We start from the raw sequence: 115,343 nt of genomic DNA on the forward strand, positions 1-115,343 counted from the left end.
ATTCAATTCTAAAGTCTTACAAAATATTTCTTCTTTTTCAACACAAGCTGCTATTTTAAACCCAGCTTTTTCAAACCCAATATCAAGTCCGCCGGCTCCAGAAAAAAGAGATAGTATTATTGGCTGATACATTTTATTGAGCAAAATATTTGTTCACAACAAACTGTTATTAATCAAGATATACCAAATTTAGATAGATTAAGCCAGATGGTTTTTTCAAAATTCCACGAATAATTATTAATTATTAATCATGAATAGTTAATGTTTCATAATATAATTCATCTGTGGCATAGCGTTTGAGTAATTCATCTTGGTTCATAAGAGCAATAATTTGGTTAAGCTTCGCTAACGCTAAATTTATTTCATAATACTAATATACTATTATGTCAGGAAGATGAGGAGCGATCGCCTTATTACTGAGTTACCCGGGATATATGCGAATTACACCTGGTGGATCATTTACTGCTGTGTCTTTAAAACTATCAGAATTGTAGTAAATAGCGTCAGTTAAATTTGCTTCACAGTTATTTATTTCATTGGTATCGGGAACATATAAAACAGTACGCTTAAGATAAACTTTTTTCAAGTAATGCTTAAATGCGACTACAAACCAACTATCAATATTTGCTTTTTCCCAGTGCAGAAGCTCGTGAAGCCTATGATAAAGGGGAAGTACGTAGTGGAACTGTTGCTGGTTTAATGGCGGAGTTAGATGATTGATGCAACTGCTATGGAGTGCAAGATTTATTCGAGATATTAAGCGTTTAGCCTTTCCTCATCCCGATTCTGGGGAATTAGTAATTTCTTTCTTGACTTTAGGTTCTCATGATGATGTTTACTCAAGTAGGCACTGAACTTGGAAAATTTGGATATTGGAATTATTGATGTTATTACAGAATAAAAGGGGCTGTAATTATGAATACCCAAACAACAACCCAACGACCAATTCCCCCGCACTTTAACCCCAATAAGGTAGGAGAAGTCTGGCGCGTACCTTACCAGCAAAGTGCCGCCGAAGCTGAATCTTGGGCAAAACAACATGATATCAAAGCTGCTTCTTTAGATACAAACCGGATTTGCTTATTATTAATTGATGTCCAAAATACCTTCTGTATTCCAGGATTTGAATTATTTGTAGGTGGAAAATCTGGGAATGCGGCGGTGGATGATAACGTCAGATTGTGTGAGTTTATATATCAGAATTTGGGAGTAATTACAAAAATTGTACCCACCCTGGATACGCATACAGCAACACAAATCTTCCACCCGATCTTTTGGGTGAACGCCGCCGGAGAACATCCTACTCCAGCAGCGACTAACATTACCCCGACAGACATCGAACAAGGTATCTGGAAAGTTAACCCAGCAGTTGCTGACACTGTTACTAATGGGGATTATGAATTATTAGAAAAACATACTTACCATTACGTTAAGCAACTAAGTCAAGACGGTAAATATCCCCTGACAGTTTGGCCTTATCATTCTATGTTGGGTGGTATTGGTCATGCTTTAGTTTCATCAGTAGAAGAAGCGATATTTTTCCACGGGATTGCTCGTCAGTGTCAGACACAATTTGAAATTAAAGGTGAAAATCCCTTAACAGAAAACTATTCGATTTTGCGTCCAGAGGTGTTAGAAGATTTTGAGCAACATCCACTTGGTCAAAAAAACACGCGCCTGATTAAGCAACTTTTAGAATATGATGCTGTTATTATTGGTGGTCAAGCTAAAAGTCACTGCGTCGCCTGGACAATTGACGATTTATTAACAGAAATTAAACAGGTAGATGCCACCCTTGCTCAAAAAATCTATCTCTTAGAAGATTGCACTTCCCCCGTTGTCGTTCCAGATATTGTGGACTATACAGAACAGGCAGATGCAGCATTTGCAAGATTTGCAGAGGCAGGGATGCACATTGTAAAATCTAGCGAAAATATAGCATCCTTTATTTAACGCAAAGGTTTCGCAGAGGAACACAGAGATTTCCTTTGCGTTCCTTTGCGCTTCCCTTTGCGTCCCTCTGCGTTTCAAAACAAACCTCATTTCTTCAAATAACCCTTAGGATCTTCCGCTACCCAACCCAGAGATGAGCTAGCTCGCACTTCAAAATGGAGGTGCGGTTGACTCGAACTTGGTTTTCCACTAGTGCCTACTGTTCCTAGTAAGTCTCCTTTTTTTACTTGTTGACCAACAGAAACCTTGATACTGTCAAGCTGGGCATAACGGCTTTGGAGTCCGCCACTGTGGTTAATAATGACCAACTTGCCATAAGAACCTTGATCATTAGCAAAGGCTACGGTTCCAGGCGCGATCGCTAGCACATCTGTACCAACTGGTGCCAATAAATCAACACCACTATGGAAGAAAACTTCACCTGTACCAGGATTAATTTGCCAGCCGTAAGCTAACCCCACATTTGCCACTTCCCCCAAAGGATATCCAGACAAGGATGCACGGTTTGGCGTACCTGCATCAGTAGGTAAAGGAGACTTAGTTACAACACCATTGGGTGACCAATTTACCCCCGGAACAAACACAATTCTGGGGTTTTGTTGGCAGCCATTCACCTCAAAAAGGCTATCAGCACGGACTTTGTATTGTACCGCCACTTGTCGCCAAGTTTCACCACGAGGCACTTCGACGACAATCCCATTGTAGGGAGGAATTTGAAGGACACTACCAACGGGTGCGATTGCACCGCTGTGCAAAGCTGGATTCATGCCAATAATAGTTGTAGGTAGGAGATTGTAACGTTGCGCTATGCTCTCTAAAGTTTCGCCACGAACAACTTTATGGCGTTGGAAGCGAGATAGGGCTGGAGTTGGGCAACCACCCACAGCAGCCTTGGCGCTGTTGATGTTTGGCAGTATGGATACTAAGCTCAAGGCGCTAACTAAGCTACAGAGAATCAGTTGACGAAAGGGTAAAGTCATGTATACAGGTCAAGATCGCATTATTAAATTTTAAATGGGAACAGTGGGGAGTGGGGGCATGAGGGGGATGAGGGGGATGACTAATGCCCAATTCCTCGTAAATTGATCTGTCCACTTGCCGTTAGCTTGACTACACTTAGAAGTTAGCAACTGCATTTCTGTCCTTAAGCAGAATGATTATGAAGTTATCCTTAAAGCAACTGGCGGTTTATATATTTTTACTGGCGTTTGGCTGTGGTGCAGGTTTATTTGGCAGTCGCTATCTCCTGCTCAAAAATTCTTCGTTCCAACAGTTAAGAAATGTAACAATGGCTTCGCCTCCAGAATCTGTAGCGCCAAATTCCTCTAACGGAGCAATTGGAGCTACTGGGGGCGATAATGTGAATTTTATTGCGATGGCAGTGCAAAAAGTTGGCCCGGCTGTGGTGCGAATTAATGCCACTCGCAAAGTCGCTAATCCTATTTCTGACGCTTTGAAAAATCCCCTCTTGCGGCGATTCTTTGGGGAGGATGAGCAACCAATTCCTGAAGAACGCATTGAGCGCGGTACAGGATCGGGATTTATTTTGAGCGAAGATGGAGAATTACTCACCAACGCTCATGTGGTAGCTGATACAGATACAGTACAAGTCACCCTCAAAGATGGTCGGAGTCTAGAGGGGAAGGTGGTAGGAGTTGATTCGGTGACAGATGTCGCAGTAGTGAAAATAGAAGCACATCATTTACCGACTGCAAAGCTAGGCAATTCGCAAAACTTGATACCAGGAGAATGGGCGATCGCTATTGGCAATCCTCTGGGTTTAGATAATACTGTCACTATCGGCATCGTCAGCGCTACAGATCGCACCAGCGCTCAAGTTGGTGTGCCAGATAAGCGAGTCAGCTTTATTCAAACTGATGCCGCAATTAACCCTGGTAATTCTGGTGGACCATTGTTAAACGCCCAAGGTGAAGTGATTGGTGTTAACACTGCCATCCGCGCTGATGCTCAAGGACTTGGTTTCGCCATACCCATTGAAACCGCCGCCCGCATCGCTAATGAACTTTTTACTAAAGGGCGTGCGGAACATCCCTTCTTGGGTATTGAAATGGCAGACCTTTCTCCTATCAAAAAACAGCAGATTAATCAAGAAAAACAGATCAACATTCAGCAGGAAGCTGGGATTGTGATTAAAGAAGTTACAGAGGATTCCCCAGCCAAGCGTGGAGGACTGCTTTCTGGAGACGTGATTCAAAAAGTTAACGGTAAACCAGTCAAAACCTCAGCCCAAGTTCAGAAGCTCGTAGAGTCCAGCACAGTTGGGGACATAATAGCTATCGAAGTCAACCGTAACGGTAAAATTCAAACCTTCAAAGTACAATCAGGAGCTTATCCAGAAAGAAAGTAGTCAAAATAATTCGTAATTGATCATGACGCGAGCGGACTCGCTAACGTAATTCGTAATTACAAGACGCTCTCTAAGAGAGGCTAAAAGCGTAGCAAGATCCCCAAAAGGTTACGCGGACTCGTTTTGTGCGTCGCTATCAGTGGAAGCTTGAACTCTCCCCAAATGTCTTGTTAACCACTGAAGTAAAAATTCAGTGGGGGCTGCTGTAACCTTTTTAATTACGAATTACGAATTACGAATTACGAATTATTTGGTCAATAGTTCCAGAATATTTGACTATTGACTATTGACCATTAGACAAATGCTCTAACTGCATTCTTTGTTCCATCTGGCGCAGAAAATACCCTGTCATCATGGCCGACGCTAGAAGCCCAGCTAAGTTCTCCCGATCTGTTGTGATTTGCACGTTGAAATTTTCTGGCGGGAGCATTCCCACAAGCCCTTGAACATTTTGCGAGATGATTTGTTTAATTTCGGGGCTAGCGGACTGAGCAATCCTCGCTAAAACATCAGGAGACTGATGCTGTAGATATTTGAGTAACTGATTGGGGTATTGCTCAGAGTGGTCTGAAAGAAGTTGATTAGGGTGTTCCTCAGAGTTGTCATTTAAAAAGTCAGGATTAAACACCATTGGCAGTTTTATTTAGCTTAATTGCTAACTCTACTTTAAACCATAGTACAAGGGTAGCGCATTCACCACAGGTATAAGTCAAGAGGAAGGGAGTGGGCAATGGGCAATGGGCAATGGTTATTAATTCTTGTCCCTCACTCCCTTACTCCCTCATCCCCCTCATCCCCCCACTCCCTACTCCCCACTCCCGACTCCCTCCAGTTCTAGTTCTAGTTCTAGTTGTTCTTCCTTCTGGCTAGTGGAAAGTATTTGAGGGAGTTGTTCGATTTGGAAATATTGATGAAATTTCGGGGTTACTTGGAGTGAATAGGAGCGAGAATCGCTGTCTCGGCGCTTTCGGATGAAACCAAGTTCGACGAGTTCTGGAACGTGTTGATATACTCCTGAACCGCGCAGGTTAATCAAGTCGCTTTGGAGTATGGGGCTATTGAGGGCGATCGCAGCTAAAGTTCGCAATGCACCTACACCCAATTCTACTGGTATCATCGTTTGCACTAAGTCATGAAAATCTGACCGGAGTTGCAAACTGTAACCATCTGGAGTTTCTACTACCTCTAGGGCGCTATCTCGGTGGGCATAGTTGTCCATTAGTTCAATTATGCCTTCTTTGACACTGGCGCGATCGCAGGCGGCATACTCGGCAATTTCGCCGAGCGACAAGGGTTTACCCTTTAAATACAGAATTGCTTCTATCTTCGTCGCTGTGGCTGTAATCATTTAGTTATTAGTCATTGGTCATTAGTCATTGGTCATTAGCAGATGACAACTAACAATCAACAAGTGTGTGGCATTATATCGTAAATTGTCAAAATATTGTTTGTTTTTCTCAAATTGGGGATTGGGCATTGATTATTAATTCATCCCCCTCATCCCCCCACTCCCTCAAAAGCCTCTAGTTGTGAGAATAAATTCTGCGATCGCTAAATCTTGTGGAGTGGTCACTTTTAAATTTGTCTCTTCTCCCTCGACAATTCGCACTTCAATACCACATTTTTCAAATAAGGCGGCGTCGTCAGTTACTTCCCAACCTTGACGGACACCTTCAGCGTGGCACTGTTTCAACAACTTGACATCAAAACCTTGGGGAGTTTGTGCTGCCCATAATTGCCGTCTATCGGGTGTTTTTTGAATTATGCCTTGTTCATCGACAACTTTGATGGTGTCTTTGACGGGTACAGCAGCAATTAAACCGGGACAGTGGCGAATCGCCTGGGTACAAGAGTTAAATAAATCTGGTGTGACCAGGCATCTAGCCCCATCATGAATTAACACTTGTTCTGCGGCTACTGGTAGCGCCTGCAAGCCATTGTAAACAGATTCTTGGCGGGTGGAACCACCTGTAATCAATTCCACTGGTTTGGTCAGCTTCAGATCGGCGAGAATTGCGTTGAAGTCTGGCCAATCCGTAGGCTGAGAAATAATCCCGATCCAACTGATTGTAGTGGCGGCTTCTGCGGCTAATAGAGTCCAGGCAATAATTGGTTGCGATCGCACCCGTAGCAGGAGTTTATTGCGGTTACTCCCCATTCTTTTTCCGGTTCCCGCAGCTGGAATTAGTAAATACACAGAATTCCTCAATCTTTAAGCTATATATTTTCCCCTAAAATAGGGAGCGAGTAAGCGTCAATAAATATTATGCGAGTAGTAGCCCTTGTACCTGGCGGAATTGGCGACCAAATTCTCTTTTTTCCGACTCTAGATGACCTCAAGCGCAATTACCCTAACGCTCAGATAGATGTCGTTGTTGAACCCCGGTCAAAGGCTGCCTACCAAGTGAGCAAGTCAGTTCACGAGGTACTGTCCTTTGATTTTCAAGACCGTAACAGTCTGGCAGATTGGGGTAACTTAGTGGGGACAATTCGCGATCGCGAATACGATGTTGCCATTGCTGTTAAGCAAAATTGGTTGATGGGTCTTTTAGTCTGGTTGACAGGAATTACCACACGCATTGGTTACCAAGGCAAAGGAGCGGTTTTTCTTACCAACGCTGTGCCATTCAAACCATCCCAGTATGCGGCGGCAGTATATCATGATTTGCTGCAACCATTAAGCATAAAAACCCCTGTCCCAGAATTAGCTGTAAATGTGCCAAAACCAGATATTGACTGGGCAGAAAAGGAACAAAAACGCTTAGGGATACATGAAACAGGCTATATCTTGATTCATGGCGGTTCTGGCCAATTATCCCAGGCTAAAGAACTGGATAAAATTTACCCTGTCGAGAAGTGGCACCAAATTATTCAAAACTTTCAAGATAAGCAACCTGATCTACCTGTGGTAGTCATTAAGGGAGTTGACGATGAGCAGTTTGTGCGATCGCTTCTGGGGTCTTCTCCAGATATCAAGGTGACTGCCCCAGATGATATTGGTAAGTTAACTGCCATAATTGCCGGGGCAAATCTGATGTTATCTACTGACACTGCGGCACTTCAACTGAGTGTTGCAGTCAAAACCTATACCATCGCCCTATTTGGCCCCACCGATCCAGCTAAGTTGTTGCCTAAAAACGATAAATTCCTGGCGATTGAATCCCCCACAGGAAAAACGGCGGATGTTTCACCAAACGCAGTTTTGGAGAAAATTTGGGGTGGCTAAATCAGCAGTTTGCCTCAATTTCTGCAATCAGTCTATTGGATATCCAATATAGTTATGCGTTTGTTGAATAACCGCAAAATCTGGAGGTGACAGCTAGATTTTGCGGTTATAACGGTTCGCATTTGGTCAATTTAAGGCGCAACGGGCGGTTAGAAACCGCGTCTACACAAACAAAACCCACCTCCGTGGGTTTCAAACCCTTAATTTGACCTAGCTTTAAGAACATCGGGTTTGATGTTCTTAGTGATACATTAAAAGTATTGTAAGATTCCCTTTATAAATGGTATTTTTGCGATCGCTCATGTATTTTTATAAATAGCGATCGCATTAATCTTGTTCACAAAAACCAAACTCTTAAATTCGATTTACCTTTCTGCTAAACTCACCTGTCCTCCAATTAGCCCTAGAAATCCAGTTCCAGAGTGCTGAATCTCCAAAAAACTTGCTTGCTCTGGTGAGGTTTTGTAAATTTGAAATGTTTTCATAATTCCCAAAGTTGCAGCACTTTCTAGAGGCCCAACAAAGCTAATATCCCGGTCAAGGAAATAAGTTTGATTAGCCCAATGAATCATCTGATTTGCATTCAAAAAGTAGCAGCCTGCATGGGGATTTAAGGCGCGACAAAAGGTAATTGGTGCATTCATAATTGTACCTTTGAGTTCTGGTTGCTCCTGCACATTTTGAAAGGGAGCAGTTACTCGCAAAGCCAAATCTCCATCAATATAAGCTTTATTAACCAAACCGGAAGCAGAGATTTCATAACGATTTGGCTGGAGCAAATTTAAATTACCCGCTTGTTGGGTAAACCAATTTAATTTTATAAAAAACCAAGGATCATGGATAATTAGATCATCTTCCAAGAAACAGTAATAATCATACTGACCAAGACAACTTTGCAGAACAGCTTGGCACTCAAACCCCAAAAGTAGAGGTTCTACATTAGTAGAATGATGCTTATATAAATGGGATGGCAAGGAAAGCTGATTCAGAAGATGATTATCTTTGGTTGTACAAATAACAATATCTAGTTCGTGCGACTGCGGCTGGTTAGCGGGAAAAGCTATTCGTTGAGCAATGTTAATGATACTTTGAGATTTACCAAATAATTGGTGTAAGCCAGTAAGGCTATTAGTTAACGCCTGTAAGCGGGGTTGTGGGTCTTTGCGTTGGGAAGCATGACGACCCTCACTGCTAGGTTTGAAAAAATGGGCAATGGTAAAAATAATTCGCATTTTAAATATCACTTTTATATTTTTTTGTCATTTGTCATTAGACCATAACTAATAATTAATATACTTTTGAAAAAATTGTTATTTTCAAGCTTTTATTTACACCTTTTCTTGATGCAAAAAATATTTATGCAAAAGGCTAATGACGAATGACCAATAACCAATGACCAATGACTAATGACCAATGACAAATGACTAATAACTTTTACCAAATCCTTTAGTAGAAACTGAGCGCTTTTTCAAACTATCAGAACTTTTACCAGCGAACATCCATTGCAAATGCTGTGGTAAGAGTTTCGCCAAATCATAACGTTTTAGAATTGTCTCTCGCGCATTCGCACGAATTGCTTGCATCTCTTGAGGATGATTCAGCGCCTCTTCAACCCTATTAGCAATATTTTGCGGAGAAAAGAAATCTACCAGCAGTCCATTTACCCCATCCTGTACGACTTCTAATACTGGTGGAGTGTTAGAGGCTACTAGTAAACATCCTGCTGACATTACTTCTAACATTGACCAAGATAAAACAAAAGGACGAGTTAAATAAATATGAGCAGAAGAAGCTTGCAAAACCTGAAGATACTCATTGTAAGGAAGCCTATCTGTAAAATGCAGCCTTGAGAAATCCAAAGATAATTTTTCTAACATTAATTGTTTATAAGTCTGCCCATCGGGTAGATTTTTACCATAAGCCACCCTATCTTCTCCCACAACTACCACATGACAATTAGGCCGTCGCTGCTGAATTAGCGCCACCGTTTCCATAAACTGCGGAAATCCTCTATAAGGTTCCATCCCGCGTCCCACATAAGTTACCAACTCTTCCACATGAGAAAGGTCAAGATTTATTCTTGGTAAAATTAACTTTGCGCCTGGTTTAGGGACAAAATATTTGGTATCAACGCCATCATGAATTACATTTATTTTGCTATGATATTCTTTGGGAAATTGCTGACGCTGCCAATTGGTTGGAGAAAGACCGCGATCGCAGCTATATAAATCAGTTAAAATCGGCGCATTTTTTACGCGGATACGGCATTCATCATCAGCATTGAGTGGTTCACTCGGATCAAAATCTGCATCCGAACCGTGAGCATGGTAAAACCACTCGAAATAACATAATAATTCTGCTTTGGGGAAAATATCTTTTATAAATAAAGTCGGCCCCCAACCAGAATGACCATAAACTATATCTGGAAAGAAACCCTCAGCTTTTAATTTTTCTGACACGCGATAGACAGCCTGCGCGGTGAGAACAGCATTTTCTAGGTTGCGAACGTAATGATGGGTTTGGGGAGCAGCTTCACGAGAAGGAGTATAAATAGCTTTGTAAACGCCAGCTATTTCGCCTTCACGACGATTTGTCCCAAAGACGACTTTGTGGTTATGATCTCTACCTAAAACTGTCGCTAGGTTGCGAAATTGCGAGGGAAAATTAGGATGTAAAAATAAGATTTTCATCGGAATAATCTTGATTAATTTATTGCCAGATAAAATAAATTAAGACAAGCTATTTAAGATTATAAGATTATTTATCACAATTTTTAGCAAGTAAATTTAGGTGAATCGTTGCCGCCAAATGCGAAAATAATCGCAAATTCGTGATATAAGCATGAAATTTATTGGCATTGATTTAGGCTGGAAATCTCAACCAAGCGGACTATGCTGTTTAGAATGGATAGATGGACAACTGCAACTACTCGATCTAGACCGCAAAGAAGCCATTGCAGACATCCTCGCCTGGATCGATAAAAGCGTACAACCAGACGAACCAGCCATCATCGCCGTAGATGCGCCTACCCTCATACCCAACGCCACTGGAAGCCGCCTCGCCGACAAACTCAGTCACAAATACTTTGGCAAATATCATGCAGGATGCTACCCAGCAAACAAAAACCTACCCTTTGCCGATCGCACCATCAACTTTGGCTTAGAATTAGAATCACGCGGCTTTGCACACGCCCCCACCATTGAACCGCAAAAACTCAGCAGATATCAAATAGAAGTCTTTCCCCACCCAGCGATCGTTAACCTATTCAACTTAGAACGGATACTGAAATATAAAAAAGGACGCCTGAGCGATCGCCGCCTAGAATTAATCAAACTCCAAAATTATCTTCTCAATATCCTCCCCTCCCTCTCTCCTTCTCTGCTTTCTCTGCGCCTCTGCGGTTCGTTACCTCTTGAAATCCCCACCACAGGCGCAGCCCTCAAAGCAACCGAAGATAAACTAGATAGCCTGATTTGCGCTTACGTTGGTGCATATTGGTGGTATTGGGGAGAACAACGTAACTTAGTATTAGGCGATGGCATCACTGGCTATATTGTCATCCCCCAAAGAATTTTATCTTAAAATTGTAATATCCTAAGATTTAACTCAAAGAGGTTTTATGCAAGGAGTTAGTTCTAACTTGAGTTTAAAAGAGCTTTATGAAATTGACGATCATCTCTGGTTAGAAGAAACAATCAAACTATTAAAAGCTAATCATTTAGAAGAATTAGATTTAGAAAATTTAATTGAGGAGTTAGAAAATTTGGGTCGGAGAGACAAAGCCAAGGTTGCTAGTTTATTAGAGCAAATTATTAGACATCTTTTATTGCTGCAATATTGGACAGAAGAATCTCAATATAATTCTGGACATTGGAAAGCAGAAATTAGAAGTTTTAGGAATCAATTAAAACGTCATCTGACAACCAATTTATATCAATATTTAGAAAAGGAATTAGCATCAATTTATGATGATGCTTTGGGATATGTAATTGAGAAAACGGAAGGTAAACTAGATAACTTACCTCAATATTGTACTTATACCTTAGAACAGCTACTAGATATTAGTTATCTACCTGAAAAAGTTTAACATAAAAGGCATTGCTAAACTTAAATTAGCAACGCCTAGTATTAGAGGTTGTTTGAAAAGTAGTTGACTGTATCGAAAGCACTTATTGATCCCCCCTAACCCCCCTTAAAAAGCAGGGCTATTTCATTCTGATCTAGTCCGCCTCAGAATGAATTCTGAGTCTAATAGCGAAAGTAGTCTTTAGACGACGAAGACTCATGTTATAGTCCGTTTTAACGGACTTTAGCTATTAGCCCTGAACTTTAGTTCTGGGCTGTTCTTGTTAGGTCTGTATTGCACTCAACCGAGAAGCGCTATATTTTTGAGGCGAGACTGCATCGCCCAATAAAAAACGTTGCTAAACTTAAATTAGCAACGCCTAGTATTGAGTATTTAATAAGTACTCAGCACTCTTACTCTGCCCAAGCAATTAACCTTGGTTCATAAGGATTAGCCAGATTTTTATTTTTCGGCAATACACGCAAAGACAAGCCTTGTAAACCAGAAGCAGTATAAGTGATATTACCCGTGTAAATACTCAATTGCTCTCCATCTTCGCCTTGATAATCCATCACCACTGGTATAGCGTTGACAATATCACCATTGGCATCGATCGCACCTTGATATAACTCCACCTGTACATCATTATTCGTCAAAGTTGCTAAGTCAACCTTGGCAATGACTGCAACGGTTTGGTTAACCTCAATGTCTGAAGCTGCTGATACATCAATATCTTTGATGATCATATTGAACCAGTGTTCGCTTAGTTTTTCTTTCCAAGCAGCTAGTTCTTTCGCTGGGGCATAGTTATCAACAGTCAGGGTATGATAGCGATCGCTAGCTGGGAAATAAGCTCGCTGTGCATATTCTCCTACCATCCGCGCTGTGTTAAAGAAAGGACAATTCAACCGAATTGCATCCTTCATTTTGGCAACCCACGGACGGGGCAAACCATCACTATCCCGATGTTCGTAAAATAGTGGTACAACTTCCTTTTCTAACAACTCATAGAGAGCATTTGCTTCTACTTCATCTTGGTAGTTGGGATCGTCGTAATTCTCTCCATGTCCAATCGCCCAGCCCGTGCGGACATAATCAGCTTCATCCCACCAGCCATCTAGTACACTTAAATTTGGCAAGCCATTCATTGCTGCCTTCATCCCACTGGTACCAGAAGCTTCTCGGGGACGACGTGGTGTGTTTAACCAGATATCACAACCCGCTACCATCAACCGGGCAATATGAATGTCGTAATTAGGAACAAACACTACCTGTTTTTCTAAATGCTGTTCACGGATAAAGTGATTGATATCGCGGATGAGTTCTTTACCGGGAATATCTTTAGGATGTGCCTTACCAGCAATCACAAATTGCACTTTCCGGTCTTTGTTAGCCAGCAGAAGTCGCTTAATCCGCTCCAAATCGCGCATCCAGAGGGTAGCACGTTTGTAGGTGGCAAAGCGACGAGCAAAGCCAATGGTGAAAGCGTAAGGATCTAAAACTTCTTGGGCTTGGACAATTTCGGAAACAGAAGCGCCGCGATCGCGTAAATGCTTGACTAAATGTTCTCGCACATACAAAATCATATCCAAGCGGCAGCGTTCGTGATTCCGCCACAACTCCTCATCGGGTATAGCTTCCATCCGCTCCCACAATGGGCTATCTGCTGGTGCTGATGACCAGTTTGGGCCTAAGTAGCGATCGTATAACTCTTGAGTCGATTTCGCAACACAACTCCGAGCATGAACACCGTTAGTAATTGCGCCGATTGGCACTTCCTCTACTGGTACTTTCTGCCATAAGCCTTGGAACATTTGCCGCGACACCACACCATGCAGTTGGGCGACACCATTAGAAAATGTTGCCATCTTCAGCGCCAGCACCGCCATACTGAAAGGCCCAGATAAATCGCCTGTATTCTCGCGTCCCAGTCCTAAAAATTGCTCTTTGGGCAACCCAAATATTTCTGCATAATACCCCAGGTAGTACAGCATTTTTTCGGGAGCGAACAAGTCAATCCCGGCTGGTACTGGCGTGTGGGTGGTAAAAATATTGCTAGAAGCCACCACCTGTTTAGCTTGGGGATAATTCAGTCCCTCTTCCTGAATTAGCAAGCGGATACGTTCTAAAGCAGAGAAGGCGGCGTGGCCTTCATTCATGTGGTAAGCGGTGACTTTCAGCCCCAAAGCTTTCAGCATTTGCACACCACCGATCCCCAGCATAATTTCCTGGTGGATACGCATATCAATGTCGCCACCATACAGCTGGTCTGTAATATCGTGGTCGTAAGTGTTGTTAGGTTCAATGTTGGTGTCCATCAGATACAGGGGAACCGTTCCTACCTGTACGCGCCAAACTCTGGCATACACCTTGCGTCCTGGATAATCAACCGCAATCCGCAGTTCTGAACCATCGGCGTTACGTTCTAGATGCAAGGGCATATTGTAGAAATCATTCAGCAGGTAGCGTTCTTGCTGCCAGCCATCGGCATTAAGATACTGGGCAAAGTAGCCTTGCTGATACAGCAAACCTACACCCACAAGTGGTAGCCCCAAGTCACTGGCAGATTTGAGGTGATCCCCCGCCAAAACCCCCAAGCCGCCAGAATAGACGGGTAAACAATCGACAAGTCCAAATTCCGCCGAAAAATAGGCGTAGCATTCCTTTGGTTTCTGCTCCCGTTGTTTCTGATACCAGGTACGCTCTTGCAAATAATCTTCTAACTGACGGTTAGCTCGATCCATTTGCGCTAGAAAGCCCTCATCTTCGACAACTTCCAGAAGCCGCGATTGAGAGATAGTACCGAGCATTAACACTGGGTTATGATGGCTAGACTCCCACAGGTCAGAGTCTAAGCGACGAAATAAATCTTTACTTTCAACGTTCCAATCCCAGTGCAAGTTGTATGCTAGCCGCCGTAGTGGTTCCAGTCGCGGCGGTAATGAAGGGGATACATTAAATGTGCGAATTGGCTGCATAAGTTGGCAAAACTCCAAGTTTAGCTATGGTTATTGTTTACTCTCTTTACCAATGTTGCCAATTCTTTATACAGTAGTTTGTGAAAAAGCGATGACTTTGTTAAGCATTGAGAATTTTTTTTAACCTCGTTGCTAAAGTTTACACCAAGGTGTTTCTAATTCTATGCTTTAGTCTCAGCCATGTACTTGGTATATTAAAATTTAATCATTTACTGCCATGTATCACTTAAAAAATATTTAGTTTTAAATAAATAATTTATATTTATTTTAGAATTGATTCCGGGGATCAATCTAAGGTCTTGGATGGTATGGATTTTAGTCCACTTAAGTGGATTTTCGCTATCAGCCAGAGAATTTATTCTCTGGCGGAAGATTGGGGAGGTGCAATACCTGAGTTAAGCTGAGGCAATGCCCAATAGCCCATCGTAGACATCGCCTAAAATTCGAGCGTGTAAAAATAATACCAAGCAGTTAACTAGGAAAAGCAATGCCTGCGATGGTCACTGAGCGCAGCCGAAGTCCGGGCTATTCGGCGTCAATAACTACTTAGTATAAATTTTTAATACTACAGAAAAATAACTTAATAAGGTGTTATTTTACGCGCCTAGTGAAGGCTGATCTTTGGTATTTTTGGTCATTGACAAAGCTACAGCTGCTGCATAAGCAATCTCCGCTGCCATTTGATAAGCAAGTTTGATATTAGATGAAGCGTCTTTGGCTTTAGGAGTGAGAGAAGCTTTTTTTCGGCGCGACTCTTGTTTTACATCACCCCCGGCAATCGCTCGCTGTAAAATGATCCAGGCGTCTAGGTCTTCTGAGTCATAATTACTTTGAAGTTGCGATCGCAGTTGATCTTCGGCTACAACACTCAGATAGCCGGTAGTTAGAGCTTCTTGGACAATTTCTTTAATTAAAGCCATAATTTGAACCAAGTGTGTGAGTTAAAACCGATACCTCAATCTGGGCATTTGATGTTTTTTCTAGACTTCTCCTAGAAACTAAGCTATCTTTTAGCTTTCTTTCAATAAAATTTATAATGAATAGTGCCAAGCACGCATCACCCTCTTGGCTCACCCGAATGGGTGATTTACAAATTTTTAGATACAAGTAATAGGGAAGAGGAAAATTTTTAGCTTTTTAACTAAGAGAGTATCATAAGTATAGTAGATATCATTCTGAGTTAAACACAAAAATATAAAATTATTTGGACAAGCAACGGTAGAAATATAGATATAAATGGGAATTAATCGGTAATTAATCGCTTCGAGTATTTTTAAAGTTACCGCTTTTAAAAAATTTTCTCTAAGTGTATAAAATTATTTTCGAGTAGCGTAGGCAATGCCTGCCGTAGGCATCACTTTAGTAAAAAACTTAACTAATCTCACCATTACAATCAACTTGGAAATCAACTTATTTAATTAGAGTGTTCCACTAAAAATAAAATGTGTTATCGTTAAAAACAATTGTTGTTAAAACCCATTTATGTAATTAAAAACATGAATTGGTTAGTCTGTAAATCATCTGTGTGCAACATGATTGGAGCAGCATACCCTAGAAATTCGTTGCAAGAAAGCCGTCATAACAGTCGGGGAAGCGCTTACTTGTTTGCACCGATGGTTAATTTCAATGTGATGGCTGATGTGGGAGATAATCCACCCTAGTTGGGTTTTATTTGGGCAAAAATACCCATAAAAACCAACAATAATTACATTGTCATGCTAGGCAGAAATTTTATCTAATTTTTGAATATCGTCTAGTTAAATGTGTTTTTTGTTGCAAAATAGCTTGTGGAATTGAGTTGTTTCAAGAGACTAAAACCGCCTGACAAAAACTAGTCTCAAGGCAAACAATATCCCTATTTGCGTAACAAACTTTGCAAATTTGCCAGATAACTGCAACAGTAACCTATCTAAAACAGCAAATTTTCCTATCAGACAATTTAATAGTCTGGGGTTTGACCCTGCAATGCACTGAGATTGTTTTGTTCATTGCTCTGGTGAAAAAGAAGCAAAATTATTACGTGCCGAGACTGGTACAAAAGCTTCTAGTAAACCAAGGCAATTGTGCATATCAATTGAGTAATTCTCTCGCAACTAATTTAAAGAATTGCTCACATAGTCAAAGCCATCTCTGGTTTTTTAACATTTGGAAAACCATCTAAAAGCATGGGGAAATTTAGGTAATACTGCTAAAGCAGGTTATGTATTAATAAATACAAAGATTGTTAGCTTTGGCGGAACATTAGGATATAAGCACAGCAAAGGAATCTTGTCAACAACAATTAATTGAAGAGATATGTAGCCATGCATAACGAGAAATTTTTTTCAAAATTGCAGCGCGTGCAAGAACTTTTAGTAACTACTGTGTTAGGGGATATTCCTACACTTATTCTGGGCCCGAAGTTGCGTAATTTGGGATACCGTAGTATTTTTGCCCAAATAGGCAGCCCAGTTTATATCCAAAATGGTGTTGAATTTAACGGTACTTCCTGTATTGAGATAGGCAGTGGAGTATATATTTTTAAGGGTGTGCGGATAGATGCTAGAGGACACAAAAATAATAGAATTCATCTAGGAAATAGAGTCGCTATTGAGCGTAACGTTGATATAGGGTCTTTAGAAAATACGTGTATACATATTGATGAAGACACCTTCATTGGCCCCAACGTGGCTATTGAGGGGCCAGGAGACATTAAAATTGGCAAGCACTGTTTAATAGCTGCCTACTCAGGGATATATGCCAATAATCATAATTTTGCCGATCCGATGGAGCCGATTAAATACCAAGGTGTTACCCGCAAAGGAATTGTGATTGAGGATGACTGTTGGTTAGGGCATGGAGTAACAGTATTAGATGGCGTTACTATCGGCAAAGGCAGTGTTATTGGTGCAGGAGCGGTTGTCAATAGAGATATTCCTCCTTTCTCCGTTGCTGTAGGCATACCTGCACGAGTAATCAAAAACCGAATTGGCAAAGATTTAAGCATTAGTTCAAGCTGAGAAATAGGGGGTGGGGCATTGGGGATTGGGGATTGGGGACAAGGAAAATTATTTCTTGTAACCTGTAACGTGTAAGCTCTACCCTTTTTTAAGAAACTTTTGCCGTCAGTTAACGTCACAAGAGTAAACAATCTCTAAGTTATTTTTTAGGGTCATCTACAAGTCAAGCATCTGAGATGTTGCACCATTCTCAATAACCTTAAGCTAGATACTCTAGTCCCCAGTCCCCAGAGTCCTCTCAAAAAGGGACAAGATTTGGGTAATATAAAGGAGCTATCTTTTCTGCATGGCAGATCCTGAAAGAAAAGCTTTCTTTGTCTTACCCGTTGGAGATATTTCTATGCTGACTTTAAAAATCGCTGTTTATATTGTTGTTGCCTTGTTCGTAACTATCTTCGTCTTCGGATTTTTATCAAACGATCCAGCTCGTAACCCCGGCCGTCGGGACTTAGAGTAAAAGGGCGATAAATCATCCGCGACTTTAAAAGGCGGAAGATACTAAACGCCACGGAAACTTACTAAACTTTCGCCTAGTAAGTTTCCTGCTGCAAAGTGGCTTGTTACCGGTAGCAGAAAGCGACAGTCGGAAGGCAAAATGTATATTTAATCCTTCTTTCCGTCATTTGGCTGTTTGTTAGCCCGATTATGCTCAAATATGCTTCATCCAGTTCTGCCGCCCGATCCGCCTTTTATCCTCGAATCTTTACAAGCTGTAAATCCCGCCTCATCTGCTAGTCATACAAAGTTTCTTTCAGGTGTAGATACTGGAATACACAAAAAGACAGCCAAATCCAAGCAGCCCAAGGATTTAGCCCAGTTGGCAATTGCGAGTTACACCAAGAGCGATCTGCCATTGCCAACTCCGATAAACTCAACTGAGGATGACTTGGTAGTTGCCGAAACTCCCTCTGTAGCTCATTCACCAGAAACCTCCCCACCAGAAATTTCGCCCATCAACAGTTCTGGAAGTGCTGCAATGGGGCGATCGCTAGTTGTTGGTTATCCCACACAGAAGGTTAAAACCTCTAATTACCAAGAGAAAGAAGACACAAACACAAGTCCCAGCATCGGCGTTCGGCGTTCGGAACTTCTGCTTATAGCGGCGTTACGTAAACGAAAGATGCAAACAGAAGCCACTGCGTTGCCAATAAAAGTTGGAGCGGAGGCTTCCTCTGTAAACGTAAAACTTGAACCTTCTCAAAAACTCGGTGAGCGATGTCTGACGACAAGCCGCTTTGCGTCTACGCTAAATTCCAACTCTAGTGGCGAAAAACCAACTTTTTTGGATGGTAGCTTTAGCTATAGAGTTTCCCCAAATCTCCAACTCGCCCAATCTTTGCCTCCTCTTCAAACTGTCCCAAGTGCTACAAACAGCAACAAGTTAGTCGAATCCAATGCGGGAATTTTACCTGAGAAGTTAACCCAGCAAAAACAGCAAAGTCATATTACCGCACCACAGTCTTTAGGTAGAGAGAATATCTCTGTATCTGCTGCCGATCTTGCACCGAGTTCTCAATCAGTACAAAATTTTATAGAATTCAAGTCTCGTAACCCGAAAAACCAACTCTCATCGCCCATCACTGTAGGATTCAAGTCCCAAGCCCAACAACAAACTCAAGCACCAACACCTACAGGCGCTAGCACTAATCAGCTAGAAAGTCAACTATCTGGTACAACTGCGCCAGTTAGCACGCCACCAAATCAACCGAGAATTGTAGAAGTCACTTCAGATCGGCAAGAGTATGACGAGCAACGGCGAATCATTACAGCTGTTGGGAATGTAGTTGTGCGATTTGATGGGGCGGTGGTGGATGCCGATCGCTTGCAAGTAAATTTAGACAACTTGATAGCTGCGGGCTACGGGAACGTAACTTTAACACGAGGCGATCAGATACTGCGTGGACAACGCTTTACCTATAACTTTGTTCAAGATAGCGGGGAACTGCTAAATGGTAGAGGAGAAATTTACGTACCCTCAGCACAAACAGATTTTGCTTTTTCACCCACCGATGTAAGCACGGGTGTAATTGCTGGTGGAGTTCCAAAACGTCCGCCGAGCGATCGCATTAGAGCCAATCAGCCCGTTTCAGGTGTGAGCAGCCCTGGAGGAATTGATGTAACAATTGGTGGTCGCGGTGCTAGCAACATCCCGCCCCCGAGAACAGGGGGTGTAGTCAATCGGCTCAGATTTGAAGCTGAACACATTGACTTTTATCCCCAAGGCTGGCAAGCAAGGGATGTCCGCATCACCAACGATCCTTTTTCGCCTCCTGAATTAGAGTTGCGTGCAGATACAGTAACTCTGACGCGAGAATCACCCTTGGTAGACCGGATCAGGACACAGAACCAGCGTTTGGTATTGGATCAAACCGTCTCCTTACCAATTCCGGTGAATGAGCGGACTATTGACCGCCGGGAGCGGGACGTTACACCTGCAATAGTCTCTCCTGGCTATGATGGAGAAGATCGGGGTGGTTTGTATATTGAGCGTGGGTTTCCAGTAATTGATACAGAGCAGACACACTGGACGATCACGCCGCAGTTGTTAATACAGAGAGCTGTGCAACAAGGCACGGGTGATTTAGGCTCACTATTTGGTGTGAAGACAAAGATAAATTCTGTTTTGAGTCCCCGATCCGTAATTGACGGGACTGGGGAATTAACTAGTTTTGACTTGAACAAAGTAGAAGATAATTTCCGGGCGAGGTTAGGATTGCGCGAGATATTAGGGACTTCCCTTCCCCATCTGTTGAATCTGGACTATAGCTACCGCGATCGTTTTTATAACGGTACCCTGGGCTTTCAAACCGTCCAGAGCAGTATCGGCGGCATTATTACCTCTCCTGTAATTCCTTTAGGCAAGAGTGGCATCAACCTCACGTATCAGGCAAGCGCTCGATATATCGATGCCAACACCGATCGCCCAGATTTACTAAAACCAGGGCGAGAAAACGATCGCATCTCACTAGGTCGTTTACAGGGCAGTGCTTCCCTCAGTAAAGGGCTGTTGCTATGGCAAGGAAAACCATTACCACCCACTGCCACTGAGGGATTACGATACACGGCTAACCCTGTAGTTCCTTACTTGCGAGCGATCGCTGGACTTACAGGCACTACGAGTTATTACAGCAATGGTGATAACCAAAGCACCCTAACTGGTACAATTGGCTTACAAGGGCAAATTGGTCATTTTTCTCGACCTTTTTTCGACTATACCGCCTTTAATATTAGTTACTCTCAAGGCTTAAACAACGGATTATCACCCTTTTTGTTTGATCGCTCCGTTGATAACCAAGTATTGAGCGCTGGCATATCACAGCAAATCTATGGCCCTTTTCGCTTAGGCTTTCAAACATCTGTTAACTTGGATACTGGTAAAGAAACCAGCACCGACTACATTGTGGAATATAGCCGTCGCACCTATGGCATCACCTTGCGTTACAATCCGGTGCTAGAGTTAGGCGGCTTCACCATCCGAATTAGTGATTTTAACTGGGGTGGCGGCACTGATCCATTTTCAGAAATTAAGCCAGTGGTAGGCGGTGTGCAACAAGATTATTAGTCAAACAGTTAGCAGTTATCTTACCTGACACTTGATTATTTAAGATTTTCTATCTTTTGCCCAGTCTAAGCATTTGGCACGACTCGACAGCTTATCGGATAATTGCTTGATGCCGCACCAGGTATTCTCAGTTTGGCATAGTCGCCGCTTAGTTGAACATTTGACGGTGGTTGGTGTAAGGTTGCACAGTATCTTTGCACTGCGGCTTGGTACTCTCGCCATTGCTTACGAATTGCAAGACTGGCGGCATCGTTACCTAAGTCTGAAAATCTTAGCCCAGCGCGAATCAGCCAAGTTTCTACATCAGTTGTTTCACCCAGTATTTCTGGAATCGGATTAATCTTTTCCATGAGTAATATCTTTTACACATATTCAAAATTGGTAATTTTACTTTAAGAAAAACTATTGATAATAGCCAATCTGATTTTTTATCAAAATCATCAAAAAAAATGATTAAACATATAATAAACCTCACCCTCAATCCCTCTCCGATACTTTGGAGAGGGAAGCCGGAGGCAGGGTGAGGTTTTATATTTAATTTGACCCACTTACTTAAGGGACTTCCAAGAAATAAATTACTCAAATGAAACGAACCACTCCAGACACAGAGAAGCCAGCGCGTCGCGGGGGTTCCCCCCGTTGTAGCGACTGGCGCAACACAGAGGAATGAGGAAGAGAGAGTTTTTTGGGTATTTTTTTATTTGGAAGTCCCTAAACGTGGTGAGAGCAACTAATCTAACGCTCAAAAATGCCCATTTTGTGAGATTAGCCCGTAAGCATAAAACGTGACATTTTAGAATGAAATAGCCCTGACTAAACGCCTACGTTTTAGGTGTAATTTGTGAGATGCTAGGCGTAGCTGATAAAAACAGCACAGGCTAAACCTACCTAACGGAAAATGCCTCATTGAACCGCCGCGTCACAGGCTCAGTGATGAATGTCAAAATTGACTTTTTACGAGTGACAATTTCACCTGTAGCAGACATACCTGGTGTAAATTCTACTTCTTGACCGCGCACGTTCACTGAGTGTTTATTTAGCTTAATTCTGGTAGGAAAAACTAAGCCTAATTCTTTATCAACAATTGCATTCGGACTGACTTGCATAACTTCGCCACTCACAGTGCCAAATTCCTGGAAGGGGAAAGTTGCCATTTTCACTTTTGCCTTCATTCCTTGACGAATAAATCCAATATCACGGTTGAGAACTTTCACCTCTAGGAGCATTTCTTCCCCTTCCGGCAAAATTGACAGCAATTCTTCACCTGATTGCACTGGACCCTTAGTGGCTTTAACTCTGTAAATTGTACCAGCAACGGGAGCCTCAATCGTTTCTAAAGCTTGCTGCTTCTTCGCCTGCTCTAATTGACCTTGAACAGTTGTCAGTTCTTCTTTACGCTTGCTGAACTGGGTCAAAATTTCACTTTGGCGTTCTGATGCTACACGCTGCGACTGACTACGTGCAGCATTATAAGCTTGTTCTGCTTGGCGAATTTCTTGGACTTGGGCAGCAATATCTTTTTCTAATGATGTGACTTTATCTTCAGCCTCAGTTATTTTATTCTGGGCGTTAGTCACTTCATCTTGCGATCTAGTGATTTCTGTCTTTGCACGAGTTAATTTTTCTTGGGCATCCAAGTAATCGACACGAGGTACAGCACCAGGAGTCATTAGGCTACGTAGGCTTTTTTCCCTTTGTTCTGCAAGTCCCAAATTACTTTCAATTTTAATTCGGATGCTATCTGCGTTGGCAAGGTTGGTTTTAGCATTGGCAACGCTACTTTTGGCATTAACTAAGTTATCTTGTAACCGAGTCAAGCGGACTTTGGCTTGATTGATCAGTGCTTGTTGGCGATTTGCTTCTGCTTCGGCCCCTGCTTGCCGCGCTTGGAAGTCTTGCAGACGGGAACTTAAAAGTTCATCTTGGAGTTTCGTCCCAGTAGTTTTGCCTCCAGTGCGTTCTGCATCTAAACGTTGCAAATCGTCCTGAATCAATCTAGAAGATTTCGCTAGGCGGGAAACATCGGTTACTTGCAAGTCTGGATCTTTTTGAATCAAAACTTCACCTTTAGTAACGCGATCGCCTTCTCGCACTTTAACACCAACAATTGACCCCCCACCCAAGGATGTCACCGGTCTTACCTGCGTGGAAGCAATTAATTCTCCTGGTGCTGTTGCTACTTCATCTATTTGCGAGAAGTACGCCCAGGCGATCGCTCCAAATACAACGAAGCTAATCGTTCCCGCTAATAATCTAGTGTACAGGGGTGGCAATTCCTGTACTGCCTTCCCTAACTCATAAGTGAGTTGTTCGTCTGGTTGGGCAAATCGCTCTTTTGTCTGACGTGCTTGGGCAGCATTTACCATATATTTTTGTCCTTTGTTTTTTGTCATTTGTCATTAATCATTTGTAATTAGTGAATAACTAAGGACAAATGACAAATGACTAATGACTCTTTAAACTGCTAGATAACGCCGCAAAAAAGTTTCTAATGTTTCCAACTGGAAGTTATAAATTGCCTCTAAATTGGCAATTTCATCTTTTGTACAGAAAAATTCATTTACTAGCAATGTCCGATAAGTTCCCAAAGCTTTTTGAATTTGGGGATTAATTAAACCCAATGCACTCTGTAACCCATCAATGGCAAATAGTGGTGAGTTAATAATTACTGGCTGTTTGTTGAAGATCCGACCAAAAATCCGCGGGATATCTTCTCTTAATAAAATCTCTGGCCCTCCTACTGATAAAATTTGGTTGCGAGCGCCTTCAACTGTCACAGAATCCACCACTATCCTTGCCAAATCATCGGTACTGACAATTGAGGTACGGTTTTTGCGATCGCCAATTAGCAAATACAATCCCGTTTCTCGAAATTGTTCTACTAGTGGCAGCAAGTTAGATGCTAATCCAGATGGGCGTAAAATAGTGTAATTCAAGCCACTAGCTGACAAATATCGTTCTACTGCTCGTTTTGCTTTGAATACAGGAGCGTCTTCATATCCGCGATCGGCTCCCAGTACGGAAATAAAGACAAAATGCTCTACGCCATTGGCTTTGGCTTGGTCTATTAGTTCAATATTGGCGCGGTAATCTAAAGATAGGGCATCGCTATCAGAACCGTGAGCGCTGATAATATACCGCACACCCCGACTAGCTTTCTGGATATCTCTTTCTTCTAGCAAGTCACCGATGAAGATTTCTGCACCCCGGTGTTCTAACTCGCTATAGCGCGAGGTAAGGCGGACAAATGCCCGCACAGACTGTTCTCGTTGCCTTAGGAGTCGCACAACTCTGCGACCGATTCCTCCCGATGCTCCAGTTATTAGAAACATATAAATACCTAAATTGAATAGTTACAGGGTTTATAGTTCTCGAAATGCTCAACTCATGCTAACTAAGCCAATAGGTCACACCTTATTTATCTTAATCCTCTAAAAATTATCCCCCATATCTTTAGTAGATGCAGGGGATGGGATAATGGAATTAGTTTTACTGGCTCAACAAGTCATTGACATCTGAACCAATTCGCACTCTTGCCTCCGGCACGCTTTGCCAATTGCGAATTGTTTTAATTTTCTTGCCCCATGCGCCATACCCTATGCCCCATTCTCAACTACTGATATCCCTGCCAAGGAGTAACTTCCAGCGTACCGTTAGGCTTAAATAGCACTTGAAAGTGGGCGAGAGGTTCTTTATTGTTAGGAGCTGCTACATTGGAACCGTAGACAGCGTTGAACATTTTGGGAAGCGGTGTTTCGCGGAAATAGTCAAAGGCGACTTGGTTTAGTGGTTCATAGTCAGCAATTACACCATCTTTGTTCACTGCTACCCGATATTTCAAATCTCGCGTAAAGGTGGGGGTACCACTCCAGTTTTGCCGAACTGTACTATAAAGCTTTTGGTTTAAACCTTTGACTATATTAGAGTCAGTAATTTTTGCACCTACTACTTCTGGCGTCTTAGCATATCCCCGCCAAGGACTAACTTCTAGTACACCTTTTGTAGTAAATACGACTCGGAATTGAGCGATCGGTTCATTAGAAATAGCAGGACGGGTAGCTGGATTATAAAGTACGTTAGGCAGAGGAGTTTGACCTACTCCTGTATTTGCCTCTTTATTCAGCGCTTTATAACCAATGATCGCTCCATCCGCAGCTACACCCAGACGATAGATCAAATCCTCTTGCAATCCTGAGCGATTAGTCCAAGCTGGATGAATTTGATTGTACACTTGACGATTCAATGCACGTAACTGGGATGGATCGGTAATTTCTGGAACTGTATTTAAAAGTGCTTCTAAATCTTTAACTGGCGGCTTTCTATTAGCTTCTGATGTTGGTGTGGGGGTTGCAGCAGCGATGGGAGTTGCAGCAGCTGATGCTGGAGCAGCGATATTGTTTCTTGTAGAGCTAGTTTGCTTATCTGGTTGAGGCTGCGGTGGACGAATTTGGGGAGGTGGAATCAAGTTAAAGGCGATCGCAGCTACTGCTAAACTTGACACACCCACAGCAGCAGGTACAGCCTGCCTGATCAAAGCCTGACTAGCACCGCCATAGCGTCTGGTAACTGGTTGTAGTTCTAAGGAAAGTTCAGGTAAAGTTTGAGTATCAGCAAAAAACTGATCCACTGCTTCGACTAAATCAAACAACTGTACTGTATTTAAATCTATTTCAATAGGCGGACGTTTGGAATTGTTAGAGCGATCAAACCCTTCTGGAGCGCCTTCTGAATATATAATTAACCTATGTCGGTTGCTGTCAATTTTGCGAAACTCTACTAGCTCCGATTCCTGGTTGTGTGCTTGCGGATTAGGTACACTACTTAAAAATTCTTGGGCATAGCCACTAACTGCCCTCACCAAACTTTCAAAAAATTCTCGCCCTCCCGTTAGGGGTTGGTTGTAACCTGATAAATAACATTCTGCATTTACCAATATTGATAATTCCGGGCGCATTTCCTGGAAATGTGCAGCCCTACCGAGATCGCTTAACCCTTCTAAAAGCAGTGTACAATTAGGCAAACTGTACTTACGTTGAATGTTCATTCCACTTCACCGTCAAAAAGACTAATCCAGAATCGCTGCATTCCAGCTGTACCAGTACAAAATAGTAATTGTCCTAACAAATTTATCGCTAGCTCATCTAATTTTGCATCAGAAGTTAATGCTAAGACACCAGAACGTCGAGCATTCATCCGGCTCTTAAAATGCGCTCTAAACCGCTCTAGGTAATTAGATAAGCGCAAATTCTGTTCTAACGGAATCTGCTTTTCTTCCATTTGTTGACAAATCATTAGTAACTGGCGAATCACAACAGTTAAACGCCGTGCTATGTAGCAAGCAATCACCACCAGAGCTTTTGCTTCCATGATACTTAAGGGACGGCGGATATGCGCTCTCCGTAGCGGATTAGAGCTACGCATCCGCCATAAATTCACCCTGTCTTTAACAATTCCTTTTAGATCCAACTCTTGAGCAAAAGTCAGGATTGCTTCTGAACCACCAAGCTCTAAAGCTTCAATTGCCAGTAAAATCAGGTCAATTTGCAGCCTGGTTCTCCGAGGACACGTTTTGGAAGCGATCGCCGGATCTGGTAAAGTGTCCAAAACCATCGGCAGTGAGTCTTGAGTTGGACTGTTGAACGGCGTTAAACTTGCTGAGACATTCATTCTATAAATACCTTGTGCGGTTCCAACAGACTAGATAAAACAAATTTAAGATCGGTAGCCAAGACTTGAGCATTAGACTTGTAGCAATAGCATGGCTACCTGATATATACATTACTTAACTCTTTCTACTCAAAGTTTTCCCTATATTGAAATCAAAATTTTAAAACATAACTTAATTCACCTCATTTATTTAGTGCAATATCCCTTATAGCTTGATTTAGATTCTAATTATCGTCAATAAAGGGCGAAGCTTCAGACTCGACCCCCAGCGTATGACATTATAGTGTACGATTTTTCAGGTATCTGAAATTGGCATTGGGCATTGAAAAGAGGCAGACGGAAAAACTCTTCTCCCTTGCTCCCTGCTCCCCTGCTCCCCTGCTTCTTCCCCACTCCCCACTCCCCATTTTATGGATTTGAAGTCTCTCGTTCGTGACATCCCAGATTTCCCTAAACCCGGAATTTTATTTCGGGATATTACTACCCTGCTGCGCGATCCAGAGGGACTGCGCTACACTATTGACTTTTTAGCACAAAAATGCAATGAAGCTGGGATAACGGCGGATTATGTCATTGGTATAGAGTCGAGAGGATTTATTTTTGGTTCACCTCTGGCTTATAAATTAGGAACTGGTTTTATTCCCGTCCGTAAAAAAGGTAAGTTACCAGCAGCCGTTTATTCAATTGAATATGAACTAGAGTATGGTATGGACTGCCTAGAAGTGCATCAAGACGGTTTACACCAAGGTAGCCGAATTTTAATTGTGGACGATTTGATTGCCACGGGTGGAACTGCGAGTGCAACAGCAAAGTTAGTGCAGAAGATTGGCTGCGAACTAGTAGGATTTGGGTTTATTATCGAGCTACGGGATTTAGAAGGGCGTAAATATCTGCCAGATGTGCCGATTATCTCTCTAATTGAATATTAGTTATTTGTCATTGGTGATTAGCAAATGACAAATGACCAATGACAAAGGACAAAGGACAAAGGACAAATGACATCTACGAGAATTTCTTTGGAGACAGGTCGGGATTGGCTAATAACGCTAGTCACGAGTGAAACTTTTGTTTATGTGGGAAAGCGGGTATTGCAGGCACTACTGACTTTGTTTTTGGCATCAGCGTTATCGTTTTTCATTATTGAACTTGCTCCAGGAGATTATGTAGATACGCTGCGGCAAAACCCGAAGATATCGCCAGAAAGAATTGAACAACTCAAGCAGCAGTTTGGTTTGGATAAGTCTTGGCCAGAGCAATTTTGGCTATGGTTATGGCGAATTTTGACAAAAGGGGATTTTGGCACGAGTTTTATTTATCAACGTTCAGTAGCATCGCTGTTGTGGGAACGAGTACCAGCGACTTTGCTATTAGCGATCGCATCTTTAATTGTCACATGGGCGATCGCTATCCCTCTAGGGATCTTTGCTGCTGTTAACCAAAACAAGCTATCAGACCGGGTTTTACAGGTGATTAGCTACGCCGGACAAGGCTTTCCCAGTTTCATCACTGCCTTAGCGCTGCTGGTTTTAGCCCAATTCACCTCGCCCTTATTCCCAGTGGGTAGCATGACTAGCATCATTCACTCGGAACTGTCGTGGTTTGGCAAAATCTTAGATATCGGCTGGCACATGATTTTACCCACGATCGCACTTTCAATTACAAGTTTTGCTGGTTTGCAACGCATCACTCGCGGCGAATTATTGGATGTTTTGCGTCAAGATTATATCCAAACGGCTCGTGCTAAAGGTTTGCCAGAAAACCGTGTGATCTACGTTCATGCCCTCCGTAATGCGATAAATCCCTTGATTACCTTATTGGGTTTTGAATTAGCTGGTTTATTAAACGGTGCCTTCATTGCCGAATTTTTCTTCAACTGGCCTGGTTTAGGGAGGTTGACTCTACAGGCTTTACAAGCTCAAGATTTATACTTGTTAATGGCAAGCTTGGTAATGGGCGCAGTGTTGCTGATTGCTGGTAATTTAATCGCCGATTTGATGTTAAAAGCTGCCGATCCACGCATTCGCCTAGAAAGTCTTAATTAGTCATTTGTCATTTGTCATTAGTTACTGTTCCCCATCCCCCCATCTCCATCTCCATGCTGTCCGAAGTCTATTACTTAGTGCGTTCAAAAACCGACGGTAATTATCTCATAGCTCGTCCTGACACCGAAACATCAGGTTATTTATTGCTGTTTCAGGAAAATTTTGATGCCCTTAGCTATCTCAATACCCATGCAGCAGAAGTAGCAAATCGTTTTACTGTAGAATCTATTCCGCGTACACAGTTAGGAAATTTGCTCAAACGTTGGGGTTTTAGCGGTGTGGGTATTGTGAGTGACCCGTTATTGCCCAAGGTTGAGTTTTTGCAGCATAGTTAAGCTCTCTCGCCTTTTAGAAGTGGGCAGGCGATAGCAACCAAATAGCAATTCATGCCAACTAACTGAAGCAATAGCAATATTCCCCTTGATACTGTTGCAACCTTTGGATAACTGCTGGATTCGGTTGTGGCCTTAACGGCTCAGATATGACGTTAATATCCAGTAAAAAGCGACTTACAAGAGGATCTCTCGTCCAGGAGACTTGTCGCGTACATCTTTCCAAACCTCATTGGGATTAATCTCGGTTCCTTCTTCGATGATTTCTTGACGAAATCGCTCCACAGATTCCCAAAAACCCGACTTTCCATGCAACAAACGCTGATATTCAGCCGCAGGTAGAATCACAGCAACTTGCTGCCCCTGTTGCGTAATTTGTACCGATTCGCCTTGTTCAATTTCCGGAAAAATTTTATCTATATTCTTAGGAACTTGCTCAATTGAATACTGCTGAGACATGGCGCTTTCACCTGTTTGCATTACTTTTTATTAAATATAGGACTTACGCAAAATGACCAAAAAACGAACCGCAGAGGCCGCAGAGAACACAGAGGAATAAGAGTTTGAGAGAGTTTTTGCGTAAGTCCTGAAATAATTGCCAATAGTAAAAAGTTACGGCAATTCTGCAAACTTGTGTTAAGTAAAGAAGGATGCGATCGCACAAGTAAAATCAGGCAATATGGGTGAGTTCAACTCATCACCATTGAACAACGTAGCAACTAACTTTAAACTCGCTTGTTCACGTCGATAAACTTCCACCTGTTGGTTGCGCCAATCCACAATCCAATATTCCCTAACACCTCTTGCTGAGTAAAGCTTTAGTTTAAATTCCTTATCCCGTTTTTCGTTCTCAATACCAGCAGATAGCACCTCTACAACCAGTTCTGGCGCACCAGTCAAATGCCCAGCCTCGTCTAAAAGTAGGGGCAATCTCTCATTGCTAGCCCAGACAACATCAGGAATCACATTATCATTATCGCCAAAAATTATGCCTGGAGCAGGTACGACTTGTCCCAAAGAAGTAGCTTGTGACCAAGTATCCAATGGAGAAATAATTCTGACACAAGTTTTTTGATGATTCCAGTGAGGCGCTCTGGTCACAAACAAATCTCCGTCAATAATTTCATAGCGGTTCCCGTTATCTGGAAACAACTCTAAATCGGCGGTAGTCCAGCGCACTTTCTCAGATATCGGCTGGTTCATAAACCATCTTTATTAGGGGATTTACCTATTTTAGACGGATTGGGGATTAGTTAGGAGTTAGGAGTTGGGAGTTAGGAGTTAGGAGTTAGGAGTTGGGAGTTGGGAGTTAGGAGTTAAGTAGGTAGGCAAAATAAAACCAAACTATGTAACGAAAAATAAAATCTCTGTATTTGGCTCGTAGTTGCGCTGTCTTCGCTAAAGCGCAACTACGAGCCAGTGATGATTATTTGCGCCCATTTACTTAGGAGTTAGGAGTTAGGAGTTAGGAGTTATTACTCACTCCTTGCTCCTCCTACTCCCTCATCTCCCTAATGCTCTTAGCCCCTATACCACTACTTTTTCTAAACTCAATTTAGAACGCTTCACTGGCTCAGGAATCGCTACGGGATAATCTCCAGTAAAGCAGGCAGAGCAGAAATTATTGGTGTCTTCTCGTGTCGCTTCTAGCATTCCTTCCCAACTGAGATAGGCGAGGCTGTCTACTTCGAGTTGCTTGGCAATTTCCGCTACTGACTTGGTAGCAGCAATTAGCTGATCTTGAGAATCGGTATCGATGCCATAGAAGCAGGGATGAGTTACAGGCGGGGAAGAAATTCGCATGTGTACTTCGATTGCACCCGCTTCACGCAAGGTTTTGACTAGTTTACGGCTGGTAGTACCCCGTACAATCGAGTCATCAACAATAATTACTCGTTTACCCGCCAAGACATCTTTGAGGGGGTTGAGTTTCATCCGAATACCTGACTCGCGCATGGTTTGGGTTGGCTGAATAAAGGTTCGTCCAACATAGCGATTTTTAATCAGTCCTTCAGCGTAAGCTACACCAGAAGCTTGGGAAAATCCGATCGCAGCTGGGATACCTGAATCTGGAACACCAAAAACAATATCGGCATCTACAAAAGATTCTTTAGCTAGTTGATGTCCTAACCGCAGGCGGTAGCTGTACAAACTCTCGTTGTGCATGATGCTATCAGGGCGGGCAAAATAAATCATCTCAAAGATACACAATTTCTTCTGAGGCTGTTGGCTCCAATGATAGGAAGCCAAACCTTCTTCAGTAATCCAAACTAATTCGCCTGGTTCTACGTCTCGCAGGTATTCGGCTCCAATAATGTCTAAACCACAAGTCTCCGAAGCCAAAACGTAACGGACTGGATTACCAGCTAAAGTACCTATTACTAGGGGGCGAATGCCATTGGTATCACGGACACCCATAACGCCGTTAGGAGTGCCAATAACCAAACTAAAGGCTCCTTGGCAACGATGAAATGCCTGAATTGCACCTTCTAGCCAATCTGCACCAGCGTTGATGGCTTGTGCGATCGCAAAAGCCATCATTTCTGAGTCTGTTGTCGTGATTAAGTTGCATTTTTTCTCAAGCAACTCTTGACGCAATTGTACTGTATTGACTAAATTACCATTGTGTGCTAAAGCTAATAAACCTAAGCGAGTTTCTAGTACTGCGGGTTGGGCATTAACTTTGCGGCTAGAACCTGTGGTTGAATAACGAGTGTGACCAACAGCAAGGCTACCAGGCAACTGATCCAAGATGGATTCATTAAAAACTTGAGACACCAAGCCCATATCTTTGTGGAGGTGGACTTGTGTACCCTCAAAGGTGGCAATACCGGCTGATTCTTGACCCCGATGCTGGAGGGCATACAATCCAAAGTAGGTCAGTTTAGCAACGTTTTCTCCTGGTGCATAGATGCCAAAAACACCACAAGCTTCTTCTGGCTTGTCAGGCTGATTTTCATGACTATTCATTGGGTTGTTAGTCTGGTCGGGGTATTCATCCGAAGTGACAGAATGAATCGAAATCATGCTAGCTTTGCTCCTGGTGGGGGGGTCAATCAATTTTGGATTTGAGATTGACGATTTTGGATTGATCGCACCGTGGAAGAGATGCGGCTTGGGATTTGAGAATGCCTATTTCAGATTTATTTTGCCCATTAGTAGCAAGACATGAAGCAGAAGCAACCCTCCCAATCCAAAATCTAAAATTCAAAATCTAAAATCGGTAGTCAAGTCACTGGGATTATGTCTATAGATAGTTTCAGCTTTCTTAATAAATCTTTAACCATCTATTAAAACAGTACCGTAATTCTGCTCACAGAGGCTAAAAGAGTTAGGAATGAGGAGTTAGAAGTTATGCTTTTTATTCCTAGCCCCTCACTTTCAACTCCTAAGTTGTTTAACTGGGGGTAGTGGTGTGGATGGCAAGGCGTCTAGCGATCGCGTGGGAATAGCGATCGCTCATATCTTCGATCCTAACTTTGATTAAAGCTTGGTTATTAGTAGTGAAAACCCCCAAACCTTTCTCATAATTACCAACCGTACCCAGTTTTTGCCACTCTTGACCCAGATGTTCCTGTAAATATGATTCCCAAATTTCTTGTTGTTCTGATGCTACAGAAACTAAAATCCTCGCACCACCTTCGGCAAACAACACCTCATCCAACCGGTTTAACTGCGTTGGTGCTATTTCTAAATTGATTTCGGCACCAAGATTGCCAGAAATGCAACATTCTGCTATTGCGATCGCCAATCCCCCTTCAGCAGAATCATGGGCGGAACGTACCCAACCATTACGAATTCCTTCACGACAAACTTTCTGGACGCGGCGTTCTAAGTCAAAATCTACCCGTGGCGGTTTTCCGGCAACAGTACCGTGGATAGTAGCTAAATATTCCGATGCTCCTAAACTGATTTTGGATGCCAGAGGCAATCCGAGAAGATAAATTATATCACCGACTGCTTGCCAACCTTGACCACAAATTTTGGTGATATCAGAAATCAAGCCCACCATACCTACTACTGGGGTGGGATAAATTGGTTGGGGGATGCCTTGAGAATCGAGGGTTTCGTTATATAAAGAGACATTACCGCCTGTAACGGGTGTTGCCAATTCTCGACAACCTTCTGCTAAACCGCGACAAGCTTCTGCTAATTGCCAGTAACCAATCGGTTTTTCTGGAGAGCCAAAATTTAGGTTATCCGTCACCGCCAGAGGTTCTGCACCCACACAACTAAGATTGCGTGCAGCTTCTGCCACCACTGCCTTAGCTCCCTCGTAAGGGTCAAGATAAACATAACGAGGATTACAATCTACCGTCGCCGCCACTCCTGATTTTAGATTTTGGATTTGGGATTTTAGATTGGGGATTTGTTCTAGGGGGCGCAAACGGATAACAGCCGCATCTGCACCACCTGGTAATATTACTGTATTATTTTGTACTTGATGGTCATACTGACGATATACCCAGTTTTTAGATGCGATCGTGGGTGTATCGAGCAAAGTTAACACAATATCATTCCAACTTCGCACGCCTTCTGGGAGTTCTATTCCAGCAGTTGTACAAGGAGGTAATGAATCAGGTGTCCATTCCCAAGCTTGTCTAGCATATTCTGGAGGTTCTGTCAACAATTCCCGTTTATATAGTGGGGTATTTTCCGCCAAAGCCTCAGCCGGAATTTCTGCTGCGACTTCACCCTGAAAGAGAATCCGCACGATGGGTTCAGCGATGACAGTACCAGCGACAACGGCTTGAAGCCCCCAACGGTGGAAAATGTCGATTAACTCTTGCTCACGCCCCTTGTGGGCAACGAACAGCATTCGTTCTTGAGATTCCGAAAGTAGATATTCATAGGGAACCATCCCCGTTTCTCTGACAGGAATCTTATCTAAATCGAGTTCAATTCCCACACCGCCTTTTGCCGCCATCTCTGAAGTAGAACAGGTGATACCAGCTGCACCCATATCTTGGGCGGCGACAACTGCACCTGTCTTAAACGCTTCCAGACAAGCTTCAATTAACGACTTTTCTAAAAATGGATCGCCCACTTGTACAGCAGGGCGGTTATCAATTGACTGATCGCTCAATTCTGCACTAGCAAAACTTGCGCCTCCCATACCATCGCGCCCAGTGGTGGAACCAACATAAAGCACAGGGTTGCCTAAGCCAGAGGCTCCAGATTTGACGATTTCGGATGTTTCCATCAACCCCAGCGCCATAACATTCACCAGAGGATTACCAGAATAAGCAGGGTCAAAGTAAACTTCGCCGCCAACGGTGGGTACCCCAACGCAATTACCATAATGTGAAATTCCCGCCACTACGCCTTGAAACAGCCTTTGAGTTTTGGCATCTTCTAAGGAACCGAAGCGGAGTGAGTTTAATAGAGCAATGGGACGCGCACCCATTGTAAAAATATCTCTGAGAATACCGCCAACTCCCGTTGCTGCACCTTGAAATGGTTCTACAGCTGATGGGTGGTTGTGGGATTCAATCTTAAAAGCTAGTTGCAGTCCGTCGCCCAAATCTACAACACCAGCATTTTCACCAGGCCCCACGAGAATGCGGAGTCCCTCAGTGGGAAATTGTTTGAGTAGAGGTCGAGAATTTTTGTAACAACAATGCTCTGACCACATTACCCCAAACATTCCCAGTTCAGCTTTGTTGGGATGACGCCCTAACCGACGGACAATTTCTTCATATTCTTCTGGCTTTAAACCTTCTGCGGCGATTTCTTCGGCGGAAAAGGCTGGTTTTGAGGTTGCAGTCATGAAAATGCACTCTGGGGGACAGAGCATTATTCTATCGATTTACTTGCCTTGCAGATGCAGTTCTAGGAATGCAGCTAAACCTTATCTAAGTTGAGAACCGTAGTTTTCACCCTCTCCCTAAATCCCTCTCCCAAATTTGGGAGAGGGAGTTTGAAATTCTGGCTCCCCGAATCCCAGATTTAGGATTCGGGGTTGGGGATGAGGGCAAATCCTTTTCATCATGAAGAACTATAGGTTTCAAGATAGACGTGGTTTAAATAAATATCTTAAACGTCTAAAAATAGATTATATAAAATCCTGCAAGGCTGGTATTATGCTGTTATTTCTGTACTGTTATTTGCGAAGTAAGAAAATTTTCTTTTCTTGTAACGTGCATAAAACCAACCGTAATAATCTAATTGAGAGGATTTTGATTATGTCTAGACTTACCGTTCCACCTAATTTCATCGGCACCCCCAATGCCGATACTTTAATCGGAAAAGAATTAAATGCATCATCGGCAATTGGTATTGATATTTTAACTGGAGGTTCCATTCGTACACTCTCAGGAAAAGACGCGATCGCCGGCACCGCTACTGGCAGCAGTGACAGCGGCGGCAATGGTGTTACTGGGACAGGCATCGCTAACAGTGGCAGTATTAATGCAGGAGATGGAGACGACGCGATCGCCGGCACAGGAGAGGGCGGTACAGGTGGTGCTGTGAGTGAGCAGGCCGGCAATGGTGGTACTGGAATCGGTATCGCTAACAGTAGCAGTATTAATGCAGGAGATGGAGACGACGCGATCGCCGGCACAGGGAAGGGCGGCGCAGGTGGTTATAGTTACGAGGGCGGCTACGGTGGTTCTGGGACAGGTATCACTAACAATAAGGAACTGGATACCGGAGTCGGAGATGACACGATGACTGGCACAGGTACTGGCGGCGACGGCGGCGACGCCGGTAGTGACGACGGCGGCGGCAGTGGCAGTACTGGAATCGGCATCGCTAACAGTGGCAGTATTAATACAGGAGATGGAAAAGACACGATCGCTGGCACAGGGAAGGGCGGCAACGGCGGTGGCTCTTATGGGGGTGCCGCTGGCGGGACAGGTATCACTAACAGTAAGCAACTGGATACCGGAGCCGGAGAAGACACGATCACTGGCATCGGTATCGGCGGTATCGCCGTCTTCGGCGCTACTGGAATCGGCATCGCTAACAGTGGCAGTATTAATACAGGGGACGGAAACGACGCGATCGCTGGTACAGGTACTGGCGGCATCGGCGTCGGCGGTCCCTACGGCGGCGGCGGTGGCAGTACTGGAATCGGCATCGCTAACAGTGGCAGTATTAATACAGGAGATGGAAATGACACTATCACTGGCACAGGTACTGCTGGCAAAGCTCCTGACAATATCGACGTAGGCGACGGCTCCAACCTTACTGGAACTGGTATTACTAACAGTAAGCAACTGGATACCGGAGACGGAGAAGACACGATCATCGGCATCGGTAATAATGCCAACGACACCATGATTTATCGCGGTACTGCAATCGGCATCCAAAACACTAAAGCCGCCACCATTAATACAGGGTTAGGCAATGACACAATTACGGGTTATGGCAAAAGTTTAGGAAAAAATGCCACCACCTATGGCATTTTCAACGATGGAGTCATTGATCAGGGCAATGGTTCTGATAAGCTTACTGGACAGGCTACAGCAACAAGTGGTGGTACTGCCTATGGCATCTATGGAAAAGGAATTATCAACACTGGCGATGGGAATGACTCTCTTATCGCCACCAGTATTCTAGATGGTGTTCAACAAAAAGTTACCATCGGTGGCGGGATCAAGATTGATCTGGGTACTGGGGATGACTACTTCAAAGGATTTGGGCAAGCGAGTGTTGATGGTGGTAAAGGTTTTGACACCCTGGATTTGGGCGCTTTCAAACGCTCCCAAGTGATTGTATCTGGTGTGATTTCTGGTAATACCCTTGAAAGTGCCAACCTCACTTTCAACAACAATGGAAACTCCATTAGCCTGTCTACCACTGGCTTTGAGAAATTTATCTTTGCAGATAGCTCTTTCTGCTACAGCACTTTGCCAAACGGGGCATGAGGAGTGTTAATTCCTCTATCTCGTGTTTTAACCTTTGAGGCTCCAGCTTTGACGATTTTTGGGAAGCTGGTTTTGAGCTTGCAGTCATGAAAATGCACTCTGGGGGAGAGAGCATTATTCTATCGATTTACTTGCCTTGCAGATGCAGTTCTAGGAATGCAGGTAATTCTTCTTTGGATATTTCTTTCTGGACAACTTGAATAACCAAGTTGTAAGCTTGCTCTTGCGATAAGTTCAAACTGTAACCGTTTAAGGTTAGGACTTACGCTTTCAAGGCAGTGAAAGCCTTGATTTTCCGTAGGGGCAATTCATGAATTGCCCTACATTTCGTACTAAATGCGTAAGTCCTAAAGGTTATGAAGGTATCCATAACCGCAAATGCGGTGCGCTTGTTGCCATCAATAAACGGATGGTTCATTTGAGTGTCTAATTGGTGTTGTTTGCTTTGAAGCTGAAAAAGCATTTAGCAGCGTATATATTATTAATCAAAATTTACGGATATTTACTGATGCTCAGAAATTATTCGGGTATATGCAGTTTAGATGTAACAATCAAGTGACGAGAATCACACATATCTATGATTAGGATCGTCACTTTGCGATCGCTAATTAGGCATAATTAATGACAACTGAACTCTAGCCGAGTCATTAATAGGGAACACACTTAATTGCCGACAGCCTTAATCAAGGACTGTCGGTTTTTTATGTCTGTATGTCCTTCTTTGAGAAATGCCCATAGTTATACTTAAATAAATTTCCCCACAACTGGCTAGTAACTTGACAGAGAGTTTGCCACAGCCACTACCAAGTGTGGGGAAGGTTACGATCAAATTGGGTATCTTATGCCTATCGAGCGCTAATATATCGCACTCACTCTAGTAGACCAGAAGTTTACTCCTAAAACCAGCACACACTTTGTATTAAGACATCGCTTGAATGATGTAATCAAAGTAGGGTGCTGCTTCAGCAGCATCTTCTGCACTCAGTAAGCTAAGGGAGGCTGTTTTGAGGGAATTGATCGCTTCTACCATTCCAGGTACAGGAACGCCCAATGAGTTGTACATTTCCCGCACACCAATCAAACCAATTTTTTCAATTGGCTCTTTGTCGCCGGCAAGCACACCATAAGTAATTAGACGCAAATACCAACCAAAATCGCGGATACATAGAGAGCGTTGGCGTTCTCCGTAAGCATTACCTCCGGGGGAAATAAAGTCAGGACGCTTCTGCCAAAGTTGTTTGGTTGCTTCTTGAACTATCTTTTTTTCGTTTTCGGCTAAGGTAGCCGCAATCCGCGTCCGTTGTACGCCGGTTTCCAAAAAGTCTTTGATGTTTTTGAGTTCGCCACTGCTGGGATAACGCAGTTCGTCGTCGGCTTTGAGAATAACTTGGCTAATTACAGTCATGATTATTGAAATCATCTGAATATTATCTGTTAGTTTAGCGAGTTGGAGGTACACAAGTGAAGGGATCGGAGCTAGTTATGTATTGAATTTATCTGTTTGGGGAGTGAGGGAGTGAGGGAGAAGATTAATAACCAATGAATAATGACTAATGACCAATGACTAAAATAATTTGGCAACAGGGTGAATTAATTGAAGTAACGATCGCTAATCTGAGTGATACAGGCGATGGTGTGGGACGCGCTGATGAGCGTGTAGTGTTTGTCCCAGATACAGTACCAGGCGATCGCGCTATTGTCCGCTTGGTACATGTTAAATCAAAATACGCCCACGGGAAGCTCCAGGAGCTATTGGAACCATCTCCTGAGCGCATCCGACCTAGTTGTATTGTGGCGGATAAGTGCGGTGGTTGCCAGTGGCAGCATATTAATTATGATTACCAGCTAGTAGCCAAGCAAAATCAAGTTATCCAAGCAATGGAGCGCATTGGCGGTTTTGTCCAACCACCGATAGATGCGGTACTCCCCGCAGCTTCTGCTTTTGGCTACCGTAATAAATCTACATATCCTCTGGGTATATCGGCAACAGGACAGGTACAAGCTGGTTACTACCAAAAAGGTAGTCATCAATTAATTAATTTAAATCAATGTCCAGTCCAAGACGCGCGATTAAATCCCTTACTTGCCGAAGTTAAGCAGGATATTCAACAACAAGGTTGGCGAATCTATGACGAACAGCGCCACCTTGGACAAATTCGCCATCTCGGTTTACGCATTGGCCGACACACTGGAGAAATGTTGCTAACTTTGGTGGTGAAGGACTGGAATTTATCAAGAATTGAAACCCAAGCCCAAGAATGGTTAAAGCGTTATCCCCAGTTAGTCGGAGTGTCCCTCAACCGCAATAGCGATCGCACAAATGCTATCTTTGGATCAGAAACCCGTTGCATCGCTGGAGTCCCCCACCTGCGTGAAAAATTTGCTGGACTGGAATTTCAAGTGCGCCCAGATACATTTTTCCAAGTGTATACAGAAACCGCAGAAGCACTATTGCAGGTAATTCAATCAGAACTCAATCTTCAAGGGCATGAGTTGCTAGTTGATGCCTATTGTGGTATAGGGACTTTAACTTTACCTCTGGCGAAAAAAGTACGGATTGCTACAGGATTAGAAGTGCAACCAGCAGCAGTGGAACAAGCTATTTTGAATGCCCACCGCAACGGAATTGATAATGTGACATTCCTTGTCGGGGCAGTAGAGAAATTGCTCCCCAAAATGGGAACAATACCAGAAGTAGTAATACTCGATCCGCCACGTAAGGGGTGCGATCGCGCAGTCATCGAGACTTTACGGCAATTGAAACCATCTCGGATAGTTTACGTCAGCTGTAAAGTAGCCACCCTCGCCCGCGACCTGAAATTGCTTTGTCAAGATGGGCAATATACTATCACACGAGTACAACCTGCTGATTTTTTTCCTCAAACTGCTCATGTTGAAGCTGCCGCCTTTCTTGTGCGATCAGATTTGCACAAGGATAGTAATTCCTTTACAAAAACTGAAGTTTGAAAATTTTAGTCTAGTGCATACTAAAGATGCTAAAATTGAATTAAGGCAAAAATAAAAATTCATTTTGTTTCAATAAATTCAAGCTGCATAGGTTCTTAAAAATATGAATTGGATTGTGTAAATGAAAAATCGGCAATTAACTAGAGTATGCCAATACTCTCTGAAATTAGTAGCATCTTTTTAAGTTGCTGAATCCATTATCAAAATTATTCCAGCCGTTGTCTATCCAAACAATTCCAACTCATACTATAAAGCCAATGCTCCCTAGCATTTTCAAAATTTAGTTTTAAAGACGCAAGTTTGAAGGCAGCATGACCACCTCAATTTTATCAGGGTGCCTGTAATAGCAAACTGATGTCTAGCTAACTGAAAGCTATGGGGTTTTTCTTGTGATTACAATTTCACTCCGTCCAGTTGCACGTTATTGGGGCACTATTAGTTTTGCCTCAACCCTCTACCTTTGTCCAATATTAGATTTACTCTTGGCAGAAATTCCAGCAAAATTACAAGCGGAATTGCGGCTAGGACTTCAAGAAGCCCTAGTAAACGCAGCTAAACATGGCAATAATCTCGATCCAAGTAAAACAGTTCTAGTGCGTTTTTCTTTAATAGATAATCAATATTGGTGGATAATATCAGACCAGGGTAGCGGCTTTACTCCTTCATCTAGTAATGAAGAAGAACCAACAGACTATCTGCCACCAGATGAGTCAGAAAGTGGTAGGGGTTTATGTCTTCTGCATCAAATTTTTGATCAGGTAGAGTGGAACCGCAAAGGCACAGAATTGAGACTTTGTAAACAAATGGAAAATCGTCCTCGTTTATCTCTGCGACGGTAGTGGAGTTAGGAGTTAGGAGTTTGGAGTTAGGAGTTAGGAGTTTGGAGTTTGGAGTTAGAAGTTTGGAGTTTGGAGTTTGGAGTTAGGAGTTAGGAGTTTGGAGTTAGGAGTTTGGAGTTAGGAGTTAGGAGTTTGGAGTTAAATAACATACAATTTATGTCCCTGGCTTACCTCACCCTCAATCCCTCTCCTTATAAAGGAGAGGGAAGCTGGATACAGGATGAAGTTTTGCATTTTATTTAATCGACGGTCCTTAGGAGTTAAGAATTTAAAACTTTTAACTCCTCACTCCTAACTTTTAACTAGTTCCGTGGGTTTAAGTCCCCCGCTTCAATAAAAAAGCAAGTTTTGTAATGGGGATTTAACCCCATTACAAAACTTAATTACGAATTACGAATTACGAATTACGAATTACGAATTACGAATTATTTTAACTTTTTCCGTGAGTTGGACAGGGAGGAGCAGAAATGGAGCGATCTAACCAACCAATTGCCTGTTCTAATCTAGCTTGAGCTTCTTGTGGCTGATTCTTTAAAAGATACACAATAGCTGCTGCCACTTGTTCATTAGCGCGAGAATTGCGGTTAGACTTGAGGCGATGCCAATCGTTAGGGGAAATGCTCAGTCTTTCCATGAGAGCTTGAGCTAGTTCCAGAGTACTAAGTTCATTCAGTTGACTGGTTTTCGGCAGCTGGGTAGATTGGGACATAACTATTGGCACATTTGCATTTACTTCTACTTTACTACTTGTAAATGAAGCCGCCAAAACAATCACAGCAGCCAGCAGAAAATCCCGAACCAGATTTTGAACAAGAACTAGAGGAAGTAGAGCGATCGCTGCTATCCTTAAAAGAACGTTACGATCAAGTGCAACGCGATCGCCAACAACAGGCACAATGGCAACAGCGCCGCGATCAACTAAAGCACAATAAATCTCAGACACCACAAATAAAAGCAGAGTTACGGCAAATTCAACAGCAGTTAGAAATGCTAGAACTAAACTTAGAAAGCCAGTTATTTTCTTGGCGTAGCCTCAAAAAACCTTTCTGGCAAGTCGTCCGCTTTGGTGGAATGGGCGTTATCATAGGCTGGATATTAAAGTCTTATGCTGGATAATTACAATTTTGGATTTTAGACTTTCCTGCGGAACGCTACGCGAACGGCTACGCTCAGTCGAACGATTTTGGATTTTGGATTGGGTTAACTGGTTAATATTCTTTAATATTTGTACTTTTTACGTTGACGAAATACAAGTTGTAAAATATGGTAAATCGACGGATTGCAGAAATATTGCGAAGTGGTCAACCTGATGAGTCCCTCCAAGTTCAAGGCTGGGTGCGGACAAAACGCGAGTCCAAAGGGTTTGCTTTTATTGAAGTCAATGACGGCTCATCACTAGCTAATTTGCAAGTCGTCATTAATCAGGATTTGCCAGATTATGAAGCTATATTGAAAAAATTGAATACGGGTGCTGCTGTCGAAGCTACAGGGGTACTAGTGGCTTCTCTGGGTAAAGGACAGCGAATTGAGTTGAAAGCCGAGACAGTGAAAGTTTACGGCGAAGCTGATCCCGATACATATCCCCTGCAAAAGAAACGCCATTCCTTTGAGTTTCTGCGAACCATTGGACATTTGCGATCGCGTACCAATTCTTTTGGTGCAGTTTTCCGCGTCAGAAATGCTTGTTCGACAGCAATTCACCAATTCTTCCACGAAAGAGGCTTTTTGTGGGTACACACACCGATCATCACTGCTAGCGATTGCGAAGGCGCGGGTGAACTGTTTAGCGTTACCAGTTTGGATTTAAAAAATATTCCCCGCACAGAAAATCAAGCAGTAGATTACACTCAAGACTTTTTTGCTAAACCCACATATTTAACAGTTAGCGGCCAGTTGGAAGCAGAAGTGATGGCGATGGCGTTTAGTAACGTCTACACCTTTGGCCCTACCTTCCGTGCAGAAAATTCTAACACCTCGCGCCACCTAGCAGAATTTTGGATGGTTGAGCCAGAAATGGCTTTTTGTGATTTAGAAGGTGATATGGATTTAGCTGAGGCGTTTCTCAAACACATTTTTAAATATGTGTTGGAAACTTGCGCAGAAGATATGGAATTTTTCAATGAACGCATTGATAAATCTGTATTGGCGACAGCCGAGAATATTATTAATAATCAGTTTGAACGGTTAACTTATACAGAAGCGATCGCACTTTTAGAAAAAGCTGATGTTAAATTTGAATATCCAGTGAGTTGGGGTTTAGATTTACAATCAGAACACGAACGGTATCTAGCTGAACAATTATTTAAAAAGCCTGCGATCGTTACAGATTATCCAGCGCAAATCAAAGCATTTTATATGCGTTTAAACGACGATGAGAAAACCGTCCGCGCAATGGATATTCTTGCACCGAAAATTGGTGAAATTGTCGGCGGTTCCCAGCGCGAAGAACGTTTGGAAGTATTAGAACGCCGTATATTAGCGCAAGGATTAAACCCAGAAGATTTGTGGTGGTATCTTGATTTGCGTCGTTACGGTACTGTTCCACACGCTGGTTTTGGGTTAGGTTTTGAACGACTCGTACAATTCATGACGGGTATGGGAAATATCCGCGATGTGATTCCGTTCCCGCGTACACCACAAAGTGCTGAGTTTTAGTTTAAATTTTAGACCTGTTATCGTGTCTACACAAACCAATTCCGTCTGCGCGGATTAATAAAAACTTTGAAACCCGCAAATGCGGGTTTTATTCGTAATTAAAATTAAGATTTTTGAATCTCCTCTTGTAAAACTTGAATTTGCTCAATAGGTAATTCAGTAACTTGAGCAATTTGTTCTAAACTCATTCCAATTCGCAACAAATTTAAAGCCAATTTTCTTGTTGTTTCTGCTTTGCCTTTGGCTTCACCTTCTGCTTTACCTTTGGCTTCGCCTTCTTCTAGGATTTCTTGATAAATGACTGATTCGCGCATAATCTCACTCCTGAAAATCTTCTTAATTACATCCTTATCTAATACCAGACCTGCTAAAATGCCACTGGCAGCAGCTATATTTCTTTGTAGCTGGCGATCACTAATTGCTTCAACTGCTTTGGCTACTTGGGTTAATACCATTGTAGGATCGTTTGTCTGACTTAGCACGGCAAAGGGTAATAGACCTGGGATACTCATAAATCTGTCTGTAGGTTGTTCCCACAGCCGTATTACTTCAAACTGATGGTAAGTGTTGTTTAATCTAAAAGTGTTTTCACTGACTAATTGTGAACTTGTCTTTCTCAAATAGATTACTATTTGGCGCATTTCTTTGTTAGGAAAGCGGCGATAAACCCTAACCCGATAATCTAACATCCGAAAGGGGATATCTTCATCAGCATCAGTTTGAAATTCGGTATGTAGAACTAAATCATCAGATTGCAATAAAATTAATGAATCGGCGCGAATTGGTTCGGTTGATAATTCAGTAGGGCTAAGTTCTGTTAATTTAATCGGTGAACCTAGTAACCAAGTTGCTAAATCATCTTTGAAGTTTTCGGCAATGAATTTACAAATATTGTCATACATAAAAGCTGTTAAAATCTGTTCTTGTGACCCTGATATCCTGAAAATATATTAGTTAATCCTCCATAAGATTTTTATTGGATCAACTACCATTTATTTATAAATAATGTGTTCTCACTTCGGACATTATTTACAGGTCGCTACAGGTATTTAAGGGACTCTGGCACTCCCCAAATTTTAATTGTTTTATCAATGCTATAACTAGCAATGAAGTTACGATCGCTACTCATGGCAACATAAGCAATTGGCGCTGTGTGTCCTTGCAATGTACATAATTTTCTGTTCATCGCTAAATCCCAAACAACTATTTCGTAATTGTCTGTACAGGAGATTAAGACTCTACTATCTGAACTTATAAGGCAGGGAGCAACACCCGAAGATGTATAGAGAATGCGATCGCCGATCAATTCCCAGACACACACCTTCTTTTCCCGGATTCCGCAAGCCAAAATTTGCCCATCAAAGCGCTTTGCAAGTCCATTTACTGTCATAGCAGGTAGATTATCCAATGTTTGAATAAGTTCTCCTGTTTCGGTATTCCAGAGTTGTAGCCTATTGTGCAATCTCTGCTTGAAATATGCAACCAATAATTTTTCATCAGGAGTGAAGAGAAGGGGTGATATATAGTTACCCAAAGGCAAATTACCAAGAGGTACTAAAGCCCAATCCTGAAATCGATGATGGAAGCGACGAGTATAGGTTTCATAATCCCAAATCTCTAGCTCTCCTGTTTTGCCCACAGTGTAGCCAGTGGCAAGCAATGGCTGCCTAGTTGAGCAGACAGCCAAGCAATGGGGAGCGGTTTGAACAGCATTCATAAGGTAATCGGGATAAGTGCCAATTGGCTCTTGTGTTTCTGTATCTAATGGCCAGAGAAAGTGCTGAAAGCTAATGATACACACTTTGCCGCTTTTGCCTAAACCAAATTCGTGAGCCATCGCCAGATCAAAGTTTTTCTTGCTTTGACCTGTTTCCAAATTCCAAATATTAACGAAAGATTGCTTATAAGACAGATCCCAATAGCAAATAAGGGTGTTATTGTAGTCTGCGATCGCAAAATAATATGGATGATGTTGGTCAGGTTTGTAGCAATCGAGATTAAATTCCGTCAAGGTATGCAGGCATTGCATTTTTGCAAAGGGCAGATAATTGAATATGGCTTGTTCAGCAGTAGCTTCGCTGCTGTATGACAATAACAGCAAAGCTGATTCCCGCACTTCTCTGACGCCATCGCTCAATGCCTGGATTACTAAATCAATTCCTTTGTGCCCATATTGAAATGCTTCTAAAAGAGCATCCACTTTTTCTTTTGTAGAAGCACCGCGCAAACGATATCTAATGCCCTCTAATCCCTCTAGTGCTGCACTAGAAGAAGAAACTAGGTCGTGTTCTCTCATCACGTTACTGTTATCTGTGGGCTTTTCAGAAATCATCTCGCAAACACTACAAGCTAAATAATCTCTAGATTTTTCATAGCAAATAGAAAAAAATCAATCTATCACAATAATATTTTATTAATTTATAACCTAGTGGCTTTGGGGTTATTCTCAGTCAGCACTTTTAAAACTTTAATTTTCCCACACTCGTCAATTTCAAAAGTCTTACCAAAGCCACCTTGTCCTAGTTGTTTGAGTACCCGATAGCGTCCTTGCAAGTTCCCTAAAATTTTGATAAAGTAACATATATAGCAGTTATCATTTCAGTATTAAACCTCATACACAATAAATTAGGGTTACAACAATTGTTGTAACCCTACAGATTGGCTATATTCGATTTGATCGAAAACCGCTATAAAACGACAATTAAGCTCATAATTACCGAATTATGAGCAATTATTCACATTTACTACATCTATATTAATGGTTTGCTAAGGCAAATACTTTCTTGCTTGCCTGCGTGGGATAAGTGAGGCTAGTGTTAAAAGAATTGTGCAAACTAAAACCCTCATCCCAGAAGTCGAGTAGGAAGCTAGAATGGCAATTCCAAATAAACAAGTAAAATCTAATACTGATATTTTAGATAATAGACGCACCCAAACTCGTATCCAAGTTCGCATTCCTAAAGAATTGCATGAGGAACCAGTCATTTAACGACTGGTTTCTCACTATGGGGTCATAGTCATTATTGCTGATGCTCAGGTAGGCGCAAACGTGCCACAATATAGCTGCTTCGATCTGGAACTGCGAGGTACTGTTTCTCAGATTGAAAGCGCCCTCACCTACCTGGATGAACTGGATTTAGAAGTTTTGCACCAATCTAGCCCTGAAGAAGATGGGTGGTAAATCTTAGTTAGGAGTTAGGAGTTAGGAGTTAGGAGTTGAAAAATCATAATTTATAACTCCTAACTTTTAACTCTTAACTGGGTTTAGGCCATTTGATTTTCAATCGCCCACCGCGCTAGTTCAGTGCGGTTGTGGAGATTGGTTTTGCCCAACATATTGGACACATGGCTTTCAACCGTGCGCTGACTAACATTTAGTTCTTCAGCAATTTCTCGGTTAGCTAAACCCCTAGCGACGAACTGGACTACTTTCAGTTCGGTTGGGGTTAATTGCACATCGAAGGGAACCTGGATACGGGAACCGTTTTCGCCTCCTTTTGCTTGGTGTTCTTTCCAACGGATAGTTTGTTTCAGCGAGGATTCAACTTGCGCTACGAGTTCTTCTGGTTCAAAGGGTTTGACCATATAAACATCAGCACCTTTATTCAGACCCTTAACTCGGTCTGCACTTTGTCCCTTAGCTGAAAGAAAAAGAACCGGAATCCAACTGGTGCGTTCGTTTTGCCGGACTTGTTCTACAAAAGTATATCCGTCCATTTCCGGCATCATCACGTCGCAGATAATCATGTCTGGAACATCTTGCTCTAAAATTTCCAGAGCTTCACGTCCATTTTCGGCGGTGATGACTTCGTATCCCCGGAATTCTAAGTAATCCTTCACCAGCAAGATGAGGTTAGGGTCATCATCAATCAATAGAAGTCGTTTGTGATCTTTCATGCTGGGCTCTTTCATAGCAGTGGCACTTGTCGCGCTTCGGTCCATCAAAGTCTTGAATATTTATCCTCTATCGTGGGTTAGTTCGAGATGTTGTCCTTCCTTTTTCCTACTTAACTTGCCTTTGCTGTCTCGAAGCCTCAAAAATGCCGAGCATTTTCGAGAGACTAGTAGCTCGATAGCAAAAGTCCAGCAAGGATACGTATAGCAGTAGTATCTATAATGCGCTATTATATATCGCATTGAAAGTGGCGGGCGAAAAAACACTGATTAAATAATAATCCTTCTGACTCACAAGTAAGTATTGGCTTAAAGATGACCCTACCTCAAAACCCAACCCGCACTTTCTTAAAGCTTACTGCTGTACCATATCCTTTGATTGTTAAGCCTCTATGAGGTGTTCACAAGAAACTAGGGAAGTTTCTGGCAAAGGATGGGTTAAAAGTGCATATTCTTCTACCACCTTATTGCCTATTTAAGTGTTCTTGGATGATCCGCTCAATAACTTCCGGGCTTGCTTGGCGATATCAGACACCATCAGTGTAAACCACCATTATGAGTTCAGAACAACAAACGCGCAAGCAGTTGGCTTTAGTTCTATAGACACAAATGGGATGACTCTGTTACGGCTCATCAAATTTTAACTCTTTAAGTCGCTTTTTTAAGTATTCCCCGGATTCGAGACTAGCTTGTTTTGAGCAGCAGCTAGCAATTGTCAAGTCAGCGCAAGTAAAAATATGTCACTGAATTTTTGCAAGTCCTAAAGTTTCTACACAATTACTCAGGGCTTTGTGTTCTAGAGACTTAGCGGCTTTGAGATTTAATCGCTAGACTGGATGGCTGTATTGTTACTTATCGGGCGCCTCCCTGATTACAGTTCTATAACAATTTCCAAGCTTTGGAAATAGAAGGGAGTGGGGAGTGGGAATAAGAATTTTCCTAACTCCTAACTCCTAACTCCTAACTCCCTACTCCCCACTCTCTTCGTAACTTACGGAACAAAACCCGAAAAGTAGAAATAATTAGGCATTTATACTTAAGTACACCGACGATCTGCTAGTTCGGGAACCCGTACTCAAAGAATTCTTGCCATTGGACGCTACTTTTCGGTAGATTAGCACTCAGGAGTCGAGAGTGCTAAACTCTAAGGGAAAGAAATAATATGGCAGCTTTATCTTTAAGCGTTTCTACAGTTAAACCTTTAGGCGATCGCGTTTTCGTAAAAGTGAACGCCTCTGAGGAAAAGACCGCAGGTGGTCTGTATTTGCCGGATACCGCCAAGGAAAAGCCCCAGGTAGGGGAAGTAGTGGCTCTTGGTCCTGGCAAGCGTAATGACGACGGAAACCGTCAGGAATTGGAAATCAAAGTCGGCGATAAGGTGCTGTACTCGAAGTACGCTGGCACTGACATCAAACTCGGCACCGAAGAATATGTACTGCTTTCTGAAAAAGATATTTTAGCAGTCGTTATTTAGTGGTCATTGGTCATTAGTCATTAGCTAATGACGTAGGACAAATGACAAATGACGAAGAACAAAAGACAAATGACAAAGGACGTAGGACAATTATGGCAAAGCGCATTATCTACAACGAAAACGCCCGTCGCGCCTTAGAACGAGGCATTGACATCTTGGCTGAGGCTGTAGCTGTTACCCTTGGCCCCAAAGGTCGTAACGTAGTGCTAGAAAAGAAATTTGGCGCACCGCAAATTGTTAATGACGGTGTAACGATCGCCAAAGAAATCGAATTAGAAGACCATATTGAAAACACTGGTGTAGCTCTGATTCGTCAAGCTGCTTCTAAGACCAACGATGCTGCGGGCGATGGTACCACCACTGCTACCGTTTTAGCTCATGCGATCGTCAAAGAAGGCTTGCGGAACGTTGCAGCGGGGGCTAACGCGATTTCGCTGAAGCGCGGTATTGACAAAGCTACTGCCTTCCTGGTAGAAAAAATCAAAGAACACGCCCGTCCAGTAGAAGATTCCAAAGCCATTGCCCAAGTTGGTGCGATCTCGGCTGGTAATGACGAAGAAGTTGGTCAGATGATTGCCCAAGCAATGGACAAGGTGGGTAAGGAAGGCGTAATTTCCCTAGAAGAAGGGAAATCTATGTTCACCGAATTGGAAATTACTGAAGGGATGCGCTTTGACAAAGGCTACATCTCTCCATATTTTGCCACCGACCCTGAGCGGATGGAAGCGGTTTTTGATGAGCCTTTCCTGCTGCTAACTGATAAGAAAATCGCTTTGGTACAAGACCTCGTACCAGTGTTAGAGCAAGTAGCTCGTGCTGGTCGTCCTTTGGTGATTATCGCCGAAGATATTGAAAAAGAAGCTTTAGCAACCTTAGTAGTAAACCGTTTGCGCGGTGTACTCAACGTGGCTGCTGTTAAGGCTCCTGGCTTTGGCGATCGCCGCAAAGCACTACTAGAAGATATCGCCGTTTTAACTGGTGGTCAACTAGTTACCGAAGATGCTGGTTTGAAGCTAGATAACACCAAGCTGGATAGCCTGGGTAAAGCTCGCCGGATCACCATTACCAAGGACAGCACCACAATTGTTGCCGAAGGTAACGAAGCTGCTGTTAAGGCTCGTGTCGAACAGATTCGTCGTCAAATCGATGAAACCGAATCTTCTTACGACAAAGAGAAACTACAAGAGCGTCTTGCTAAACTCTCTGGTGGTGTTGCTGTAGTGAAAGTGGGTGCAGCGACCGAAACCGAAATGAAAGACAAGAAGTTGCGCCTAGAAGACGCTATCAACGCCACTAAAGCTGCTGTGGAAGAAGGTATCGTTCCCGGTGGTGGTACAACTCTGGCTCACCTTGCTCCTGAATTGGAAGAGTGGGCAAAGAGCAACCTTAAGGACGAAGAGTTGATTGGTGCTTTGATTGTTGTTCGCGCCTTACCTGCACCTCTGAAGCGGATTGCTGAAAACGCTGGTCAGAATGGTGCTGTTATTGCTGAACGCGTCAAAGAGAAGGATTTCAACATTGGCTACAACGCTGCAACCAACGAATTCGTCGATTTGTTAGCTGCTGGTATTGTTGACCCTGCTAAAGTGACTCGTTCTGCTTTGCAAAACGCTGCTTCTATCGCTGGTATGGTGTTGACAACCGAATGTATCATAGTTGACAAGCCTGAGCCTAAGGATGGCGCTCCTGCTGGCGCTGGTGCTGGCGGCGGCGACTTCGATTACTAATACTTGGTAGTTAGATAATTTGTAAAACAGCTGCTTCCCTTGTGGAGGCGGCTGTTTTTTTGTGTCAGGAGAAGAGAGTGAGTACCCTGACAATTCAGGTCATCTGGAAAACCTCACTTCTATTTCTCTCTTTCTTTAAGGAGAGAGACTTTGAATTTTCCCCCTTAGAGCGACGAGTTGGGGTTAGGGGGTTAGGTTTTTCGTGTGCTTTTCCACATAACATGAAAAACAATAGAAAATTAGAGTTTGCTCTAAACCTTTCTACCAGTTACAAAAAAAGTCATATTTTCGTACCAAGCTCCTTGCTCTGTTGCTTCTGCTTCAATTTTTTGACGATATTCTGCTTTTAATTGTACCATTTGCTCTGATGAAACCTGTAATAAAGGATTTTCTCTGGGATGAAACCATCCTCCATTCCATTCTTTAGCTTGCTCTAGATTGCGATAGAAACCTAGTTGTTGGGTCTTCACTTTAATATCTTTAAAACCAGCTACTGCAAGCAAATGATGACACTTTTCAGGAGTGCCTGTTGGCTCATTGATATTTTTCAAGAAAATACTATGTTTGTCACAAATTTCGATTATGAGTGGCGCTTCACATGATTGCTCAGAGCAACAAGAAAAACCGATGACTCCCCCTGGTTTGAGAAAACGATACCATTTACGTAGAGCAGCAGGAATATCTTTAAAATAGACGATTGCTGTAGAGCAAAGAATTACATCGAAACTCTCATCATTGAAGTCGATATACTCAGCATCAGCTTCAATTATTTCGATATTTTGCAAGCCTAATTCTTCAATTTTTTGTTGTGCTTGAGCTAGCATCCCTGAAGAAATATCTACTCCAGTGACTTTTCCTTCGGAACCGATAATTTGTGAAACAGCAATGGCAATGATACCTGTGCCAGTTGCCATATCCAATACTTTTTGTCCCTTTTGCAGTTGAACTAAATCTAGTAGAGGCAGAGCGCGATGAATTGTATAATCGTTGTCATAGCTATAGCGGTTATCGAAGAAATCAATTACTCTTTTCTTATACTGTTGTTCGTATTGGCTATTTTGCATGATATTCTCGATTTAACTGGTCAATTATGAGAATAAATTGTGAGTGAAACTTCTGTCTTCTGAAAACTTGCTTTCAAAATGTTTAAATCTTGCAAAATCCCAAAATTTATATCATTTCTCTATGCTTTGGGTGTGATTCTTATATGCTTACGAAAAAGGGTAGTAAAGTTGCTTTGGCTAGAACAGCCTACTTGAAGTGCTATTTCGATAATAGGTAATTGAGTATAAGTGAGTAAAAATTTAGCTCGCTCAATCCGACATTGAATAACGTATTGATGTGGAGAAAGACCCATTAAACGTTTAAACCAACGACAGAATGAATAAGAACTCATATTCACTAGACTAGCCAGTTCTACCAGCGTTAATTCTAGTGCTAAGTTGTCATAAATATAATTAATTACCTCCCGTAATTGACGCTTGGAAAGATTAACCTCAAACTCTGCAATTGGTTGCCGTGTTCCAGAATAAGTTTTGAGGAGATGGGCTGCTAGAGCGATCGCAACTGATTCACCATATAATTTACCAGATGGACATCCGGCTTCAAGCTCTGCTTTGAGTGCCATTCCCAGATGAAGAATTTGGCGATCGCAGACTCCGCGCTGTGGGATAATTTCGATAGTGCCATCGCTCCCAACGTTCAGCTCATCTGCTACTCTCTTAAATAGACTGGAATCAAAAGAGACTAAGAGAAATTTTATTTACTGGTGCCAACGCGCTTGAGTCGGAATCCCCTTTGGAGTGACATTAACCAAACCTCTCCTCATGTGCGTACTGTGCAACCTTCCACCTGCTAGCCGCCAGTCGATTTGACATGAATTACCAAGCCAAATATTAATGCAGTGCTGCTGTAAGCAAATCTCTGGACATTCAAAGGAGGGTAAATAATGCTGTTCAACCACAATCCCGTTCCAGTGATTAGTGCTAGATAAAATAGGAGGTTTGCTGCTCATCGGCACAAGATTTCCGCTTGCCACATGAATGGCTGAGAGTTGTTCAGATTTCATGTTGCTACTCACTTATGAGCTACTACAAAAAAGATGGTAAGCTAATGCCTGACAAAATTACACTATTAATTTATTTTCGCTAGCGCTGGCAGATGCCTCTATCCCACCTTCCGCACCCCCAAGTGTCACAAACGGAAATTACTGAGAGAAAAAAGGCAAGCAAGAATAAAAACAGACAGCTTTAGAAAAAAAGAGATTTGAGCAGCCATGAATCACCACAAAAGGCATCAAAATCTATTGTCAATAAGAAGCAATAAGAACTGATGGCAGATAGATTTGGATGAGATAAATAAATGAAGAAGTTCAACGCTGAAATCATAAATTAGAATAATGAATTGAAGTAAGAAAACTATATTTTTGGCATAGGAAATTAGAGCTATTAATCAAAGCAGTTAGCTCGTTGTCCGATTTATATTAAATTAATAGAGATAAGACTTACGTAACTAATTGATAGTAACGGAGGCAATCCTCTGGTAAAAAATTCAAGATAAAATCCCTATCGGGAGTCCAATTAGAGACGTGTTTTCCATTGTTAATTTCAACTAAATGAATACACTGAAACCGTTGAAATATCCAACGTAAAGTAGGGGAGTCAGTTGCTTTACCCAATTGATTTTTAATAGTTAATTTGGACTCTCTGAGTGCGGCTCTGATTTGACGTTGAGCCAATGTATAGACCAGCAAACATAAACCCATAATCATTCCTAAAGACTCTATTCTCTCAGGGCTTTTGAGGAAAATACTATCAGCAAAAAATAATGGGTCTTTAAGAAAACCAAATCCCCTCTCACAGCACTGCTGGGCTTTATATTCACTCAACATTAAATCGTCACCTAGCTGCTTTGACTCTAAAACATTTGTGGCAACAATGAAACGTCCTGCACTCAGAATTTCTGTATTAATTTTACTTTCATTCTTCGATAATTTGGCAGCAATTTGGTAAGATGCTTCTGTTTGATTATCTTTTTTATTAGAGATGATTTCCGTAACTTTACTCTCCTGAATTTGGTGGTATTTAAATTGTTTTGATAGTTTTAATAATGCTTTGATTGCATCGGCTTCACAAGCAAATTTATCTCGTGATAATTTTTTCAATTCAAGAAGTGCTTTTGATTCTGCCTTAGTTATTTTCTGTGAGAGCTTCCTCAGGTCTGCCAACCTTCTATCTTGGCTTTGCACTACCAACCATCTTTGGTCTATTCCTGCATAAGTGACTGTTTTTGAAGCAAATTTGTATCCTGACAATTTACTATCAATAAATTCTGATTCTGGTAATGTTGATATCAATGATTGGGCTGATTTTAGACTTAAAGGTACTCGACACAACCAGCGCAATTCTGACATCAATTTCAGATTTGATTCTGTATATAAAGCGCAGTCTGCAACTATAAGACTATTAACTTCTATTTGTTTTTGATACTCCACTGCTATTTGACCAAAGCATGATGAATCTGCTTGATTTCCTGATGCTAGTTTCAAAAATATTGGGATGTCTCCATCCCCTGAACATATTAGTTCTAGGATAAATTGTTTTAAGTCTGACCTGTGGTCACGAGAATAACCGTAGGTGATGGTAATTTCTTTTGGTGATTTTACTGCTAATTCTTCTAGCTATTGGTTGTTTCCTAGTTTTTGATTCTCAAATATTACTTCTGGTAAGTTGGTATTGTATTCACCATGTACGTGCATTGATGATGAATCCAAGTGTGATGACAACAGGGATACTTTAAATTTTTTGACTGCATTTAAGGCAATTTTCAAAAATGTTGTATCTAGTCCTTTTATAAATAGTTTATCCATCACTCTCCCCAGTTTATCATCATTCAGATACTCTGGCTTTACTCCTGACCCTATTAAATGCTCACAAGCTATTGTTTCAAAATATTGGGGAAACATATATAGTGGCTTTGATACAAATCCTAAGCCGTTCAATATCATGGCTTTAACTACATGACCAGGACTGACTTTTTCTGCCTTTTCCTCTCCTATTAATTCATTTATTGTTTCTACTAATCCTATCGCGTCTATGATTCCTGCTACTATCCCTAAATGGTCTATGTTCTGAATTTCAATGTCTTTGGTATTCAAAATCACAACAGTATTCTCCACGACTTCTGTTGCAATTCTCTCATTCATCTTTTTGTTATCAATTAATTCTTTTCACTATGAAGTTTTTCCTTTTTTCTGCCTTCGTCACAAAATTTCCTCTTCTCGCCAAATCAAGAGACTTAATACTACTTATTCTCATTAAGTCTCTGGAATCTTGAATCTAACTTAGTTCTTATGTACTACTCCGTCAGCTTTTTGTTGATGTGTGACAGTTAGGGTGCGGAAGGTGGGCTCTATTTCTTCCTCAGCGTCCCTCAGCGTCCCTCTGCGTTAAAAAACATAAAAAAGGTGGGCATTGCCCACCCTACAAACTTATCCCTTAACACAAAGAACTTGCTTAAGCGTTGCTACAACCTCAACCAAATCCGCTTGATTTTTCATAACTTGCTCTATCGGCTTATAAGCACCAGGAATCTCATCTAACACACCCTCATCTTTGCGGCATTCAACACCATTTGTTTGCTCAATTAAATCATCAAGCGTATAGACATTTTTAGCCTTCTTTCTAGACATCAAACGCCCTGCACCATGAGAACAAGAACAGAAGCTGTGGGCATTACCTTTACCCTTAACGATGAAAGACTTTGCCCCCATCGAACCAGGAATAATCCCATAATCTTCAATCTGGGCGCGGACTGCACCCTTACGAGTAACGTATACATCCTCATCAAAATGCAATTCTTTTTCGGCGTAATTGTGATGACAATTAACCTGCAATAAAGGTTTAGTTGCCTTCCCACCTACCAAATGCTTCTCAACTATATGCTTAAAACGCGCCATCATCACATCGCGGTTGACACGCGCATAGTTTTGTGACCATTGCAAATCGTGCCAGTATGCTTGGAATTCTGGCGTACCAGCGACAAAGTGAGCTAAATCAGGGTCAGGCAATTTATTACCTGCCATTTTTGCTAATTCTCTGGCTGTGTGAATATGACACTGGGCGAGTTTATTGCCGATGTTACGCGAACCAGAATGCAGCATCAGCCAAACTTGATTCTCTGTATCAAGGCACACTTCAATAAAGTGGTTTCCTCCACCGAGAGAACCCATCTGTTTCATTGCTTTACTTTGTAGGTCTTGCACGCCGCGATGCAAGTCTTTAAAATCTTCCCAGTGTTGCCAATTACTAACAGATTTTTCAATATCTTTGTTTTCGTTGAATCCAGTAGGAATTGCTGCTTCAATATCCAGGCGAATTTTCTTTAGTTTACCTTCTAGTTGTTTGGCGGTAAATGATGTTTTGATAGCGCTCATCCCGCAGTTATGAACAAATACCCCAGCTTTCAGCGCGAAATTATGGTACTCCGGTACTATTAGACAGTAAACATCCTCTGTGTAATTTAGGGGATTTACTGCTACAACTTTGTGATTGCATTGATGTTCTTTTCTGCGGTGATTGTGGAGTCCAATTGGAGTTTTGACATCTACCCCACAAATCTTACAGGTATAGTATCGGTTAGCAATCTCTTGAGACTTTTCTCTCCCTTTTTCACTCTTGTTATATTCAACTAGATATTGTTTACCCCGATTCCCATTACCTGCAACTGCATTTTTAAAATGCTCTGGTTGCTGTTCCATGTACTTAAGGATATTCCTAGTTCCGCGTTCAGCATAGTATTGGTATCCTTCTGGAGTTTTTGCTTTTTGAGCAAGGGAAGCAACTCTTTTGTTTTCAAATTCGGCAGACTGCCAGTATTGGTTACGCTCCACTAGAGAGGGGTGGTAAGTAGAATGATCGCGATTACCCATGAGTTCAAGATTCTCTGGTCGATTATCAGATTCATCGAAATTCTGATGATGAATAACTGTTTTTTGTCCCTCAAATCTGGGAATCTTGCCGAGTAATCCAGACCTGGCAATAATCCAGTGTGCTTTTTGCCATCTGCTGGAGTATGGCTGAGTAATCAGGGTGTAGCCATCTTTGTCAGTCTTGGAGTAAAAGGGCATTAAGGAAGTCTCTGCTTGAAGCAACTGAGCTTCTTTATAGGTTCCGTCCCGAAGCATGAATTGATGATCGGGAGTACAAATAATTTCTTCGCCGTTATCCAGAATCACTTTCACGAGTGCAGCATTCCGTCTAGTCAACTTAGCAGTTGCTTGAGCCGCAATGATTTTTCCTGTTAGTGTACAAGCATAAACAATAAACTCTTTACCCCAATCAATTAGGTCTTTAATACGATAAGATTTACCATCCACTAGAGGAATTAAAGTATCTCCTATGAAGCAACCAATATCTACACCGACAGCAGCCGGGATAATCGCCTCTTTGGTGGCAATGACAGAACCCACTAAGGCACCTTTTCCTAAGTGAACATCTGGCATTAATGCGACGTGCTTAAATACAAATGGTAATGATGCCACATTCTTGGCCATTTTAGTTTCTTCTGGCCCCAAAGAGTGATTCGCCCAAGATAAAACGGGTGCTGGTGTGGTAATTTCTAACTTTTCGTAGGGCATAATTTTTTGTATTTTGGATTTTAAGTTTTAGATTTTGTATTGGGTAGATTTTACTGATAATTATCTGTATGACTTTTAACCCATTATCTAGTAATTTTCGAGGGTTTGTAGTAAGCATTTTAGTCATTATTACGAACTTGCTTACCCATGAATTTAAACTTGACATACTACTAGTTAGTTCTAGCAATTTAAATATTTATTGTCTTTGATTTGGCTTGCTCAATTTTCGTGAAGCTGAAAAACTATTATTTATATTACAAGTGTAATAGAGAAAGTTACAAAAGTCAAGCTAATACCATAGAGTGACAGCAGATGTTTAACAAATGTATTAAAATTTGTAAAGAAAATTACTCTGTTTAAATATCCGCTTAGATTTCTGACAGAATATGGCAGTGCGTCAAGATACAATCTGGGAACGTTTCTTATCCCCTGTAGTGCGTCTTTTGATTGATGAAGACGGGTTACGGCGTTACGCTGATAGTATTGACTGGGAGAAAGAGTGCGATCGCTATCGACGAGATGATGTGATAATTCCTCAGTACTACAGCAGTCAAAACTTTCACGGGATTACACGTGGATATCTGAATTACGGTGCAGCAGTTACTTACGATCCGATTACCCAATATGTTCTGCCACCGAATGAAAATATTGTCCGTCAGGCTTTAGTTGATGCCGTGAAGGTAAAACCACGACGCATACTCGATTTAGGCTGCGGTACAGGTTCCACTACTTTAATGTTAAAGCAGACTTTCCCCGAAGCGGAAGTTTTTGGTTTGGATTTATCACCATATATGCTGGTAAGGGCAGAAGATAAAGCGAGAAACGCTGGTTTAGATATAGTCTGGCGACACGGGAATGCTGAAAAAACTGGTTTTAGAGATGCAACATTTGACTTAGTGACAGCTTCTTTGCTATTCCATGAAACACCAGATGCGGTATCTTTAGCAATTCTGCGCGAAAGCTTCCGGTTGCTGGTAGCTGGAGGGCAAGTATTAATTTTAGATGGGAATCAGAAGACTCTGCGTCAGTTAGAATGGCTTAATGATGTTTTTGAGGAGCCATATATTCGTGAGTATGCTGCTGGTAGCGTAGAGGCGAATATGGGTGCAGCCGGATTTGAAGCTGTGCGATCGCACGATGTATGGTGGATAAATCAGGTAACTAGCGGCATTAAACCAATAGCAACCGAAAATATCCGTCGGTATACTCCCACATCAATAGATAATAATGATTTGGAGGGACTTGGATCTCCAGCATTTGGCATAAGGGCATGAGTTTAAAGGCAGTTCTCTTTGATTTTAATGGTGTGATCATTAACGATGAGCCAATCCACCTGCAACTGATAGATGAGATTCTCATTCAAGAAAATCTCCAACCCCAACGCGTAAGTGAGCGTCAAGCTTGTCTTGGACGCAGCGATCGCGCTTGTTTTGGGCAACTACTCGCTAATCGTGGTAGAGTCGGTAACGAAAGCTATTTAACTCAGTTGCTCTACCGCAAAGCCCAAGCCTATGTGGTGGAACTAGAGAAAATCAAGAAACTGCCTTTATATCCAGGCGTAGAAGATTTAATATTTCAAGTGCGATCGCGGAATCTAAAACTAGGTTTAGTTAGTGGCGCTATTCGTCAAGAAATAGAATTGGTACTCAATCGAGCTAAACTAGCTGAACATTTTAAAATTATCGTCGCTGGTGATGACATTACCACCAGTAAACCAGAACCCGATGGTTATCTACTCGCAGTCAAACGCCTAAATAAAGAATATCCAGAATTAAATCTTCAACCATACGAGTGTCTGGGAATTGAAGATACTCCAGCAGGTATCGAAGCGGCGAAGCGATCGCAAATGCAAGTTGTAGGTGTAGCGAATACTTACCCATTCCACATGCTCCAGCGCTGCTGTAACTGGACTGTTGATTATCTCAGTGATTTGGAACTCGAACGCGTGCAGAAGGTTTATTCTCAAAAACAGCCTCAACCATTGATAACTGAATGTTAGAATACTATATGGTGATAGTGTATTGAGTTAATGAGTAATATTACTCTTGACTTTGCACCGATTTTGGGGAATTAGCTCAGTTGGTAGAGTGCTGCGATCGCACCGCAGAGGCCATCGGTTCAAATCCGTTATTCTCCATTTGTCCATTTTTTCCAAGTTTAGGGGCATAATTTACCTATTTTCGCGGCTTTCAGCAATCAAATCAGTTTTAAAGAATTATTGTCCAAAATCAGCCTGTAAAACTCGGCTAAATATCATAGAACTTACGCAAGAGTTACGGAATAACGAACCTTATTAGGCGCAGAGAAGCCAGTGCGCCCTTGCGGTTCCCCTAACGCTCTGATGTAACTAATTCACGATACACCGCCAGTGTTTCCTGATGGACGCGGGCAACACTCAGCCATTGTAGGTTTTGATTTGCCCGGTGTTTCCATTCGTGCAACATATCGGCATTACTCAGTAATTGCACTAGAACTCCAGCCAAAGCATTACTATCTTTTGCTGGCACTAAAAGTCCTGCTTCGCCATTGTCCAAAGCTTCAGGAATCCCGTCTACTTGAGTGCCAACGATCGCATTTCCAGCTTCCCTAGCTTCGGAAAGTACCAAAGGACAAGGATCGCGGTGCGAAGCCAGCACAAATATGTCACAAGAGATCAGATAGCGTTGAGGTTCTGCCTGGAAGCCCTCAAAATGGATGCGTTCTTTTACAGAAGTTGCTTCTGCCTGTGCCTCAAATAACTGTTTATCAGGGCCATTTCCTACCAAATAAAGATGCGCTTGGGGAAAATCTAAGGCAATTTGTTCAAAAGCAGCGATTAACTCAGCAATTCCCTTGCGTTGATACATCCCGGCTACAGTTGCGATCGCTGGGCGTTGTAATGGTAAAGCTTGATAATCTTGTATTTGTCGGGTGCGGGGACTGCCCAAAGTTCCGTTACATATTACCCGCAACTTGTTTTCAGAAATACCGCGCTTTTCCATAGAATCTCGTACAGCCTTGCTGACGGCAATTACCCTATCAGCTAAACCCATCAGCAGACTAGAACGCTGAAATTCATTGTGGACTGTGGAAACTAAAGCATATTTATGCCCTTTAAAAATCCGGGCTAGGATGACTCCCGTCATCATGTGGGCGTGAACGATATCCGGCTGAAATTCTGCTGCGATCGCCAGGTAACGCACACCTGCTTTAATAATACTTATCGGTTTCCTAGTTTGGTCTAGTTGGTAGTGTTTTACACCAAATATATTTAGTAATTTCTCATATTCACCACCAGCGGAAATAACCGCTACCTGATGACCAGATTTTGCCTGTAAACAAGCCAGATCCACAGCCACATTCACAATACCGTTACCTATTTCTTGAATGTGGTTCAAAATATGTATGATTCGCATTATCTTTGAGATATGTATAAAAAATCAAGATAAGTAACTGAGTGGAAATCAAAATAATTCTTGAGGTCTTCAGCGACAACTTAAAAGTAGTCAGTAGTGCGTAAAATTGACACTTGCTACTGAATAAGTAAGCGGGTATAAATAAACTTAACTATGTAATGAAATGTAAAAAAATGTAACTTTTGCGATTGCTTCGTTTTACTTAGTTACACTCGCAATGACATAGTTATGAATTTTCCCACCTACCTACTTAAAAGCGCTTATAACTAATTACTTAGCTTAAAGACTTATTCATTAACAGCTGGATAAATCGGGGTAAAACTTCAAAATTATCAAAACTAAATCTGCTATTTCAGCCGTTATAGCCTTCTTTGCTCTGCTGAAATGCTCTTCTAGCTTTTCACGTTATATGGAAAAGACCACGAAAAACCTAACTCCCTTCCCGACGCTCTAAGGGGGAAGATTCAAAGTATCTCTCCTTAAAGGAAGAGAGAAATAGAAGTGAGGTTTTCCAGATGCCGTCAAAAGTCAGAAATACTCTTCTGGCTTTACAAAAATAGTAATTTGCCTGATGATAACAAAAGGAAATTAATAATAAAAATAAGTAAGTGGGTCAAATTAAATATAAAACCTCACCCTGCCTCCAGCTTCCCTCTCCAAAATATCGGAGAGGGATTGAGGGTGAGGTTTTTTCTTATGTTTAATTACGTCTACTTACTTACTTACTTAATTCATTCTTACTATTAACAAGTGTGTGAAAACCCAGGAATGGCAAAGCTTTAGTCAGTTTTAATCGAACTCATCATCTTAGTTTGAAGTAACAAAATGGCAACTTTACATACTCCACACTTCCAATTAAATTCTGTAATTCCCACCTCATATACCCATAGTTTGGTCTTCATTGATGCGGCAGTTGAAGACTATCAAAGTTTAGTTAACGGTGTTATCTCTCACACCAAAGTATTCGTTATTGACTCGACAAAGAACGGTGTTGAGCAAATTACAGAAATTTTGGCAACTCGCGCAGACCAAAATCTTAAAAGCATTCATATTGTTTGCCACGGTACCCCCGGTAACTTACAACTGGGAAATGCTTACTTGGGACTCGATACCCTTGAATATCATAGCCAGCAACTCCAACAATGGCAGAAGATATTTTCCACCTCGTCCAAAACCGATAACCCATTAACATCCACTACAACATCTATAGCTAACTTGCTCATCTATGGTTGCAATGTAGCTTTTGGTGATGTGGGGGCAGAATTTATTGCCAAATTGCACCAACTTACAGGAGCAAATATTGCCGCTTCTGGTCAGTTGATAGGCAGTGCAGCATTAGGCGGAAACTGGGAACTGGAAGTACGCACTGCCCAAATGGAAGTGACTCTAGCATTTGCAGAAACGACGCGGAAAGCCTACGCAGAAGTACTGACGACGTTTACGGTGAATGATACTGTAGACACAGATGATGGTAATGCGAACAACTGCATCACAACACTGCGGGAGGCAATTGACTTAGCCAATGCTACTGCTGGGGATGATGCGATCGCCTTTGGGGGAATATTCACAGATACCACACCAGACACCATCACCCTCACCTCTGATCCATTGACAATTACTGATGATGTCAGCATCTTAGGGACTGGCACATCTAATCTGAATGTGAGTGGAAAGAATGCCTCTACAGTATTCGAGATATCGGGACTAGCGACAGGTGTCAGTATTAATGGAGTGGCGATAGCTAGCGGCGCTATTAAAGTTGATAGAAATTCCATTCTCAACCTAGCTAACAGCAGTGTGTCTGGTAATACAGCAGGAAGTGGCATCTCTAACAGCGGTATCCTCAGTCTTGCTAACACCAGCGTCTTTGGCAATACGCAAGGCGGTATCTCTAATGGTGGTAGTCTCAGCCTAAATAACAGCAGTGTTTATGGCAATACAGCGTTACAGGATGGCGGTGGCATTTATAACTCCCGGTTCGCTCATTTTTTTTGGAGTTCGAGAAATTGCCGAAAAATATAAAATCTAGGTGTAGTAATGGTTTTAAGCATTCCCCTAAATTTACCTTGAACTAACACCCTGCTCTAAAAACTCTATTTTTATCCGAACGCGCAAAGTCGGGACGAAAGTACATTTGTATTATGGGCTGAAACGCCTATTAAAACGTTCAGCTTTTTTCTAACTCAATTTAAAATGGGCGAACCGGGAGTAGTATATTTAGTTGACAGGCGAATCGTATAAAATCAATTCTGGAGGGTGTGTGTCCCTAAGTATATCAAGTGTATTTGATGCCAATTTCTATCGTGGTGCCAATGCTGACTTAGCTGGTTTAAATGATGCTCAAGCTTTATCACACTTCGAGGCTTATGGTTTAAATGAAGGCCGTTCATTCTCACCACTGATTAATTTAAGTTTTTATCGGTCTAGCAATTCTGACCTGGCAGACTTCAACAACAGCCAACTGTTAAATCATCTAGAAAATTATGGTGTAGCTGAAGGACGCACCTTCTCTCCACTTGTTGACCTGAACTACTATCGTGCTAACAACAGTGATCTTGCAAGCTTTAACAACGAGCAATTATTTAATCATCTGGAAAACAACGGTATTTCTGAGGGACGTGGTTTTGATCCACTTTTCAGTTTAGGGCAATATAAGTCGCTTAACTCTGATCTGGCAAACCTAAATAACTCTCAACTGTTGAACCATTTGGAAATCAATGGAATAAACGAAGGGCGTGAGTTTTCACCCTATTTTGACTTTAACTACTATCGCGCTAACAACCAAGACTTAGCTAATTTGAACAACAGCCAGTTGTTGCAGCACTTTGAAATTTATGGGATAAATGAAGGGCGTAAATCTTCACCCTATTTTGATGCTGGTTTCTATAAAGCAAATAATCCCGATTTGGCTTCTTTGAAAGGCATCAATTTAGTCGAACACTTTCAAGAATACGGACTATATGAAGGACGACAAGCTGCTAGTGAATACGCCGGAAACACATTAAGTACTGCTCCCGAACTTACAATCGGGTCAAATTATACTCAAGTATTGGAACATGTCGGCTCATCCGATCCTGTTGACTACTATCAGTTTAGTTTAAATCAAGCTAGTACGGTTACGATATCTGACTATGGCTTTTCTAGAAGCGTAGGTGAGCAAATACTTGATAGTAATGGTCAGGTTGTAAATTCTAGAAATAGCGCAGTGTACAATCCCGATAATAGTGTTGTAGGCAATGTAGGTCAAAGCATTTCATTGAGTCCAGGGACTTACTACATAGGCATTCAACCCCAAGCTGGGAATACTGATTACGAATTTTATCTTAATGCGACAACACCAAATAACCAATCACAACCTACCAACACGCCTGTTGGAACACTACAGACACAACTACTAAATACTTTTTGGGGTAATGGTATTGGTGTTAGTGCTGCTCAAACAGGAGACGAGCAAATTGATTTTCTCTCTGATGGTTCATATATAATGGCACAAATAGTTCATGGAGTTGGCATTGATTCGTATTTAATAAGCTCAGATACCGTTACAAGAGGTAACTTTACTGTAAATGGATCTACAATACAACTTGACCCTCAAACTATTGAAGTTACCAATTATCATCTTGGAATGAGTGATCGTTATGGTTTGCCTCTTCTTGCCACAACGCAAAAATCTAATGTCAGCAATAATACACCTATTTCTTATTCAGCCTCTTTACAAAGTAATAATAATATGCTCGTTCTTACAGATACTAATGGAAATGCAATAACTTATTCCAAAGGTGAAGATATTTATGCAATAGGTTACGGATAAATTAAGAGAAAGGCTACAATTCGTCGATCTGCGCTAGCCTTCGGGAGCATCCCAATTTTGCAAAAAGAGGGTGAAAAGACCCATTTATTCGCGGCTACCCTTAGCGAAAAAATGGGTGCTGTACATCAACACAAGAATTGGAGAGAATTAAGTGATACGCTGACTGGCGGTAGCGCTAATGACCAGTTCATCTACCAAACCTTGAGTTATTCCACTAATCCAATCACTGACTTTGATCCGAGCCAGGATAAGTTAGTTTTCACTGACCTGTTTAAGAGTCAGGGCTACAGTAGCAGCAATCCCATCGCTGATGGCAACCTAAAATTTGTGCAATCGGGTACTTCTACACTAGTTGAAGTCCTTATTTCTTATTCTCCTAGTTATTCTGATTTTAGCACCTTCGCAACGTTGGATAATTTCACCGCGACAAATCTGGTAGTCGGTAGTAACGTCATCGTCTAGGGGAGCATCCCGTCAGGTGGAAAAACCTTGATAGCCCTCATCCCCTAACCCCGAATCCCATCATTTGGGATTTGGGAAACTACAATTATCTCTCCCCTCTCCCATTTTTGGGAGAGGGGCTGGGGGTGAGGGAAAAGATTTAAGCCAAAATTGGGATGCTCCCCCGTCTAGCGCTCAGATTTAGCACAGTATGGCGGGAATGCACATGCCACTACTAAATTGCATAAGTTGGACGAAAATAGACTCTGCGCCCTCACTAAAATCTGAGCAGTAAAAGCTGCTGCTCAGATTTCTCGTTAGATTTCAATTTCAACTCTTAATTCGTCACCAATTTCCGAAATTAGCTACTTATTCACTTTTGTTAAATGCTAAGTTTTTAACAGCAAAAACCATCGTAACTTTTTAAGTTACGACTCAATTAACACAAGTTTGCGAACTTGAGAATTGTTTCCCTGAGCGCGGCGTGATGAGGCAGCAGTTAGCAAAAACTTCCAAGACTGAGGATAAATTATAGACGCATCTATCATTGAAAGAAAACTCTTGAGATTTTTTTGCTTCAGTGCTACTAAAATCCAATGGAGTTTTAGGTAATTTTTTATATCCTGAAAATGAGGAATTTTTGAGCGATGTTGCTCATCCACCAAAGCATAAATTTTTTCCTTCATCAAAATATTTGTAGCTAACCGTCGAGACAAAGAAAACTTTTGATTATAAGCACCAGTCCAGACGGTACGGTAAGCCAGACACTGATTAAGGAAAATAGCATCGCCAAACTGGGCAATCCGAATCCAGGAATCGATATCATCACAGTTAGCATCGAGTGTAGAATCCCAACCACCAGTTTTTACGAAAGCATCACGCCGACAAGCTACTTGTACAGGCGTACCAAATGGTACAAGCTCTAAAAGCATACCGTAGTGAATATCGGCTTGTGGGATATAAAAAGCTAAACCGGGGCCAACTTGAGGAGTGCGACTAAGTTCAACTTCATTACCATCCACCTGAGCCGCCACACAAGAGCAGATTACAGCATCAGGACGAAGTGCGATCGCCTTAATCATCTCTTCTATGCAGTTAGGTGCTAAATAGTCGTCATCATCTAAAAATTTAATCCAGTCGCCGCTAGCTTTGGCAACTCCAGCATTTACCGTTGCTGCATGGCCAAGGTTAACTTCGTTACGATGGTAAACAACCTTGTCCCCTAAACTTGTAATATAGGTTTGGGTATCGTCAGAAGAACAGTCATCGGCAACAACCACCTCACACTCAATGGTTTGGTTACGAGCCGAATCAATTGCTCTTTGTAGCAAATTCAAGCGATTATAGGTACTGATGACGACGCTAAATTTCATAAATTTCACCCCTGTGTAACAGCATTCTGCAATATAGCTTTGAAGTTTAGGCTGTTGTATCAGTAAAATTATCAATCCTAACAACTAGACTGAAATAGGATTATCGATTTATCATTGATGATCGTGAGATTTTTTTAAGCAGACACCAAAGACTATGAATGCTCAAGAGATTATCCGCTCAATTGAAGCGGAACAAATAAAATCAAATCTGCCCGACATTTATGTGGGCGACACCGTAAAAGTCGGAGTAAAAATCAAAGAAGGCGAAAAATACCGCGTACAACCCTACGAGGGAGTAGTGATTGCCAAGCGCAACGGTGGCATCAACGAGACTATTACAGTCCGTAAGGTTTTTCAAGGTGTGGGCGTTGAGCGGGTGTTTCTGTTGCATTCTCCCCGAATTGACAGCATAAAAGTATTACGTCGTGGTAAGGTACGCCGTGCTAAACTGTATTATCTCCGCGATCGCGTAGGTAAGGCAACCCGGATCAAGCAACGGTTTGACCGCCCTTTGTGATTCGTCCTTCAATAGTATGAGAGAAATCTTAAGCGGCATCTGCCGCTAACTTGTTTTAAAGGACGAAATTGAGGTATGATAAAAATCGGGTGTTGCGTTAAACTGAAATTTAGCTCAGCGCAATAACTGAATCAAAAACAGCTTGTGCGCTCTTAGTTCAGTTGGTAGAACGCAGGTCTCCAAAACCTGATGTCGGGGGTTCAAGTCCTCCAGGGCGCGCTCAAGAGCAAAAAACAAAGCCCGAAATAATTACGCAACTGCTATATTAGCAGTTAGCGATAATAATTTCGGGTAAACTTATTGTATTTGTAGTTGTTTTGCTTTCAGTAAGTGAAATAGAGTCGAAACTGCAAACCTGGATGAGCAAATTTTAGATTTTAGATTTTAAATTTTGGTTAAGCACCGTGGTCTTCTCAGATTGGGAGAAGTCCCTAACAAAAAATCAAATGGACAAGCCAAAATCTGAAATTGAGTGCCTTTGCCTTAAAGCATGGGGTAAATCTAAAATCCAAAATCCAAAATCCAAAATTGAGTGAAAAACGGGAGAATTAAGGGTCGTGGCGAAAAAAAGTGAAGCAGAATTGCCAGAAACCACAAATGGGTTTAGCTTTAACAACTTCATACAGGGAACCAAAGAAGAACTTGAAAAAGTAGTTTGGCCCAGTCGGAAACAGATAGTGAGCGAATCCGCAGCTGTGTTGTTAATGGTTGCACTCTCCGCATCTTTGATATACTTGGTCGATGGATTGTTTCGTTGGGCAGCAAAACAGGTGTTCTGATGACTTTTGCAACAGACGAACCTCGCAACTCCACGTTGCAGTCAGAGGAAACAGGAGAAACAGCAGAAGCAGCGTCAAAAGAAGCACGCTGGTATGCAGTGCAAGTAGCCTCAGGCTGTGAAAAGCGTGTAAAGACTAACTTAGAGCAACGCATTCAAACTTTTGATGTAGCCGACAAAATTGTTCAGGTAGAAATTCCGCAAACGCCCGCGGTAAAAATCCGCAAAGATGGCAGTCGCCAGCATACAGAAGAAAAAGTTTTTCCTGGCTATGTGCTGGTGCGGATGATGATGGATGATGATACCTGGCAGGTGGTACGAAACACCTCTCATGTAATTAATTTTGTCGGTGCAGAACAAAAACGTGGTAGCAGTAAAGGTCGCGGTCATGTGAACCCCATACCACTGAGTTCTTCAGAAGTCGAACGCATATTCAAACAAACCAGCGAACAAGAGCCGGTTCTCAAAATTGACATGGCTACTGGTGATAAGATAATGGTGCTTTCTGGCCCATTTAAAGATTTTGAAGGTGAGGTAATTGAAGTTTCTCCAGAACGGAGTAAACTTAAAGCCTTGCTCTCAATTTTCGGCAGGGATACACCAGTAGAATTGGAATTTAATCAGGTAGAGAAACAGAGTTAAATACAAATGGCGAAGAAAGTAGTGGCGGTCATTAAACTGGCCCTGAATGCTGGAAAAGCCAACCCAGCACCGCCAGTTGGTCCCGCCTTGGGTCAACATGGCGTTAACATCATGATGTTCTGCAAAGAGTACAACGCCAAAACAGCAGACCAAGCTGGAATGGTGATACCTGTAGAAATCTCGGTATTTGAAGACCGGAGTTTTACATTTGTCCTCAAAACGCCACCAGCATCAGTGCTGATTCGGAAAGCGGCGAAAGTTGAAAAAGGCTCGAATGAACCCAACAAAAAGAAGGTTGGGTCAATTAGCAAAGCCCAATTGCAAGAAATAGCCCAAACCAAACTCCCCGACCTTAATGCCAACGACATAGACGCGGCAATGAAGATTGTGGCAGGAACGGCTAAAAATATGGGTGTAACAATCACAGACTAAAAAAGTTATGAGTTATGAGTTATGAGTTATGAGTTTTAAATTAATAACTCCTCATTCTTTACTCCTAACTTGCTACTGCAAAATCTAAAATCCAATAATTGTATCGGGGGAGAGGCGAGGCTTCGGAATTACCCCAGGAGAACAAAATGGCAAAAATATCGCGTCGTTTGCAAGGACTGCAAGCAAAAGTAGAAGATAAGGACTATGAACCTTTAGAGGCTTTAGCCCTTCTCAAAGACACAGCAACAGCTAAATTTATCGAAGCTGCGGAAGCGCATATCCGGCTGGGAATTGACCCTAAGTATACAGACCAACAGTTGCGGACAACGGTAGCACTGCCCAAAGGTACAGGACAAATTGTCCGGGTGGCGGTGATTGCCAGAGGCGAAAAAGTAAACGAAGCAAGCAACGCTGGTGCTGATATAGTCGGATCAGAAGAACTGATTGACGAAATCCAAAAAGGTAGAATGGATTTTGACAAGCTGATAGCTACACCCGATGTGATGCCACAGGTGGCAAAACTGGGTAAGTTGCTTGGGCCGCGTGGTTTAATGCCATCGCCCAAAGGTGGAACTGTAACATTTGATTTAGGAAGTGCGATCGCAGAATTCAAAGCTGGTAAATTAGAATTCCGAGCTGACCGAACTGGTATTGTTCATGTTATGTTTGGTAAGGCAACATTCTCGCCTGAAGATTTGTTAGTCAACCTGAAGGCATTACAAGAGACGATTGACCGTAACCGTCCTTCAGGAGCTAAAGGTCGTTATTGGCGCACATTTTATGTGTCAGCCACAATGGGGCCATCGATTAAAATTGATGTCACCGCCCTACGAGATTTGAAACTGAGCGAAGCAGGTTAACTAAGAGTTAGGAGTTAGGAGTTAGGAGTTAGGAATTAAGAGTTATGAGTTATGAGTTTTATTTTTAACTCCTGACTCCTCGCTCCTAACTTTAAATTAAATAGGCAAAGCCGGAGACAGCAGGTGCTAATAGCTTAAATATCCTGCCGAGGTTAAAACTTTAATAGTCAGAATTACCACCCATAAAGGTGTGATAACTATGGCGTTAAGAGTTTTAATACTCAACCCCGGCTAAGTTAGCTGGGGTTTGTTGTTTGAGTTCAGGTTTAAAAGAAACGTACAAGTAGGGTACTTCACCGATTATTTTAAGGAGGTGAGATTGCAATGGGTAGAACACTAGAAAATAAAAAAGAGATAGTAGCTGACCTCAAAGAAACTTTGAGTCAGTCAACTCTGGCACTGGTAATTGACTATCAGGGGCTAACAGTTTCTGAAATCACAGATTTACGGCGGCGGCTGCGTCCTAGTGGCACCGTTTGTAAGGTGACCAAGAACACTTTAATGGGCATTGCCATTAAAGATGATGAAAAATGGCAGCCTATGTCGGAATTGCTCAATGGTTCTTCCGCCTTTTTGCTGGTAAAAGAAGATTTTTCATCGGCAATTAAGGCATACCAAGAATTCCAAAAAGTCAGTAAGAAGACAGAACTTCGTGGTGGTGTACTAGAAGGTCGCCTACTCAAAGAACCTGATGTCAAGGTACTCGGAGACTTGCCATCTAAGGAACAACTCATCGCCCAAATTGCTGGGGCTATCAACGCCTTGGCTACTAAGATTGCTGTGGGTATCAACGAAGTTCCTGGTTCACTGGCTCGTGCTTTGCAGGCTGTGTCTGAACAAGAGCAAAGTGGTGGTAGCACCGAAACTGCTGCTGTTGCTGATAGCAGTCCCGAAACCGAAACTGTTGCTGATAGCAGCACAGAAACTGCTGCTGAATAGACTTCATGGTTCATCAGTCAAATGTTAAAAGCTAATGACTAATGACTAATAAATAATCAAAATTACAGGAGTTATATCAATGTCTGCTGCAACCGACCAAATTTTAGACCAACTAAAAACCCTTTCTTTGCTGGAAGCTTCTGAGTTAGTCAAGCAAATTGAAGAAGCTTTTGGCGTAAGTGCTGCTGCACCCGTTGGCGGCATGATGATGATGCCTGGCGCTGGTGGTGCTGCTCCAGCTGAGGAAGTTGTTGAGCAAACCGAGTTTGAAGTAATTCTCGAATCAGTCCCAGCTGATAAGAAGATTGCCGTGCTGAAGATTGTCCGGGAATTAACCGGTTTGGGTCTGAAAGAAGCGAAAGACTTGGTGGAAGCTGCGCCCAAGGCAGTTAAAGAAGGTCTTGCTAAGGATGCTGCTGAAGATGCTAAGAAGCGCATCGAAGAAGCTGGCGGTAAGGTGACTGTTAAGTAGTCACAATTCTATTACCAGTTTGTGATTAAGGAGCCTGATTTAGGCTCCTTTTTTTTTCATTGTCAATTATTGCGGTTCTCGTACCAATTCACGAAAATCCTGATATAGCAGGGGACTCAATACTTGGGAGTGGGTTGAAAGTCTGTTTCTATATAGGTTTTATCATCAGTTAAACCTTATCTAAGTTGAGAACCATAGTTTTGCACCCTCTCCCTAAATCCCTCTCCCAAATCTGGGAGAGGGACTTTGAAATTCTCTCCCCGAATCCCAATTTTGGGATTCGGGGTTGGGGGATGAGGGCAAATCCTTTTCATCATGGAAGAACTATAGGTTTCAAGATAGACGTGGTTTAACTGCGTTTAACGAACTTTGGAGGTTTAAGTCAAGAGTCTCTACAGGCAGAAAAGAAAGTTTTGATGCCTCAGCTAAATCCCCCGAAGTAATGCGAGTCGGAAACCGTCCCCACAACAGCACTCAACTCTTAGAGACGCTTTGTGCGTTCGTCACAAAACTTTTATTGACTTTATTAAGAATATTAAATATTTATTGCTTTTTTAGGTTTATAATGTATTGGAAAACACTATTTTTCTTACCCCCTTTGCGTAATATGGCAAGAACAGGGCGATAAGTACTATAGCAACAACAGCAAGAATGAAGTTTTTTGCCAGAAATATATTTGCATTAGGCGAGGAAGGTAAGGCGTGACATCATTGCTCAAAATCGTACAAACTACTGATGAATCCCAGATTTTTGAATTTTTCCAGGAATCAGCAGGGAAGTGGCGATCGCAACGACGCTACTACACCCTACCGCAGGGAGAAACTAAGGAGATCGAAAGTATAGTTACGATCGATTTTTTAGAGCAGGGCTGTGATCAATTGCAAAAGCTAGCTCAGATGCACGAGTTGTCTGATGTAGGTAGTTTCATCTGTGGTGCAGCAGTTGTATGGGAAAGTACAAATGTGCTAAATACAAAGAAAGAATCGCAAGGTTCAACAATATTTGGGGTTAAGGGAAACATTTTGTACCGCGATCGCGGTTTTGCCATATCCAAGCCAGTCACCGCCCAGTATTATTTCTCCAACCCAAAAACACTCTGTTTGCGAACTGAATACAACGGTTCAGTGTTTGAGGAAGAGTTAAAGCTAATTGGCTGCAAATACCGCACCAGACAGACTATCATCTCTCGTGCTGGTGAGCAGTTGATGATTGGGCAATATTTAGAAAATAGAATAGATTAGCTTCTTCCCTACTCCCTGTTTACGCAAATAATTTCAAAAATCAAAGCTGACTGCTATATAACTTTTTATAACAATTTTGAAAATTTCCCCCAGAAAGTTAGTTGCTATGTCATCATGGGAAGTGAAATGAGAATTAATTCGGCGACAGTGTTTGTTTTTAGTATTGACAGGCTTTTCCCTTTTGGTATTACAGACTTCTCTCCGAAATCTAAATCTCTACAAACTTATGATTTTGGAGACATTTAATGTCAATTTACGTTGGTAACCTCTCCTATGAAGTTACACAAGATGCGCTGAGTGCTGTATTTGCAGAATATGGTGCTGTAAAGCGTGTTCAGCTACCGACTGATCGTGAAACAGGCCGTTTACGCGGCTTTGCTTTCGTGGAAATGAGTTCAGAAGATGAAGAAACAAAAGCCATTGAAGCGCTTGATGGTGCTGAATGGTTGGGTCGTGACCTTAAAGTGAATAAGGCCAAGCCCAGAGAAGACCGAGGTGGAGGTGGTTCCTTCGGTGGTGGTGGTAATCGTGGCGGTGGCGGTGGTGGCGGCGGCTACAACCGTGGTCGCTACTAAACTAAGTAGGCAAAAGTCATTTAGTTGAATCTAGAAAAGGCTCAGGCAGGAATGCTTGAGCCTTTTTTATGCAAAACTTGAACTATCTTTAGGACAGTTGTTTGTTATACCGCCTCTAGCAAAAAAGCAGCATCCGCCACAAAAGGTTCACGCGCTAGCAAAGCATCCAGCAGAACATTCGTATCAAATAAAACTCGCATTACAGGTACTTTTGCACCAACCGCTCATCTAGCATGGCTTTCACTTCTTCATCTGTAGGTGACAGGGTGTCAGTCTTCGCAATGCCGATTAAACTTGCAGCTAAACCCTTCGGCTTTGACGTTGGCTGAAGTTTTGGTTGGAGCGATCGCATCAATGTATTAATTAACTGCCAACGATCCTCAGCAGATAATCTCAGTGCTTGATCTTCAAGTTCACGTAACGTCATGGCAATAATTTCTAACAGACAGCATTGAGTTCTCAGAATAACTAGAAAATACCTCTATCTGAAATTTTAGCCGTTTGTGCTTTTCAATATCGTGACAATTTTATCCAAGCAGCATCATGCGATCGCCTCATAGAAGACCGCCGCTTACTTATGCCCTATTCGCAATTAGGGACTGACAGAAAATAAATTACTCAAATAAACGAACCACAGAGACACAGAGAACACAGAGGAATAAGGAGGAGAGAGTTTTTTGGGTATTTTTTTATTTGTCAGTCTCTTAATAATGAGTTGCCGATTTGCGATGATGCACGGCTGTAACGCCATCATTATCTAACAATTTGCCATTTTCGACAGTGGCATAAACCAGCCAATGGTCGCCAGATTCCATCCGGTTTTGTACGGAACATTCAAGATATGCTAGGGCATTTGTAAGTATGGGAGAACCGTTTTCAGCAACTTCTGCGGCGACATCAGCAAATCGGTCTTGTCCTGGGCCGAAGGGTTTGAGGAAATGCTTCATCAATCCCAAGTGATTGCCTTCTTTAAGAATATTCAGGACAAATTTATTGCCTGTATGCGTCAGTGTTTCTACTGCGCGGTCTTTAGCTACAGCTATGGTTAAACCAGGGGGACTAAAGCTAGCTTGAGATACCCAAGAGGCTAACATGGCACTGGAGCGATCGCCTTCTTTTGCTGTGAGAATACAAAGAGAACCGACAATGCGACCAACTGCTTGTTCTACATTAGTAGCAGGTTGACTTGGCGATAGCGAAGCGCTGCTGCGAAGCGCAGATCGGACTTTTTTGGCTTTCTTCAAGGCTTGGGCAAAGTCGGTTCCAGCTTCTTCACACAATTGTAAGGTGGCATCGTCGGGTTTGAATTTTACGCGGATGGTGTCAAAACCAAACCGATAGCCAGCATCTTTCAATTTACCCTCAATTAAATCAACTGCTTCCCCACTCCAGCCAAAGGAACCAAAAACACCAGCGAGTTTATTGTTAGTAGCGGTAGATAGTACAATTCCTAAAGCTGTTTGCACGGGTGTGGGTGCATGACCGCCGAGAGTTGGAGAACCGATGATGAAACCACTGGCTTTTTCCACAGTTGCCCGGATTTCTTCTGGTTCAGTAAATTCGCAGTTAATCGATTCTACAGCAACACCAGCTTTGGTAATCCCACGAGCGATCGCTTGGGCTAATGTTGCCGTATTCCCATAAGCTGATGCATAAATCAATGCCACTGTCAAGTCCGCAGATGTTTGCTGTTGACTCCATTGGCGATAAGCTTTAGTCAGGTCGATTAAGCCATAGCGTACCAAAGGCCCGTGTCCAGTGGCATACATTCTCACAGGAAAATCAGCTAATTTCTCCAGCGCTGTTTCAACTTGACGAGCGTGGGGAGCCATGAGGCAATCAAAATAATAGCGCCGATCTTCGTTATATATTTCCCAGCCTTCATCAAATACCTGATCTCCGCAAACATGCGCCCCAAATAACTTATCTGAGTACAGAATTTCTGTTTGCGGATCGTAGGTGCAAAGTTGATCTGCATAGCGGGGATTGGGGGTGGGAATAAATTGTAAATTATGCCCGTTGCCTAAATCTAGGGTTTCTTCACCCCGCATCACAAGAATTTGCAAATCTGGATTTTCCAGCGCCCCACGTAAATTTATCGCTCCGGGATTTGAACAAACAAAAGTGATTTGCGGGGCAATTTTCAACAAAGCTTTTAAAGTTGCAGCGCGGTTGGGGTTGACGTGTCCCAAAATTATATAATCTAAGTCTTCGAGATGGAAACGCTGCTGCAACGCTTTTAAATAAATTTCCGTAAACGTTTCCCCTGGAGGGTCAATAATGGCAGTTTTTTCGCTTTCAATTAAATAAGAATTAGCAGTTGTACCCTTAGCAAGAGCATATTCAATTTCAAATCTGAGCCTAGACCAACTGCGCGATCGCAGTATTCTTGTATCTGTAGCTATTGGATAAACTTGAACATCGCGGGATTTATTTTGTGACATGGCGGAAACAATTTTAGATTTTAGATTTTGGATTGTTAATTAAAGATCCAAATTCTGGATATTAAGTAGGCACGGCTATACTACACAAATGCTTTTTTGAGTGGTTATGGATTTTGGATTATTAATCTAAATTCCAAAATCCAAAATCCAAAATTAATAATGATTACCAACTTTGCGGTGATGCACAGCAGTTAAAGCTTCTGGCTTAGAAACTCGTCCGGCGTAGACTGTGCTGTATACTGCCCAGTGGTCGCCGCAATCCATTCTACTGACAACTTCGCACTCCATGTAGGCGAGGGCGTCGTTGAGGATGGGGGCACCGTTTTCGGCTGGCTGGGTTCTGACTCCTTCAAAGCGATCGGCACCTGGGGCGAATCGTTTCAAAAAGTGCTTCATTAGTGGTTGGAAGTTACCTTCTTCTAAGATGTTGAGAACAAAGCGATCGCCTACTTGCATGAGTGATTCTATCGCCCGATCTTTAGCTACTGCAATGGAAAATCCCAAGGGCTTGAAGCTGGCTTGAGCAACCCAGGAGGCTAACATCGCACTGGATACATTGCCTTTTTTAGCAGTAATAATATATAATCCGCCGCTAAGTCTACCTAATGCTTTATCTAAGTCAGCACTAAGAGATTTCATGGCTTTGATGCTGCGATCGCGTGTTACCCATTGAGCTAAATCAGTACCCGCTTCTTCACACAGCTTGTAGGTATTTTCTGTAGGCGTTTGTTTAATCCGAATCGCTGGAAAAACTGTTGTCAAACCCAAATTGCGGAATTTACTCAGCAAAGGATCTATCGGCTCATCATCGCCACCGCCACTTTCAAATACACCAATAGCTTGCTTTTCTTTGGCAGATCCTAAAATTGTGCTGAGTGCAGATTGGATGCTCGCAGCGCCAGAAGCCGGAGGTAGACCAACGATTAGCCCAGCACAACGGCTAACTAATTCCCGCAGATATTGTAAATCTACTTCCGATCCCAAATCGACAATTTCCACGGCGACACCAGTTTTACCGATACCGTTGGCAATTGCTTGTGCGAGGCGATCGCTATATCCATATTCGGAAACGTAAAATATCCCAATCACTGTTTCTGGCTTGGCTTGCGTTTGGCTCCAAGTGCGGTAACGTCCAACTAGTTCCTCAACATTGTGAGATAATAATGGGCCGTGTCCTGTGGCAATCATACCGATGGTTTTCAATTCCGCCATGCGTTTTAGGGCAGATAAAACTGAACGGGCATTCGGTCCCATCAAGCAATCGTAGTAGTAATGAAAGTCTTCTTCGATAGCCGCCAAGTCTTCATCAAAGGTGCTATCTGAGCAATAATGCAACCCAAAGGCGTCGCAAGTATAGAGAATTTTGGTTTTGTGGTCGAAGCTGAAAATTGTATCCGGCCAGTGTAAATTTGGAGCAATCACGAATTCAAATTCATGACCATTGCCCAAATCTAAGCGATCGCCATTTTTCACAATCCGCCGTTTAAATGGCTGATGTACGAAATCTTCCAGAAACTGAATCGCCACTTTAGAACCGACAACCGTTATTTCTGGAGCCATTTGCAGCAAATCTTTAACTAAACCGCTATGGTCTGGCTCGGTGTGGCTGATAATCAAATAATCAATATCTGTTGGCTTGATTAGTCCGGTGAGTGTATCCAAGTATAGTTGACGAAACTTTTCGTGAGAGGTATCAACTAAGGCTGTCTGCTCCCCACGGATGAGAAACGAGTTATAGGTGGTGCCGTTTTGTAGACCAAACTCAATATCGAAGCGATCGCGATCCCAATCCAAAGAGCGAATAGCCGTAGTCTCTTGAGCGATTTCCACCTGCTGTATGGTGAGCCGTTTTTCAGTTTTTTCGGTGAGCGCTACCATAACTCCCCTCCTTAACACAATGAGTATTTGTTCCTCTACGTTTATTGTTACACGGGATGAATGTTAATTTTTATTAAAAAATTTATGACTGACTTAAAAAAGTTAAAAGTGTGAAACCGCAGAGGGATTAGGGAGATGAGGGAGATCGGGGAAATTTGGCTAGCTTTGGAAATTGGGAACTCTCGGCTACATTGGGCGTTGTTTATTGGCGAGACGCTTTACTCAGCTTGGGATACTGACCATCTAGCTGAGTCTGTCATACAACAGTTAGCTAAATGTCAAACTTTAGATGATTTATTACTAGTAATTTTTCCACCCCATCAGAAAATTAGGGGAGCAGGGGAAGAAAATAGTTCTTTATTTCCCTTATCCCCCTCATCTGCTGACTTTTCACAGTATCTGGAAAACCTCTCTCTAAATCTCTCTCCTAAAAGGAGAGAGACTTTGAATTTTCCGCCTCCCCTGATTCTCGCCTCTGTAGTTCCCACGCAAACTGCTATTTGGCAAACTTACCCAAATACTCGTGTTATTACATTAGAGCAATTACCACTAACAGGCGTTTATCCCACATTAGGAATTGACCGGGCTTTAGCTTTGTGGGGTGCGGGGAAAACGTGGGGTTTTCCAATGTTGGTAATTGATGCTGGGACAGCGCTAACTTTTACGGCTGCGGATGCTAATCAGTGTCTAGTTGGAGGTGCAATTTTGCCGGGATTAGGTTTGCAATTTGCAACTCTCGGTCAAAAAACAGGACAATTACCATTAGTAGAAATGCAAAATTTTGCGTTACCACCACGTTTTGCTCTGAATACTACAGAAGCTATTCAAAGTGGAGTTATTTACACTGTTTTAGCTGGAATTAAAGATTTTATTGAAGCGTGGTTGCAATTATTTTCTAATGGTAAGATTGCGATTAAAGGGGGCGATCGCACTTTATTACTAAATTATCTACAAGCCTTATATCCTGAAATTACAGCACCTTTAATTGTGGAACCAAATTTGATATTTTGGGGAATGCGGGAAATAGTAATGGGTGATGGGGAAGTTGCCTTACCCAATTAACTAATTTCTAAATCGGAAGCAAAAGGGGATGACTCCTTAGAAAAGGTAATAGAACTGGTTGACGAATGGATGGCTGATGAATCTGGAGACGATGAGCAAACATACCCACAGATTGAGACAGCTTTGAACCAAAATCACTTATTAGTATAAAAACTTAGATGGGTAGAGCCATATTGCTAGACACTCATCCTTTGAGTCAAGTAACGCATCCAAAAGTAAACCCAAAAGTCCAACAGTGGTTGAAATCTTTACAGAAAACTGAAACTGTTATACGTGTGCCAGAAATAGCCGATTATGAACTTCGGCGTGAACTATTGACTTATATCTTGCACCAGGCGACTGGAAGTCGCACGCCAGTTGCTTCAAGTCGGCATTGCCCGCCCAACGCACTGGCTCGGCTACACAGGCTAAAACCAACTCCGTGGGTTAAAAACCTTTGATTTTCTCGCTTGTCCACGGAGGTGGACTTCCTTTGTATAGCCGCGATTTCTAATCGCCAGGGCTAGGTGCAAGATGTGAGTTGAGACAAGGAGAACAAAAAAGTATAGACCGCCTCAACAAACTTAGCCAAATTTGTCTCATACCACTGACTCCCGAAACAATGCGAAAAGCAGCCGAATTATGGGCATGGTTACGAAACCAGGGGAAACCTACAGCAAGCAATGAAAGTTTGGATGGTGATGTAATTCTTGCTGCTCAGGCAATTCTTCAATTGAAGAGTTTTGATCAGGTCATAATTGTAACAACAAAATTGAAGCACATATCACGGTTTGAGAGCGAAGGAATATGTGTAGTGGATTGGCAACAAACCCTGAATGAGCTAGTTTAATTCGTTAAAATTATGGCTTTTTTAAATACCTTGAATAAAATCTCCAATCTCGATCGCCACAACCCCAGCACAAGATTTTGGTAAGTCATTTCCGGCATGGGGAATCATTTTTAACTCGACTTTCGGCATCAGTTGAGCATAAACCCGACTTTTAGCTAAAGCAGCTGGTGAATCTTGGCCACCTTGTAAAATCAAAACCGGCACATCTATCATATAAAGCCGCTTTTGCACTAATTCCGCCTCAATTTCTGCTTGTCGCCGTTTGAAGAGTAACTGACAAGCTATGGGGTAACGCAACAATTCTTGAAGTAATTGTAAATCCTGGGCAATTTTTTCATACCCACCCCCAATTTTAGTGAATGGAGTTAGCGATCGCCACAATTTAACTATTAGTGGTGGATAATTCAATAATCGCCGCATCTTCTGACAATACTCTGCTTGTCCTCCTATCTCTACACCCTCTGGTGCAAGCAGTACCAAACCATCAACTTTCTCTGGATACTTTAAAGCATAACTAGCACCAATCCAACCCCCAAGAGAATGCCCTACTAAATAGACTTTTTCTAGCTTGACAGCTTGTAAAAACTCAGCTAAACACTCTACTTGTAAATCTATCGAATGGTGGATATTCGGATTTTCTGATTCACCAAATCCCAACAAATCAAGTGCAAAGCAATGGAAATCTTGTGCAAGGGACTCCATCACAGATAACCATTGGCTGCTCTCATTCCAAGCACCATGTAAAAAAATTATAGGAGTTTTTTCACCGACTTCACGCCAGAATATCAGCCCTTGAGAGAGCTTTATCCGCGAGTTACGGAAAAGTATATTCATTTTAATTTAGTAGTTAACTTTTAGCACCATAATAAATAGTCATTGGTCATTGGTCATTAGTCATTAGGGCTATTTCACTCTCATGTAGTCCGCCTCAGAATGAATTCACCTCTCTTATAGCAAAAGTAATCTAAAGATTACTGAGAAAAGTTTATAGTCCGTTTTAACGGACTTTATCTATGAGCCTAGAACTTTAGTTCTGGGCGGTTTATGTATAGAATTAAATAGCCCTAATTGGTCATTGGTCATTGGTCATTAGTCATTAGTAATTAGTTTTTGACAAATTACAAACACACAAGTGTGAGCCGAACGCGAATTTATCTCGTAGAGAAGCTTCCTTAGATCATATACTTTGGCGGCAAATGACAAATAACAAATAACAAATAACAAATAACAAATGACTAAATATTGTTATGCCAATGTTGTCAAGCCATTCAAGTAGTCTTGCAACTGCCGAGTATGGTCGTGAGCCATTTGTCCTGAAGGTAGCAAATTGGGAGAGAAAGCTTGGATTTCCATGACTTCCAAAGTATCTAGAATCTCCATTGTCCCATGTACCTCCGCTTCAACCACAACACAAATTGAATGGATTCTGGGATCGCGGTCTGGTGCGGAGTAAACTCCTACCAAACGATTAATTTTCACCAATTCTAGGCCGGTTTCCTCAAGCAATTCCCGGCGGACTGTGTTAGGAATATCTTCTCCCCAATCCACTATGCCTCCAGGCAATGCCCAAAGACCATCATCACGCCGCCTGATCAGTACTATGCGACCATCGGGTAAAATTGGGATGATACTAGTACCAGTAATGGGATGACGAAATATAATACCCAATACTGTTTGTCCAATACGCCATAAGCTACGTGTGGACTGGACAGCTGCCGGAAAAAAAGCAATAACGTTCAATCTTCAAAATTTTTGTATTGTATTCTATACTTCTCTACCACTTACATAAACTCAACTAATTAAATTTTTATTGAGTTATTGTTTATACAAAAATGTTTGCGGTTTGAGATTTTATTCTCACGATTTACGTAGAATATTATTGATTCTAACATCAACGTTCAAGAGAAGCACTGTATTCATATATACATAAGGTTTGTTTAATCAGAAACTTTTTCAGTTTATAACTAACATTAACCTTGCTTAACCCAGCTATCAGTAATATTTTTTCAGCACACATTAAAAAAAATAATCTGAATCATAATAGGACTTACGCTTTCAAGGCACTGAAAGCCTTGATTTCTCGTAGGGGCAATTCATGAATTGCCCCTACATTTCGGACTTGATGCGTAAGTCCTAGATAAGTTTGAATCCCAAATTTATTAGAAGAGATAATTAAGCGGGGTTTAAGACTGTTACCTAATTCTTGATAATATTGATTAGTTTGTTCCAAGAACAACAACTAGTACCGCAAAGCGGAATTCACGCATTCACGCATAATTGTATTCTGGGCTTTTCGTCTAGCTGGTGGGAATAATTCTAAATTGTTATTGACAGAGCAAGGTTGAATGCGATAGACTAGTACACTGTTTAAAGCGTATTTATTGCTGCACTAGGCTACAAGTATATCAATAACATTGGTAACTGCTATTGCCTACGTGATGCCTAGTTGCTACTTTTTTGTTGTTTATTTAATGAGGTGAACATGGCCAAGCGCCGTAACCCGAAAAAAGAAAAGGCGCTACGGAACCAGGCGTATGCCAGAAAGTTTCGTAAACGGACTACTACAGGAAGAATGCAGAGAAGGTTCCAACAAAGACCACCAAAGAGTGAAGAAGAAGAAGGAGCAGCAGCAGCAGACACTGAATAAGTTGTCTGCTTAAATCCTTGTTATTTAGATTATTTATCTTTTAGGGCGTACAAAAGTACGCCCTTATTTATTTTTGGGCATTGGGTAGTTGTACTGAGCGAAGTCGAAGTATTGGGGATTGGGAAAGAAACTACTCGAAACTCCTACTCCTACTCCAAACTCCTAACTCCAAACTCCCAACTCCAAACTCCAAACTCCAAACTCCAAACTCCAAACTCCTAACTCCTAACTCCTAACTCCTAACTCCTAACTCCTAACTCCTAACTCCTAACTCCTAACTCCTAACTCCCTCTATTGAGCCATTTGAGCGCGGGCAGCGATGAGTGCTTTGCTGACTTGTACAAAGCCAGTACCACCGTAACTGTTGCGGGCTGCCACAACTTGACGGGGGGATATCGCCTCATAAATATCTGCTGCAAATGCCGGATGTATTTGTTGCCACTCTTCCAATTTCAAATCTTTCAGAAGTTTACCTGCGGCAATACTAGTTTTTACCACCTTACCCACGAGATTGTAAGCTTCCCGGAAAGGAACGCCCCGTGCTGCCAGATAATCTGCGACATCGGTAGCGTTAGAAAAATCTTCCGCCACAGCTTCTGCTAATCGTTGGGTACGAAATTCTAAGCCTTCCCTGAGCAAAATCGTCATTGCTTCCAGAGAGGCTTTGATTGTATTGACGCTATCAAATAGACCTTCTTTATCTTCTTGCAGGTCTTTGTTATACGCCAAAGGTAACCCTTTCATAATCACTAACATCGCCTGGAGATGACCGAATACACGCCCCGTTTTCCCCCGCACTAATTCTGGTACATCAGGGTTTTTCTTTTGGGGCATGATACTGGAACCTGTGGCACAGCTATCTTTGAGGATGACAAAGCCAAATTCTTCAGTTGACCAAAGAATGACTTCTTCTGCAAGGCGGCTGAGGTGAACCATAATCAAGCTAGCAGCACACAAGAATTCGATCGCAAAATCGCGATCGCTCACTCCATCGAGGCTATTAGCATAAATATCGTCAAAATTCAAGAGTTTGGCTGTGTAGTGGCGGTCAATGGGGAAAGTAGTTCCCGCTAAAGCACCGCACCCCAAAGGTGATATATTGACGCGGCGAGAAACATCTCCTAAGCGTTCCCAGTCGCGTTGCGCCATTTGAAAGTATGCCAAGAGGTGGTGAGCTAAACTCAGGGGTTGGGCGCGTTGGAGGTGGGTATAGCCAGGAATCAGGGTTTCAACGTTCTTTTCGGCTATATCCAGTAAAACCCCTTGAAATTCTCGCAATTCCTTTTTAATTTCTTGGATTTGGTCGCGGAGGTAGAGTCTAGTATCTGTACCAACTTGGTCATTACGCGATCGCGCCGTATGCACCTTTTTACCCACATCGCCGACAATTTGGGTCAGTCGCCGTTCCACTGCAAAATGTACGTCTTCAGCATCAACACCAGGCTGAAATTTACCCTGGCGGTACTCTTGGCGAATTTGTTCTAAACCTGCAACCAGTTGCTCTCCTTCTTCTGGGGAGATGATGCCCGTGTGAGCGAGCATTTTGACATGGGCTTGAGAACCAGTCAGGTCATATTCGATTAATTCAATATCAAAACCTATACTGGCATTAAAACGAGCGATCGCTGGATGCAACGCTGATTCAAACCTCTGGCTCCAAGTTTCTTCTTTGGTCATAAATATTATGAAGGGAGGGGCATCAATTTTGGATTTTAGATTTTGGATTTTGGATTAATCTAAAATCTAAAATCCAAAATCTAAAATTTCTTTAACCGTAGCTAGTTAGATTCCGAATCATATAGCCAATGACTAAACCAATCAACAATGCCCACACTTGACCTGTTTGTATAAAGTGACGCCAAGATTTTTCAACCTGACCCATCAAGTCTGGATCGCTAACTGTTTGTGCTAGTAGTGCTGTCAAATTTACGGGCAAATGCCAATATAACTGAGATATCAAATCGCTGTAATGGCTCATATTTGGTGATTAAGAGGTTGGGGCTGGCAAAATTCAGCATCACATTTATTTTTTAGATAAATTCCTGATATTTACTGAAATCTTGGGTGTAACTTTAATGTCTTAACTCAAGATGTAGCAGATGCCAACCGCAATTTCTCGGCAGTCCGCAAAATTTGCCCCGCTAAAACTGCTGCACCAAAACCATTATCGATATTTACTACGCCTACTCCCGCAGCACAAGAGTTAAGCATTGTCAATAAAGGTGCTAATCCGCCAAAACTTGCGCCATAACCGATGCTGGTGGGTACGGCAATCACAGGACAACTCGCTAAACCAGCAACAACGCTGGGTAAAGCGCCTTCCATCCCCGCAACGACAATCAACACCGATGCTGACTCAATCAGGTGGCGGTTACTTAATAAGCGGTGAATTCCCGCAACGCCAACATCCCAGAGGCGCTGGACGCGAAAACCAGAAAGTTCAGCAGTGACAGCAGCTTCTTCAGCAACGGGTAAATCGGCAGTACCAGCAGAAAGAATGCCAATTTCACCGGCAAATTGTGGTTCGATGGTAGGGGGAGCGATCGCACAAATTCGCGCCGATTCGTAATATCGTAAACCGCTAACTTTTGATTCCAGTGCGGTATAAACTGCTGGTTCAATGCGGGTTGCCATTACCACCGGGTTGCGGAGGCGCATCACCTCGATAATTTGAGCAATTTGATCGGGAGTTTTACCCGGACCCCAAATCACTTCCGGGAAACCAGTTCTTAGCTGACGATGGTGGTCGATTTTGGCAAACTCACCCACAGATTCATAAGTTAAGTCTTTGAGTGAGTCGAATGCCGTATCTGGGGTAACTTTACCATTGGCAACGGCAACGAGTAGCGATCGCAGAGTTTCATTTTGAGACACTAGTCTGTTGTTTTGATTTTATAAATGTTCCCAAACGTGCCACTAAGGGCGGAGATTTTAATACTTTAAACTCTATTGTGTTACTTTTAGTTCATATTTGTTCCATAACGTTCCTCTTTGAGAACCAAGTGCAGAAAATTTGACGTTTTGGATGCGATCGCGCACTGCAACCAAAGACAAAGGATTCACTAAATAAATGTAAGGCAAATATTCTTGAGAGAGGCGTTGCGTTTCGGCGTAAATCTCTTTGCGCTTTCCTTCGTCTAACTCTCGTGCTGCTTGAATGTAAAGACGACCAATTTCTGCCTCCCAATCTGCAACTTGCCAACCAATAAGTGCTTCTTGTCCTGCTTGAAGTTTCTGATTGAAAGTGTGTAGTCCACCTGATGGTAACCAAACATTAGCCCCGTCATTTGGTTCAATCCCTCCAACAAAGCCTAGCATATAACATTCCCAATCGAGAGAATTAGAAAGCTTGTCTGTAAGGGTATTGAAAGCAATTGCATTAAAATCAACTTGGATACCAATTTTACTTAAATCTTGCTTAATTTGCGCTCCCATTAATACACGAGTTTTATTCTCAGCATTCGTTAATAAACTGAAGCGTACCCGATTACCATCAGCATCTAGTAATTGTTTATTGGCATTGTATTTAAAACCTGCATTTAATAGTAGTTTTTTAGCTTTTTCTTGATTATATTCATAAACTTTAAGACCTTTTTCTGGAGGAAAGTAGTAAGGGCTTTGAATTTCTATCGGCGAATTTTGCAACACACCAATTCCCCGAAAAACGTTATTTAGCATTGTTTGACGGTCGATTGCATGGGCAACTGCTTGTCTAAAAGCAAGGGTATTAAACCAATGTGATTTAATTGGGTCAATTAGAGGCTGTCCGTTTTGCCGCCGACCTTTGTTGAGATTAAATGAAATATAAGTATTAGTGAATTCCGGTCCGCCATTGTAGATAGTAAACTTTCCCCGCTTTTCTTCGCGCTTAAGTAGTGAAAAGTTTTCAGGAGAAACAGTAACTGTATCTAATCCTCCAGAGCGAAACTGAAGAATTATTGTATCTGTAGATTCAACAATTTGCCAAACAATACGTTCAACATAAGGTAACTGGTTACCTTGGTTATCTTTACGCCAGTAATAAGGATTGCGCCGAAATACCACACGTTGACTGGGAGTATAATTTTCTATTTTATAAGCACCGTTGACAATAATTTTATTGGGTTGTGTATCCGTTCCCCAAGTAGATAAAAATTTGGGATTACCTTTAGCATCTTTAGATTTTAATGATTCAGATAAAGCATGTTTTGGCAAAATTCCAACTGAATTTGTTGATGCTCCGGTTGTGGTGGAAAGGAAAGGAGCAAAAGGTTCAGGTAGAATAAATTCAATTTGGCGATCACCTATTTTTCTGATCTTAGGAAAACTACCACTAGAACCAATTTTAAGACCATCTTTCCAATCGGTAGGAATCTTTGGATTGAAAATCACATCCTCATAAGTGAAGATGACATCATCTACGGTAAGTGGTTCGCCATCTGACCATTTCAAATTTTCTCGCAAAGTAAAAGCGACTCGCTTTTTATCGTTAGAAATATCCCACGATTCAGCTAAAGCTGGCTCAATTTTGCCTGTAATTCCATTCAGGGTAGTTAGTCCTTCAGTCGTAAACAAAAAAACATGAGGATATTCTTGATTGAAGGCGTAGTTAAAAGTTTTCGGATCGCCGATAGTGCTTGTAACCCATTGCGATACTTGTGCTGCCTTACTCTTAAAATTAATTGGGTTACAACTTATAAGAGCTATCTGACAAATCAAGAATAGACCGAATATTGCTAAAACCGCAAACCCACGGCGGCGGGTAGCCAAAAGGGCAAAAATCATAAAACTGAAAGACTAAACTGTTTGCATAATACACCTCCTATTCAGCCTTGACTGCATAAAGGTAAGTGGGGAGTGGGTGGATGAGGAAGCAGGGGGAGAATAATAATTCCTGACTCCTGACTAATGACTAAGTAGTGGGTCAAATTAAATATAAAACCTCACCCTGCCTCCGGCTTTCCTCTCCTTACTAAGCAGAGGGATTGAGGGTGAGGTTTTTCTTATGTTTAATTACGTCTACCTACTTAATGACTAATGACTAATGACTAGCTTTTTTATCTTCTACTACTTTTAGTTCATAAATATTCCAATTATAACTAGCTATCGCGGAGTATTTTACGTTCTCAATGGTATTACGCACGGCTACTAAAGCTAGAGAATTGAATAGGTGAATAAAAGGCAGATACTCTTGTGAAAGTTGTTGTGTTTCTCCATAGATAGCTTTGCGTTTTGTTTCATCAAACTCTCTTGCTCCTTGAATGTAGAGGTCTTCAATTTTCTGCTCCCAATCGGTAGCTTTCCAGCCTACGGTTGCAGATTGTCCGGCTTGAGCTTTTTGATTAAATACATGAAAGTTACCTTCTACAGACCAAACATTGAAACCATCTTGCGGCTCAATACCACCTGTGATAGATCCATACCAACATTCCCAATCTAAGGTGTTAGAGATTTTTTCTCCAATAATACTAAAGTCAAGAAATTGTAAATCAACTTTAATTCCTATCTTGCCGAGATCCTGTTGAATTTTTGGTGTGATTGTCGGTCTATTACCAGCAACAGCCATCATTGTAAAGCGAACTCGATTACCATCCGCGTCCAAAAGTTGACCTTTATCATCGTATTTGAATCCTGCTCCTAGCAAAAGTTGTTTAGCTTTTTCTGGATTGTAGTTATATGTTTTTAAACCTTCTTTTGGAGACAAATAATAAGGACTGGGAACAGAAATCGGAGAGTCTTGCGGTTCACCCAATCCCCGCAAAGTGTTGTTGATCATCGTTTGGCGATCAATTGCGTAGGCGACAGCCTGTCTAAAAGCAACGTTGTTAAAAAAGCGCGACTTAATGGGATCTACAACAGGCTTACCGTTGCGACTACCTTTGTTAAGATTGAAAGTTATAAAACTTGTCCCAGAGTCAGGCCCAGCATTTTTAATAGTAAAGTTCCCCTGCTTTTCTTGACGCTTGAGTAATTGAAAATTTCCAGGGCCAATTTCTAGTAAATCTAACCCTCCAGAACGAAATTGCAGCAAAGCTGTATCAGGCGATTCCACAATTTGCCAAATTATACGCTCAATATATGGCAGTTGTTTTCCTTGTGCATCTTTTTGACGCCAGTAGTAGGGATTGCGCCGAAATGTTACGCGTTGATTGGTTGAATAACTCTCGATTGCGTAAGGGCCATTAACAATAATTTTTTTCGGGTCTGTGTCGGTTCCCCAAGTAGACATAAACACTGGCTTACCGTCAGAGTTTTTGGTTTCCACTGCTGCACGCAGGGCGTGTTCTGGTAATATTCCTACCCCTGCTGCAATCGATCGCAAGAAAGGCGAAAACGGTTCTGGTAGAATAAATTCTACCCGGCGATCGTCGATTTTGCGGACTTTGAGAAAAGCCTTACTGATACCAATTTTGAGAGCATCTTGGGTATAAGTGGGAATGCGCTTGTTCATGTAGATGTCATTAAAAGAGAAAACGACATCATCGGCTGTTAATGGCTGACCATCCGACCATTTCAATCCTTCTCGCAAGGTAAAGACAAACCGCAGTTTATCTGGGGAAAGTTCCCAAGATTCAGCTAAAGCTGGCTCAATTTCCTTAGTTATTCCGTTTTGAGCGGCTAATGCTTCATAAGTGAAACCAGAAATATTAGGCGATTCTTGGATGAGGGCTAAGTTAAAAGTCTTAGGGTCAGTGGTAGTAGAAACCACCAACTGGGGAACTTGTGAAGCTGCGGTTTTAAAGTTCGCTGGATTGCACGCGGTAATTGTAATTGCTGTTGTCAAAGCCAGAATTATTGGTAAGAAAAAATGTTTAATTGCCAGAAATATTTTTCTAAAAAGTTCCATAATTTCAATATGTGAGTAATGTAATTAATTTGCTTGAGATTCTAGCCAACCAAGTAAATTTTGAGTTTTATTGAAATATTGAATCCTACGATCTCGTAAAAGCTCTATAACTTCACGTCTACCAAATTCTTTAGAATTGCTACTTAAAAATAATTTATTCTCATTGGGATGTAACCCAGCATGAAAAATTATACACTCCAAGATTATTCTATCTATAATGTGCTTATCAAAAATTTCTCTATTTAACGTTCCTTGAAAAATACCCGTATTTAATGTAATCATTTCTGATTTGCTGATAAGCTGATTAAAAGCTACATCAAAACGTTCTTTAACTTCGTTATTTCGTTCAAGAAAGCTTGTTATTGATTGCTCTAGGCGAAACAACAGTAATCGTGCATTATCTGAATTATCTCGCTCTGCTTGATTAATTTGTATATCTAATTTTTGGAGGAAATCTAGATTATATTTTTCTTCTTGTTCCAATGTTGTCAATGATTCTACAAAACAAATACTTGGCACTACGATACGTAAAGAAGAGGGTGTATTTTGCATTAATTCTTGTGCTTGTGAATCTTGCCCTTTAGCAATACTCATCAAGAAATTAGTTTCAACGTAAATTATCACTGCTAATCATTAATAAAGTTGAGTTGTTCCGTCTTCTATTAGTTGCAATAAACCAATTTCTGTCATTTCCTTTGCCAAAGGTGGTATTGCAGATTTCCAATGATAGGCCAAGTCACGTAGCCAAGCTTCTGTAAGACCTTTAAGGTAAAGACTAAATATCCTTTTGTCGCGGAATTTTGGCTCGTAATGACTAAGCACATCAGCAGTATTAAGACTGATAATCGGCTCTGATAAATTATTGCCATCCCATTGAACAATCAGAATTTTATTTACATCAACAAGCATAGCAAAGGGAATCACTATCTTTGCAGTTTGCAAGTAATCAATCAGCCGTAAAATAGCATATTTTTTGGCTTGTGTATCTTGAAAATTGAATGGTAAACCTTTGACTTCAGCTATGAGAATAATTTGCTCATCTTTGTCTAAAGCAACTAGATCGGGAAAGTCTATATCTTCTATGTTTGTAGCTTGTAAGGCTCTAAGTTCCCACCAAGTTAGGGTTTGTTGGTTGCTATAAATCATTGATTTCAATCCTCGTGAGTCTTCGATATTTTTATCGATGTTTCCAAATAAAAGTTACTCTAAAGCCACTATTAAAACCACAGCATAAGCACATATACCTTCTTCGCGGCCAACTGGGCCTAATTTTTCGTTAGTAGTAGCTTTGATACCAATTTGATTTGGTTCTAATTCTAAAACAGCCGCTAGTTTGTCGCGCATATTGTGAATATGCGGTTTTAATTTCGGACGTTCTGCTACTACCACCGAGTCAATATTTCCGATTTGCCAACCTTGATTCCGAATCAGTTTATGTACTTGATTTAATAGTACTAAACTATCTGCTCCCGCCCATTTGCGATCGCTAGGTGGAAAATAATGACCAATATCCCCCAAAGATAATGCCCCAAGCATGGCATCCATAATCGCGTGTGTTAGCACATCAGCGTCACTGTGTCCCAATAAACCCAATTCATGAGGAATTTGAATTCCACCTAAAATCAAAGCGCGATCGCTCACCAGTTGATGAATATCGTAGCCGTTACCAATACGAATTTTTGTCATGAGTTAAGAGTTAGGAGGTAGGAGGTAGGAGGTAGGAGGTAGGAGTTAGGAGTTAGGAGTTAGGAGTTAGGAGTTAGGAATTATTATTCTTTCCTGCTCCCCCTGCTCCCCTACCCCCTGCTCCAATTTCTCCAGGAGATCGGGGCGACGATCGCGGGTTTTTTCAATTTGTTGTTCGTAACGCCAGCGAGCGATCGCGGCGTGATTCCCACTGAGTAAGACATCAGGCACTTTTAAGCCGCGAAAATTGGCAGGACGAGTATATTGGGGATAGTCTAATAACCCTTCCTCAAAACTTTCTGCGGTGAGGGACTCCGTTTTGGCTACGGTTCCTGGGAGCAGCCGCACTACGCCATTAATTAAAGCCATTGCTGGAATTTCTCCGCCAGTCAGAATAAAATCCCCTAAAGATACTTCACGAGTTACCAAATGTAGCACCCTCTCGTCCACTCCTTCGTAATGCCCACAAATAACTACTAACTGGTCGTAATTTGTCACCAATTCTTTCAAAAGAGGTTGATTAATTGTTTGACCCTGTGGACTCATCAAAATTATTTCTCTTCGGGGTAGAGTTGGCAGCGACTCCACAGCGTTAAAAATTGGTTCTGGCTTCATTAGCATCCCCACGCCGCCACCATAAGGTTCATCATCCACCTTTCGGTGCTTGTCAGTGGTAAAGTCCCGTGGGTTAACCAGATGCACTTCGGCAATCTGTTTGGCTAAGGCTTTACCTAGCAAACCAGAATTGAGAACCGAGTTAAAACAGTCAGGAAAAAGCGTAACTATATCAAAGCGCACAGTTATTCGTATTCAAGGACACTAATCTTAAATTTGAATGTCTAGGAAACATCAACAAGCCTCCATTCGGGTCAAACTCCAGTTAAACTTTATCAATAGTATCTAAAACTACCAGACCTCTTGGATTTTAGATGGGATTAAAAGTTTTTCTAATTACTTAATTTATGTTTAAATGTTGTCACAACTACATTTAAATTAATAATCTTATCAAGTTAACAACTTCCAGGATGCATCGAGCCAGCCTCAGAAAAAAGCGTAGTCTTAACTGCTCGTCCTCAAGCCCAAAGCGGGAATTTAGCCCGATAAAGACTATTTTGCCCTGCTGTAAGTGGACAGGTGAAAAACAAGGCGCTGGGTTTGAGGAATGGGGACGAAGACGTTTAGACTGAAGCAACGCGAGCGTTAAGCGAAAATTTGGAGAGTGCCTGATCCAGTTCCAAACTTCCAAAAAGTGTCCTCTCGAAAGTTGCAAAGCGCAAAAATCATGGCTGCAACTGAACCTTGTTAAATTCACCTGAAGTTGTTGACAGGAGAAACACAATGCCGCAATTAGAAGCTAAATCGCTAGAAATGAGGACACCCCAAGCAACAAAAACCGCCGTTCTAGTTATCGGAGGTGCAGAGGATAAAGTTCATGGGCGCGAAATCCTACGAACTTTTTTTGGACGCGCCGGTGCTAGTAAGGCTTATATTACAATTATTCCATCTGCCTCCCGCGAACCCGCCATCATCGCTGGTAGGTATATTCGCATTTTTGAAGAAATGGGTGCTCAGAAGGTAGAGATTTTAGACATCCGCGAACGGGAACAGTGTGAGTCCTCCCAGATTAAAGCATCGTTAGAAGCCTGTAGTGGGGTATTTTTGACAGGAGGCGACCAGCTGCGTCTCTGTGGTGTATTGGCAGATACGCCAGCAATGGAAATTATTCGCCAGCGGGTGAGGGCGGGGCAACTTACCTTAGCAGGCACGAGTGCAGGAGCGGCAGTGATGGGGCATCACATGATTGCTGGCGGCGGTAGTGGAGAGTCGCCAAATCGTTCCCTAGTTGATATGGCGACGGGTTTAGGGTTTATTCCTGAAGTAATCGTTGACCAACACTTTCACAACCGGAATCGCATGGGACGGCTGATTAGTGCGATCGCAGCCCACCCCGATCGCTTAGGTATTGGCATTGACGAAGATACTTGTGCAGTGTTTGAACGTGATGGTTGGTTACAAGTTATGGGCAAAGGCAGTGTCACCATTGTTGATCCCACGGAAGCCACCCACACCAACGAACCCCATGTCGGTGCTAATGAACCATTAACCGTGCATAATTTACGTCTCCATATTCTTAGCTACGGCGATCGCTTCCACTTGTACCAGCGCACTGTATTGCCTGCTGTACACCGGCTCTCCAGCTGACGGGATAAAGTATCTGAGGTTACACTGAGTTGGCCACAAATTTTAGATTTTGGATTTTGCAAAAAGTTGTAAGGAGGGTTTCCCCACCTAGCAAACTTTTCAAGACGGATTTTAGATTAAAAGAGCTTTTTGGCCAATGCCGCCAAAAAGTGGGACAAACAAATCTAAAAACCTCAAGGACTCATTAAGACTTTGCGATCGGAAATTTAAATAAGAGAGCAAAGTACCCTAATTGTCTGTTTTAATCCAAAATCATAAATTTAAAATCCAAAATCAGTTGACCGCACATTTATTTCTTGTTGTAGAAAAATGATGAGAATACTATGTAAAAAGAAAAAACTGTTTGCAAAGAACAGTTTAGCGGTCAATTCCAGTAAGAAACTAGAATTTTGGTTCCGAATCTCCATCTACCTATTCCCATGAGAATCCTCAAGATCCAGACCTTACGCGGCCCAAACTATTGGAGCATTCGACGCCACAAGCTGATCGTCATGCGCCTCGATTTAGAAAACCTTGCCGAGACGCCCTCGAATGAAATCCCTGGCTTTTATGAAGGACTAGTTGAGGCGTTGCCAAGTCTGGAGGGTCATTATTGTTCTCCTGGCTGTCGTGGTGGTTTTCTGATGCGAGTCAAAGAAGGCACCATGATTGGTCATATCGTAGAACACGTAGCCCTAGAACTCCAGGAATTAGCAGGTATGCATGTTGGCTTTGGTCGCACCCGCGAAACTGCCACACCCGGAATTTATCAAGTAGTAATCGAGTATCAGAATGAGGAAGCGGGACGCTACGCTGGACGAGCCGCAGTCCGGCTGTGCCAGAGTATCGTTGATCGAGGCCGCTATCCCAAAGCAGAACTAGAGCAAGATATCCAAGACCTGAAAGACTTCACCCGTGATGCTTCCTTGGGTCCCTCCACTGAAGCGATTATCAAAGAAGCAGAAAAAAAAGGTATTCCCTGGATGTCTCTGGAAGCCCGCTTTTTGATTCAACTGGGCTACGGCGTAAATCAGAAGCGGATGCAGGCCACAATGACGGACAACACCAGCATTTTGGGTGTAGAACTAGCCTGCGATAAAGAAGCCACTAAACGCATCCTCGCGGCCGCTGGTGCGCCAGTACCAAGAGGTACAGTGATTAACTTCTTAGACGATTTGGAACAAGCCCTTGAATTGGTTGGCGGCTATCCCATCGTCATCAAGCCCCTGGATGGCAATCATGGACGCGGGATCACCATTGATATTAGAACTTGGGAAGAAGCTGAAGCCGGATACGAAGCTGCTAGACAGGTTTCTCGGTCAATTATTGTCGAAAGATATTATGTAGGACGCGACCACAGGGTACTAGTGGTAAATGGCAAAGTAGTAGCAGTAGCCGAACGCGTTCCGGCTCATGTAATTGGCAATGGCAGATCGACTATCGCCGAACTGATTGAGGAAACAAACCTTGACCCAAATCGCGGCGAAGGACATGATAACGTCCTAACCAAGATTGAACTAGACCGCACCAGCTACCAACTCTTAGAAAGGCAAGGCTATACCCTAAATAGTGTGCCACCCAAAGGCACTATCTGTTATCTCAGAGCAACGGCAAACTTAAGTACAGGTGGTAGCGCCGTAGACCGTACCGATGAAATTCACCCCGAAAACCGTTGGTTAGCAGAACGAGTAGTCAAAATTATCGGTTTGGATATCGCCGGACTCGATATCGTTACCACGGATATTAGCCGTCCTCTGCGGGAAGTTGATGGCGTAATTGTCGAAGTTAACGCCGCTCCTGGCTTCCGAATGCACGTTGCCCCAAGTGTAGGCATCCCCCGCAACGTTGCTGGCGCAGTGATGGATATGCTGTTTCCCAACGAGCAATCTGGCCAAATTCCCATCCTTAGTATTACTGGTACTAACGGCAAAACTACTACAACCCGACTACTAGCACATATTTATAAACAGACTGGAAAAGTAGTGGGTTATACTACTACCGATGGAACATATATCGGTGATTACTTAGTAGAAGCTGGCGATAACACAGGCCCCCAAAGCGCCCACCTCATCCTCCAAGATCCCACAGTAGAAGTAGCGGTATTAGAAACGGCTCGTGGTGGCATTCTCCGCTCTGGATTGGGCTTTGAAGCCGCAAATGTAGGAGTAGTATTAAATGTAGCCGCAGACCACTTAGGAATCGGCGATATAGATACCATTGAGCAGTTAGCTAACCTCAAGAGTGTAGTAGCGGAAGCTGTATTCCCTGATGGCTACGCGGTACTTAACGCCGACGATCGCCGCGTCGCTGCCATGTCAGAAAAAACTAAAGCTAATATTGCTTACTTCACCATGAACCCCGACTCGGAATTGGTGCGAAAGCACATCCAAAAGGGTGGAGTCGCAGCAGTATATGAAAATGGCTATTTGTCAATTGTTAAAGGTGATTGGACACACCGCATAGAAAGAGCAGAAAATATACCTTTAACAATGGGCGGGCGGGCGCCGTTTATGATTGCCAACGCTTTAGCAGCAAGTTTGGCAGCATTCGTGCAGAACGTCACAATTGAGCAGATTCGTGGTGGTTTGAAGACCTTCCGGGCTTCAGTTAGTCAAACGCCAGGACGGATGAATTTATTTAATTTAGGCAACTACCACGCTTTAGTAGATTATGCCCACAACCCAGCCAGTTACGAAGCTGTAGGTTCCTTTGTGCAAAATTGGACTACAGGGCAACGGATTGGCGTAATTGGTGGGCCAGGCGATCGCCGCGACGAAGACTTTGTTACTTTGGGCAAATTAGCAGCACAAATTTTTGACTACATCATCGTCAAAGAAGACGATGACACACGGGGACGCCTACGGGGTTCAGCCGCCCAATTAATTATTCAAGGCATCACCGAAGTTAAGCCTGATAGCCGCTATGAATCAATTCTGGATGAAACCCAAGCGATAAATAAAGGCTTAGACATGGCTCCTAATAACAGTCTGGTGGTAATTTTACCAGAAAGCGTTACACGAGCTATTAAGTTAATTAAGCTGCGTGGTTTAGCCAAGGAAGAGACACACCAACAAAATCCCGGTACAACTCTCATCGATTCCCAAAATGGAATAGCACCTTCTTCTGTTGTTAATACCCTGCTGTAGTCAGGAAAAAACCGTGCTGGCTCCCCAACGCACAGCCTCCTCCTGTTCTTTCGTATTCTGACTACTTTAATTATTGTTTTTCTTGTTCCGAATTGGTTTCGTCACTGGGAGTTTTCATCTCCTCCTTAAACCCTCGTAGGGTTTTGCCCAGTGCGGTTCCCAGTTCGGGAATTTTTTTTGGCCCAAAAATTAAAACAGCGACTATGGTAATTACAGCTATTTCTGGCCATCCCAGTCCAAACATATAAATTTCCTCTAAGGCATCTGTAATTAAATATAAACATTGATGGCTCAAATCCGATGAGTTCGCCATTGATAAGCGCTCTATCCTCTTACAGAAACATACCATAAGCGCTTTAGGGAACTCCAAAAATTAAATTACTCAATTCCTCCATCCAACAGGACTAGTGGTCTGTCCCAAAAGTTTTGAGAGGTTCGTGGTGTTCAGATCCCCGACTTCGTAGAAGTTGTCGGGGATATCGCAGCCTCGCAAAATTAATCGGACAGACCACTAGTAGATATTTTCTTCCCCTGCTCCCCCGACTCCCTCATACTTATGATGGTTGACTCAGAGTAGCCTGATATCTTTATACTCATTTCATGCAGCTATCAAAGGCGAAATCATCACGGACATTGTTCGGGAAATATCGAGACGAATCTGGGCAGAGGAGGGCTACTCCCCTGTCCTAGCATTTAATGCTGAGTAGGAACAAACTTGGTCTGTTAATTGCGAAGTATATGAGCAGTTTCGAGGAACTGAGTCAGAAAACTTTGAATAAGGTTCATAAAACCCATGAAACAACTTAGCAAAAAGGAGATCATCTGTGATTAAGAGTCTTGGATACGCAGCCGAAAGTGCAACTACACCACTGGGCTTGTTCAATTTCGAGCGGCGATCGCTAGGGGCGCACGACGTACAAATTGAGATCCTTTACTGTGGCGTGTGTCACTCGGATCTGCATACAGTCGCTAATGAGTGGAAAAACACGGTTTACCCTGTCGTACCTGGACATGAAATCGTTGGTCGTGTAGTGAAGATTGGTGAGCAGGTTTCCAAGTTCAAGGTAGGTGAGGTTGCGGGCGTTGGTTGTATGGTCGATTCTTGTCGCACCTGTCCAAACTGTCGTGAGAGTTTTGAGCAGTACTGTGATAACGAAATTATCTTCACCTACAACAGCCCAGAGAAGCAGACAGGGAAAACGACTTATGGGGGTTATTCAAACCAGATAGTCGTGGATGAAAATTACGTCCTACGGGTTTCGGAAAAGCTGGATCTGGCTGGCGTTGCACCCCTAGTATGCGCGGGGATCACGACATACTCGCCTTTGCGCTACTGGAAAGTTGGCAAAGGCGATAAGGTGGGTATCGTCGGGCTTGGTGGGTTGGGACACATGGGGCTAAAATTTGCCCACGCTTTTGGTGCTTACACTGTGCTGTTCACAACGTCGTCAGGGAAGACCGAAGATGCAAAGCGGCTCGGAGCGGATGAGGTTGTTATTTCAAAAAACAGCGATGAGATGAACAAGCATATCAACAGCTTCGACTTCATTCTCAACACGGTTTCGGTATCGCACAATCTGGACGCATACACTGAGTTGCTTAAGCGTGGTGGTACGATGTGCTTGCTAGGTGTACCGGAAAATCCGCACCCATCACCCAACATCGGTAACTTGATTTTTAAGCGCCGAGTAATTGCCGGTTCGCTGATCGGCGGGATTCAAGAAACACAAGAAATGCTCGACTTCTGCGCTGAACACAATATCGTCAGTGACATCGAACTTATCCCGATTCAGAAGATTAACGAAGCATACGAACGGATGCTAAAAAGTGATGTGAAGTATCGCTTTGTGATTGATATGGCATCGCTCAAGGAAGAATGACAGTAAAAAAATGCCATTGTCGCTTTTCATAGAAAGTCCTGAATTCTTTGTCTTTGGGAGCATCCCAATGAGAGCTTAAATCTTTTCCCTCACCCCCAGCCCCTCTCCCTTCAGGTGGGAGAGGGGAGGCATAATTCTAGTTCCCCGAATCCCAAATATGGGAGAGGGGAGGCATAATTCTAGTTCCCCGAATCCCAAATATGGGAGAAGGGAGGCATAATTCTAGTTCCCCGAATCCCAAATATGGGAGAAGGGGTTAGGGGATGAGGGCTATCAAGGTTTTTTCACCTGACGGGATGCTCCCTTGCCTTTGTTTAGGGTGTAAGAAAAACGAATAAAAAAGTCTGAGCGTTGGTTTTGGGCGCTCAGACTTTTTTATTAAGAATTAGAATTATAGCGGTTCCGATTCAGATGCGGTACAACATTATATCGCCAAGTGTAGGGGCAATTCATGAATTGCCCCTACGGGAAATCAGGACTTACGCTTTCAAGGCAGTGAAAGCGTAAGTCCTGATTTAATTGCATTATGCAAATTAGATGTTTTTTAGCTTAGGGACTTCCAAATAAAAAAATACCCAAAAAACTTTCTTCTCCTCATTCCTCTGTGTTCTCTGTGCCTCTGTGGTTCGTTTATTTGAGTAATTTATTTCTTGGAAGTCCCTTACAGTCGTTATTTGGTCAATGATTAGCTCAACTAACTTCCCATTGGATTGGTAATTGGCAAACCTAACCACTCACTTAATTCATGAGCTAACCATTCAAGTTCTACTTCGGATTTAATACCGATATCGTTTCCACTAATCTGATATTTTTGTAATCCTGAGCAAATATATAATTGTGCTGGAACGGCAACTCTAGTGTCTTTAGAGCCTTTAGTAAAGTGTTTTGGAATGTAAACCAACTTATTAATACTTTGCCTTGGGGATGGCCGGGGACGCTCAAACTTCCAACTAAACAACTCCCAGCTTAGGGCAATTTGTTCTGCATTCAGGCGTAAGCAGATGCGTCCAAATAAATTAAAGATAAATTTATACATCATCATAAAGCCAGCACTCCAAAAAGGAAGTGAGAACAAGGCAAAGGGGATGTTGACAGGAAAAGACGCCCAGACTATGCTAATTGTCCAAAGTAGGATAAATGAATTCCAGGCGATCGCAAATAAACCTGTGAATACTATTGATGGATGGAAACCAGCTGGTGGAATGATAATTTCTAGAGAATCCCAATTTTTGGTTAGTTGAATTTTGCTCCCATCTGGTTTGCGAATAACTAAAGCAGGTAATGTCGCTTGTGGTTTGTCTAAAGCTGCGATCGCTTGATCCGCAAAACTAAAACGTCCTTCTAAACTGGGTTCAATCATCCACTTTAGCCAATTGCTAAAGCTGGGACTAACTTTAGCCGCTTGTTCAAACTGAATGCGAAAATCCTTTTGCGGTAAATCGGCTGGGTGATTACCCGTCATTAAATAAATTAAGGTTGCGCCTAAACTATAAAGATCAGATGCTGCAACAGTACGTCCGCCAAATTGCTCTGGTGGCATATAGCCATAAGTTCCTACCACAGTTCTTGTCCCGGTTTCGGTGGCGAGGACTGTCTGAACTGAGCCAAAATCTACCAAATAAACTTGACCGACACTATTACCAGAACGCTCTCCCAATAAAATATTGCTAGGCTTAATATCACGGTGAATTACAGGCGGATGTAGCTCATGTAGGTAAATAAGAATCTCTAAAAGCGCTTTGGCTATCTGTTTGACTTCAGGTTCTGTAAAAGTTCGCCCACTTTGTAAGTGTTGCTCTAAAGTTTTTGCTTTTATATAAGTTTGTACCAGCGCAAATCCTTTGATGGTTGGTAAATTTACCTCAAAATAGTTTAAATACTCAGGAATTAAGGGATGTGACAAAGATTTTAAAGTTTCAGCTTCCCGCTCAAACAGCTTTAAATCATCCCATTCAAAGTCGCCACCAAAAGAGAGTAACTTAATGACAACTAATTCCTGAGTTTGCAAATCAGCAGCTAAAAAAGTCCGCCGCCCTGCTTTTTTTCCTAGTAGCTGCTGAACTTTGTAGCGATCGCCTAGTATTTCGCCAATCATTATGGTTTCTTCTAATGCTACGGTTGAAAAGTTTTTAGAGCTTATAGCTTTTCAATTTTGCAAATCGATATCTTTAGTATAATTGCGTAGTTCTATGCCCTCCCAACTTTGGCCTTATATTACCCCAGGTATTCCCGATGAATTGTTTGAACATTTGCCAGGAATTCCCCTGAGTCAGCGAGAAGTCCGACTGCTGTTAATTGCCCAACTGCGACTAAAATCAGATTCTGTGTTGTGGGATATTGGCGCAGGGACGGGTACAATTCCGGTAGAGGTGGGGCTATTGTGTCCAGGCGGAAAGATTATCGCTATCGAAAGGGATGAAGAAGTAGCTAATCTGATCAAGCGTAACTGCGATCGCTTTGATGTGAAAAACGTCGAAGTAATTGAAGGTAGCGCCCCAGAGTGTTTACATAACCTCAAGGTTACACCTCACCGCGTTTGTATTGAGGGAGGACGCCCCATTCAAGAAATTCTGCAAGCAGCATGGCATTATTTGCCCCCATCCGGTCGGGTTGTAGCCACAGCTGCTAATCTAGAAAGTCTGTATGCTATTTCCCAAAGCTTTTCTCTGTTAAGAGCTAGAAATATCGAAGTCGTCCAGTCCGCGGTTAACCGCTTAGAGACGCGTGGCTTTTCTCAAACCTTTACCGCCGTTGATCCCATTTTTATCCTCAGTGGTGAGAAACTAGACTAAATCCAAAAGATTTTAGATTTTAGATTTTAGATTTTAGATCGGGGATTTAGGTGATATGTCATCAGAAACCAAGCCACAATTACCAATCCCTAATCTCGAATACCTAATCTCTAATCCAAAATCCAAAATCCAAAATCCAAAATACTTTTATGCCTTGGTCTCGGATTATTAGTGGAATTGTTGCGATCGCTCTTGCTCTTTCTGCAACCCTTTTGGGGGGTTGGTACTTTACCATCATTTTTGCGGTTATCATCTTTTTGGGTCAACAGGAATATTTTAATTTGGTGCGAACCAGAGGTATCGCTCCCGCCGCTAAAACCACAATGTTGGCTAGTCAACTTTTGCTGGTAATTTGTACCCTTGATGGCAGTTTAGCTGACGCTGTAATGCCAATTGCTGGCACACTTATTTGTTTTTACCTGCTGTTTCAGCCCAAATTTGCCACGATCGCTGATGTTTCCGCTTCTATTATGGGGCTATTTTACGTAGGTTATTTGCCGAGTTACTGGGTGCGCTTACGAGCAATTGATACTGCTGCTTTTAGCAATCTTCCTTTCGGAGGTTATTGGCCCACAACCTGGACAGATTTCTGGGAAAAGGCAAATTCCGGTTCTTTACCACAAGGTTTTACAACAACACTGCTAACTTTTTTGTGTATTTGGGCGGCCGATATCGGCGCTTACACTATTGGCAAATTCTTTGGGAAAACCCGTCTGTCTGATATTAGCCCGAAAAAAACTGTCGAAGGTGCCGTCTTTGGCATTACTTCAAGTATTGCTGTAGCGATCGCAGGAGCCTATTATCTACATTTGCCCAGATCCCCTTTCACTGGTTTAGCATTGGGTTTACTGATTGGGATTGCTAGCCTTTTGGGGGATCTTACCGAGTCTATGCTAAAGCGAGATGCTGGAGTCAAAGATTCTGGGCAGTTAATCCCCGGTCACGGTGGTATTTTAGACCGTACTGATAGTTATATTTTCACTGCTCCTTTGGTATATTATTTTGTGACACTACTGTTGCCGCTACTGTAGCGGTTTTCAGTAAAAGTAAGTATTGTCTTGAGCCAGATACCGCCCAGAACTTAAGTTCCGGGCTTATAGCGAAAGTCCACTTAAAGTGGACTAAAATTCTTGTTTAGTCCTCTTGAGAGGACTTAAGCTATAAGCAAGAGGAATTTTATTCTCAGGCGCGATCGCAACCAAGCGGGGGATTGTCCCCCTGAGAGGCGCTATATCACAGAACTTACGCAAAAACTCTCTCAAACTCTTATTCCTCTGTGTTCTCTGCGTCCTCTGCGGTTCGTTTTTTGGTCATTTTGCGTAAGTCCTATATCATTTAAAATAATGTATTAGCATTTTTTAATTAATCATCAAGGGTTAACGTTAATCCGCCCACGACACACTAACTTGCCTGGGATCAGCGTTAGTTCTTGGATATCGACATCTGAGCCAAGATCGAAATTGTACTCATGATTGTCCTCTAATATCTCCCCCTGATCCGGCAAGATTTTTATATGTGCCAACTGCAACTCATGTCCACTGAGTAACTGTAAGCTTAGACAAATCTCTAGAGGTGTAGTTTCAGTATTGGTTACTCTCAGACCTCGCAGTATAATTTGGTTGTTGTCAAGGATAATTTCTTGCCAATTTATTGGTTGTGACTTTGGGCAATGTGTTGGTAAAACCTTAACCAATAGATCGCTCAAAGCAGTCGATAATAAGTCAGATGAGAGAGAAGCATTCAGATCCTTCTCGTCTACGATCAAATCGCCAACCACTGGTACTGTTTCTAACATTCGTAGCGGTTTTCCCTTGAGTACCGAGCCGATGTTTATCCGAATATTTTCCGCTATTAATTTAATTTGTGTAATTAGGAGACCTTGATAAATTGCATCAGTAGCAAAAATAGATACCGACGGGATACGTCCAGAGAGAATTTGGCGATCGCTCGCTTTAATCTCCACTTCTAATTCCGATATTTGGCTGACTTGCGATCTCAACCAGAGCTTTAGGGCTGTTGTGAGTACTTGCGTAATTATGCGGATTTTATTTGTATTTGTTGTTTGGAAATTTTGCTCTGACATCTAACCAATCTGTTTATGAATATTTGCTTAACAACCGAACAGAAATTAAATAAGTCTTAAATGTAACATTTATGCCTACTCACTACAAAATGCAAATATCATTTAATTGTTAACAGGAAATAAGCAATTTCACATGGAGGCACGGTTACAAAAAATTATCGCTCAATGGGGTATCGCCTCACGTCGTGAAGCCGAAGAAATGATTAGGCACTCACGGGTGCAGATCAATGGGGTGTTGGCACATTTAGGTCAAAAGGTTGATCCCGAAAAAGATGCGATCGCAATTGATGGTAAGCCTGTATCTAAAAAGCAGCGTCCGGCTTTAATATATTTATTGCTGCACAAACCAAGGGGTGTGGTTTCTACTTGCTACGACCCTCAGCGCAGGCCAACAGTATTGGATCTACTACCGAAAGAATTACGGGAGGGTACAGGTATTCACCCAGTTGGGCGTTTAGATGCAGATTCTACAGGAGCATTAATCTTGACCAATGACGGAAATCTGACATTTGGACTAACCCATCCTCGCCACAGTATTACCAAAACATATCGTGTTTTGGTAGAAGGACACCCTCCAGAAGCAGTATTGAAAATGTGGCGTCAGGGTGTGATGTTAGAGGGTAGAAAAACCAGACCCGCTAAGGTACATCTAATAGAACATCGTGCCGAACAAAGCTTTTTAGAAATAGTCTTGCAGGAGGGAAGAAATCGCCAAATTCGCCGGATAGCTCAACAGTTAGGATACCCAGTAATCAAGCTGCATCGGACTGCTATCGGTTCAATTCAATTACAAACTCCAAAAGAACCTTTTTTGTCAGAGGGTAAATATCGTTCCCTCAAAGACCATGAAATTCACTTTTTGCAAGATCAGATAACCCAACCTAATTATTGATTCTGTGGAGTTAAGGAGTGTCAGTAGACATGAAATGGCTAAGAAAGAAAAATAATTTGCAGCCATCACTTTCATTAGAGCAAGAACGAACCGAAAAGTTGGCAGAAATGGGCGCTCAACTTTGGGCATTGCGTCAAGAACAGGGATTATCCCTAGAGCAAATGGTTGCATTAACTAGGATTCCCCGGCGATTATTGCAGGCGATCGAAGAAGGTAATTTAAACGATCTGCCAGAACCAGTTTATATACAGGGTTTAATCAGGCAATTTGCCGATGCACTAGGCTTGAATGGAGTAGAATTTTCTGGCACTTTTCCGATTAGTTCTGCACAAGTGAACCCTCAAGGTACAGGGAATAATTCCCCCCTCGATCAACTACGTCCGATTCATCTTTACTTTCTTTACATATTGCTAATTGTATGCTCGGTAAATGGCTTATCTCAGTTATTAAATAACGCAGTATTACAAGCAAGTACAAGTAATAGTCAAAATCAGCCATCTCCAAAACACAAGTCCATTGTTAAACCACAAATAGCCCAAATAAAAGAGTCAGTGGAGGTTCAATCAGTTAACGATACCCTTAGCGCCGTCCAACATGGAAAGGCTGTACAGATTGGTGTCACTTTAAAAGCATCATCTTGGATTCGCGTAGTAGCCGATGGCAAAACCGAGTTTGAGGGTACTCTCCCACAGGGAACTCACCGGATTTGGAAAGCCCAAGAGCAACTCACAGTGAAAACTGACAATGCTGGTGGCGTGTTAATGAGCGTCAATCAAGAGAAAGCCAAGGAAATGGGAGAACCAGGGAAAGAGGAAGAAGTTAGGATTGCTGCAAAACCTAAGTTTTGAGATGAGGGGGATGAGGGGGATGAGGAGGCATTGACTCCCCCCAACCCCCAGGGCTGTTTCATTCCATTTCAAACAGGATTTGTGAAGATGGTTAGCGAGAAAAATTGTAAGTGAGGGTGACGATGAGATGAACTTTTAAGCACTTAAACAACAGTAAAATTGTTCATTTTATCGGCACGTTAGTAACAAAATAATCAATTTTTAATCGCTAGAAACCTTGATTCTTCTAGCTATTTAGGGAATGAAACAGCCCTGCCCCTTACCCCCAGCAAGAACTGCTTCACTGCCCTTCCGGGGCGCGTCCATTGAGTCTGGTAAGAACTTTCAAGCGATCGCCTAATTCTTGTGTCAAAGCTCCTGCTTGATAGCGCCACTCCCAGTTACCCTCAGCAAGACTAGGAAAATTCATCCGCGCTTCGTTTCCTAATCCCAAAACATCTTGCAAGGGAATAATCGCTTGGTTAGCTATGGAACTCAAAGCTAGGCGAATTAAATCCCAATGGATGCCTTCAGGACTGATAGAACCTAAATAAAGCAATAGGTTTTGCTTTTCGTTGTCGTTGGCTGAATTAAACCAGCCTACAGTTGTGTCGTTATCGTGAGTACCGGTATAAACTACAGCATTGCGCGGGTAATTGAATGGTAAGAATGGATTACCGGGATCGGAACCAAAGGCAAACTGCAAAACCTTCATCCCAGGAAATTCATACTTATCTCGCAGCGCTTCTACCTCTGGTGTTATTACTCCCAAATCTTCCGCCAAGACGGGTAGCTTGCCCAACTTATGCCTAATGGCTTCAAAAAAAGCATCACCAGGCGCTTCTACCCATTTGCCATTCATGGCAGTTTCTTCGCCTTTGGGTACTGACCAATAAGCCTCGAAGCCCCGGAAGTGGTCAATGCGAATTATATCTACATAATCCAGCATTGCCTCAAAACGCTGTACCCACCATTTAAAGTCTTGTTTTTGCAATTCCTCCCAGTTATAAACCGGGTTGCCCCACAATTGACCGGTGGCGCTAAAATAATCTGGTGGAACTCCTGCCATTTGGGCAGCAACTCCTGTCTCTTCGTCTAAACAAAAGATGTCGGGATGCGCCCACACGTCGGCACTATCATGAGCTACGTAGATGGGGATATCGCCAATAATGTCAATGCCGCGCATATTGGCGTAGCTTTTCACCTCTGACCACTGCCGAAAAAACTCAAATTGGACGAACTTGTAATAAAAAATCTCGCCATTGAGCCGATCTTTTACCTGAGCTAATGCTTCGGGTTCGCGCTTGACAAATTTTGGCTCCCATGTATTCCAGCTTGCATTTTCGTGGGCATCTTTCAGCGCCATAAATAAGGCGTAATTATCTAGCCAATAGGCTTTACTGTCGCAAAAACCTGCAAACTCGTTTTTTTGGATGTCCGTAGCATTCAGTTTAAAGTTTTCACAGGCTTTTTTGAGTAGCCCAATCTTAATCGGCACAACCTGGTCGAAGTCTACCTTTTCTACCGGAAATCCTGGTAAAGCAAAGTCTTCTTCACTTAGCAAACCCTCATCTCGCAGTTTTTCTGGACTAACCAGCAAGGGATTTCCCGCCATTGCCGAGTAGCACATATAGGGGGAATTACCGTATCCAGTGGGGCCCAAGGGTAGAACTTGCCAATATTGTTGATGAGTATCATTAAGAAAATCGATGAAGCGATAGGCTTCTAAGCCTAAATCTCCAACGCCAAATCGGCTGGGAAAGGAGGTAGGATGCAACAAAATACCACTGGATCTAGGAAAAGGCATATTTAACCTGAATTATGAGAGGGAGCAATTATCTGATGGACACTGCGATCGCCCAAGGGGCAGTAGCAAAGCCAATCGCATCGAATTTATCACGGCACAGTATTTGCAGAGGAAATCAAGTAAACTCATTTTGATTGTCCTTTGTCTTTAGTTGTAACTAATCACAAATGACTAATGACCAATGACTAATAACTATGACTTACCGAAATCCTACACCAACAGTTGATATCATCATTGAACTAGTAGATCGACCTCATCGGCCAATAGTGTTAATTGAAAGACATAATCTACCCTTAGGTTGGGCTATTCCTGGTGGTTTTGTAGATTATGGCGAAGCGGTAGAAGTGGCGGCGCGACGAGAAGCTGAAGAAGAAACGGGTTTGCAGGTGGAGTTAGTTCAACAATTACTGGTGTATTCTGACCCCGATCGCGATCCGCGTCAGCATACCATTAGTATTGTGTTTTTGGCGACAGCTACGGGTGAACCTGTGGCTGGGGATGATGCTAAGGGTGTAGGAGTTTTTGAGTATTGGCGTGTACCTGGTAATTTATGTTTTGACCACGATCGCATTTTGCGGGATTATTGGCGATATCGGCATTATGGGATACGTCCCAGGTTGGGGTAGAGAGACGAACCGCAAAGTACGCTTTGCGGCGCAAAGGGAAGAAAGAAAAAAGAGATATATAATATCACAAATGATTTAGGACTGATATAAGTAGGTAGAGGTAATTAAACATATAATAAACCTCACCCTCAATCCCTCTCCGTGAGTTCGGAGAGGGAAGCCGGAGGCAGGGTGAGGTTTTATATTTAATTGTTTAAATCCCCTTATGTAATGTCTAAAATGTTTGAATGCGTGAATTGTTATTTATTATTAATTATTTGTTGCTCTAGTTCTTTTAGGTCTAACGATAATAAAAAATGCGAGCAAAGTAAAAAATAACATTTGCCAAGTCACCAAATTCCAGCCACCAAAATTCCAGCATAATAGACCAATGCTAGTACCTATAGAACCGCCGATAAAATAGGTAGTCATGTAAACTGTGTTGATGCGGCTATTCGATTGAGCATCAAGAGTATATATTCTTGCGACATTAGTAACTTGGGTTGCCTGTACACCTACATCTAGTAATAATACAGCAAGTGCGACGAAGAGTGCTGAATTAGAAGCAATTTTAGCAATTACTAAACTTACAATCACGAGCGATACAGCAAGAGTCAAGGAACGTTGGGAGTTACCTTGATCGGCTAGTTTACCAAAAACTGGTGCCATCAATGCACCTGCGATCGCCACAAAGCCATACATCCCAATTGTGTCCGATTGAAAATTAAAAGGCGCTCCGCTTAAATGGAAAGTTAGTGTTGTCCAAAAGGAGCAAAATACACCAAACAATAAACCGCCAATTAAAGACGTTTCTCTTAATAATGCAAAACGTTTTAATTGGTAAAGTGTTGATTTTAATAATTCCAAATAATAACCATCAAATTCATTTTCGACACTAGGCAAATATATATTTAGCAAGATAATAACAATTAAAATCATTCCTGCCGAAAATCCATATACATAACGCCAACTCAACCATTCAGCAATATATCCACTAAAAACCCTTGCTCCTAAAATTCCAATCAATATACCAGTAAAAATATTGCCTACAGTTTGACCTGTAGTTACTCTATCTATACTTGCTGCTAAAGGAAGAATAACCTGAGCAGAGACTGTCGCAATCCCAATTGCTACGCTCAATATCCAAACTTCAATGATGTTTTGTGAAAACGTCATGAATATCAACAAACAAAACAAACATATTAGTAAGGAAAGAATTAATTTTCTCTTATTGATTTTATCGCCCAAGGGGATTAAAAAGAAAACCCCAAAACCGTAACCAAGTTGCGTAAGCACAGATATGCTACCCGCTTCGCCTTCACTGACTCGAAAAGATGATGCAATATCTTTGAGGATTGGCTGATTATAATAAACGTTAGCAACACAGACACCAGATGCGATCGCCATAATCAGTACCTGGACTTTAGTTAATGCGTTACTTGAGATTTTTTTTTCCATTAAACTTAAAATTTATGCAGGAAAAAACTGGTTTACAGTACAGCTAAAACCAGGTAATAGGGGAGAAATTATATTATCGCTACTAAATAGAGTTTCTACCAATTTAAGTTGATTTTCTTCGCGCCGGTAGACCTCTAGTTTACGCGATCGCCAATCAGCAATCCAATATTCTTTTACTCCTCTGGAAGAATAAAGTTTAAGTTTAGCTTCTTTATCCCGTCTTTCGTCTGACTTGCTAAGAGACAAGACTTCTACTATTAAATCTGGTGCGCCAGTTAAATGTCCCGCTTCATCCAATGTTATCGCCAAGGTTTCTTTAGTACCCCAAACTACATCAGGAATTACATTATCTGATTCTGAAAACAAAACGCCTGGGTTGATCGCAGCTTCTCCTAAACCAGTAGACTCTGACCAAATGTTAAGCTGTCCGAAAATCCTACCACAAGTTTGCTGATGTTTAAAGTGAGATGCCCTACTCACAAATAATTCTCCATCAACTATCTCGTAGCGTGTCCCTTCATTTTCTGCAAAGAGTTCTATATCGTGAATTGTCCAGCGTATTCCTGCTGTTAGCATCTGACTCATCGGCTAACTCCTTTAATCTTACTCTTGTATTTTAATCATAAAAGGATGTTTGTAAAGTCTCAATTAATACTAGCCTTGGCGATTAGAAATCGCGGCTATACAGACAAAACCCACCTCCGTGGGTTTAAAACCTTGATTTTATCTTAGCGAATTATATTCGCCCAATACTTTGAAAACATCTTCTAAAATTTAATCATCACTTACGATTTTCGCGCCGCCACTTACCCCGAACTAAGCGAATTTCATCAAAAGTGTAGCTTTCGCCTAGTTGTTCTCGAATTGGCGTTAAAGAAATATCACCAAGCACTTCTAAAACTTGCCAAATTTTTTGTTGATGTTCAAGAGGTACTAACTGATTTATGTCTACAGGCTGATTTTTCTCAATCAAATCTGCCAAATGGCGAATAATTGTTGTGGGGCGAATGTTGCGTTTTTGAGCAATTTCATTAACACTCAAACCTTGTTTATGTAATTGGAATGTGAATATTTCTGTGTCGGAAGGTAAGCTAACTGAGGGTGTAAAACTAACTTGGGGTGGATCTACCAAACCTTTTTCTTGGCGGTAAGCGCGAATTTCTGCGAGGAATTTATCGCCATATTGGGCAAGTTTGTGACTACCTACGCCGGAAAGTTTACCAAATTCGATTAGTGTTGTAGGTTGTACCTGTGCCATCAATTTTAAGGTAGAATCCTGAAAGACAACGTAAGGTGGTACAGATTGATCGTCAGCAAGTTGTTTACGGAGCGATCGCAACCTCTGCATTAATATCTCTGCTTCAACAGCCTTCTCACTCCCTTCTTCCCAAGTAACCTTTTGTGCTACGGGAACAACAAGGGAAACTGTACGCTGTCGCCGCATCACTTCCCAACTAAGGGGGTTAAGTTTCAAAACTGAGTAACCATCGCTAGTCTGTTCTAGCAACCCTTGATGTAATAGCGATCGCGCCAACATTCGCCATTCATCTACAGTTCTATCTTTACCAATACCATAAGTAGAAAGTTTATCGTGTTCGTACTGGATAATTTTGTCTTTTTTTGCACCCCGCAACACATCAATAATGTGCAGCATCCCAAATCTTTCTTTACAACGCGCCACACAAGATAAAAACTTCATGGCTTCAATTGTCCAGTCTTGCATGGGTTTGGGATGACGGCAATTATCGCAGTTAGCGCAATTACCAAGAAAACGTTCGCCAAAATAACCTAACTGAATTGTCCGCCGACAAACAGTACCTTCAGCATAATCAATTACCTGACGCAGTTGTTGTTTAGCAATCAACTGTTCTTGGGGATCAGTTTTTTGGTTAATACTCCATTCAATAGTTTTAATATCACCAAAACTGAAAAAAAGTGTACAACGTGAAGGTTCGCTATCCCTTCCCGCCCTACCTGATTCTTGATAATAACTTTCTAAATTACGCGGTAAATCAAAATGAATTACTAACCGCACATCTGGCTTATTAATTCCCATTCCAAAGGCAATTGTTGCCACCATGACGCGCACATCATCTCGAATAAATCGAGTTTGATTGCTGCTGCGTTCTTCATCAGTTAATCCGGCATGATAAGATAAGGCGGCAATTTTATCATTTTGCAATTTAAAGGTAAGTTCATCAACTTTTTTGCGCGTTAGGCAATAAATAATTGCTGAACCTTCATTTTCTCGAATAAGTTCTAATAATTCAGCATACGCCGACTTGGTTTTAGAACGGACTTCGTAATAAAGGTTTTGGCGGTTAAAGCTAGCAATGTGGATACTCGGTTGCTTTAGCCCTAGTTGTTGGATAATATCAGCACGGACGCGATCGGTTGCTGTAGCGGTAAGGGCGAGGGTAGGGACATCAGGATAGCGTTTCCGCAAAGATTTCATCTGACGGTATTCTGGGCGGAAGTCGTGTCCCCACTCAGAGACGCAGTGGGCTTCGTCAATAGCAAAAGCCGCAATGCCAATTTTTTCTTTGACTAAATCGAGAAATGGGAGAAATCTTTCACTCAACAGACGTTCTGGGGCGACGTAAAGCAGTCTAACTTTACCGGTGAGGATGGCTTCTTCCCGCGATCGCACCTTATACGGATTCAGACTACTATTCAGAAATGTGGCGTTAATATTATTATTCCGCAGTCCTTCCACTTGATCTTGCATCAAAGCAATTAACGGCGACACCACCACCGTTAAGCCTTTTTTAATCAATGCAGGTAACTGAAAACACAAAGATTTTCCCCCACCCGTAGGCATCACAATCAATAAATCTCGATTTTGCAGCGCATCTTCGATAATTTGCCGTTGTCCTGGGCGGAATCTGTCGTAACCGAAGTGATATTTTAGCGCTTGTTCGAGATTGGGGTACTGAAGCATAGCGATCGCTTTTTCCGGGGCTGTCTGCGTGAGTAGTTATTGAAGATATCAGGATTTTAACTCACATCACCGCCAGTGTTGATCAGGGCTGCGTTAATGAGCGTGCGGGCTACGCCTACGCACTATTGCTCTGACTTTTAGCTCAATTAATGGTATAATTAATACAAATTTCTCATTTTAGAGATGCACGTAATCAGCAAAGTGAAATTGCGGGCATTCTGGGTTCAACACGCTGATTCTGAAGATGCTCTAAATGACTGGTATAAGTTTGTATCTATTGCGAACTGGTCTAATTTAGCAGATGTTCAAAAAAAGATATCCAAAGGCAGAAGCGGTTGGGAACTTTACAGTATTTAACATCAAAGGTAATAACTATCGTTTGATTGTAGACATTAAATATTCCAGTCAGACAATTTTTATTAAATACGTTCTTACCCCAGGGCTATTTCATTCTAAAATGTCACGTTTTTAAAGTCCCTCTCCCAGACTTGGGAGAGGGATTTAGGGCGAGGGCAAAAATTACGGTTCTCAACTTAAATCGCGTTTAAATTCTTATTTTTCTGAAAAAGATTCCTAAAAACTGCCGTAAAAATAGAATGAAATAGCCCTGGTTCTTACCCATCCTGAATATGAGAAAGAAAGGTGGAAAGATGACCCCTACTTCTAGTCAACAAACCTACACTGACTTACTAATTCAGTATCAGCCTAAACCAATTAAAACAGAACAGGACTATAACAAAGCCTTAACAGTAGTAGAAGGGATGATGTCTGGGGAGTTGACAGAGGCTGAAACTGCGCTTTTTGAGTTGTTGGTTCTTCTGATTGAAAATTACGAATCACTTCATTATTCGATGGGTAAATCAAAACCTGTGGCTACTTTAGAATCCCTCATGCATGAGTTTGATGTGCAGCCAACTTCTTTAGTCGGGGTTTTTGGCAGTGCTGAGATTGTTAGGGAAGTGCTTAATGGTCAACGGCAAGTTAGCCAATCTCAAGCTGAGTCACTAGCTAAGTTTTTTAATGATCATTATTCTGGGCTTTCTGTAACGGCTCTTGACTTTTAATTTTTTAAGACTGTCGCTACAATATCAGGCGATGTCTAACGACAAGCCGAAGAAGCGTCTACGCACTACTTTAACCAACATAATCTAAAAGCCTTTATCATGAAATCATGTTGAAGTAAAAGTAGGTAGATCGCAAACAATTTGAAAACATTATGGACAACAATAAACAAATTTACAATTACACAGTTCTTCTGGAAAAAGAATCAGATGGAGGTTATCACGCTTTTTGTCCAATCCTAAAAGGTTGTCATTCTCAAGGAGATTCTTTTGAAGAGACCATTGAGAATATTACAGAAGCTATTGAATTATATATTGAAAGTTTAAGGGCTGATAATCAGTCAATTCCTAAAGATGATTTAATTGTTAAGCCATTAAGTATCTTGGCATGAGTAATTTTGCCAGTGTCAAAGCTAAATAATTTATCAAAGTCATCGAAAATTTAGGTTTTTATCTTGACCAGGACTTACGCAAAAACTCTCTCAAACTCTTATTCCTCTGTGTTCTCTGCGTCCTCTGCGGTTCGTTTTTTGGTCATTTTGCGTAAGTCCTATTGACCAATTTAATTTTTAATTAATTTCGCAAAAATTAAAATCTAAAACTCGCCTCAGCATCTACCTAACCGAGGATTTACAGTTATTACTTTCCCTTGATGCCCTATTTGGGTACATTTTAACTGTGATTTTAAAGCATCAATTTTTCGTAAAAGCGACACTCCCCAGACTATAGAAATCACTAATTTAATTGTCATACCTACGAGCAAAAGTGTGACTATTGTAGCAGTTTTCTTTTGTTGAATCAGCCTTTTTTGTTGTTCTTCAAGTCGTGCTTCAACTTCTTTGGCGCGTTCTGCTTCTAAGGCTTGCTGCATTTCTCGCCGATCTAATTCTTCACTAGCAGCTAAAAACCGATAATCTAAATTGCTCAAGCTTTTACCATTTGCCCAAGTTTGAGCATCAATTAAGGCTTGTCCCCGCAATAGGCGAGATTCATCCTTTTGATTAGAGGCTATCCATGCATTGAAGGCTTCGTAGTAGGGACGTAAATAAGCTAATTTTTTTCCAACCCATTCTAAATTGAAAACTTCTTGATAAATTCGGTTTTTGATTTCTAGAACACCTTGCTTTTTGATTACTAAACCAGACAGCAACAGTTCTACCTGTTCTCGGCTATCGTCGGCTGATACTTTCACTCCTTGGAGGATTTGTTGATAAATTCCTAGCAATCTGGCAGCAATTTGTTCGTTTGCAAGGATGCGATCGCGAATTGTCCGTAAATGCTCTGGTTCATCTTGTGATTCCCATTTTTCGATTATCTGCGATCGCACCACATTTTCTATCCAAAATTCTTCTGTGCCAGGGGGGATTTTTAGATTTCTACCCATATCATTTTGAGATAAACCGACAATTAGCCGACATAGCTTTTGAGTAAGAAATGGTTGTCCTTCTGTCCAAGCTAATACTTCTTTCAAAATTTTCTGGGGATGATTATCTTTAATATTCAGTCCCAAAGATAGGGGTAGAGATTCTTCAAATGTGAATCCATTTACTTGGATGGCTTTACCAATATTAAACGGGGTAGTATTATTTCGATATCGAATTAAGTCTGAAGGTGTCGCAACACCGAAAATTGCAAATGTAATCCGATGATACTCTGGATTAATTGCTCGTTGGTTATAACAGAAGCGAATCAAGCTAAAAAAGTCATCTACAGAGAAATTGAGGCTGAGAATACTATCAATTTCATCAATAAAAATAAATAGCCTTTCGTTAGGAAACTGAGGTAACAGAATTTCCGAAATAAATCGACTGAGTTTCTGAACTAAAGAAATATCATTTTGTTCTTGCCACCAGGTTTTTAAATTGACTTTTCCTAACAGTTTAAAGCCTAACCATAGGTCACCTAAAACTCCCTTATACCACTGCTCTGGAGTTATATTTTCACAACCGATATTAGTCATATCAACGGTGGCACATTTAAAGCCCTCTTGTTGAAAGCGATGCTTTGTTTTTACCATAAGTGAAGATTTGCCCATTTGCCTACTGCTGAGGATGTAGCAAAATTCCCCCTGCTTCAAGGCTTCGTAAAGTTCTACATCTGCTCTGCGCTCAACATAGCTAGGAGCGTCAGTTGTCAGGGTTCCACCAACTTGATATCGATAATTCTTCATCTGATTTAAAGTTTTAAATTTGTTCTCGTCTTTAATAAATGAATCTGGATCAAAATAAGTGAAAAAATTCATATTAATCACGAGAACAAGTATGTTTGATTATTTATCTTGCAACAGTTTACTAGAAATATTATTACCCTGAGCGTCTTAGTTGTTGGCTAAAGTAAAATCGGTATAACTCACACATTGCGTGAGCTTGATTGCCGTTTAGTTGAACCAAACCCATACTTTCTAGCTTGTAAGCAGCGATCGCGTCTAGCTCCACTTTTTCATCTGTTGCGATTACCTTTTCCATAGCTAACATTAATTCTGGTTCTTTTTGCAGTAACCTCAACAGTTCTCGTAAATGCTGACTGTAAATTCCTACTTGTGTAGGTGCGCTTTCTAGTAACATCTCTAATGTTATTTCTTCATGACATAGATGATAAAGCGCAAGGCTCACCAAATAGGGATGTCCTCCTACCATTGCTTGTAAGGGTACAAGGCGTTTTGCCCCTTCGGAGTCTGCTGCCCAATTTAGCCCGTAAGCTAATGCTAATTTCTGTACCTGATTCAGGGTAAACGGCGGTAGCGTAATTGTTATGCCGACATTGAAAGGCGATTGGTTTAGCTTGAGTGGAATATAAATTTCTGTGGTGTGAACTACCACCATTCGGAGTTTTTGCCAGATTTGATCCTGCTTTGCTTGTTCGTGCCAAAATCGCAGCATTGGCAGAAAGTCTTGGGCAATATTGGGATGTTCAAAAACTCGATGGACTTCATTCAAAGCCAAAACTACAGGACTTTGCTCAATGTATTGCAGCAGATATGCTTCAAAATAGATTTTGCAGCTTACCTTGCTGCCCATTTCCGTATCCCAAAAATCATCTAGAGAGGGAAAGAGATTTAATTGCCTGCTGACATAGACACAAAACCAACGCAAAAATTTATCCAGAGAAGCAAAAATATCTTCGTCAGCTTCTTGAAAGTCCAAATAGACTATTTGATAACCTTGCTCTCTAGCATAAGCAATCATCCGGTTCAGCAGTGAACTTTTTCCCGTTTTTCTAGGTGCTTTGATTCTGATTAAGCAACCAGGGTGTAAAATCTCGTTGTAAACAAGTTCTTCTAGGGGAGGGCGATTGATGTAAAGAGGAGAACCTAGTGGTACAGGGCCGCTTGGAAATTCGATCTGGCTTGCTGAGAAGTCTCTTGACATTTCTAAGCTAGATTCTTCGTCCAACTTTTCTTGGCTCTGATTCTGCCGATCGCCTATCTTCTCTTGGAGGTATTTCTCCAAGGCTAAATGTAGATTTTTTTTCGTTATTTTTTTTCCAAGTGCAACCGAAAGGTCTTGCCACAACTCAGAGCCAACTTCCTTGATGTAATTGTTGCGGTAGCCTGATACCTCTG

The 115,343-nt window shown here is 42.0% G+C and carries 105 protein-coding genes, 2 tRNA genes, 2 pseudogenes and 1 other annotated feature (2 of these 110 cut by a window edge); of the genes and pseudogenes, 52 read left to right on the forward strand and 57 right to left on the reverse strand.

The annotated features are described in order from the left end of the window. Positions 1-132: the beginning of a DNA cytosine methyltransferase gene (locus V7K73_RS02055; protein WP_334876669.1), read on the reverse strand. Its footprint begins 2,952 nt before the window's first position; the window shows 132 of its 3,084 coding nt (coding positions 1-132); it begins with the start codon at positions 130-132; its stop codon lies off the left edge, out of view. Between the two features lie 465 nt (positions 133-597). Between V7K73_RS02055 and V7K73_RS02060 the strand changes: the two genes are divergently transcribed. Further along, on the forward strand, positions 598-720 hold the full coding sequence (locus V7K73_RS02060) for a hypothetical protein (protein WP_334876671.1): 123 nt from the start codon (positions 598-600) through the stop codon (positions 718-720). 195 nt (positions 721-915) lie between these two features. Next, entirely contained in the window at positions 916-1,953 is a 1,038-nt protein-coding gene (locus V7K73_RS02065; protein WP_334876673.1) for an isochorismatase, read from the forward strand. 86 nt (positions 1,954-2,039) lie between these two features. Here V7K73_RS02065 and V7K73_RS02070 read toward each other — a convergent pair whose 3' ends face one another. Further along, complete coding sequence (locus V7K73_RS02070; protein ID WP_334876675.1) at positions 2,040-2,933, reverse strand: LysM peptidoglycan-binding domain-containing M23 family metallopeptidase; 894 nt, start codon at positions 2,931-2,933, stop codon at positions 2,040-2,042. Positions 2,934-3,112: 179 nt separating this feature from the next. Between V7K73_RS02070 and V7K73_RS02075 the strand changes: the two genes are divergently transcribed. Beyond that, positions 3,113-4,321, forward strand: coding sequence for an HhoA/HhoB/HtrA family serine endopeptidase (locus V7K73_RS02075; RefSeq protein ID WP_334876677.1), 1,209 nt, complete (start codon positions 3,113-3,115; stop codon positions 4,319-4,321). 283 nt (positions 4,322-4,604) lie between these two features. Here the strand turns inward: V7K73_RS02075 and V7K73_RS02080 are convergent, their stop codons facing one another. The 3 genes from V7K73_RS02080 to ispD all read right to left on the reverse strand — a co-directional run bounded on the left by V7K73_RS02080 (position 4,605) and on the right by ispD (position 6,518). Next, positions 4,605-4,952, reverse strand: coding sequence for a DUF760 domain-containing protein (locus V7K73_RS02080; protein WP_118162998.1), 348 nt, complete (start codon positions 4,950-4,952; stop codon positions 4,605-4,607). A gap of 174 nt (positions 4,953-5,126) precedes the next feature. Continuing rightward, positions 5,127-5,669, reverse strand: coding sequence for an SMC-Scp complex subunit ScpB (gene scpB, locus V7K73_RS02085; protein ID WP_334876679.1), 543 nt, complete (start codon positions 5,667-5,669; stop codon positions 5,127-5,129). Positions 5,670-5,834: 165 nt separating this feature from the next. Beyond that, positions 5,835-6,518, reverse strand: coding sequence for a 2-C-methyl-D-erythritol 4-phosphate cytidylyltransferase (ispD, locus tag V7K73_RS02090; protein WP_334876681.1), 684 nt, complete (start codon positions 6,516-6,518; stop codon positions 5,835-5,837). Between the two features lie 69 nt (positions 6,519-6,587). Between ispD and V7K73_RS02095 the strand changes: the two genes are divergently transcribed. Then, complete coding sequence (locus V7K73_RS02095) at positions 6,588-7,547, forward strand: glycosyltransferase family 9 protein (protein ID WP_334876683.1); 960 nt, start codon at positions 6,588-6,590, stop codon at positions 7,545-7,547. A 365-nt stretch (positions 7,548-7,912) separates the two neighbouring features. Here V7K73_RS02095 and V7K73_RS02100 read toward each other — a convergent pair whose 3' ends face one another. Beyond that, on the reverse strand, positions 7,913-8,779 hold the full coding sequence (locus V7K73_RS02100; protein ID WP_334876685.1) for a calcium-binding protein: 867 nt from the start codon (positions 8,777-8,779) through the stop codon (positions 7,913-7,915). 192 nt (positions 8,780-8,971) lie between these two features. Continuing rightward, complete coding sequence (locus V7K73_RS02105; protein ID WP_334876686.1) at positions 8,972-10,237, reverse strand: glycosyltransferase family 4 protein; 1,266 nt, start codon at positions 10,235-10,237, stop codon at positions 8,972-8,974. 151 nt (positions 10,238-10,388) lie between these two features. Here V7K73_RS02105 and V7K73_RS02110 point away from each other — a divergent pair, with 151 nt between their 5' ends. Beyond that, positions 10,389-11,129 (forward strand): DUF429 domain-containing protein, encoded by a 741-nt coding sequence (locus V7K73_RS02110; protein ID WP_334876688.1) that lies wholly within the window; start codon positions 10,389-10,391, stop codon positions 11,127-11,129. A 37-nt stretch (positions 11,130-11,166) separates the two neighbouring features. Beyond that, entirely contained in the window at positions 11,167-11,634 is a 468-nt protein-coding gene (locus V7K73_RS02115) for a DUF29 domain-containing protein (protein ID WP_334876690.1), read from the forward strand. 392 nt (positions 11,635-12,026) lie between these two features. On the opposite strand, the gene glgP is transcribed toward V7K73_RS02115, so the two are convergent. Next, positions 12,027-14,591, reverse strand: a complete 2,565-nt coding sequence (gene glgP, locus V7K73_RS02120) for an alpha-glucan family phosphorylase (protein ID WP_334876692.1) — start codon at positions 14,589-14,591, stop codon at positions 12,027-12,029. Between the two features lie 596 nt (positions 14,592-15,187). Then, on the reverse strand, positions 15,188-15,511 hold the full coding sequence (locus V7K73_RS02125) for a hypothetical protein (RefSeq protein ID WP_334876694.1): 324 nt from the start codon (positions 15,509-15,511) through the stop codon (positions 15,188-15,190). A gap of 576 nt (positions 15,512-16,087) precedes the next feature. Between V7K73_RS02125 and V7K73_RS02130 the strand changes: the two genes are divergently transcribed. The 4 genes from V7K73_RS02130 (at position 16,088) to V7K73_RS02145 (ending at position 21,152) form a co-directional block, all read left to right on the forward strand. Beyond that, on the forward strand, positions 16,088-16,252 hold the full coding sequence (locus tag V7K73_RS02130; protein ID WP_334876913.1) for a hypothetical protein: 165 nt from the start codon (positions 16,088-16,090) through the stop codon (positions 16,250-16,252). 642 nt (positions 16,253-16,894) lie between these two features. Beyond that, the gene (locus V7K73_RS02135) at positions 16,895-17,590 is read left to right on the forward strand and encodes an acyltransferase (protein ID WP_334876696.1); all 696 of its coding nucleotides are present in this window, start codon (positions 16,895-16,897) and stop codon (positions 17,588-17,590) included. Positions 17,591-17,930: 340 nt separating this feature from the next. Further along, on the forward strand, positions 17,931-18,047 hold the full coding sequence (locus V7K73_RS02140) for a photosystem II reaction center protein I (protein WP_334876896.1): 117 nt from the start codon (positions 17,931-17,933) through the stop codon (positions 18,045-18,047). A gap of 198 nt (positions 18,048-18,245) precedes the next feature. After that, entirely contained in the window at positions 18,246-21,152 is a 2,907-nt protein-coding gene (locus V7K73_RS02145; RefSeq protein ID WP_334876698.1) for a DUF3769 domain-containing protein, read from the forward strand. 65 nt (positions 21,153-21,217) lie between these two features. On the opposite strand, the gene V7K73_RS02150 is transcribed toward V7K73_RS02145, so the two are convergent. The 5 genes from V7K73_RS02150 to V7K73_RS02170 form a co-directional block, all read right to left on the reverse strand. After that, complete coding sequence (locus V7K73_RS02150) at positions 21,218-21,502, reverse strand: hypothetical protein (RefSeq protein WP_334876700.1); 285 nt, start codon at positions 21,500-21,502, stop codon at positions 21,218-21,220. A 534-nt stretch (positions 21,503-22,036) separates the two neighbouring features. Continuing rightward, positions 22,037-23,545, reverse strand: a complete 1,509-nt coding sequence (locus V7K73_RS02155; protein ID WP_334876702.1) for an HlyD family efflux transporter periplasmic adaptor subunit — start codon at positions 23,543-23,545, stop codon at positions 22,037-22,039. Between the two features lie 63 nt (positions 23,546-23,608). Continuing rightward, a complete protein-coding gene (locus V7K73_RS02160; RefSeq protein ID WP_334876703.1) occupies positions 23,609-24,484 on the reverse strand; it encodes an SDR family oxidoreductase in 876 nt (291 codons plus the stop codon). Positions 24,485-24,765: 281 nt separating this feature from the next. Further along, positions 24,766-26,196 (reverse strand): DUF4335 domain-containing protein, encoded by a 1,431-nt coding sequence (locus tag V7K73_RS02165; RefSeq protein WP_334876704.1) that lies wholly within the window; start codon positions 26,194-26,196, stop codon positions 24,766-24,768. Then, positions 26,193-26,819, reverse strand: coding sequence for a DUF3038 domain-containing protein (locus V7K73_RS02170; RefSeq protein WP_118168460.1), 627 nt, complete (start codon positions 26,817-26,819; stop codon positions 26,193-26,195). The genes V7K73_RS02165 and V7K73_RS02170 overlap by 4 nt, the downstream gene beginning before the upstream one ends. A gap of 410 nt (positions 26,820-27,229) precedes the next feature. On the opposite strand from V7K73_RS02170, the gene V7K73_RS02175 reads away from it, so the two are divergent. The 3 genes from V7K73_RS02175 to V7K73_RS02185 all read left to right on the forward strand — a co-directional run bounded on the left by V7K73_RS02175 (position 27,230) and on the right by V7K73_RS02185 (position 29,196). Next, positions 27,230-27,748, forward strand: coding sequence for an adenine phosphoribosyltransferase (locus V7K73_RS02175; protein ID WP_334876707.1), 519 nt, complete (start codon positions 27,230-27,232; stop codon positions 27,746-27,748). A gap of 66 nt (positions 27,749-27,814) precedes the next feature. Then, positions 27,815-28,861, forward strand: coding sequence for an ABC transporter permease (locus V7K73_RS02180; protein ID WP_334876709.1), 1,047 nt, complete (start codon positions 27,815-27,817; stop codon positions 28,859-28,861). Between the two features lie 53 nt (positions 28,862-28,914). Next, complete coding sequence (locus V7K73_RS02185; protein WP_334876711.1) at positions 28,915-29,196, forward strand: hypothetical protein; 282 nt, start codon at positions 28,915-28,917, stop codon at positions 29,194-29,196. Between the two features lie 174 nt (positions 29,197-29,370). On the opposite strand, the gene V7K73_RS02190 is transcribed toward V7K73_RS02185, so the two are convergent. From V7K73_RS02190 to purL, 4 genes are all read right to left on the reverse strand, one after another. Then, positions 29,371-29,673: a type II toxin-antitoxin system Phd/YefM family antitoxin gene (locus V7K73_RS02190; RefSeq protein ID WP_334876713.1), complete on the reverse strand. Its 303-nt coding sequence runs from the start codon at positions 29,671-29,673 to the stop codon at positions 29,371-29,373. 156 nt (positions 29,674-29,829) lie between these two features. Next, a complete protein-coding gene (locus V7K73_RS02195) occupies positions 29,830-30,396 on the reverse strand; it encodes a Uma2 family endonuclease (RefSeq protein ID WP_334876715.1) in 567 nt (188 codons plus the stop codon). 324 nt (positions 30,397-30,720) lie between these two features. Beyond that, a complete protein-coding gene (gene purF / locus V7K73_RS02200; protein WP_334876717.1) occupies positions 30,721-32,220 on the reverse strand; it encodes an amidophosphoribosyltransferase in 1,500 nt (499 codons plus the stop codon). Between the two features lie 370 nt (positions 32,221-32,590). Continuing rightward, the gene (gene purL / locus V7K73_RS02205; RefSeq protein WP_334876719.1) at positions 32,591-34,963 is read right to left on the reverse strand and encodes a phosphoribosylformylglycinamidine synthase subunit PurL; all 2,373 of its coding nucleotides are present in this window, start codon (positions 34,961-34,963) and stop codon (positions 32,591-32,593) included. 415 nt (positions 34,964-35,378) lie between these two features. On the opposite strand from purL, the gene V7K73_RS02210 reads away from it, so the two are divergent. Next, on the forward strand, positions 35,379-37,067 hold the full coding sequence (locus V7K73_RS02210) for a beta strand repeat-containing protein (protein WP_334876721.1): 1,689 nt from the start codon (positions 35,379-35,381) through the stop codon (positions 37,065-37,067). Between the two features lie 262 nt (positions 37,068-37,329). Here the strand turns inward: V7K73_RS02210 and V7K73_RS02215 are convergent, their stop codons facing one another. After that, a complete protein-coding gene (locus tag V7K73_RS02215; RefSeq protein ID WP_334876723.1) occupies positions 37,330-37,530 on the reverse strand; it encodes a Fic family protein in 201 nt (66 codons plus the stop codon). A 456-nt stretch (positions 37,531-37,986) separates the two neighbouring features. Further along, a complete protein-coding gene (locus tag V7K73_RS02220) occupies positions 37,987-38,472 on the reverse strand; it encodes an allophycocyanin subunit alpha-B (protein WP_109007747.1) in 486 nt (161 codons plus the stop codon). A 155-nt stretch (positions 38,473-38,627) separates the two neighbouring features. Here V7K73_RS02220 and rlmD point away from each other — a divergent pair, with 155 nt between their 5' ends. After that, entirely contained in the window at positions 38,628-40,034 is a 1,407-nt protein-coding gene (rlmD, locus tag V7K73_RS02225) for a 23S rRNA (uracil(1939)-C(5))-methyltransferase RlmD (protein WP_334876725.1), read from the forward strand. 389 nt (positions 40,035-40,423) lie between these two features. Next, positions 40,424-40,873: an ATP-binding protein gene (locus tag V7K73_RS02230; RefSeq protein ID WP_334876727.1), complete on the forward strand. Its 450-nt coding sequence runs from the start codon at positions 40,424-40,426 to the stop codon at positions 40,871-40,873. 430 nt (positions 40,874-41,303) lie between these two features. On the opposite strand, the gene V7K73_RS02235 is transcribed toward V7K73_RS02230, so the two are convergent. Further along, on the reverse strand, positions 41,304-41,582 hold the full coding sequence (locus V7K73_RS02235; RefSeq protein ID WP_094328229.1) for a DUF6439 family protein: 279 nt from the start codon (positions 41,580-41,582) through the stop codon (positions 41,304-41,306). 44 nt (positions 41,583-41,626) lie between these two features. Between V7K73_RS02235 and V7K73_RS02240 the strand changes: the two genes are divergently transcribed. Together V7K73_RS02240 and asnS are read left to right on the forward strand one after the other, a co-directional pair. Then, positions 41,627-41,989: a hypothetical protein gene (locus V7K73_RS02240; protein ID WP_334876729.1), complete on the forward strand. Its 363-nt coding sequence runs from the start codon at positions 41,627-41,629 to the stop codon at positions 41,987-41,989. 147 nt (positions 41,990-42,136) lie between these two features. Beyond that, positions 42,137-43,528 (forward strand): asparagine--tRNA ligase, encoded by a 1,392-nt coding sequence (gene asnS, locus V7K73_RS02245; protein WP_334876731.1) that lies wholly within the window; start codon positions 42,137-42,139, stop codon positions 43,526-43,528. Between the two features lie 104 nt (positions 43,529-43,632). Here asnS and V7K73_RS02250 read toward each other — a convergent pair whose 3' ends face one another. The 3 genes from V7K73_RS02250 to V7K73_RS02260 all read right to left on the reverse strand — a co-directional run bounded on the left by V7K73_RS02250 (position 43,633) and on the right by V7K73_RS02260 (position 46,081). After that, positions 43,633-44,430 carry an Rpn family recombination-promoting nuclease/putative transposase gene (locus V7K73_RS02250; RefSeq protein ID WP_334876733.1) on the reverse strand — a complete coding sequence of 266 codons (798 nt, stop codon included), beginning with the start codon at positions 44,428-44,430 and terminating at the stop codon, positions 43,633-43,635. A 137-nt stretch (positions 44,431-44,567) separates the two neighbouring features. Beyond that, positions 44,568-45,860: a WD40 repeat domain-containing protein gene (locus V7K73_RS02255; RefSeq protein WP_334876735.1), complete on the reverse strand. Its 1,293-nt coding sequence runs from the start codon at positions 45,858-45,860 to the stop codon at positions 44,568-44,570. A gap of 86 nt (positions 45,861-45,946) precedes the next feature. Next, positions 45,947-46,081: a hypothetical protein gene (locus V7K73_RS02260; protein ID WP_334876737.1), complete on the reverse strand. Its 135-nt coding sequence runs from the start codon at positions 46,079-46,081 to the stop codon at positions 45,947-45,949. Positions 46,082-46,520: 439 nt separating this feature from the next. On the opposite strand from V7K73_RS02260, the gene V7K73_RS02265 reads away from it, so the two are divergent. Beyond that, the gene (locus V7K73_RS02265) at positions 46,521-46,709 is read left to right on the forward strand and encodes an NIL domain-containing protein (RefSeq protein WP_334876898.1); all 189 of its coding nucleotides are present in this window, start codon (positions 46,521-46,523) and stop codon (positions 46,707-46,709) included. 83 nt (positions 46,710-46,792) lie between these two features. Here V7K73_RS02265 and V7K73_RS02270 read toward each other — a convergent pair whose 3' ends face one another. Further along, positions 46,793-47,470, reverse strand: a complete 678-nt coding sequence (locus V7K73_RS02270) for a response regulator transcription factor (RefSeq protein WP_012407592.1) — start codon at positions 47,468-47,470, stop codon at positions 46,793-46,795. Between the two features lie 1,114 nt (positions 47,471-48,584). Between V7K73_RS02270 and groES the strand changes: the two genes are divergently transcribed. Continuing rightward, positions 48,585-48,896 (forward strand): co-chaperone GroES, encoded by a 312-nt coding sequence (gene groES, locus V7K73_RS02275; RefSeq protein WP_100898362.1) that lies wholly within the window; start codon positions 48,585-48,587, stop codon positions 48,894-48,896. Positions 48,897-48,988: 92 nt separating this feature from the next. Beyond that, the gene (gene groL / locus V7K73_RS02280) at positions 48,989-50,623 is read left to right on the forward strand and encodes a chaperonin GroEL (RefSeq protein WP_334876900.1); all 1,635 of its coding nucleotides are present in this window, start codon (positions 48,989-48,991) and stop codon (positions 50,621-50,623) included. A 251-nt stretch (positions 50,624-50,874) separates the two neighbouring features. Here the strand turns inward: groL and V7K73_RS02285 are convergent, their stop codons facing one another. The 5 genes and pseudogenes from V7K73_RS02285 to V7K73_RS02305 all read right to left on the reverse strand — a co-directional run bounded on the left by V7K73_RS02285 (position 50,875) and on the right by V7K73_RS02305 (position 57,260). Next, positions 50,875-51,687, reverse strand: a complete 813-nt coding sequence (locus tag V7K73_RS02285; protein ID WP_334876739.1) for a class I SAM-dependent methyltransferase — start codon at positions 51,685-51,687, stop codon at positions 50,875-50,877. Between the two features lie 119 nt (positions 51,688-51,806). After that, positions 51,807-52,250 carry an AraC family transcriptional regulator gene (locus V7K73_RS02290; protein ID WP_334876741.1) on the reverse strand — a complete coding sequence of 148 codons (444 nt, stop codon included), beginning with the start codon at positions 52,248-52,250 and terminating at the stop codon, positions 51,807-51,809. A gap of 135 nt (positions 52,251-52,385) precedes the next feature. Further along, the gene (locus tag V7K73_RS02295; RefSeq protein ID WP_334876743.1) at positions 52,386-52,691 is read right to left on the reverse strand and encodes a hypothetical protein; all 306 of its coding nucleotides are present in this window, start codon (positions 52,689-52,691) and stop codon (positions 52,386-52,388) included. 435 nt (positions 52,692-53,126) lie between these two features. Next, positions 53,127-54,827: pseudogene (locus V7K73_RS02300) on the reverse strand (IS1634 family transposase). A 285-nt stretch (positions 54,828-55,112) separates the two neighbouring features. Further along, on the reverse strand, positions 55,113-57,260 hold the full coding sequence (locus tag V7K73_RS02305; protein WP_442936722.1) for an RtcB family protein: 2,148 nt from the start codon (positions 57,258-57,260) through the stop codon (positions 55,113-55,115). A gap of 386 nt (positions 57,261-57,646) precedes the next feature. Between V7K73_RS02305 and V7K73_RS02315 the strand changes: the two genes are divergently transcribed. The 3 genes from V7K73_RS02315 (at position 57,647) to V7K73_RS02325 (ending at position 59,397) form a co-directional block, all read left to right on the forward strand. After that, on the forward strand, positions 57,647-58,534 hold the full coding sequence (locus tag V7K73_RS02315; RefSeq protein WP_334876745.1) for a class I SAM-dependent methyltransferase: 888 nt from the start codon (positions 57,647-57,649) through the stop codon (positions 58,532-58,534). Next, positions 58,531-59,259: an HAD family hydrolase gene (locus V7K73_RS02320; protein ID WP_334876747.1), complete on the forward strand. Its 729-nt coding sequence runs from the start codon at positions 58,531-58,533 to the stop codon at positions 59,257-59,259. Before V7K73_RS02315 ends, V7K73_RS02320 begins: the two co-directional genes overlap by 4 nt. A gap of 65 nt (positions 59,260-59,324) precedes the next feature. Continuing rightward, positions 59,325-59,397 (forward strand) — tRNA-Ala (locus tag V7K73_RS02325). 193 nt (positions 59,398-59,590) lie between these two features. Here the strand turns inward: V7K73_RS02325 and V7K73_RS02330 are convergent. Beyond that, on the reverse strand, positions 59,591-60,655 hold the full coding sequence (locus tag V7K73_RS02330; protein WP_334876749.1) for a glycosyltransferase: 1,065 nt from the start codon (positions 60,653-60,655) through the stop codon (positions 59,591-59,593). Between the two features lie 825 nt (positions 60,656-61,480). On the opposite strand from V7K73_RS02330, the gene V7K73_RS02335 reads away from it, so the two are divergent. The 3 genes from V7K73_RS02335 to V7K73_RS02345 all read left to right on the forward strand — a co-directional run bounded on the left by V7K73_RS02335 (position 61,481) and on the right by V7K73_RS02345 (position 64,928). Next, positions 61,481-62,677, forward strand: coding sequence for a DUF4347 domain-containing protein (locus V7K73_RS02335; protein WP_334876751.1), 1,197 nt, complete (start codon positions 61,481-61,483; stop codon positions 62,675-62,677). Between the two features lie 199 nt (positions 62,678-62,876). Continuing rightward, positions 62,877-64,466 carry a hypothetical protein gene (locus tag V7K73_RS02340; protein WP_334876753.1) on the forward strand — a complete coding sequence of 530 codons (1,590 nt, stop codon included), beginning with the start codon at positions 62,877-62,879 and terminating at the stop codon, positions 64,464-64,466. 57 nt (positions 64,467-64,523) lie between these two features. Then, positions 64,524-64,928, forward strand: coding sequence for a hypothetical protein (locus V7K73_RS02345; RefSeq protein WP_334876755.1), 405 nt, complete (start codon positions 64,524-64,526; stop codon positions 64,926-64,928). Between the two features lie 407 nt (positions 64,929-65,335). Here V7K73_RS02345 and V7K73_RS02350 read toward each other — a convergent pair whose 3' ends face one another. Continuing rightward, positions 65,336-66,280, reverse strand: a complete 945-nt coding sequence (locus V7K73_RS02350) for a glycosyltransferase family 2 protein (protein ID WP_334876757.1) — start codon at positions 66,278-66,280, stop codon at positions 65,336-65,338. Positions 66,281-66,434: 154 nt separating this feature from the next. Between V7K73_RS02350 and rplS the strand changes: the two genes are divergently transcribed. The 10 genes from rplS (at position 66,435) to V7K73_RS02400 (ending at position 72,736) form a co-directional block, all read left to right on the forward strand. Further along, complete coding sequence (gene rplS / locus V7K73_RS02355; RefSeq protein ID WP_094348921.1) at positions 66,435-66,797, forward strand: 50S ribosomal protein L19; 363 nt, start codon at positions 66,435-66,437, stop codon at positions 66,795-66,797. A 146-nt stretch (positions 66,798-66,943) separates the two neighbouring features. Continuing rightward, positions 66,944-67,016, forward strand: a tRNA-Trp gene (locus V7K73_RS02360). 338 nt (positions 67,017-67,354) lie between these two features. Next, positions 67,355-67,576, forward strand: coding sequence for a preprotein translocase subunit SecE (gene secE / locus V7K73_RS02365; protein WP_334876759.1), 222 nt, complete (start codon positions 67,355-67,357; stop codon positions 67,574-67,576). Beyond that, a complete protein-coding gene (gene nusG, locus V7K73_RS02370) occupies positions 67,576-68,217 on the forward strand; it encodes a transcription termination/antitermination protein NusG (protein ID WP_229492147.1) in 642 nt (213 codons plus the stop codon). The genes secE and nusG overlap by 1 nt, the downstream gene beginning before the upstream one ends. A 6-nt stretch (positions 68,218-68,223) precedes the next feature. Further along, a complete protein-coding gene (rplK, locus tag V7K73_RS02375; RefSeq protein ID WP_100898684.1) occupies positions 68,224-68,649 on the forward strand; it encodes a 50S ribosomal protein L11 in 426 nt (141 codons plus the stop codon). A 146-nt stretch (positions 68,650-68,795) separates the two neighbouring features. After that, positions 68,796-69,509, forward strand: coding sequence for a 50S ribosomal protein L1 (gene rplA, locus V7K73_RS02380; RefSeq protein ID WP_334876761.1), 714 nt, complete (start codon positions 68,796-68,798; stop codon positions 69,507-69,509). A 92-nt stretch (positions 69,510-69,601) separates the two neighbouring features. Further along, positions 69,602-69,770: a sequence feature (ribosomal protein L10 leader region), on the forward strand. A 63-nt stretch (positions 69,771-69,833) separates the two neighbouring features. Then, complete coding sequence (rplJ, locus tag V7K73_RS02385; RefSeq protein ID WP_334876762.1) at positions 69,834-70,448, forward strand: 50S ribosomal protein L10; 615 nt, start codon at positions 69,834-69,836, stop codon at positions 70,446-70,448. Between the two features lie 79 nt (positions 70,449-70,527). Continuing rightward, positions 70,528-70,920: a 50S ribosomal protein L7/L12 gene (gene rplL, locus V7K73_RS02390; protein ID WP_334876764.1), complete on the forward strand. Its 393-nt coding sequence runs from the start codon at positions 70,528-70,530 to the stop codon at positions 70,918-70,920. 701 nt (positions 70,921-71,621) lie between these two features. After that, positions 71,622-72,161: a phycobiliprotein lyase gene (locus V7K73_RS02395; RefSeq protein ID WP_334876766.1), complete on the forward strand. Its 540-nt coding sequence runs from the start codon at positions 71,622-71,624 to the stop codon at positions 72,159-72,161. 245 nt (positions 72,162-72,406) lie between these two features. Then, complete coding sequence (locus tag V7K73_RS02400) at positions 72,407-72,736, forward strand: RNA recognition motif domain-containing protein (RefSeq protein WP_229551713.1); 330 nt, start codon at positions 72,407-72,409, stop codon at positions 72,734-72,736. Positions 72,737-72,840: 104 nt separating this feature from the next. Here the strand turns inward: V7K73_RS02400 and V7K73_RS02405 are convergent, their stop codons facing one another. The 4 genes from V7K73_RS02405 to V7K73_RS02420 all read right to left on the reverse strand — a co-directional run bounded on the left by V7K73_RS02405 (position 72,841) and on the right by V7K73_RS02420 (position 77,058). Beyond that, positions 72,841-72,936, reverse strand: a complete 96-nt coding sequence (locus V7K73_RS02405) for a PIN domain-containing protein (protein ID WP_334876771.1) — start codon at positions 72,934-72,936, stop codon at positions 72,841-72,843. Beyond that, positions 72,936-73,163 carry a hypothetical protein gene (locus tag V7K73_RS02410; protein WP_334876773.1) on the reverse strand — a complete coding sequence of 76 codons (228 nt, stop codon included), beginning with the start codon at positions 73,161-73,163 and terminating at the stop codon, positions 72,936-72,938. Before V7K73_RS02410 ends, V7K73_RS02405 begins: the two co-directional genes overlap by 1 nt. 277 nt (positions 73,164-73,440) lie before the next feature. Next, the gene (locus tag V7K73_RS02415; RefSeq protein ID WP_334876775.1) at positions 73,441-75,180 is read right to left on the reverse strand and encodes a diflavin flavoprotein; all 1,740 of its coding nucleotides are present in this window, start codon (positions 75,178-75,180) and stop codon (positions 73,441-73,443) included. A gap of 153 nt (positions 75,181-75,333) precedes the next feature. Next, entirely contained in the window at positions 75,334-77,058 is a 1,725-nt protein-coding gene (locus V7K73_RS02420; RefSeq protein ID WP_334876777.1) for a diflavin flavoprotein, read from the reverse strand. A 135-nt stretch (positions 77,059-77,193) separates the two neighbouring features. Between V7K73_RS02420 and V7K73_RS02425 the strand changes: the two genes are divergently transcribed. The 3 genes from V7K73_RS02425 to V7K73_RS02435 all read left to right on the forward strand — a co-directional run bounded on the left by V7K73_RS02425 (position 77,194) and on the right by V7K73_RS02435 (position 78,949). Continuing rightward, positions 77,194-78,120 carry a pantothenate kinase gene (locus tag V7K73_RS02425; protein ID WP_334876779.1) on the forward strand — a complete coding sequence of 309 codons (927 nt, stop codon included), beginning with the start codon at positions 77,194-77,196 and terminating at the stop codon, positions 78,118-78,120. Positions 78,121-78,278: 158 nt separating this feature from the next. Continuing rightward, entirely contained in the window at positions 78,279-78,560 is a 282-nt protein-coding gene (locus tag V7K73_RS02430) for a hypothetical protein (RefSeq protein ID WP_334876781.1), read from the forward strand. An 80-nt stretch (positions 78,561-78,640) separates the two neighbouring features. After that, positions 78,641-78,949 (forward strand): type II toxin-antitoxin system VapC family toxin, encoded by a 309-nt coding sequence (locus V7K73_RS02435; protein ID WP_442936723.1) that lies wholly within the window; start codon positions 78,641-78,643, stop codon positions 78,947-78,949. Positions 78,950-78,970: 21 nt separating this feature from the next. Here V7K73_RS02435 and V7K73_RS02440 read toward each other — a convergent pair whose 3' ends face one another. The 3 genes from V7K73_RS02440 to V7K73_RS02450 all read right to left on the reverse strand — a co-directional run bounded on the left by V7K73_RS02440 (position 78,971) and on the right by V7K73_RS02450 (position 81,179). Continuing rightward, the gene (locus V7K73_RS02440; protein ID WP_334876783.1) at positions 78,971-79,783 is read right to left on the reverse strand and encodes an alpha/beta fold hydrolase; all 813 of its coding nucleotides are present in this window, start codon (positions 79,781-79,783) and stop codon (positions 78,971-78,973) included. A 411-nt stretch (positions 79,784-80,194) separates the two neighbouring features. Continuing rightward, complete coding sequence (locus V7K73_RS02445; protein WP_334876785.1) at positions 80,195-80,689, reverse strand: NUDIX hydrolase; 495 nt, start codon at positions 80,687-80,689, stop codon at positions 80,195-80,197. Positions 80,690-80,996: 307 nt separating this feature from the next. Further along, the gene (locus V7K73_RS02450) at positions 80,997-81,179 is read right to left on the reverse strand and encodes a hypothetical protein (RefSeq protein WP_334876787.1); all 183 of its coding nucleotides are present in this window, start codon (positions 81,177-81,179) and stop codon (positions 80,997-80,999) included. 252 nt (positions 81,180-81,431) lie between these two features. On the opposite strand from V7K73_RS02450, the gene V7K73_RS02455 reads away from it, so the two are divergent. Further along, complete coding sequence (locus V7K73_RS02455; RefSeq protein WP_167407613.1) at positions 81,432-81,596, forward strand: hypothetical protein; 165 nt, start codon at positions 81,432-81,434, stop codon at positions 81,594-81,596. A gap of 291 nt (positions 81,597-81,887) precedes the next feature. On the opposite strand, the gene argH is transcribed toward V7K73_RS02455, so the two are convergent. The 9 genes from argH to trmD form a co-directional block, all read right to left on the reverse strand. After that, positions 81,888-83,273 carry an argininosuccinate lyase gene (gene argH / locus V7K73_RS02460; protein WP_334876789.1) on the reverse strand — a complete coding sequence of 462 codons (1,386 nt, stop codon included), beginning with the start codon at positions 83,271-83,273 and terminating at the stop codon, positions 81,888-81,890. Positions 83,274-83,364: 91 nt separating this feature from the next. Continuing rightward, entirely contained in the window at positions 83,365-83,574 is a 210-nt protein-coding gene (locus V7K73_RS02465) for a hypothetical protein (RefSeq protein ID WP_334876791.1), read from the reverse strand. A 107-nt stretch (positions 83,575-83,681) separates the two neighbouring features. Next, positions 83,682-84,470: a nickel pincer cofactor biosynthesis protein LarB gene (larB, locus tag V7K73_RS02470; protein WP_334876793.1), complete on the reverse strand. Its 789-nt coding sequence runs from the start codon at positions 84,468-84,470 to the stop codon at positions 83,682-83,684. Positions 84,471-84,542: 72 nt separating this feature from the next. Beyond that, positions 84,543-86,360: an ABC transporter substrate-binding protein gene (locus V7K73_RS02475; protein ID WP_334876795.1), complete on the reverse strand. Its 1,818-nt coding sequence runs from the start codon at positions 86,358-86,360 to the stop codon at positions 84,543-84,545. A gap of 256 nt (positions 86,361-86,616) precedes the next feature. Further along, positions 86,617-88,422, reverse strand: coding sequence for an ABC transporter substrate-binding protein (locus V7K73_RS02480; RefSeq protein ID WP_334876797.1), 1,806 nt, complete (start codon positions 88,420-88,422; stop codon positions 86,617-86,619). A gap of 24 nt (positions 88,423-88,446) precedes the next feature. Next, entirely contained in the window at positions 88,447-89,046 is a 600-nt protein-coding gene (locus V7K73_RS02485; RefSeq protein ID WP_334876799.1) for a PIN domain-containing protein, read from the reverse strand. A gap of 9 nt (positions 89,047-89,055) precedes the next feature. After that, positions 89,056-89,568 (reverse strand): hypothetical protein, encoded by a 513-nt coding sequence (locus tag V7K73_RS02490; protein WP_334876800.1) that lies wholly within the window; start codon positions 89,566-89,568, stop codon positions 89,056-89,058. Positions 89,569-89,622: 54 nt separating this feature from the next. Then, the gene (ispF, locus tag V7K73_RS02495; protein WP_334876802.1) at positions 89,623-90,108 is read right to left on the reverse strand and encodes a 2-C-methyl-D-erythritol 2,4-cyclodiphosphate synthase; all 486 of its coding nucleotides are present in this window, start codon (positions 90,106-90,108) and stop codon (positions 89,623-89,625) included. 66 nt (positions 90,109-90,174) lie between these two features. Continuing rightward, the gene (gene trmD / locus V7K73_RS02500) at positions 90,175-90,906 is read right to left on the reverse strand and encodes a tRNA (guanosine(37)-N1)-methyltransferase TrmD (RefSeq protein WP_334876804.1); all 732 of its coding nucleotides are present in this window, start codon (positions 90,904-90,906) and stop codon (positions 90,175-90,177) included. A 540-nt stretch (positions 90,907-91,446) separates the two neighbouring features. On the opposite strand from trmD, the gene V7K73_RS02505 reads away from it, so the two are divergent. Both V7K73_RS02505 and cphA read left to right on the forward strand, forming a co-directional pair. Next, positions 91,447-92,310, forward strand: a complete 864-nt coding sequence (locus V7K73_RS02505) for a cyanophycinase (RefSeq protein WP_334876805.1) — start codon at positions 91,447-91,449, stop codon at positions 92,308-92,310. A gap of 419 nt (positions 92,311-92,729) precedes the next feature. Next, positions 92,730-95,435: a cyanophycin synthetase gene (cphA, locus tag V7K73_RS02510; protein WP_334876904.1), complete on the forward strand. Its 2,706-nt coding sequence runs from the start codon at positions 92,730-92,732 to the stop codon at positions 95,433-95,435. A 70-nt stretch (positions 95,436-95,505) separates the two neighbouring features. Here cphA and tatA read toward each other — a convergent pair whose 3' ends face one another. Beyond that, positions 95,506-95,679: a twin-arginine translocase TatA/TatE family subunit gene (tatA, locus tag V7K73_RS02515; RefSeq protein WP_190894808.1), complete on the reverse strand. Its 174-nt coding sequence runs from the start codon at positions 95,677-95,679 to the stop codon at positions 95,506-95,508. Positions 95,680-96,259: 580 nt separating this feature from the next. Here tatA and V7K73_RS02520 point away from each other — a divergent pair. Then, positions 96,260-97,315 (forward strand): NAD(P)-dependent alcohol dehydrogenase, encoded by a 1,056-nt coding sequence (locus tag V7K73_RS02520; protein ID WP_334876806.1) that lies wholly within the window; start codon positions 96,260-96,262, stop codon positions 97,313-97,315. Between the two features lie 694 nt (positions 97,316-98,009). Here the strand turns inward: V7K73_RS02520 and V7K73_RS02525 are convergent. Then, entirely contained in the window at positions 98,010-99,410 is a 1,401-nt protein-coding gene (locus tag V7K73_RS02525) for a serine/threonine protein kinase (protein ID WP_334876807.1), read from the reverse strand. A gap of 94 nt (positions 99,411-99,504) precedes the next feature. On the opposite strand from V7K73_RS02525, the gene cbiT reads away from it, so the two are divergent. Together cbiT and V7K73_RS02535 are read left to right on the forward strand one after the other, a co-directional pair. Beyond that, positions 99,505-100,107 (forward strand): precorrin-6Y C5,15-methyltransferase subunit CbiT, encoded by a 603-nt coding sequence (gene cbiT / locus V7K73_RS02530; protein WP_334876809.1) that lies wholly within the window; start codon positions 99,505-99,507, stop codon positions 100,105-100,107. A gap of 149 nt (positions 100,108-100,256) precedes the next feature. After that, entirely contained in the window at positions 100,257-101,138 is an 882-nt protein-coding gene (locus tag V7K73_RS02535) for a phosphatidate cytidylyltransferase (RefSeq protein WP_334876811.1), read from the forward strand. A 338-nt stretch (positions 101,139-101,476) separates the two neighbouring features. Here V7K73_RS02535 and V7K73_RS02540 read toward each other — a convergent pair whose 3' ends face one another. Then, the gene (locus V7K73_RS02540) at positions 101,477-102,190 is read right to left on the reverse strand and encodes an LmeA family phospholipid-binding protein (protein WP_334876813.1); all 714 of its coding nucleotides are present in this window, start codon (positions 102,188-102,190) and stop codon (positions 101,477-101,479) included. 133 nt (positions 102,191-102,323) lie between these two features. Here V7K73_RS02540 and V7K73_RS02545 point away from each other — a divergent pair, with 133 nt between their 5' ends. Both V7K73_RS02545 and V7K73_RS02550 read left to right on the forward strand, forming a co-directional pair. Beyond that, on the forward strand, positions 102,324-103,082 hold the full coding sequence (locus V7K73_RS02545; RefSeq protein WP_334876815.1) for a pseudouridine synthase: 759 nt from the start codon (positions 102,324-102,326) through the stop codon (positions 103,080-103,082). 29 nt (positions 103,083-103,111) lie between these two features. Further along, a complete protein-coding gene (locus V7K73_RS02550; protein ID WP_334876817.1) occupies positions 103,112-103,930 on the forward strand; it encodes a helix-turn-helix domain-containing protein in 819 nt (272 codons plus the stop codon). Positions 103,931-104,210: 280 nt separating this feature from the next. Here V7K73_RS02550 and malQ read toward each other — a convergent pair whose 3' ends face one another. Next, complete coding sequence (malQ, locus tag V7K73_RS02555) at positions 104,211-105,716, reverse strand: 4-alpha-glucanotransferase (RefSeq protein WP_334876818.1); 1,506 nt, start codon at positions 105,714-105,716, stop codon at positions 104,211-104,213. Between the two features lie 194 nt (positions 105,717-105,910). Here malQ and V7K73_RS02560 point away from each other — a divergent pair, with 194 nt between their 5' ends. Continuing rightward, on the forward strand, positions 105,911-106,342 hold the full coding sequence (locus V7K73_RS02560; protein WP_334876820.1) for an NUDIX hydrolase: 432 nt from the start codon (positions 105,911-105,913) through the stop codon (positions 106,340-106,342). 249 nt (positions 106,343-106,591) lie between these two features. Here the strand turns inward: V7K73_RS02560 and V7K73_RS02565 are convergent, their stop codons facing one another. The 3 genes from V7K73_RS02565 to recQ all read right to left on the reverse strand — a co-directional run bounded on the left by V7K73_RS02565 (position 106,592) and on the right by recQ (position 110,720). Further along, entirely contained in the window at positions 106,592-107,779 is a 1,188-nt protein-coding gene (locus V7K73_RS02565; RefSeq protein ID WP_334876822.1) for an MFS transporter, read from the reverse strand. Positions 107,780-107,791: 12 nt separating this feature from the next. After that, on the reverse strand, positions 107,792-108,364 hold the full coding sequence (locus V7K73_RS02570) for a Uma2 family endonuclease (RefSeq protein ID WP_334876824.1): 573 nt from the start codon (positions 108,362-108,364) through the stop codon (positions 107,792-107,794). 196 nt (positions 108,365-108,560) lie between these two features. After that, positions 108,561-110,720, reverse strand: coding sequence for a DNA helicase RecQ (gene recQ / locus V7K73_RS02575; protein ID WP_334876826.1), 2,160 nt, complete (start codon positions 110,718-110,720; stop codon positions 108,561-108,563). A 183-nt stretch (positions 110,721-110,903) separates the two neighbouring features. On the opposite strand from recQ, the pseudogene V7K73_RS29755 reads away from it, so the two are divergent. The 3 genes and pseudogenes from V7K73_RS29755 to V7K73_RS02595 all read left to right on the forward strand — a co-directional run bounded on the left by V7K73_RS29755 (position 110,904) and on the right by V7K73_RS02595 (position 112,173). Continuing rightward, positions 110,904-111,192, forward strand: a pseudogene (locus tag V7K73_RS29755) (type II toxin-antitoxin system HigB family toxin). A 178-nt stretch (positions 111,193-111,370) separates the two neighbouring features. Next, on the forward strand, positions 111,371-111,784 hold the full coding sequence (locus V7K73_RS02590; RefSeq protein ID WP_334876830.1) for a helix-turn-helix domain-containing protein: 414 nt from the start codon (positions 111,371-111,373) through the stop codon (positions 111,782-111,784). Positions 111,785-111,936: 152 nt separating this feature from the next. Beyond that, the gene (locus V7K73_RS02595) at positions 111,937-112,173 is read left to right on the forward strand and encodes a type II toxin-antitoxin system HicB family antitoxin (protein WP_334876832.1); all 237 of its coding nucleotides are present in this window, start codon (positions 111,937-111,939) and stop codon (positions 112,171-112,173) included. A gap of 215 nt (positions 112,174-112,388) precedes the next feature. Here the strand turns inward: V7K73_RS02595 and V7K73_RS02600 are convergent, their stop codons facing one another. Further along, positions 112,389-114,023 (reverse strand): AAA-like domain-containing protein, encoded by a 1,635-nt coding sequence (locus tag V7K73_RS02600; RefSeq protein ID WP_442936724.1) that lies wholly within the window; start codon positions 114,021-114,023, stop codon positions 112,389-112,391. Positions 114,024-114,084: 61 nt separating this feature from the next. Then, a protein-coding gene (locus V7K73_RS02605; RefSeq protein WP_334876834.1) for an AAA-like domain-containing protein crosses the window boundary here: on the reverse strand, positions 114,085-115,343 show its 3' portion. It continues 112 nt past the right edge of the window; only the last 1,259 of its 1,371 coding nucleotides appear in the window; its start codon lies off the right edge, out of view; its stop codon occupies positions 114,085-114,087.

This window comes from Nostoc sp. (assembly GCF_036916975.1).
Lineage (GTDB): Bacteria > Cyanobacteriota > Cyanobacteriia > Cyanobacteriales > Nostocaceae > Nostoc.

Bases quoted from the DNA above. Each gene is read 5' to 3' on its own strand.
- V7K73_RS02060 (WP_334876671.1), top strand. From the start codon at position 598: ATGCGACTACAAACCAACTATCAATATTTGCTTTTTCCCAGTGCAGAA.
- V7K73_RS02065 (WP_334876673.1), top strand. From the start codon at position 916: ATGAATACCCAAACAACAACCCAACGACCAATTCCCCCGCACTTTAAC.
- V7K73_RS02070 (WP_334876675.1), bottom strand. From the start codon at position 2,933: ATGACTTTACCCTTTCGTCAACTGATTCTCTGTAGCTTAGTTAGCGCC.
- V7K73_RS02075 (WP_334876677.1), top strand. From the start codon at position 3,113: ATGAAGTTATCCTTAAAGCAACTGGCGGTTTATATATTTTTACTGGCG.
- V7K73_RS02080 (WP_118162998.1), bottom strand. From the start codon at position 4,952: ATGGTGTTTAATCCTGACTTTTTAAATGACAACTCTGAGGAACACCCT.
- scpB (WP_334876679.1), bottom strand. From the start codon at position 5,669: ATGATTACAGCCACAGCGACGAAGATAGAAGCAATTCTGTATTTAAAG.
- V7K73_RS02095 (WP_334876683.1), top strand. From the start codon at position 6,588: ATGCGAGTAGTAGCCCTTGTACCTGGCGGAATTGGCGACCAAATTCTC.
- V7K73_RS02100 (WP_334876685.1), bottom strand. From the start codon at position 8,779: ATGCGAATTATTTTTACCATTGCCCATTTTTTCAAACCTAGCAGTGAG.
- V7K73_RS02105 (WP_334876686.1), bottom strand. From the start codon at position 10,237: ATGAAAATCTTATTTTTACATCCTAATTTTCCCTCGCAATTTCGCAAC.
- V7K73_RS02110 (WP_334876688.1), top strand. From the start codon at position 10,389: ATGAAATTTATTGGCATTGATTTAGGCTGGAAATCTCAACCAAGCGGA.
- V7K73_RS02115 (WP_334876690.1), top strand. From the start codon at position 11,167: ATGCAAGGAGTTAGTTCTAACTTGAGTTTAAAAGAGCTTTATGAAATT.
- glgP (WP_334876692.1), bottom strand. From the start codon at position 14,591: ATGCAGCCAATTCGCACATTTAATGTATCCCCTTCATTACCGCCGCGA.
- V7K73_RS02125 (WP_334876694.1), bottom strand. From the start codon at position 15,511: ATGGCTTTAATTAAAGAAATTGTCCAAGAAGCTCTAACTACCGGCTAT.
- V7K73_RS02130 (WP_334876913.1), top strand. From the start codon at position 16,088: ATGAATTGGTTAGTCTGTAAATCATCTGTGTGCAACATGATTGGAGCA.
- V7K73_RS02135 (WP_334876696.1), top strand. From the start codon at position 16,895: ATGCATAACGAGAAATTTTTTTCAAAATTGCAGCGCGTGCAAGAACTT.
- V7K73_RS02140 (WP_334876896.1), top strand. From the start codon at position 17,931: ATGCTGACTTTAAAAATCGCTGTTTATATTGTTGTTGCCTTGTTCGTA.
- V7K73_RS02145 (WP_334876698.1), top strand. From the start codon at position 18,246: ATGCTTCATCCAGTTCTGCCGCCCGATCCGCCTTTTATCCTCGAATCT.
- V7K73_RS02150 (WP_334876700.1), bottom strand. From the start codon at position 21,502: ATGGAAAAGATTAATCCGATTCCAGAAATACTGGGTGAAACAACTGAT.
- V7K73_RS02155 (WP_334876702.1), bottom strand. From the start codon at position 23,545: ATGACAAAAAACAAAGGACAAAAATATATGGTAAATGCTGCCCAAGCA.
- V7K73_RS02160 (WP_334876703.1), bottom strand. From the start codon at position 24,484: ATGTTTCTAATAACTGGAGCATCGGGAGGAATCGGTCGCAGAGTTGTG.
- V7K73_RS02165 (WP_334876704.1), bottom strand. From the start codon at position 26,196: ATGAACATTCAACGTAAGTACAGTTTGCCTAATTGTACACTGCTTTTA.
- V7K73_RS02170 (WP_118168460.1), bottom strand. From the start codon at position 26,819: ATGAATGTCTCAGCAAGTTTAACGCCGTTCAACAGTCCAACTCAAGAC.
- V7K73_RS02175 (WP_334876707.1), top strand. From the start codon at position 27,230: ATGGATTTGAAGTCTCTCGTTCGTGACATCCCAGATTTCCCTAAACCC.
- V7K73_RS02180 (WP_334876709.1), top strand. From the start codon at position 27,815: ATGACATCTACGAGAATTTCTTTGGAGACAGGTCGGGATTGGCTAATA.
- V7K73_RS02185 (WP_334876711.1), top strand. From the start codon at position 28,915: ATGCTGTCCGAAGTCTATTACTTAGTGCGTTCAAAAACCGACGGTAAT.
- V7K73_RS02190 (WP_334876713.1), bottom strand. From the start codon at position 29,673: ATGCAAACAGGTGAAAGCGCCATGTCTCAGCAGTATTCAATTGAGCAA.
- V7K73_RS02195 (WP_334876715.1), bottom strand. From the start codon at position 30,396: ATGAACCAGCCGATATCTGAGAAAGTGCGCTGGACTACCGCCGATTTA.
- purF (WP_334876717.1), bottom strand. From the start codon at position 32,220: ATGATTTCGATTCATTCTGTCACTTCGGATGAATACCCCGACCAGACT.
- purL (WP_334876719.1), bottom strand. From the start codon at position 34,963: ATGACTGCAACCTCAAAACCAGCCTTTTCCGCCGAAGAAATCGCCGCA.
- V7K73_RS02210 (WP_334876721.1), top strand. From the start codon at position 35,379: ATGTCTAGACTTACCGTTCCACCTAATTTCATCGGCACCCCCAATGCC.
- V7K73_RS02215 (WP_334876723.1), bottom strand. From the start codon at position 37,530: ATGCTTTTTCAGCTTCAAAGCAAACAACACCAATTAGACACTCAAATG.
- V7K73_RS02220 (WP_109007747.1), bottom strand. From the start codon at position 38,472: ATGACTGTAATTAGCCAAGTTATTCTCAAAGCCGACGACGAACTGCGT.
- rlmD (WP_334876725.1), top strand. From the start codon at position 38,628: ATGACTAAAATAATTTGGCAACAGGGTGAATTAATTGAAGTAACGATC.
- V7K73_RS02235 (WP_094328229.1), bottom strand. From the start codon at position 41,582: ATGTCCCAATCTACCCAGCTGCCGAAAACCAGTCAACTGAATGAACTT.
- V7K73_RS02240 (WP_334876729.1), top strand. From the start codon at position 41,627: ATGAAGCCGCCAAAACAATCACAGCAGCCAGCAGAAAATCCCGAACCA.
- asnS (WP_334876731.1), top strand. From the start codon at position 42,137: ATGGTAAATCGACGGATTGCAGAAATATTGCGAAGTGGTCAACCTGAT.
- V7K73_RS02250 (WP_334876733.1), bottom strand. From the start codon at position 44,430: ATGTATGACAATATTTGTAAATTCATTGCCGAAAACTTCAAAGATGAT.
- V7K73_RS02255 (WP_334876735.1), bottom strand. From the start codon at position 45,860: ATGATTTCTGAAAAGCCCACAGATAACAGTAACGTGATGAGAGAACAC.
- V7K73_RS02270 (WP_012407592.1), bottom strand. From the start codon at position 47,470: ATGGACCGAAGCGCGACAAGTGCCACTGCTATGAAAGAGCCCAGCATG.
- groES (WP_100898362.1), top strand. From the start codon at position 48,585: ATGGCAGCTTTATCTTTAAGCGTTTCTACAGTTAAACCTTTAGGCGAT.
- groL (WP_334876900.1), top strand. From the start codon at position 48,989: ATGGCAAAGCGCATTATCTACAACGAAAACGCCCGTCGCGCCTTAGAA.
- V7K73_RS02285 (WP_334876739.1), bottom strand. From the start codon at position 51,687: ATGCAAAATAGCCAATACGAACAACAGTATAAGAAAAGAGTAATTGAT.
- V7K73_RS02290 (WP_334876741.1), bottom strand. From the start codon at position 52,250: ATGGCACTCAAAGCAGAGCTTGAAGCCGGATGTCCATCTGGTAAATTA.
- V7K73_RS02295 (WP_334876743.1), bottom strand. From the start codon at position 52,691: ATGAAATCTGAACAACTCTCAGCCATTCATGTGGCAAGCGGAAATCTT.
- V7K73_RS02305 (WP_442936722.1), bottom strand. From the start codon at position 57,260: ATGCCCTACGAAAAGTTAGAAATTACCACACCAGCACCCGTTTTATCT.
- V7K73_RS02315 (WP_334876745.1), top strand. From the start codon at position 57,647: ATGGCAGTGCGTCAAGATACAATCTGGGAACGTTTCTTATCCCCTGTA.
- V7K73_RS02320 (WP_334876747.1), top strand. From the start codon at position 58,531: ATGAGTTTAAAGGCAGTTCTCTTTGATTTTAATGGTGTGATCATTAAC.
- V7K73_RS02330 (WP_334876749.1), bottom strand. From the start codon at position 60,655: ATGCGAATCATACATATTTTGAACCACATTCAAGAAATAGGTAACGGT.
- V7K73_RS02335 (WP_334876751.1), top strand. From the start codon at position 61,481: ATGGCAACTTTACATACTCCACACTTCCAATTAAATTCTGTAATTCCC.
- V7K73_RS02350 (WP_334876757.1), bottom strand. From the start codon at position 66,280: ATGAAATTTAGCGTCGTCATCAGTACCTATAATCGCTTGAATTTGCTA.
- rplS (WP_094348921.1), top strand. From the start codon at position 66,435: ATGAATGCTCAAGAGATTATCCGCTCAATTGAAGCGGAACAAATAAAA.
- nusG (WP_229492147.1), top strand. From the start codon at position 67,576: ATGACTTTTGCAACAGACGAACCTCGCAACTCCACGTTGCAGTCAGAG.
- rplK (WP_100898684.1), top strand. From the start codon at position 68,224: ATGGCGAAGAAAGTAGTGGCGGTCATTAAACTGGCCCTGAATGCTGGA.
- rplA (WP_334876761.1), top strand. From the start codon at position 68,796: ATGGCAAAAATATCGCGTCGTTTGCAAGGACTGCAAGCAAAAGTAGAA.
- rplJ (WP_334876762.1), top strand. From the start codon at position 69,834: ATGGGTAGAACACTAGAAAATAAAAAAGAGATAGTAGCTGACCTCAAA.
- rplL (WP_334876764.1), top strand. From the start codon at position 70,528: ATGTCTGCTGCAACCGACCAAATTTTAGACCAACTAAAAACCCTTTCT.
- V7K73_RS02400 (WP_229551713.1), top strand. From the start codon at position 72,407: ATGTCAATTTACGTTGGTAACCTCTCCTATGAAGTTACACAAGATGCG.
- V7K73_RS02405 (WP_334876771.1), bottom strand. From the start codon at position 72,936: ATGCGAGTTTTATTTGATACGAATGTTCTGCTGGATGCTTTGCTAGCG.
- V7K73_RS02410 (WP_334876773.1), bottom strand. From the start codon at position 73,163: ATGACGTTACGTGAACTTGAAGATCAAGCACTGAGATTATCTGCTGAG.
- V7K73_RS02415 (WP_334876775.1), bottom strand. From the start codon at position 75,180: ATGTCACAAAATAAATCCCGCGATGTTCAAGTTTATCCAATAGCTACA.
- V7K73_RS02420 (WP_334876777.1), bottom strand. From the start codon at position 77,058: ATGGTAGCGCTCACCGAAAAAACTGAAAAACGGCTCACCATACAGCAG.
- V7K73_RS02425 (WP_334876779.1), top strand. From the start codon at position 77,194: ATGAGGGAGATCGGGGAAATTTGGCTAGCTTTGGAAATTGGGAACTCT.
- V7K73_RS02430 (WP_334876781.1), top strand. From the start codon at position 78,279: ATGGGTAGAGCCATATTGCTAGACACTCATCCTTTGAGTCAAGTAACG.
- V7K73_RS02440 (WP_334876783.1), bottom strand. From the start codon at position 79,783: ATGAATATACTTTTCCGTAACTCGCGGATAAAGCTCTCTCAAGGGCTG.
- V7K73_RS02455 (WP_167407613.1), top strand. From the start codon at position 81,432: ATGGCCAAGCGCCGTAACCCGAAAAAAGAAAAGGCGCTACGGAACCAG.
- argH (WP_334876789.1), bottom strand. From the start codon at position 83,273: ATGACCAAAGAAGAAACTTGGAGCCAGAGGTTTGAATCAGCGTTGCAT.
- V7K73_RS02465 (WP_334876791.1), bottom strand. From the start codon at position 83,574: ATGAGCCATTACAGCGATTTGATATCTCAGTTATATTGGCATTTGCCC.
- V7K73_RS02475 (WP_334876795.1), bottom strand. From the start codon at position 86,360: ATGATTTTTGCCCTTTTGGCTACCCGCCGCCGTGGGTTTGCGGTTTTA.
- V7K73_RS02480 (WP_334876797.1), bottom strand. From the start codon at position 88,422: ATGGAACTTTTTAGAAAAATATTTCTGGCAATTAAACATTTTTTCTTA.
- V7K73_RS02490 (WP_334876800.1), bottom strand. From the start codon at position 89,568: ATGATTTATAGCAACCAACAAACCCTAACTTGGTGGGAACTTAGAGCC.
- ispF (WP_334876802.1), bottom strand. From the start codon at position 90,108: ATGACAAAAATTCGTATTGGTAACGGCTACGATATTCATCAACTGGTG.
- V7K73_RS02505 (WP_334876805.1), top strand. From the start codon at position 91,447: ATGCCGCAATTAGAAGCTAAATCGCTAGAAATGAGGACACCCCAAGCA.
- cphA (WP_334876904.1), top strand. From the start codon at position 92,730: ATGAGAATCCTCAAGATCCAGACCTTACGCGGCCCAAACTATTGGAGC.
- tatA (WP_190894808.1), bottom strand. From the start codon at position 95,679: ATGTTTGGACTGGGATGGCCAGAAATAGCTGTAATTACCATAGTCGCT.
- V7K73_RS02525 (WP_334876807.1), bottom strand. From the start codon at position 99,410: ATGATTGGCGAAATACTAGGCGATCGCTACAAAGTTCAGCAGCTACTA.
- cbiT (WP_334876809.1), top strand. From the start codon at position 99,505: ATGCCCTCCCAACTTTGGCCTTATATTACCCCAGGTATTCCCGATGAA.
- V7K73_RS02535 (WP_334876811.1), top strand. From the start codon at position 100,257: ATGCCTTGGTCTCGGATTATTAGTGGAATTGTTGCGATCGCTCTTGCT.
- V7K73_RS02540 (WP_334876813.1), bottom strand. From the start codon at position 102,190: ATGTCAGAGCAAAATTTCCAAACAACAAATACAAATAAAATCCGCATA.
- V7K73_RS02545 (WP_334876815.1), top strand. From the start codon at position 102,324: ATGGAGGCACGGTTACAAAAAATTATCGCTCAATGGGGTATCGCCTCA.
- V7K73_RS02550 (WP_334876817.1), top strand. From the start codon at position 103,112: ATGAAATGGCTAAGAAAGAAAAATAATTTGCAGCCATCACTTTCATTA.
- malQ (WP_334876818.1), bottom strand. From the start codon at position 105,716: ATGCCTTTTCCTAGATCCAGTGGTATTTTGTTGCATCCTACCTCCTTT.
- V7K73_RS02560 (WP_334876820.1), top strand. From the start codon at position 105,911: ATGACTTACCGAAATCCTACACCAACAGTTGATATCATCATTGAACTA.
- V7K73_RS02565 (WP_334876822.1), bottom strand. From the start codon at position 107,779: ATGGAAAAAAAAATCTCAAGTAACGCATTAACTAAAGTCCAGGTACTG.
- V7K73_RS02570 (WP_334876824.1), bottom strand. From the start codon at position 108,364: ATGAGTCAGATGCTAACAGCAGGAATACGCTGGACAATTCACGATATA.
- recQ (WP_334876826.1), bottom strand. From the start codon at position 110,720: ATGCTTCAGTACCCCAATCTCGAACAAGCGCTAAAATATCACTTCGGT.
- V7K73_RS02590 (WP_334876830.1), top strand. From the start codon at position 111,371: ATGACCCCTACTTCTAGTCAACAAACCTACACTGACTTACTAATTCAG.
- V7K73_RS02595 (WP_334876832.1), top strand. From the start codon at position 111,937: ATGGACAACAATAAACAAATTTACAATTACACAGTTCTTCTGGAAAAA.
- V7K73_RS02600 (WP_442936724.1), bottom strand. From the start codon at position 114,023: ATGAATTTTTTCACTTATTTTGATCCAGATTCATTTATTAAAGACGAG.